This is a genomic window from Pseudomonas alliivorans, assembly GCF_017826695.1.
GTDB classification, from domain to species: Bacteria; Pseudomonadota; Gammaproteobacteria; order Pseudomonadales; family Pseudomonadaceae; genus Aquipseudomonas; species Aquipseudomonas alliivorans.
Map to the genome: position 1 here is coordinate 1 of NZ_JAFFZW010000013.1, position 115343 is coordinate 115343.

General features: G+C 58.4%; 91 protein-coding genes and 2 pseudogenes (1 of these 93 running past the window's edge). 53 read left to right on the top strand and 40 right to left on the bottom strand.

Translation table 11 applies throughout. From position 1 onward, the window contains the following. The first annotated feature begins 496 nt into the window (after nt 1-496). The 7 genes from JTJ32_RS24100 (at nt 497) to JTJ32_RS24130 (ending at nt 12992) form a co-directional block, all read left to right on the top strand. Entirely contained in the window at nt 497-1402 is a 906-nt protein-coding gene (locus JTJ32_RS24100; RefSeq protein WP_210043546.1) for a DUF4007 family protein, read from the top strand. After that, on the top strand, nt 1395-4853 hold the full coding sequence (locus JTJ32_RS24105; protein ID WP_210043547.1) for a hypothetical protein: 3459 nt from the start codon (nt 1395-1397) through the stop codon (nt 4851-4853). Before JTJ32_RS24100 ends, JTJ32_RS24105 begins: the two co-directional genes overlap by 8 nt. Continuing rightward, nucleotides 4831-5658: a phosphoadenosine phosphosulfate reductase family protein gene (locus tag JTJ32_RS24110; protein ID WP_210043548.1), complete on the top strand. Its 828-nt coding sequence runs from the start codon at nt 4831-4833 to the stop codon at nt 5656-5658. Before JTJ32_RS24105 ends, JTJ32_RS24110 begins: the two co-directional genes overlap by 23 nt. 43 nt (nt 5659-5701) lie before the next feature. Continuing rightward, nucleotides 5702-8101, top strand: a complete 2400-nt coding sequence (locus JTJ32_RS24115) for a sensor histidine kinase (protein WP_210043549.1) — start codon at nt 5702-5704, stop codon at nt 8099-8101. A 5-nt stretch (nt 8102-8106) separates the two neighbouring features. Next, nucleotides 8107-9996, top strand: a complete 1890-nt coding sequence (locus JTJ32_RS24120) for a hypothetical protein (RefSeq protein ID WP_210043551.1) — start codon at nt 8107-8109, stop codon at nt 9994-9996. Between the two features lie 447 nt (nt 9997-10443). Then, a complete protein-coding gene (locus tag JTJ32_RS24125; protein WP_210043552.1) occupies nt 10444-11382 on the top strand; it encodes a DUF4238 domain-containing protein in 939 nt (312 codons plus the stop codon). Between the two features lie 689 nt (nt 11383-12071). Beyond that, nucleotides 12072-12992 (top strand): hypothetical protein, encoded by a 921-nt coding sequence (locus JTJ32_RS24130; RefSeq protein WP_210043553.1) that lies wholly within the window; start codon nt 12072-12074, stop codon nt 12990-12992. Nucleotides 12993-13857: 865 nt separating this feature from the next. On the opposite strand, the gene JTJ32_RS24135 is transcribed toward JTJ32_RS24130, so the two are convergent. The 6 genes from JTJ32_RS24135 to JTJ32_RS24160 all read right to left on the bottom strand — a co-directional run bounded on the left by JTJ32_RS24135 (nt 13858) and on the right by JTJ32_RS24160 (nt 21346). Next, entirely contained in the window at nt 13858-14898 is a 1041-nt protein-coding gene (locus tag JTJ32_RS24135; RefSeq protein ID WP_210043554.1) for a FecCD family ABC transporter permease, read from the bottom strand. Beyond that, on the bottom strand, nt 14895-15854 hold the full coding sequence (locus JTJ32_RS24140; protein WP_210043555.1) for an ABC transporter substrate-binding protein: 960 nt from the start codon (nt 15852-15854) through the stop codon (nt 14895-14897). The genes JTJ32_RS24135 and JTJ32_RS24140 overlap by 4 nt, the downstream gene beginning before the upstream one ends. 1 nt (nt 15855) lies before the next feature. Then, complete coding sequence (locus JTJ32_RS24145) at nt 15856-16635, bottom strand: ABC transporter ATP-binding protein (protein WP_210043556.1); 780 nt, start codon at nt 16633-16635, stop codon at nt 15856-15858. After that, nucleotides 16635-18782 (bottom strand): TonB-dependent receptor, encoded by a 2148-nt coding sequence (locus tag JTJ32_RS24150; protein WP_236059432.1) that lies wholly within the window; start codon nt 18780-18782, stop codon nt 16635-16637. Before JTJ32_RS24150 ends, JTJ32_RS24145 begins: the two co-directional genes overlap by 1 nt. Nucleotides 18783-18965: 183 nt before the next feature. Then, nucleotides 18966-19910, bottom strand: a complete 945-nt coding sequence (locus JTJ32_RS24155; protein WP_210043557.1) for a methyltransferase — start codon at nt 19908-19910, stop codon at nt 18966-18968. Continuing rightward, entirely contained in the window at nt 19907-21346 is a 1440-nt protein-coding gene (locus JTJ32_RS24160) for an iron-containing redox enzyme family protein (protein WP_210043558.1), read from the bottom strand. Before JTJ32_RS24160 ends, JTJ32_RS24155 begins: the two co-directional genes overlap by 4 nt. Nucleotides 21347-21579: 233 nt before the next feature. Between JTJ32_RS24160 and cysC the strand changes: the two genes are divergently transcribed. After that, a complete protein-coding gene (gene cysC, locus JTJ32_RS24165; protein WP_210043560.1) occupies nt 21580-22188 on the top strand; it encodes an adenylyl-sulfate kinase in 609 nt (202 codons plus the stop codon). Here the strand turns inward: cysC and JTJ32_RS24170 are convergent. After that, the gene (locus JTJ32_RS24170; RefSeq protein ID WP_210043561.1) at nt 22185-22676 is read right to left on the bottom strand and encodes a CinA family protein; all 492 of its coding nucleotides are present in this window, start codon (nt 22674-22676) and stop codon (nt 22185-22187) included. The two genes, cysC and JTJ32_RS24170, sit on opposite strands and share 4 nt — an antisense overlap. Nucleotides 22677-22918: 242 nt before the next feature. Here JTJ32_RS24170 and JTJ32_RS24175 point away from each other — a divergent pair, with 242 nt between their 5' ends. Beyond that, a complete protein-coding gene (locus JTJ32_RS24175; protein WP_099231113.1) occupies nt 22919-23434 on the top strand; it encodes a DUF4142 domain-containing protein in 516 nt (171 codons plus the stop codon). A 191-nt stretch (nt 23435-23625) separates the two neighbouring features. Here the strand turns inward: JTJ32_RS24175 and JTJ32_RS24180 are convergent, their stop codons facing one another. Both JTJ32_RS24180 and JTJ32_RS24185 read right to left on the bottom strand, forming a co-directional pair. After that, nucleotides 23626-23805, bottom strand: a complete 180-nt coding sequence (locus JTJ32_RS24180) for a hypothetical protein (protein WP_210043562.1) — start codon at nt 23803-23805, stop codon at nt 23626-23628. Between the two features lie 36 nt (nt 23806-23841). Continuing rightward, nucleotides 23842-24723, bottom strand: coding sequence for a manganese catalase family protein (locus JTJ32_RS24185; RefSeq protein ID WP_069142602.1), 882 nt, complete (start codon nt 24721-24723; stop codon nt 23842-23844). A 428-nt stretch (nt 24724-25151) separates the two neighbouring features. Here JTJ32_RS24185 and JTJ32_RS24190 point away from each other — a divergent pair, with 428 nt between their 5' ends. The 6 genes and pseudogenes from JTJ32_RS24190 (at nt 25152) to JTJ32_RS26905 (ending at nt 30221) form a co-directional block, all read left to right on the top strand. Next, nucleotides 25152-25376, top strand: coding sequence for a DUF6555 family protein (locus JTJ32_RS24190; protein WP_004882389.1), 225 nt, complete (start codon nt 25152-25154; stop codon nt 25374-25376). A 74-nt stretch (nt 25377-25450) separates the two neighbouring features. Beyond that, nucleotides 25451-25699 carry a hypothetical protein gene (locus JTJ32_RS24195; RefSeq protein ID WP_408004633.1) on the top strand — a complete coding sequence of 83 codons (249 nt, stop codon included), beginning with the start codon at nt 25451-25453 and terminating at the stop codon, nt 25697-25699. Between the two features lie 1322 nt (nt 25700-27021). Next, nucleotides 27022-27189: pseudogene (locus JTJ32_RS26890) on the top strand (HAMP domain-containing protein); the annotation flags it as partial. A 159-nt stretch (nt 27190-27348) separates the two neighbouring features. Further along, complete coding sequence (locus JTJ32_RS26895; RefSeq protein ID WP_371321809.1) at nt 27349-28059, top strand: methyl-accepting chemotaxis protein; 711 nt, start codon at nt 27349-27351, stop codon at nt 28057-28059. Between the two features lie 281 nt (nt 28060-28340). Next, nucleotides 28341-29318: pseudogene (locus JTJ32_RS26900) on the top strand (methyl-accepting chemotaxis protein); the annotation flags it as partial. A gap of 198 nt (nt 29319-29516) precedes the next feature. Then, complete coding sequence (locus tag JTJ32_RS26905; RefSeq protein ID WP_408004636.1) at nt 29517-30221, top strand: methyl-accepting chemotaxis protein; 705 nt, start codon at nt 29517-29519, stop codon at nt 30219-30221. 82 nt (nt 30222-30303) lie between these two features. Here the strand turns inward: JTJ32_RS26905 and JTJ32_RS24210 are convergent, their stop codons facing one another. After that, nucleotides 30304-31089, bottom strand: a complete 786-nt coding sequence (locus JTJ32_RS24210) for a substrate-binding periplasmic protein (protein WP_210043564.1) — start codon at nt 31087-31089, stop codon at nt 30304-30306. 248 nt (nt 31090-31337) lie between these two features. Between JTJ32_RS24210 and JTJ32_RS24215 the strand changes: the two genes are divergently transcribed. Genes JTJ32_RS24215 through JTJ32_RS24230 form a run of 4 tightly spaced genes read left to right on the top strand, consistent with a single transcriptional unit; the run spans nt 31338 to nt 36173 of the window. After that, nucleotides 31338-33092, top strand: a complete 1755-nt coding sequence (locus JTJ32_RS24215; RefSeq protein ID WP_210043565.1) for an ABC transporter permease — start codon at nt 31338-31340, stop codon at nt 33090-33092. Between the two features lie 25 nt (nt 33093-33117). Continuing rightward, nucleotides 33118-34419 (top strand): ABC transporter ATP-binding protein, encoded by a 1302-nt coding sequence (locus tag JTJ32_RS24220; RefSeq protein ID WP_210043566.1) that lies wholly within the window; start codon nt 33118-33120, stop codon nt 34417-34419. 51 nt (nt 34420-34470) lie between these two features. Beyond that, on the top strand, nt 34471-35535 hold the full coding sequence (locus tag JTJ32_RS24225) for a sensor histidine kinase (RefSeq protein WP_210043602.1): 1065 nt from the start codon (nt 34471-34473) through the stop codon (nt 35533-35535). Further along, a complete protein-coding gene (locus tag JTJ32_RS24230) occupies nt 35535-36173 on the top strand; it encodes a response regulator transcription factor (RefSeq protein ID WP_099231127.1) in 639 nt (212 codons plus the stop codon). Before JTJ32_RS24225 ends, JTJ32_RS24230 begins: the two co-directional genes overlap by 1 nt. 10 nt (nt 36174-36183) lie before the next feature. Here JTJ32_RS24230 and JTJ32_RS24235 read toward each other — a convergent pair whose 3' ends face one another. The 10 genes from JTJ32_RS24235 to JTJ32_RS24280 all read right to left on the bottom strand — a co-directional run bounded on the left by JTJ32_RS24235 (nt 36184) and on the right by JTJ32_RS24280 (nt 49324). After that, nucleotides 36184-38067, bottom strand: coding sequence for an acyltransferase family protein (locus JTJ32_RS24235; protein WP_210043567.1), 1884 nt, complete (start codon nt 38065-38067; stop codon nt 36184-36186). A 228-nt stretch (nt 38068-38295) separates the two neighbouring features. Beyond that, nucleotides 38296-39624, bottom strand: a complete 1329-nt coding sequence (locus JTJ32_RS24240; RefSeq protein ID WP_210043569.1) for a glycoside hydrolase family protein — start codon at nt 39622-39624, stop codon at nt 38296-38298. Between the two features lie 10 nt (nt 39625-39634). Beyond that, entirely contained in the window at nt 39635-40936 is a 1302-nt protein-coding gene (locus JTJ32_RS24245) for a hypothetical protein (protein ID WP_210043571.1), read from the bottom strand. Nucleotides 40937-41315: 379 nt separating this feature from the next. Beyond that, nucleotides 41316-42935, bottom strand: a complete 1620-nt coding sequence (locus tag JTJ32_RS24250; protein WP_099231135.1) for a glucan biosynthesis protein D — start codon at nt 42933-42935, stop codon at nt 41316-41318. 410 nt (nt 42936-43345) lie between these two features. Then, nucleotides 43346-44275 carry a phosphatidate cytidylyltransferase gene (locus JTJ32_RS24255; RefSeq protein WP_210043572.1) on the bottom strand — a complete coding sequence of 310 codons (930 nt, stop codon included), beginning with the start codon at nt 44273-44275 and terminating at the stop codon, nt 43346-43348. Beyond that, complete coding sequence (locus tag JTJ32_RS24260; RefSeq protein ID WP_099231138.1) at nt 44275-44895, bottom strand: lysophospholipid acyltransferase family protein; 621 nt, start codon at nt 44893-44895, stop codon at nt 44275-44277. Before JTJ32_RS24260 ends, JTJ32_RS24255 begins: the two co-directional genes overlap by 1 nt. 8 nt (nt 44896-44903) lie before the next feature. Next, complete coding sequence (locus JTJ32_RS24265) at nt 44904-45359, bottom strand: hypothetical protein (RefSeq protein ID WP_099231140.1); 456 nt, start codon at nt 45357-45359, stop codon at nt 44904-44906. A gap of 222 nt (nt 45360-45581) precedes the next feature. Beyond that, nucleotides 45582-46919: a phosphatase PAP2/dual specificity phosphatase family protein gene (locus JTJ32_RS24270; protein WP_099231142.1), complete on the bottom strand. Its 1338-nt coding sequence runs from the start codon at nt 46917-46919 to the stop codon at nt 45582-45584. Then, complete coding sequence (locus JTJ32_RS24275; RefSeq protein ID WP_099231144.1) at nt 46916-48673, bottom strand: bifunctional alpha/beta hydrolase/class I SAM-dependent methyltransferase; 1758 nt, start codon at nt 48671-48673, stop codon at nt 46916-46918. The genes JTJ32_RS24270 and JTJ32_RS24275 overlap by 4 nt, the downstream gene beginning before the upstream one ends. 33 nt (nt 48674-48706) lie before the next feature. Next, complete coding sequence (locus JTJ32_RS24280; RefSeq protein WP_099231146.1) at nt 48707-49324, bottom strand: CDP-alcohol phosphatidyltransferase family protein; 618 nt, start codon at nt 49322-49324, stop codon at nt 48707-48709. Between the two features lie 290 nt (nt 49325-49614). On the opposite strand from JTJ32_RS24280, the gene hflK (JTJ32_RS24285) reads away from it, so the two are divergent. From hflK (JTJ32_RS24285) to cfaB, 5 genes are all read left to right on the top strand, one after another. Further along, nucleotides 49615-51570 carry a protease modulator HflK gene (gene hflK / locus JTJ32_RS24285; protein WP_099231148.1) on the top strand — a complete coding sequence of 652 codons (1956 nt, stop codon included), beginning with the start codon at nt 49615-49617 and terminating at the stop codon, nt 51568-51570. A gap of 11 nt (nt 51571-51581) precedes the next feature. After that, complete coding sequence (gene hflC / locus JTJ32_RS24290; protein ID WP_099231150.1) at nt 51582-52610, top strand: protease modulator HflC; 1029 nt, start codon at nt 51582-51584, stop codon at nt 52608-52610. Continuing rightward, nucleotides 52607-53677 carry a protease modulator HflK gene (gene hflK, locus JTJ32_RS24295; RefSeq protein ID WP_210043573.1) on the top strand — a complete coding sequence of 357 codons (1071 nt, stop codon included), beginning with the start codon at nt 52607-52609 and terminating at the stop codon, nt 53675-53677. The genes hflC and hflK (JTJ32_RS24295) overlap by 4 nt, the downstream gene beginning before the upstream one ends. Further along, nucleotides 53674-55599: a cation-translocating P-type ATPase gene (locus JTJ32_RS24300; RefSeq protein ID WP_210043574.1), complete on the top strand. Its 1926-nt coding sequence runs from the start codon at nt 53674-53676 to the stop codon at nt 55597-55599. The genes hflK (JTJ32_RS24295) and JTJ32_RS24300 overlap by 4 nt, the downstream gene beginning before the upstream one ends. Nucleotides 55600-55891: 292 nt before the next feature. After that, nucleotides 55892-57079 carry a C17 cyclopropane fatty acid synthase CfaB gene (cfaB, locus tag JTJ32_RS24305; RefSeq protein ID WP_210043575.1) on the top strand — a complete coding sequence of 396 codons (1188 nt, stop codon included), beginning with the start codon at nt 55892-55894 and terminating at the stop codon, nt 57077-57079. A gap of 162 nt (nt 57080-57241) precedes the next feature. Here cfaB and cls read toward each other — a convergent pair whose 3' ends face one another. Continuing rightward, on the bottom strand, nt 57242-58681 hold the full coding sequence (gene cls / locus JTJ32_RS24310; RefSeq protein ID WP_210043576.1) for a cardiolipin synthase: 1440 nt from the start codon (nt 58679-58681) through the stop codon (nt 57242-57244). 166 nt (nt 58682-58847) lie between these two features. Here cls and JTJ32_RS24315 point away from each other — a divergent pair, with 166 nt between their 5' ends. Continuing rightward, complete coding sequence (locus tag JTJ32_RS24315) at nt 58848-59369, top strand: DUF3617 domain-containing protein (RefSeq protein WP_099231160.1); 522 nt, start codon at nt 58848-58850, stop codon at nt 59367-59369. A 199-nt stretch (nt 59370-59568) separates the two neighbouring features. Continuing rightward, the gene (locus tag JTJ32_RS24320) at nt 59569-60795 is read left to right on the top strand and encodes an N-acetylmuramoyl-L-alanine amidase (RefSeq protein WP_099231162.1); all 1227 of its coding nucleotides are present in this window, start codon (nt 59569-59571) and stop codon (nt 60793-60795) included. Nucleotides 60796-60801: 6 nt separating this feature from the next. On the opposite strand, the gene JTJ32_RS24325 is transcribed toward JTJ32_RS24320, so the two are convergent. Further along, a complete protein-coding gene (locus JTJ32_RS24325; protein ID WP_099231164.1) occupies nt 60802-61191 on the bottom strand; it encodes a glutamine synthetase in 390 nt (129 codons plus the stop codon). A 142-nt stretch (nt 61192-61333) separates the two neighbouring features. Between JTJ32_RS24325 and zigA the strand changes: the two genes are divergently transcribed. Continuing rightward, nucleotides 61334-62542 carry a zinc metallochaperone GTPase ZigA gene (zigA, locus tag JTJ32_RS24330; protein WP_210043577.1) on the top strand — a complete coding sequence of 403 codons (1209 nt, stop codon included), beginning with the start codon at nt 61334-61336 and terminating at the stop codon, nt 62540-62542. Next, on the top strand, nt 62542-63192 hold the full coding sequence (locus tag JTJ32_RS24335; RefSeq protein ID WP_210043578.1) for a DUF1826 domain-containing protein: 651 nt from the start codon (nt 62542-62544) through the stop codon (nt 63190-63192). The genes zigA and JTJ32_RS24335 overlap by 1 nt, the downstream gene beginning before the upstream one ends. A 6-nt stretch (nt 63193-63198) precedes the next feature. On the opposite strand, the gene JTJ32_RS24340 is transcribed toward JTJ32_RS24335, so the two are convergent. Next, nucleotides 63199-63570 carry an NADH:ubiquinone oxidoreductase gene (locus JTJ32_RS24340; protein WP_099231170.1) on the bottom strand — a complete coding sequence of 124 codons (372 nt, stop codon included), beginning with the start codon at nt 63568-63570 and terminating at the stop codon, nt 63199-63201. 52 nt (nt 63571-63622) lie between these two features. Between JTJ32_RS24340 and JTJ32_RS24345 the strand changes: the two genes are divergently transcribed. Further along, nucleotides 63623-64603: a CobW family GTP-binding protein gene (locus JTJ32_RS24345; RefSeq protein WP_210043579.1), complete on the top strand. Its 981-nt coding sequence runs from the start codon at nt 63623-63625 to the stop codon at nt 64601-64603. Between the two features lie 40 nt (nt 64604-64643). On the opposite strand, the gene JTJ32_RS24350 is transcribed toward JTJ32_RS24345, so the two are convergent. Further along, the gene (locus tag JTJ32_RS24350; protein ID WP_004881684.1) at nt 64644-65036 is read right to left on the bottom strand and encodes a DUF3301 domain-containing protein; all 393 of its coding nucleotides are present in this window, start codon (nt 65034-65036) and stop codon (nt 64644-64646) included. Nucleotides 65037-65150: 114 nt separating this feature from the next. Here JTJ32_RS24350 and pdxY point away from each other — a divergent pair, with 114 nt between their 5' ends. Further along, on the top strand, nt 65151-66017 hold the full coding sequence (gene pdxY / locus JTJ32_RS24355) for a pyridoxal kinase PdxY (protein WP_099231174.1): 867 nt from the start codon (nt 65151-65153) through the stop codon (nt 66015-66017). 46 nt (nt 66018-66063) lie between these two features. On the opposite strand, the gene JTJ32_RS24360 is transcribed toward pdxY, so the two are convergent. Then, complete coding sequence (locus JTJ32_RS24360) at nt 66064-66549, bottom strand: acyl-CoA thioesterase (RefSeq protein ID WP_099231176.1); 486 nt, start codon at nt 66547-66549, stop codon at nt 66064-66066. A 300-nt stretch (nt 66550-66849) separates the two neighbouring features. On the opposite strand from JTJ32_RS24360, the gene JTJ32_RS24365 reads away from it, so the two are divergent. Then, nucleotides 66850-68616, top strand: coding sequence for a cation:proton antiporter (locus JTJ32_RS24365; protein ID WP_210043581.1), 1767 nt, complete (start codon nt 66850-66852; stop codon nt 68614-68616). 39 nt (nt 68617-68655) lie between these two features. Here JTJ32_RS24365 and JTJ32_RS24370 read toward each other — a convergent pair whose 3' ends face one another. The 3 genes from JTJ32_RS24370 to uvrD all read right to left on the bottom strand — a co-directional run bounded on the left by JTJ32_RS24370 (nt 68656) and on the right by uvrD (nt 72520). After that, nucleotides 68656-69063, bottom strand: a complete 408-nt coding sequence (locus JTJ32_RS24370) for an SMI1/KNR4 family protein (RefSeq protein WP_099231180.1) — start codon at nt 69061-69063, stop codon at nt 68656-68658. Between the two features lie 130 nt (nt 69064-69193). Further along, nucleotides 69194-70036 (bottom strand): Tim44 domain-containing protein, encoded by an 843-nt coding sequence (locus JTJ32_RS24375; protein ID WP_210043583.1) that lies wholly within the window; start codon nt 70034-70036, stop codon nt 69194-69196. A gap of 300 nt (nt 70037-70336) precedes the next feature. After that, the gene (uvrD, locus tag JTJ32_RS24380; RefSeq protein ID WP_210043585.1) at nt 70337-72520 is read right to left on the bottom strand and encodes a DNA helicase II; all 2184 of its coding nucleotides are present in this window, start codon (nt 72518-72520) and stop codon (nt 70337-70339) included. A gap of 288 nt (nt 72521-72808) precedes the next feature. On the opposite strand from uvrD, the gene JTJ32_RS24385 reads away from it, so the two are divergent. Beyond that, a complete protein-coding gene (locus JTJ32_RS24385) occupies nt 72809-75301 on the top strand; it encodes a putative bifunctional diguanylate cyclase/phosphodiesterase (RefSeq protein WP_099231291.1) in 2493 nt (830 codons plus the stop codon). A 184-nt stretch (nt 75302-75485) separates the two neighbouring features. Further along, nucleotides 75486-76352 (top strand): transcriptional regulator HexR, encoded by an 867-nt coding sequence (hexR, locus tag JTJ32_RS24390; protein ID WP_004881672.1) that lies wholly within the window; start codon nt 75486-75488, stop codon nt 76350-76352. Nucleotides 76353-76448: 96 nt separating this feature from the next. Here hexR and JTJ32_RS24395 read toward each other — a convergent pair whose 3' ends face one another. Beyond that, a complete protein-coding gene (locus JTJ32_RS24395; protein WP_099231188.1) occupies nt 76449-76760 on the bottom strand; it encodes a hypothetical protein in 312 nt (103 codons plus the stop codon). 220 nt (nt 76761-76980) lie between these two features. Here JTJ32_RS24395 and JTJ32_RS24400 point away from each other — a divergent pair, with 220 nt between their 5' ends. After that, nucleotides 76981-77202, top strand: a complete 222-nt coding sequence (locus JTJ32_RS24400) for a PA3496 family putative envelope integrity protein (protein ID WP_099231190.1) — start codon at nt 76981-76983, stop codon at nt 77200-77202. Here the strand turns inward: JTJ32_RS24400 and JTJ32_RS24405 are convergent. Further along, the gene (locus JTJ32_RS24405) at nt 77156-78106 is read right to left on the bottom strand and encodes a LysR family transcriptional regulator (RefSeq protein WP_236059436.1); all 951 of its coding nucleotides are present in this window, start codon (nt 78104-78106) and stop codon (nt 77156-77158) included. The genes JTJ32_RS24400 and JTJ32_RS24405 overlap by 47 nt on opposite strands. Before the next feature lie 179 nt (nt 78107-78285). On the opposite strand from JTJ32_RS24405, the gene JTJ32_RS24410 reads away from it, so the two are divergent. Continuing rightward, nucleotides 78286-79701: an acetyl-CoA carboxylase biotin carboxylase subunit gene (locus JTJ32_RS24410; RefSeq protein WP_099231194.1), complete on the top strand. Its 1416-nt coding sequence runs from the start codon at nt 78286-78288 to the stop codon at nt 79699-79701. An 11-nt stretch (nt 79702-79712) separates the two neighbouring features. After that, entirely contained in the window at nt 79713-81521 is a 1809-nt protein-coding gene (oadA, locus tag JTJ32_RS24415) for a sodium-extruding oxaloacetate decarboxylase subunit alpha (protein ID WP_099231196.1), read from the top strand. 242 nt (nt 81522-81763) lie between these two features. On the opposite strand, the gene JTJ32_RS24420 is transcribed toward oadA, so the two are convergent. From JTJ32_RS24420 to JTJ32_RS24430, 3 genes are read right to left on the bottom strand one after another with little or no spacing between them, the layout of a single operon-like run. Then, the gene (locus JTJ32_RS24420; protein ID WP_210043587.1) at nt 81764-82456 is read right to left on the bottom strand and encodes a GNAT family N-acetyltransferase; all 693 of its coding nucleotides are present in this window, start codon (nt 82454-82456) and stop codon (nt 81764-81766) included. Between the two features lie 13 nt (nt 82457-82469). After that, nucleotides 82470-82916, bottom strand: a complete 447-nt coding sequence (locus JTJ32_RS24425) for a GNAT family N-acetyltransferase (RefSeq protein ID WP_184322487.1) — start codon at nt 82914-82916, stop codon at nt 82470-82472. Continuing rightward, a complete protein-coding gene (locus tag JTJ32_RS24430; protein WP_210043588.1) occupies nt 82913-83554 on the bottom strand; it encodes an FMN-binding negative transcriptional regulator in 642 nt (213 codons plus the stop codon). The genes JTJ32_RS24425 and JTJ32_RS24430 overlap by 4 nt, the downstream gene beginning before the upstream one ends. Before the next feature lie 90 nt (nt 83555-83644). On the opposite strand from JTJ32_RS24430, the gene pdxR reads away from it, so the two are divergent. The 3 genes from pdxR to JTJ32_RS24445 all read left to right on the top strand — a co-directional run bounded on the left by pdxR (nt 83645) and on the right by JTJ32_RS24445 (nt 87488). After that, complete coding sequence (gene pdxR, locus JTJ32_RS24435; RefSeq protein ID WP_210043589.1) at nt 83645-85207, top strand: MocR-like pyridoxine biosynthesis transcription factor PdxR; 1563 nt, start codon at nt 83645-83647, stop codon at nt 85205-85207. Nucleotides 85208-85260: 53 nt separating this feature from the next. Then, nucleotides 85261-86472: a YeeE/YedE family protein gene (locus JTJ32_RS24440; protein WP_099231206.1), complete on the top strand. Its 1212-nt coding sequence runs from the start codon at nt 85261-85263 to the stop codon at nt 86470-86472. Nucleotides 86473-86612: 140 nt separating this feature from the next. Then, the gene (locus JTJ32_RS24445) at nt 86613-87488 is read left to right on the top strand and encodes a bestrophin family protein (protein ID WP_180274450.1); all 876 of its coding nucleotides are present in this window, start codon (nt 86613-86615) and stop codon (nt 87486-87488) included. Nucleotides 87489-87555: 67 nt separating this feature from the next. On the opposite strand, the gene JTJ32_RS24450 is transcribed toward JTJ32_RS24445, so the two are convergent. The 3 genes from JTJ32_RS24450 to aspA form a co-directional block, all read right to left on the bottom strand. Beyond that, complete coding sequence (locus tag JTJ32_RS24450) at nt 87556-88560, bottom strand: asparaginase (protein ID WP_210043590.1); 1005 nt, start codon at nt 88558-88560, stop codon at nt 87556-87558. A gap of 27 nt (nt 88561-88587) precedes the next feature. After that, nucleotides 88588-90039, bottom strand: a complete 1452-nt coding sequence (locus tag JTJ32_RS24455) for an alanine/glycine:cation symporter family protein (RefSeq protein WP_099231214.1) — start codon at nt 90037-90039, stop codon at nt 88588-88590. Nucleotides 90040-90322: 283 nt separating this feature from the next. Beyond that, a complete protein-coding gene (gene aspA, locus JTJ32_RS24460) occupies nt 90323-91747 on the bottom strand; it encodes an aspartate ammonia-lyase (protein ID WP_004881647.1) in 1425 nt (474 codons plus the stop codon). A gap of 285 nt (nt 91748-92032) precedes the next feature. On the opposite strand from aspA, the gene JTJ32_RS24465 reads away from it, so the two are divergent. Beyond that, on the top strand, nt 92033-92944 hold the full coding sequence (locus JTJ32_RS24465; protein ID WP_099231216.1) for a LysR substrate-binding domain-containing protein: 912 nt from the start codon (nt 92033-92035) through the stop codon (nt 92942-92944). A gap of 42 nt (nt 92945-92986) precedes the next feature. Here the strand turns inward: JTJ32_RS24465 and JTJ32_RS24470 are convergent, their stop codons facing one another. After that, nucleotides 92987-93640: a hypothetical protein gene (locus tag JTJ32_RS24470; protein WP_210043591.1), complete on the bottom strand. Its 654-nt coding sequence runs from the start codon at nt 93638-93640 to the stop codon at nt 92987-92989. Between the two features lie 360 nt (nt 93641-94000). On the opposite strand from JTJ32_RS24470, the gene purE reads away from it, so the two are divergent. From purE to JTJ32_RS24490, 4 genes are all read left to right on the top strand, one after another. Continuing rightward, entirely contained in the window at nt 94001-94492 is a 492-nt protein-coding gene (gene purE, locus JTJ32_RS24475; protein ID WP_004881642.1) for a 5-(carboxyamino)imidazole ribonucleotide mutase, read from the top strand. A gap of 9 nt (nt 94493-94501) precedes the next feature. Then, nucleotides 94502-95584, top strand: coding sequence for a 5-(carboxyamino)imidazole ribonucleotide synthase (locus JTJ32_RS24480; RefSeq protein ID WP_069142578.1), 1083 nt, complete (start codon nt 94502-94504; stop codon nt 95582-95584). A gap of 370 nt (nt 95585-95954) precedes the next feature. Then, nucleotides 95955-96200, top strand: coding sequence for a GlsB/YeaQ/YmgE family stress response membrane protein (locus JTJ32_RS24485; RefSeq protein ID WP_004881638.1), 246 nt, complete (start codon nt 95955-95957; stop codon nt 96198-96200). Nucleotides 96201-96283: 83 nt separating this feature from the next. Then, nucleotides 96284-96817 (top strand): DUF3299 domain-containing protein, encoded by a 534-nt coding sequence (locus tag JTJ32_RS24490; protein WP_099231220.1) that lies wholly within the window; start codon nt 96284-96286, stop codon nt 96815-96817. A gap of 12 nt (nt 96818-96829) precedes the next feature. On the opposite strand, the gene JTJ32_RS24495 is transcribed toward JTJ32_RS24490, so the two are convergent. Further along, nucleotides 96830-97741: a D-hexose-6-phosphate mutarotase gene (locus JTJ32_RS24495; protein WP_184322492.1), complete on the bottom strand. Its 912-nt coding sequence runs from the start codon at nt 97739-97741 to the stop codon at nt 96830-96832. A gap of 109 nt (nt 97742-97850) precedes the next feature. Further along, nucleotides 97851-98252: an acyl-CoA thioesterase gene (locus JTJ32_RS24500; RefSeq protein ID WP_099231224.1), complete on the bottom strand. Its 402-nt coding sequence runs from the start codon at nt 98250-98252 to the stop codon at nt 97851-97853. 427 nt (nt 98253-98679) lie between these two features. Here JTJ32_RS24500 and JTJ32_RS24505 point away from each other — a divergent pair, with 427 nt between their 5' ends. From JTJ32_RS24505 to JTJ32_RS24545, 9 genes are all read left to right on the top strand, one after another. After that, nucleotides 98680-99969, top strand: a complete 1290-nt coding sequence (locus JTJ32_RS24505) for an MFS transporter (protein ID WP_184322493.1) — start codon at nt 98680-98682, stop codon at nt 99967-99969. Between the two features lie 152 nt (nt 99970-100121). Then, nucleotides 100122-101120, top strand: a complete 999-nt coding sequence (locus JTJ32_RS24510) for a phosphate ABC transporter substrate-binding protein PstS family protein (RefSeq protein WP_099231228.1) — start codon at nt 100122-100124, stop codon at nt 101118-101120. 138 nt (nt 101121-101258) lie between these two features. Next, nucleotides 101259-103544: an ABC transporter permease subunit gene (locus JTJ32_RS24515; RefSeq protein ID WP_210043592.1), complete on the top strand. Its 2286-nt coding sequence runs from the start codon at nt 101259-101261 to the stop codon at nt 103542-103544. 69 nt (nt 103545-103613) lie between these two features. Next, nucleotides 103614-105230, top strand: coding sequence for a phosphate ABC transporter permease PstA (pstA, locus tag JTJ32_RS24520; protein ID WP_180274456.1), 1617 nt, complete (start codon nt 103614-103616; stop codon nt 105228-105230). 70 nt (nt 105231-105300) lie between these two features. Further along, entirely contained in the window at nt 105301-106134 is an 834-nt protein-coding gene (gene pstB / locus JTJ32_RS24525; protein ID WP_024694904.1) for a phosphate ABC transporter ATP-binding protein PstB, read from the top strand. A 70-nt stretch (nt 106135-106204) separates the two neighbouring features. Next, nucleotides 106205-106969, top strand: coding sequence for a phosphate signaling complex protein PhoU (gene phoU / locus JTJ32_RS24530; protein WP_004881622.1), 765 nt, complete (start codon nt 106205-106207; stop codon nt 106967-106969). 204 nt (nt 106970-107173) lie between these two features. After that, nucleotides 107174-108070, top strand: a complete 897-nt coding sequence (locus JTJ32_RS24535; RefSeq protein WP_099231234.1) for a response regulator — start codon at nt 107174-107176, stop codon at nt 108068-108070. Between the two features lie 278 nt (nt 108071-108348). Further along, nucleotides 108349-113583, top strand: a complete 5235-nt coding sequence (locus JTJ32_RS24540) for a deaminase domain-containing protein (protein ID WP_210043593.1) — start codon at nt 108349-108351, stop codon at nt 113581-113583. Nucleotides 113584-113740: 157 nt separating this feature from the next. Continuing rightward, nucleotides 113741-114643 (top strand): peptidoglycan DD-metalloendopeptidase family protein, encoded by a 903-nt coding sequence (locus tag JTJ32_RS24545; protein WP_210043604.1) that lies wholly within the window; start codon nt 113741-113743, stop codon nt 114641-114643. Nucleotides 114644-114701: 58 nt separating this feature from the next. Here JTJ32_RS24545 and JTJ32_RS24550 read toward each other — a convergent pair whose 3' ends face one another. After that, on the bottom strand, nt 114702-115343 hold the 3' portion of the coding sequence (locus JTJ32_RS24550) for a hemolysin family protein (protein WP_099231236.1). Its footprint extends 699 nt past the window's final position; the window shows 642 of its 1341 coding nt (coding positions 700-1341); its start codon lies off the right edge, out of view; the stop codon is at nt 114702-114704.

Sequence of the window (115343 nt, forward strand, 5' to 3'; positions counted from 1 at the left end):
GTTGTTTGGTCATCAGACACCTCTATCTGGCGATATTCTCGCCTAAATGAGTGTCCGGAATCATTAGACCACTACAGTGCAATGGCGATTAGACGGGCGTCGATCGCGTGACCTGCTGCCATGTCAGAGATCGGTGACCATGGTCCCAAGCCTGAGGACGAGATTAGTCTAACTGACAAAAGACAGGGAAAATGAGCATCTTTAGGCGGCGGTCCCCCCTGTGTTAGGTCCCCCAATAAAGTATCCTACGAGTATTGATAAAGCCTGCCACGAGGCTTGGGGTAAGTAGGATGAAGGTTTTGTTTGACACCCGCAGGATCCAGAAGCTAGGGCGCGTTTCGCTTAGCGAGCAATTGCTGAGGAATGCCGGTTTACACGAAGGCGACCAAGTAGATATTTACTTTGATGCCGCCACGAAACGCATCATTATCGAGCCAGCAGCTCAGAGCAACGACCAAGCTGCTTCGGAGAAATTGGCCCCAGGGAGGAAAGGTTGATGTCGAGCATTCAACGACGAGATGAGCGCTTCTCGGGACATGAGTCCTTCGTTTGCCGTTACGGATGGCTGCCAAAGCTACACCAAGCAATTATCAGCAACCCCCTTGCGCTGAAGGATGAAGCTCAGGCGACGATTACGCTGGGCATTGGCCGCAACATGGTCAAGTCGATTCAATTTTGGGGTGAGGCTTTCGGGATAGTCGATGGCCGCGATTCTTCTGGCCTGCAATCCGGTCCGATTGGAAGCTTGCTGCTTTCGAAAGATGGTTGGGACCCTTTCCTCGAACAGCCTGAGTCGCTTTGGCTGCTTCACTGGTGGATTTCATCTCACGCGGAGATTGCAGTTTGGAATTTGGTCTTCGGGAGCGCAACGTATTCCCGTTTTGATCGAAAGACACTCATCGCGGGTCTCGAGAATCAGGCATCCGCTAGTAACAAAAAGCTGGCGGTCTCCACCCTTGAGCAGCATTCAAGCATTTTCCTGCATTCGTACAAGCGGGAAGAGTCTGCAGGTGATGATACCTCGTGGTGTCCACTGCAAGATTTGGGACTTTTTGAAGAGGTCACTGCCGACGACGGCAGAACTGTTTACCTAGTAGGTAGAAATGCTCCCTTAGGTCTATCTCCAAGAGTTTTCCTTTTTTCCTTGATTGATTACTTCGAACGTCAAAATACCAACTCTCTCAGTCTCACCAAGATTGTTCATGGTGAATTCAGTCCCGGTAGCGTTTTCAGGTTGGATAACTTTCAAGTGAGTAGCTTGATAGAAGGTGTAGAAAATGAGTTTGGTGGCGTTGTGCGATTTATTGATACCGCTGATACCCAGCAAATTATTCTGGATACAACTTTAGCGCCCGCTTGGGCTGATTGCTTGCTGGGTGTGGGAGAAGAATCGAATGTCTGACCGACTGATAGATCACCTTGAGCTGGACTCCAAATTCCTGCGCTCCATTTCGCTGACTAGGGATTTGCGGTCACAAGATTCGCTCGATAGTTATCTGATCACTCCTGCTGTCTTGGCAGTGCTTCGCCAGATTGGCGGCGCGTTGAAGTCGGGTAGCGCACAACGCGCCTGGAAACTCATTGGGCCCTACGGCAGTGGTAAGTCGGCGCTAGGGTTGCTGCTCGCCCGTTTGTTAGAAGGGCAAAAGAGCTCTCATGCAATTTACAAACAGCTCATTGAGGCCTCTACAGAAGTCGCTGAGCTTTTCCCACAAGGGCAAAATCGCTTTGCACTGGCAATAAGCGGTTCGCGCGTATCGTTGGGTGACGCGTTAGCACAGTCTATTCTCGAAGCGCTTGAGCACCTGCCAAAAAGCAAGCTGGCTACTGAGCTTAAGCGCCAGTTGGATACGAAAGCTCAGACCTATCGTGACGTACCCCTTAACGCAGCGACGAGTAGATTGCTGAATGACTTTGTTCTAATCACCAAAGGTGCTGGATGTTCCGGTGTCCTATTGCTGATTGACGAGCTTGGCAAATTCATCGAGTACGCAGCTCTAAATCCGGAAGCCGGCGATTTGATGTCTCTGCAGCAAATCGCTGAGGTCGCATCTCATCCTACGGACGATGGTCTACTAGTCATATCAATGCTGCACCAGCACTTTGATGCTTATGCCACAGGTGTAGGTCGGACGCTTTCCGATGAGTGGCATAAGGTCTCAGCACGCTTCGATGAAGTGCCTTTTGATGAGCCGGTCGAACGGTATGCGCATTTCGCTCTTCATGCCCTAGGCGCGGATGGAACCATTACTGAGTCGGTTGCCCTGAAAAAAGATGCCCGGAGCATCTACAAGCAAGCAATTGATTTCAACTTTTTCCGCGGAACTGGTGAGAGTGAGCTGTTCGCTCAGGCAGAGCGCCTGTACCCATTGCACCCAGCAGCTCTGGCTTGCTTAGCGGTCATATCTAAGCGATTTGGTCAGAGCGAGCGTTCATTTCATGCATTCATGCGTGGATATGAGTCCGGAGCACTGAGAGACTTCGCGGAGCATAATATTGTCGACCATTCTTCTTGGTATGGAATGAGCGAGCTTTTTGACTACCTCACGACAGGGGTAGGGCTTCGCTTCCGTGATCTTGAAGCTGAACGACGCTGGGATTTCGCTCGCTCTGTCGTAGAGCGTAATGACGCGGAGATGACGGCTTTACAGCTTGAATTACTCAAGTCGATTGCCGTCATCGAGCTGGTCGCTCAAGTCCTCCATGTGGTGTTGACCGTTGAGCTCCTTAGATTTGCTATGGGGGAAGACCTTGGAGCTATCTCTGAAGCTTTGAGTGAGCTAACTGCCAAAAGAATCCTAGTACATCGTCCTGCGAGTCATGATTATGGTTTTGCCGTCAGTCACGCTATCAACGTCGAGGCTTTATACGAGGAAACGATGCAGCGCTCGGCTGATGAACTGATGTTCAATGGCGTTTCACAAGCCCTATCTGAAAGAAGCGTTATTGCAAGTCGTCACTATCAGCAGACAGGAACAATCCGCTCGGTAAGAGTGACTGCAGGCACGTCGGATAGAATTGCGCAGTCCATCGGTAATCATGGTCGCCATGATGGCAGCGTGGGGCTGATATTTGCAGACGCCGAATCGTCTGCTTTAGTCGGTGCTGCTGAAGAGGTAGCTCGCTCTACTGACGACGTTTTATCGCTTACCGCAATTGTCAAAGTCGGTCCGGATGAGCGTAATGCTCTCATTGAATACTCCCGCTGGTTGATGGTTCATGACCAGGTCAAGCTTAGTCATTTGGATCCCTGGACTGAGCGCTATGTCGAGTCGAGGTTCAGCACGGCACGTGAGCGTGTTAGCCGACTGGTCTTGGCATTGCTGAACCGGCAAGCAAAAGGGTCGTCCGATATGCAGTATTGGCATAAAGGAAAGGTGATCGCCGATAGCGGAGCAATGAACCTTAGTCAAGCCGCCTCTTGGCTGTTCGATAAGGTTTACGAGGCGGCTCCGGCGATCAATAACGAATTGATCAACAAAGAGAAGCCCTCATCTGCAATCAATGCAGCTCGGCAGCGTCTATTTGACCTGCTGGATAAAAAGGCTGATTCAGAGCTGCTAGGTATCGTCGACTTCCCACCCGAACGATTGCTCTACAGCTCTCTGCTTCAATCCACTGGACTGCATCGTAAAGGGGCTGGCGGCCGTTGGTTGTTAACGGCACCGGACGGTAATTCTCCTGCCGGCATACGTAAAGTTTGGGCTGAGCTTGATAAGCAACTGATGATTGACGGGCAGGTCACTTTTGCTGAGGTCATTTCAAGTCTGGCACTACCGCCGCTAGGGGTCCGAAATGGGCCGGCCAGCGTGTGGTTCATGGTTTACCTTCTTGTTAACAAGGAGTCGTGCGCGATTTTCGAACGAGGAAGTCTGATACTGGAGTTGACCTCCGATCATCAGCAACGGATGTTCAGGAGCCCTCACACCTTTAGCTTCCGCCGCTTCGACATTGCAGCAGAGCGCAAAGATCTGATCAAAGATTATGCAAAGGCATTTGGAGCGGTAGGTGTGCAGTTGGGGTTGAACGCATCTTACCTGGATGCTGCGCGGGAGCTGATCCGCTGGTACGGGCGTCTCCCGCAATATTCGCAAGAGACACTGCGACTTACAAACCAAACCAAAGCCCTTCGCGACGTAATCAAAAGAGCAACCGACCCGGTTTCGTTGCTCGCCATTGATATGCCGCGCGTGTTGATGGCTGGGAAGGGGAAGGACGCTAGTAGCTTCCCCGATCTGCTGGCTAAAAGCCTCACTGAGCTTGGTATGGCATACCGACGGTTGCAGGACGAGGTTAGCTTTTCCATGGCTCAGGCTTTTGAGATCACAGGCCCTCTGAAGGCCCTTCGATCGCAGCTCCAGGAAGAGTGCGCCGATACCGCGCAGTCTCTTGCCGAGGTAGATCTTAAAGCCTTCATCATGCGCTGTTCGGACATCACCCTGACTGACGACAAGTGGATGGATTCCATTGCGAGTGTTGTAGTTCATAGACCCTTAGATATCTGGAAAGACAGTGACGCTCCGATATTTGCGGAGTCCGTCCTTGAGCTATGCGGGCGCTACAAGCGCTGGCTTAGGGTCGCTATGCGTAAAGGCGAGTTTGAGCGTCAAGCGCAACGCTTCGTCGGGGTGACTTTGACTCTCCCCAGTGGCGAAGAGGCAGCGATGCTATTGACCTCTGATCATGAGACCAAGATCATGGCCAATAGCCTGCTAGAGACCCTCACTAAGCAAGTGGGCGGCAATTTGAATTTGGCCGCGTCAGCCCTTGCTCAAGCGTTGCTGCAATTGCAGCAGGGCTCCACCGAACACGATGAGAATGAGCTAAGCGATGAGCAACGAACCGCGGGTTAGACACATCCTTAGCCTTTCAGGGGGCAAGGACAGCGCAGCGTTAGCGATTTACATGCGAGATCGTGTGCCCGAAATGGAGTACATCTTCAGCGATACCGGTAAAGAGCTGCCCGAGACTTATGACTATTTGCAGCGCCTGGAAAATTACCTCGGGAAGCCGTTGCATCGTTTGAATGCTGATCTCGGTTTCGACCACTGGTATGACATGTATGGAGGGATGATTCCCTCCAATCATCGTCGTTGGTGCACGAAAATGCTCAAGCTTAAGCCTTTTGAGGACTTTTGCGGTGACCAGCCGATAATCAATTATGTTGGGCTCCGTGCGGATGAAAATCGCACGGGGTACATCAGCCATAAGACAAATATCGAAGCTGTGTACCCGTTCCAGGAGGACGGGCTAATCCTGCGCGATATTGAAGAGATTCTTCGAGTATCTGGGGTCGGGATGCCACCCTACACAAAATGGGGAAGAACCCGCTCTGGATGCTACTTCTGCTTCTATCAGCAAAAAATTGAGTGGGTGAAGTTAAAAGAAACACACCCCGATTTGTACGAAAAGGCTAAAGAGTATGAAGTGCCCTTTGAAAAAACGGGCAACTTCTTCACTTGGAGTCAAGGTGAAAGTCTTGCGGAGCTTGAACAACCGGAGCGTATGGCTCAGATTAAGCGTGACCATGCATTAAGGGTCGAGCGAATGGCTCAAAGAAAGGATAACTCCACGCTGATTGCCGTGTTCTCAGAGCTTGATTCAACAGAAACGCCAGACGATGACGACGATCAAGGTTGTTTGGTATGTCAGTTGTAGTGGACTGCATAAGTTAAGATTAGATTTTCCAGGAGGGAAATTCTTGGCCATATCATTTAAAGCACGAGTACTACTTGAGCTGGGTGCTGAGTTAATAAGTTCCGACTCGGTCGCGCTGTATGAGTTGATAAAGAATGGAATTGATGCAGGCTCCAAGAAGATTTCTATTGATATTTCGATGGTGCTACAACCTTCGGCATATCGCGCATTAAGGCAAAGATGGGGGAATTTAAAGAAACCTTGGAATGTTGAAGAGTTTAGATCCGATGTCGTTGATGCTCTGGAACCAACCGCATCAGTCGGGTTGCACTCAGAGTTTTTGGATTATATTTCCGGATTTGACAAAAGAGCTGAGGCTCTTGATAGACTATACGATTCATTTTTCAAATTTAATTTCATAAAAGTTCGTGATTCTGGACACGGAATGGATGACAGTGACCTGACGAGCTGCTATCTAACTATTGGGACTCCGACTAGGTTCCTTCAAAAAGAAAAGATGCTGGGAAGCGCTGGGAAGGTACCGCTTGGAGAGAAAGGAATTGGCCGATTAGCTGCAATGCGAATTGGCCATTTCGTAAGAGTAAAGACAAGCCATGAGAAAAAGCAGTTAGGCTCAATTTTTGAACTAGAACTTGATTGGCGACCAGTTTTTGCGGATCCTAATCTGGATGCCGATGCTCTTGACTTCGAACCACGAAAAGTCAAAGATGATCCTAGCGTATCTCCAGGAACTGAAATTCTTATTAAAGATATTCAATCTGATTGGAGTGAAGAAAAGCTAAGAGAAATGGCAAATGTTGATTTAGCCAAGCTTGCTGATCCATTTAAATCTGGTTATGCAAATCAGTTCATTAAAATTAGTTATCAAGGTCAGAGTTTGTCTTTGATAGACGGTTTCAAAACCTCTAGTCTCAAGTATTCTGATGCATCATGCATTATTAGCTTCCGTAGCGGGAGCATCGAATCTGATGGCACGGTTGAAGGTAATAATAAGTTAGCTCGCCTTCGTGTAGAGACTTTTTATTCTCTGCACGATAAGGCAGAGGTATTAACATATAGCGGTGCTCATTTAGCTGATCTCGTTAGTCAACAGCCGAGCAGGCGCTCTAGGCCTAAAGCTACCGACAAACTTGCAAAATCAGATGAGCTAATTGCCGCGTTAGATACTTTAGGAGATTTCGAGGCTAAATTTTGGTGGTTCAACCGGGGCCGCTTGCAAAAAACTGAAAAAGATCTTTGGAGGGGAGGGCTTCAGGATTTTGTTCGAGCTTGGAGCGGCGGGCTTCTTGTCTATAGAGATGGCTTTCGTGTGTACCCATATGGGGCTGCAGCTGACGATTGGCTAGATCTGGATAGAAAAGCGTTGGCAAGTTCAGCGTATAAACTAAATCGGGCTCAAATTGTTGGATATTTACGCATAGATTCGGAGCATAACAGCCGACTTCAGGATCAGACAAATCGGGAGGGTTTCAGAGATTGTCCGGAAAAGGAAACTATTAAAAGATTATTACGTCATGCGATAGCATCTGATTGTAGGACCTTTCTCGAGCGCATCGAAAAAGAAAATAAGAAGGCTGACGAAGAAACGGTACGAGATATTGATGAACGAATTGCTGATGCGAGCGAATCGGCTGCATCTAACCTTCGAGCATTAAAATTACGTATCCCGGCTGAGTCAAACTCAATACAAGGGATTTTAGTCGAGCTGAATGAGGTGCAGGACGCTTGGGGGCGTGCAAAAGAGGCTCTTGCAGCTAAAGATTACGAAGTGGAGCAATACGCTCATCTTGCCGGAGTTGGCCTGATGGTTGAACTACTTGCACATGAATTAGCACGATCAACAGATACCGCTCTAGATATGCTTCAGGATAAAAAAACTTCCGGTGACCCTGTTAAACTTGAAGCACTGGAGGCGCTACTTAAGACGTTGAATAAACGTGTTCGTGTTATTGACGAATTGAGCATACCTGGCAGGCAACGCAAGGCTATTTTTGATATTCCTGAGCTTATCAAGCTGATAGTTGAATTTTACAGTGCAAAGTTTCAGAGACACGGGATTGAATTTGAAATTAGTGTAGGTTCGGGGAAGGGCTTTTCAAGGCGTGTGGAGAAAGGCCAGATTTTACAAATCTTCGATAACCTTATTAGTAACTCTGCGTATTGGCTAGCTCGAAGACTAGACAGAATGGAAGCGCCTAAAATTACAGTAAATGCTGAATCCACTACAGGAATTATTAGTTTTTTTGATAATGGCCCGGGAATTCCAGATACTATTGGCGAGAAAATTTTCACTCCGTTCTACACAACGAAACCTAAGGGTGGTCGGGGTCTAGGACTATATATTGCTCGCCGGCTCTCAAAAGAAAATGATATTGAGTTAGCACTTGCTCCATCAGATGGTGGTATGCATCGTGGCTTCATTATTAAATTTACAGGGAAGTAAGTAGAATGCAGCTTGATCGCGTAGTTCAAAGCATATCCAGTCCACTGGTGGTCGTCGACGATTCTCTAATGCCTCCAGATTTCAAGTCGCTAACAAGTAGTGCGCTTACGGCGCTTTTTTCCTTAGTTGAAGAAGATGGTGATAAGTTAGCGTTATTGGCAACCCTGCTCGGGCTTGAAAGCTCTGTTGAGCCTGGTGAAGCTGTTGAAGTCGCAGAAAACAAAGCAGCAGAGTTGTGGAAGTTTTTTGTTTTGGAGGAACACACCGAGCTGCTATCTCCACTCTTTGCGGATTTTGCGTCGGAGTATAATAATAAGAGATATCGTGTTGATAGTCTGATAAGAATTCTTACGGAACTTTTTGGTGTTGCTCCAGACACCTATCCTTCTTTAGAGGACGCGCGTAAGGCCCTTAGTTCGTGTGCCATAGCTTTTGTCGACTATTATGCCTCGGCTGAAATTGATAATGATACTGCCGCGAATAATCTTCACGTCGAATACAAAGATGCTTTGTGTTCCAAATTTAATTATGATGGTGCTGATTGGCCTAAAGTCGTATTTTTGATTTCGCACGCTCTTCCGTCTACATCAGGGCTCGCAGATTTTCGTCAACTAACGGGAATCAAAAGCGCTTTTTTTATTCCGCTAGATAAAAAATACATTGAGCCTCGATATATCCAGCGTTTGATCTGGGGTTGTATTGACCAATATCCTGTGTCTGTACAACTCAGTCGCTATCTAGACACAGTGCATAATGCGATTAACTTCGCTAGTAAAACAATCTCTAATGAGATCGAGAGGTTGGAATTGCATGACCTCGTAGCTTTAAAGTCATTGCGGTTGGATGCTGAGAGTGAATCAGTTCAGTCTTATCTAACGTGGTTGGTTGCTGAGGCCCTTGCCGCTAAGGTGCGTTCTGCTCCTGAGTTAAAGGCATCTCTAATTCCTAACCAGAACTCATACATCCCTATTGACGGAAAACTACTTCCTCAAAGCGTTCTTTTTGAGCTTTATTCGGAAATAGCCGCTGCTCCTATTGCGGACGATGCTAGCGATAGTCTAGTAATGGGAGATGTATTTGAACTCGTTTCAGAAGCGAATAAGAGCCGTGAGTTAAGATTGGTCATTGCCCCGGCGTGTGATCTCATGCGCTGCTCTTTGGATTATGATGTGGTCTGTGTCGGTGGTACGTTATTGGACACCAGTTCTGAGCTCTCAGAGCTTCTCGGAAAGTCCTACTCGTTTGGCAAAGGTCAGTTAGTTTTGAAGCACATCGTCGATGGTCAAGTTGTGTACAGCAAACTTTCTTGGGATAAGAAAAAGCTGTGTACCATTAAGCGTCGAGACTTTAACATTAAAACTTCGTATGTTCGTTTGGCCAGGTTGTCTGAGGTGTTTGCAAGTGAGGTTAAGGAGTTGGCGCTTTCGCACTTAGCACGAGTTGGAACGCCAATAGATCCCTCCTTTTCTGTCGCACTGAAAGCATTGGTTCGCTGTAAAATTAAACTTTCTAAGGACGTAGTTGTAGAGTTTTTATATGATTTAAGTGATAAGGATTTTGTTTCTGCAATATTATCCATGGGGCGGGAAGCTAGCACGGGTGATGAAGACACAGAAGCGGCTCCTTTACAAGAAACTATTCTCTTCTCCGCCCAGTTTCATTCATGGATTTTAGATATTTTACAGGAGGAGGGAGAAAAACTACCAGTGGGAGCTGATCGTGGAAAATTTGACAAAATTTTAAATTTCTTTGGTGACCCAAAAAACTTAAAAGTTATCAGTGGTAAGAATCTTGAATCCGGAGCTATCAAGATAAAATATTTGGTGTCAGACATATCTATTCCTGATGTCTGCTCAGGGTTTGAGGTTTGGCTCACTCCATATACATCTGCGTAACTCTGCTTATTATTGAATTTGAGTTTGATGGTATGCGCCCGGCCACGCCTCTATCCAGCCCTGAAAAAGCTAAGACCTGGTGCGCGTTTATTAAATTTAATTATGTACCGGTTATAACCTTTTAAGATCTTTGCTGGAAAGCTTTTGAAGCTAGGACGCAAATGATCGAGACCCATAACCAGGGCTGCTTGGTCACCGCAGAATACTCCTTTGCTCGTACGGCTGTGGGGTGTTGGCGCTCACGCCGAAGTGACCCAGTGGCCTATGCCAGCCTGACCTTGCACTAATCAGTAAACATCCAGTGCTGATAATGGTTCACAAGGTAGGAGCTGACAGGATCGATTAACCAAGGCAGCGGGGCGTATTGATTTTAAGCTATCCGAGATAAAGTACTACAATTGTTGGCAAATGAGCCTGCAACAGACAATTTCTTGAAGGACCAAACGCGTGAAAAAGAAAGCCAATGACCCCGTAAAGCATCACTATGTACCTGTGTACTATCAAAAGGCTTTTTTACCCTCCAAAGACGCGGATTTACCTCACTATAAAAAAGAATTCGAAGAGCTAAAGTCAAAATCGCCAACTGCGATTATGTATGAAACTAACTTGCATACGGTCCGTATGCGAGGAAAATCTACAGTGATGCTTGAACACTTTTATCGAGACATTGAAGGCTGCTTCGCACTTTATTCAGAATTAATACGCAAACACATTACAACCCCAGGTTTTTTTCAAGAGCTAAAAAAAGATGAGAATTTCTTAAGTTTTATACATTTGATAATTTCTTTCCAATTTTGGCGTACCCCATGCAACCTTGAGCTTGCTCGTCAAAACATACCATACTTGCTGCAGAAATATGATAGTTCAACTCCGCGGGTACAGGAATTGATGCAGTATGATCGTCGTGGAGTCAAATTTATTCAGCGTACTGCCAGCAAGTCAGACTCATTGAAAATTGCGCAATTCTTGATGTTGCCACTGCTGACATTTGACTTTACGTCCAAGCTAGAAAATTTGCGGTTTTTTAAAACGAAACCAGGATTAAGCGTGTTAAGTTCTGACCGTCCAGTGCTCTTTTCGTCACATCAAAAACTTTTCAGTTTTGAAGAGTTCGCTTTCCCACTAGCAAAGGATCTATTTGTAGTCGCGACAGCACGAAAAGCCAAGACGGTGGATGTGGGAAAACTTAATCGAATGATCTTTGATCGTGCACGAAATTTTGTTATTTCTGATGACGCAAATTTACTTGACAGATTAAGCAAGAGCGCACAGCGAGGCAGATTTATCGATTGCGTGGTATCTGATTGTGTATCGAAGTTTGAGGAAAGTGTTCCAGCTGAGACGGATTTAGTGTCAAACATTAGCCATGTAGATCCAGCAGTTTAAGGGCATATTTTTGGGGCCGAAATCGAATTTAGCCATTTGCCGGGATATTGCTGACCCGGTCCTATGCCTAGAAAAATACTGCCTCCACTGGAATTTACCGATATGGAGGTGGATTAGAGCTTGGGGTCAATACGTGAGTCAATCCGGTTTTGGAATTTATAGTCCGGACCCTAGGTTGGCTATTTTAAGAAGTGGGGCTGACCCAGTTTGGAGTATCTTTGTGATCATCCTCGGCCCGTGATGGCGGTGGTAATTGAAGAGGTGCAACCAGTCTGTTGCTCTGCTTGTTGGCGATGAATCTCGCCACCTTTTCACGTACCGTGCTGATAGAGACGTCTGCAGGCACGCCGTTGGCCTGAAGGAAGCGCTAGATCGCTTTTACGAAGGACTGTACTGCTCTTTGCTGTCGATCATGATTAACTCCGATATCAAATCTCTCCCAGATATCGAGTTAGATCTATAGTAAGGTCTGAGCAAATTGCCCTAGGCTGCTAAGCGGCTGAAGGAGATTCGGTGGGATGGACCCAAGCTCACCTTTAGGTCTTCGAGCTGCTTAACCTATGGCGCTAGGTTAGGCAGATCCAGAGACGAATCAAGCGGAGTAAACTTGATTTGAGGCAGAGACTGCTCTCACGCATACTCGCTAAAACAGCCAGCCTTCGCCAACTCATCTCATCATGGAAGCATGCATGCCAGCACTTCGAGGAAAAAACCTTCGTTCCGGGGACGTAACCGAGCAATTGGGTACTTTGTTATTGCAAAGCCTTGCGTTGGTAGCGCCTGTGCCCCGAACAGAGGACGTCGGCGTCGACGTGGTTGCCACGTTGCTTGAAGATTTTGACCGCACGCTTTTTAAGGCAACGAACAGCTTCTACGTCCAGATCAAATCCAGCTCTGTGAAGTTCATCGAGTACGAAGATGAAGAGGTGGAATGGCTTTTTGCTCTGGAGCTGCCCTTTTTCATTGCAAGCGTGAATAAGCGTAAACTGCAAATCGAACTCTACTGCTGTCATGCCTTGCACGAAGCTTACGTGGTTAACCCAGCCCGTAAAAGGCTGCGCATTGAGTTCGGTTCCGGATCAATGCTCGATGAGTTCATGCCTGCAGACAGTGTTGTGAATGTCGGGCCCCCTGTTTTTTCTTGGTCCATGATTGATTTAGATCAGGCAGATCTGAGAGCCCGTTTCTGCGCCGTTTGTAAGGCACACATTGCGGTAATGAAGCTGTCATTTGAGTTTCGCCGCGTGGGGCGGGTGGAGACGTTGGTTTGGAAGACTGGTGACCTACCGGAAATCGTAGGATTTAAATCATTAGATCCAGTTTCACGCGAAAAGATTGGCGATCTGAGTGATCTCGCGGTGCCATATCTTGTCCCTTTTTTAGACATTTGCGTCCGGCATGGCGATGACTACTGGCTGGACCAGATCTTGCTTCTGACTCAAGAACGACGACTGCTGCTGCACATGTATCGAGCCCAGATGAGCCCGCAGGGTACGCCTTTACCGATCCCGGAGGAGTTCCGGTTCATTCTTGAGCGCAGAGCTCGCGATGAAATGATTGCCGAGCGCACGCTCGAACAACACAAGGCTTCTTTTGGCGCAGATGATTGAAGAAGTGGCCTGGATCTCGCCTGCCTTGGCGCCTAAGGAACTGATGGCGTTGGAGTGTCGAATCAGGAGCTATAAACCTGGCCAGCAGCGACGTCAGCTATTTTAGGCGGGCTGGCGTGAGGCATTCTGGGCCATCATAGCGTCATTGTTCTCGCGCTCGGCGCATTTGTTTTTTTTAAATTTTTTTAATCAATAGGTTGCATGTTATCGACAGACTTTATTTAGTAGGTCGGGCTTCAAAATCTCAAAAAATGGCGCTGCGACAGACTTTATTTCTAATTAGCCCACTGACTAGCCCTTGGAATTGCTGAGCTCGATCCGACAGACTTTATTCCGTAGGATCATGTGGTTTCAGATCATTAAACCTGTCGCAGGAGCCGGTGATATCTCACATGACGGCTCTTGCTAAGCCTTTAGCCGTGGCCTGAGCGATCTGGGCATCAAGCATCTGCGCAACAAATTTCTGTTGGCTCTTCGGTAGCCGGTCAATGGCTTCCAGTTGTTATTGTCATTTGAGAGCAGGGCTGCGCTACCGATTGGAGTACCCAGGTTGCACCAAGGCCCGTCAGCTCCCGACCGGAGCATTACGAGGCACACAAGCTACTTTTTTCAGGAGGTTAAAACGCCTGAATTGCGGGCGCTGGTCGATGCGATAAAGAAAGTCGCTCTTGCAGCAGTCCGGGTGTCTGGATCGACGAGAAGAGCTTTCGTGCCAATCTCTACGTAAGTGATGCAACTCAAATCCGCTACCTCAAGAAAGCCGCCGAGCATGGGTGTGACAGAGCGATTGACAGGCTGTAGCCAGAGCAACTGGCTGGATAACTGCCGAGATCTGTCCGCTGGCACTACGGCACGGCCTCTTCTCTCACCCCCGCCTCATCATAAAAATAAAAAACAGCCCGCCCAATAACGCCGTCGATATCCCGATGGGCAGATCCTCGGGTGCAATCAACGTGCGCGACACCACGTCGACCCACACCATCAGCAACGCGCCCAACAACGTCGCAATGGGCAGCAACCGTCGGTGTTCCGAGCCCACGAGGCGTCTGGCGATGTGCGGCACCATCAGGCCGACGAAGCCGATGGAGCCACACAGGGCGACGAGTACGCCGGTCATGAGCGAGGCGATCAGGAATACCAGCAGGCGGACGTTGCGCACTTGCAGGCCCAGGCTGACGGCGGTCTGATCGCCTGCCATCAAGGCATTCAGCGCGCGGCCGAGTCCCTGCAGCAATATCCAGCCTGCCAGCACGGTCACCAGGGGAACCGTCAGCAGTTCCCAGCGAGCCAGGCCAAGACCGCCCAGCATCCAGAACAGCACGGAAGAGCTGGCGCGGTGATCGCCCAGAAACAACAGCAGGTTGGCTATGGCCATCATGACGAATGATACGGCGACGCCGCTTAACAGAAGGCGCTGGCTGTCGAGGCGGCCGTTGCGGCTGGACAGCCACAGCACCAGGATCAGGCTGGCGAGCGAGCCTGCGAACGCGGCGAGGGGCAAGGTCAGCATGCCGAGGATTTCACCGACGTGCATGACCACCATCACGGCACCGAGTGTGGCGCCTGAGGTGGCTCCCAGCAGATGGGGATCGGCCAGCGGGTTGCGGGTGACGGCTTGCAGTACGCAGCCGATGAGCGCCAGGCCTGCGCCTGCCAGAGCGCCCAGCAACACACGCGGCATGCGGATCAGCCAGACGATGGTTTCCTGTCCCGCCGTCCAGAGGTGATGCTCGTCACCGATGCCTGACAGTTTGAAGGTCAGGATGCCGATGACCTGCTCCAGCGGCACAGGCGCTGCGCCGAAGGTGACAGACACCAGGCACGAGAACAGCAGCACAATGGTCAAGGTGATCAGCAAACCTGTGTAGCGGCTCCGCCGTTCTGTCAGCCACTGCGACAGGGTCATCGCGCCACGTCGTGAAAGGCCGCCGCCAGAGTCTCGATGGCGGCGACGTTATCGATTCCCGGTGTGACGGCGACGTAGGGCAATACGACGTAGCGCCTGTTGCGAACCGCATCGACGGCTTGCAGGGCCGGGTTGTGCTCCAGGAATTGCTGCTTTTGTGCGGCGCTGACTTCGCCGTAGTCGACGATCACGATGATCTCGGGATTGCTCTGCACCACTGACTCCCAATTCACGTGGGTCCAGCTGGCCGCGAGATCCCCCATGACATTGCGCCCGCCCGCTGCGCTGATCAGCGCTTGCGGGATTGCCAGACGCCCGGCGGTCATGGGCCGGTCTTCGCCGCTGTCGTACAGAAAGACACGCGGAGGCACCTGTCCCGCCAGTTGCTCGTGGACCCGACTCACCCGGTTCTGCATGTCAGTCACCAGGGTTTGTGCCCGGTCCTGCACATTGAATATACGGCCCAGATTGAGCAAGTCGTTGTACACGTCATCCAGCGTCGCTTCAGCGCGAGGCATGATCTGAGCACAGGATTCGGTCAGCTCGTAGGTCTGAATGCCCAGTGTTGCCAGGCTCTGCGGCGTCACGTCGCCGCCGACCCGCATACCGTAATTCCAGCCTGCGAAGTAGAAATCGGCGTTGGCGTTGAGCAGGTTTTCCACCGACGGGTATTTGCTCGCCAGTTCGGGCAGCTTGCTCAGGTCGTGCAGCAACGCGGGGTCGGGTTTATTCCATCCGGTGATGCCGCTGTAGCCCACCATGTGAGATTGCAGGCTCAGCGCCACCATCATTTTGGTGAGGTTGATGTCGTTGCTGACCGCGCGTTGCGGCGCAGCGTCGAATGTTACCGAGCGGTCGCAGCTCTGCACGGTAACCGGGTAGGTCGTGCTCTGGGCGTGCACCAGCGGGATGATCAGTAGTGTGGACAGGGTCAGCCACGTGAACAACGGCTTCATTTCAGGGAATCCAGGTGATGCGTGGGTAATCACGCAGAGGATGACAATCGACCAACGCCTTGGCGCCGAACACGCTGAGCAGCAGGTCCGGGGTCAGTACGTCCCAAGGGGTACCCTGGGCAACCAGTCGGCCGTGGTGCACCACATACAACCGGTCGCAGAACGCCGCCGCCAGGTTCAAGTCGTGAATGCTGGCCAGCGTCGCCACGCCGAGGTGTCTGACCAGCCCCAGCAGTTCGAGCTGATGACGCGGATCGAGGTGGTTGGTGGGTTCGTCCAGCACCATCAATTGCGGTTGCTGAACCAGCGCACGCGCCAGCAGGCAACGCTGTTTTTCGCCGCCGGACAGGGTGTCGAAACGGTGCTGTTCATAGCCTTCCAGCCCGACGGCTTTCAGGGCGCGCTGCACGATGGCACGGTCTTCGGCACTGTCTGTTGCGAAAAATCCCTGATGAGGTGCGCGCCCCATCGCCGTGACATCCAGCAGTGTCAGGCCGAATGCGTCGGGAAATTCCTGCGCAACCACGGCGACATGCTGTGCGCACCAGCGCGGGCTGCGGCTCCAGATGTCATGGTCGGTCAGCGTGACGTTACCGCTGTGCGGGCGGCTGTAGCGGAACGCGCAGCGCAGCAGGCTGGTCTTGCCGCTTCCATTGGGACCGATCAGCCCCACGAATTCGCCTGCGGCGATCTGCAGGTCGATGCCCTTGAGGGCGAAATGTTCGTGGTCGCAGACAGACGCTTGTTCCGGGGCCCAAGCCAGGTTCTTCAGGGTGAGCATCAGAAGCTCAGGTCCGCGGTGACGTACAGGGAGCGCGGCTCTCCGAGGATCCATTGCTGGCCCTCGTTGTACTGACTGGCCGCGTACTGACGATCGAACAGATTGCGTATCTGCAGACCCAGCGTGGTATTGCGCAGTGCTTTCCACGACAGGCTGGCGTCGGCCACGGTGTAGGCGGGCAATTCTCGGGTGTTGGCGATATCTGCGTAACGGCTGTCGACATAGCGCAGCCCGCCGCCGATCTGCAGCACGCTGCTGAGCTGTTTGTCGAGCCAGAGGTTGGCCGTGCGTTTCGGCACATCGACCGGTGTATTGCCGTCACGCGACACGGCCACACCCGCAACGCTTTGGTCGAACTGATCGTAGCGAGCACGCACGAAGGCTGCGTTGGCGGTCAGCGCCCAGTCCTGCGGCAGTTGCAGCTTCAGGCTCGCCTCCAGTCCGTTGGAAGACTGCTGTCCGACCTGTTGGGTGAGGTCAGGATTGCCCGTATCGGCGGTGAGCAGTTTCTTCTTGATGATGTGGTAGGCGGCCAGCGTCCATTCCAGACGCTCATCCCACAGCGCCTGTTTGAAGCCGATTTCCGATTGCCGGGCGGTGGCCAGATCGAATTGTTGCTGGCCCGGATTGAGCGAAACCAGGCTGCCGACGCCATCGGTGCTGGTCGAGTATTGCGCGTAAGCCGAACTGTTCGGGGTCAGTGCATAGACCAGGCCGACTTTCCAGTTGTTGCCGATCAGGTCTTTTTCGGTGCGACTGTCGTCACGCAACGCATTGCGCTCGATGTTCACGTAGTCACGTCGCAAGCCTGTGATGATCGATAACTGATCGGTCAGCAGGGTGCGGTTTTCGCCGAAGACCGACAGTTGCCGCGTCGTACTCTTGAACAGCTCGGCGTAGGGCGAAGCGCTCTGAAAACCGCCAGGTGCGGGGTTCTCGATATCAATCGGATCGCCGGCCGGGTTCACGTCGTCATAAGGCGAGTTGTTGGTCAGCTTGAAGCGTATCCGGTTGACGTCCATGCCCAGCACGCTCCGACTCTCGAGGCCGGCCAGGCTGTGCTTGAAGGTGAAGGTCTGGCGATCGCCTGCCTGTTCCTGATTGTGTTTGATGCTGAAATAGCCACTGCGCGACAGTTGCTGTGTCGCGGCATCCCAGTTGTAGTTTTCAGCGTTCTGCCAGCGTCGGTGCGACGCCAGGTAATACAGCTCGTTGGATGACGTCACCTGATCGGAAATCTGCCAGTCGGTGGTCAGCCGCGTCCACTGATCGTCGTAGCGTTGTACGTCATTCCGGATGTTGTAGTTCTTGTCCCGCAGGCCTTCGTGATAGCGGCCGTTGATCATTGGCACGCCAAAATAATTCATCGGGCGCTGCTCGCCGCCGTCGTGGGCGAGGGTAAAGGACAAGGTGTCACTGGCCTGCCAGCGCAATGCCCCGCTGAAGAAGGTGCTGGCCGAATCTCCGCGATCCACCCAGCCGTTGCTGTTCAGCTGATTGATGTTCAGGCGATAGCTCAACCGATCGGACAACGAGCCGCCGCTGTCGAGTGCGGCCTGATGGCTGTCGTAAGAACCGTAGCCCAGGCGGAGATGGTTCTGGATCTCGCCTTCAAAGGGTTTCTTGGGAATGACATTGATCACAGCACCCGTTGCGCCTTCGCCGTAGAGCACCGAAGCCGGACCGCGCAGTACTTCGATGCGATCAATTGCCCATGTGTCGACAGGCATCGTGACGGTGCCCATGGCGCTGTACATGCGGCTGCCGTCATACAGCTGCATCACCGACCCCTGTCCGGTAAAACCTCGGGCAGACAACGCTGTGCCGCCATCGCCCGGTGTGCCGATAGCGGTAATGCCAGGGCTGCGTGCCACGGCTTGCTGCACATCGGCGTCGCCCCGGCTGCGCACCTCGTCGCCATCAAGAGAACTGGTGCTTGCCGGGGTCTGCAGGGCGGTCAGCTGAAGGCGTGACCCGGCACCGGTCACGGCATCCAGAGTGTCAGCCTCCTGTCCATTGGCGGTGGACCTGATCGTGGACGGAGCGAGTTCTACCTGTTCTGAAGCGTTGCTGTAAGCGGCGCTGCTACATGCCAACAGACATAGGCTGGCGGCTGCGGTTCTGAACCGTGAAAAGGAGCGGATCATGACGGGTGGGTCGCTCAGGAAAACTGCGTTTGAGGAAAATCGCTTGTGTTATAACATAACATTATGCGACCGTTCGTCCACGCTTTTTGATGCCCTGAACGCACGATGCCCGAACATGGGTTCGGGCATCGTGTGGTTATATCGGAGTTTTACAGAGTCCTTCGGGCTGTGGATAAGTCCGGTTCAGGCTCGACGCGTCACCAGCAGTTCCACCGCTGCAATGCGCTCGGCATCTTCATAACCATCTTCAAGCAGCTCCTCTCCGAACACATCCGGGTCCAGCTCGCGGTAGGTCCAGCTGAGTTCGGCATGATCAATGGCGTCTTTGACGGCTTCAAGAAACGGATCCCGCTCGCCGGTCATCGCGACACCGGTATAGAGCAGCAGCGAACCGCCTGGGGCGAGACGATCGATGGACTCACGCACGATGCGCACTGAAAGGTCCGCGCCCAGCGAATCTCCGCCATGGCGATAGGCACGCTTTTGAGTGTCTTTCATGTAGGGCGGGTTGGCCACGATCAGGTCGAAGCTGTCGGCAAGGCCGGTGAGGATATCGCTGTGGCTGCAGGTCAGATTCTCAACGCTCGCGATGGAAGCGTTGACCTGAGCGAAGTGCAGCGCTCTGGGGTTGATATCCACAGCGTGAACCTGCGCATCAGGACGTGCCTGTGCAATGAGCAGCGCGCCTGCGCCAGTACCACAACCAATGTCCACGGCACGCTTTATCGGGTGCGATGTGCGTTGCAGATGACCTTTGATCGATCGGGCAAAGCGATACGTATCTGGGCCGAAAAATACCGAATCTTCATCGTGTGTCGGGTAGGCGGAATGCACCAGCAACAAATCATCCAGGCTTGAAAACCTGACACGGCTTTTAAGGCCGTCCTCACTTCGCTGCAGAATCCCGGCTTCCAGAAGACCCTGAGCTTCCGACGCCGGCAGCATGGATTCGGGAATTATCCGGCTCCATCCGAACACATCGCGCAGCGAAAGGGCAGTGCGATTTTCAGGACGTTCATTGACGCGCTGGTGAGTGAGTGGCGTGGGTGTGATAAAGCGATAACCACCCGCTGCGAGTTTTTGAGCGAGGGTGGTCAGTGCCGTGCGGTCCGGCAAACTCAGGCTCATGCTTGAACTCCCGTCATGCGCTCGGCCATGTGCGAGACGAACAGACGTGTGGCGTACAGACCTGCTGCGCTCGAATGACGGGCAGGCGACAGGCTTTCGATCAGCACCGGCATCTTCTCGGTTGCCGCCACGGACTCCAGTTTCATATGAAGCTCGCGCACATCCGGGTCGGCATCGCTTGTCTGCGCAGGAACGGGTTGGCCGCTTCCCGGCAGGTTACGGAATCTTGAGCGAAACGCTTCGGGCAGGCGCTTGCCCGCGCTGGGCTGAGCGCTGCCGTCGGCCAGCCAGTCACCGGCAATCCAGTCGTGCACCAGTTGTTTTTCGTAGCCGTTGAACACGCCGAACATCGGCGCGCCGACACCCTCGAACAGTTGCCAGAAACGGCTATGGATCGGGTCTTCATGGCGCTTGATCCAGCCACGGTTTTCCAGAACGCTGAGGAACTCGGGAATCTGATCGGGGCTGGCGAGCCACTCGTTGACGGTCTTGCCATCCAGACGGCAGTAATCGGAATGCATGTGCTGGCCAAAGGTGCGTTTGCGCTCGAGCATGGCGATCACTTCCTGCTCCAGATCGAATGACTGGATGACGGCCGATGAACCGTTGCCCAACTCATTCAGCTTGTAGCCGCTGGCGACCCGACGATAGAACGCGTCCCGCTCCTGACCCACCGGCAACAGCGCCATGACGCTCTGCGCGGCCTTGCGGGCATGCCCGGTGCTGGCGTTGTCGATCGTGACATGCAAGGTGAAGTAATAAGGATCGATCCCCAACTCATTCAGCTCGAACGAGGTAATGAGCAAGTGCAACGGCAGTTGTTCATAGCCCAGGTTGTAGCCGATTACCTCAGGAAGAAAATCATCGCCCGACTGCCCCAATGCCAGCTGGATTGCGCCTTGCAGATAGGCTTCGTCCTGTAGCGGTACGTTGGTGTCGCAGTCCAGATCTGCCAGCAGCTTGCGGTACAGCGACACATGGTTCTGCGCCTGTTCACCGTCGCCCAGCTCTTCAAGATAGGTGCGAATCAGTCCGTGAAAACGGTAATCCGCCCAGTGCGGCAGAAGCCCGTAAAGCCAGGCGCCATCGACCAGTTTGGTGGGCGCGACCTGCTGGATGAAATACATCGCATGGGCTTTGCTCTTGAAGAAACGACGCGGCTGGCCTGCACGGCGCTGCTCCAGATAGGCCGCGTACTGCTCGGCGACCTGACCAACGTTCTGTTCGATCCAGTGTTCGAGGGCTTCTGGCTGTGGCGGCAGCTCACACATTTCCCGGTCCGCCATCGCAAGGCAGCGCTCAAGAAAAACGACTGCCTCGTGCCGCGACTCGTCGGTGTTTTCACCCATCAAGGATTGATAAACAGCTTTTGATTCTTCTTCCACTGCAGTGGGTTTGACGACAGTGTTGCCTGTCATCAGCTGAAGAGACGTCATAAAAATCGTACCTCGGCAGTTGAGAGTCACGAGAGAAGCAGTCGCACGAGACTTTCTGTTGTTCTATTGGAAAAAGAGTGCCGGGCCGTTTGGAAAATTCAGCGTATTTTGCGCAAGGCCGATGGGTGGCGTTTTGCTGTTCGAGGCGAATGGGTCAATTGCGTTGCCGATGGATCGCCTGTGCACAAAGACGTTATTCTCGCGACACGTTTGGAAATCTTGAATGGGCGTTCATGGACAAGCAGCCACATGATCCCGGGCATCTGATCTGGCATTCGAGTCAGGTCAGCCCCGCGGATCGCGAAGCACTCTTGAAACAGTCGCCCCAAACGCTTTGGCTGACGGGGCTCAGCGGCTCCGGGAAGTCGACCCTGGCATTTGCACTGGAGCGCACGTTGCTCGATCTGGGCAGGCTCGCCTATGCACTGGACGGCGACAATGTGCGGCAAGGGCTTTGTCGGGATCTGGGGTTTTCTCCCGCCGACAGATCGGAAAATATCAGGCGCATCGCTGAAGTCGCTCAGCTCATGAACGACGCTGGCCTGATTGTGATTGCCTCGTTCATTTCGCCTTACCGGGAAGATCGGGAAATGGCGCGTTCCATCATCGGCAGGCACCGCTTTGTGGAAGTGTTCGTCAGCACGCCTCTGGAGACGTGCGGGTCGAGAGATCCGAAAGGTCTTTATCGCAAGGCGAAAGCGGGGGAGTTGAAAGACTTTACCGGCATCAGCTCACCTTATGAGCAGCCTCTGGACGCTGACCTGTGTCTTGATACCAGTGAGCTGTCCGTCAGCGAATGCCTCGAACAGATCCTGCCAATAATAAGCAGAGCCACGCGTTAAGTGCCTGTCATGCGCCGATGAAATTCGGGGATATGCTCAAGCGCATATAACGCCGCCTGATGTTGGACCGACTCTCTGTCGCCTTGAAAGCGATGCCGTCGACTGACGATATGTTGTTGTCCATTTTCCACAAACCCCCAGGCGAAACAGATGGTTCCTGCCGGTATGCCGTCGACATCGTCCGGACCGCAGATGCCTGTGGTCGCGACGGCAACGTTTGCAGGGCTTTCATGCAGCGCACCCTGCGCCATCTCCCGGGCGACCTCGCAACTGGTCAGGTTGAACTGCTCGATGGTCTGCGGTTTGACGCCAAGCACGCGCTGTTTGGCCTCGGGGGAGTACACCACGTAGCCGCACTCGATCAGCGAGCCGCTGCCGGGGATCTGCGCCAACAGCGTGATGATCTCGCCTGCCGTGCAGGATTCGGCAGTGGCGAGTAACAGTTTTTCATCGCGTAAGTAGGCCACTACGTCTTCGACGATCTTCATGCTTGAACCTGCCGTCTTTGCTGTTGATTTCGGGACGCGCCGATGGCTGCCCAACCATTTTCCAGTCGACAGATCGGACGCTGTCTCGTTCCAAAAAACGCCATGAAGGCCGACCAATTGCTGATTGGAGAAGGGCGCACAGGCCGACGGTCAAAAAGGCGGAACGCCGATTTTCGAGAGGAGTCGTAAAAGTTGTGTCGTCATCGACGACGTATCTGGCCCATAAAAAAGGATGACCAAAAATGACCAACTACTTTCGTATGAGCGCTCTCGCCGTAATGCTGTCGCTGGGTTCGCAGGTGGCCTTGGCCGCCGATGACTCCGCAGACTTCGTGGACAATGCTGCTGCCAAAGGCATTGCAGAGATCGAAGCGGGCAAAATGGCCCAACAGAAAAGCGCGTCAGCGGATGTGAAAACATTCGCCGAGCACATGATAAAAGAGCACACCGATGCGAATGAGCAGTTGAAGAAAATTGCTCAGAATAAAAAGCTGGAAGTGGCGGACGACGCCATGCTGATGGACAAGGCGAAGGCGATGATTCTCGATTTGCGCGAAGAGTCGTTTGACCGGTCCTATGCGAACAATCAGGTCATGGCGCACGAGCAGACCATCAAACTGTTCAAGGAACAGGCGGCGGAAGGGACCGACCCTGATGTGAAAGCGTTTGCAGAAAAGACCCTGCCGACCTTGGAAAAGCATCTGACAGAAGCCAAAAAACTGGCCGCTGCTCACGGTGGTGACGCTGCCAAACAGTAACTGTTTGCAGTGATGCCGCATGACCGGGGCCTCTGTCGAGGGACTGCGTCATGCGGTTATTTGATACGTTTCCTGATCAGCCATTAATAAATGTTCTTGTGATTCAAAAAGAAACCGGCACAAGGCCGGTTATTTTTATTCGTCTGAACAAGCCTCGCCGTTAAACGAGGCCGTTCATCCAGATTGAAACGTCATCGACTGGGTAAGTTATTATCCAGCAGCGATGCAACACCAAATACTTTGGTGGCCATCACAACTTGAAAACCTCGACGGGCCAAGCGTGCCTGGGCATCAAAAGACTGAAGTCCTTTATCAAAGACGGCGTTGCCTGGCTCCGCCTTTGCAATGACACGTGTACGGTTCGTTTTCATGATGTTCATCCTTAATAATCAGTGAACCTGCTGCTATCAAAGCTCTTTACCCTGCACGAAACCCGAGCCCAGGTCCGCGCCGGTAATGGGGTTGGCCTCCGGGTCGGACATGGTCCGGGTTTTCATGGCTTCCAGAACCTGGGCGTCGTCGGCACTCAACGTCACTGAAGCGGAACCGTCGCCTCCATCGACTGCGGGTTGTGGCGATTCGACATACTCCCATTCGCCACCCTGATTCCAGGCGCCCCGCACGTTGGGTTCGCCGGACATGTTGAAGTACTTATTGGTGAACTCGGGCATACCGGGCAACTTGCCTTGTGGGAAGTTGGGCTGAATGGCATGCAGGGCTTTTTCGAAGGACAGCTGGTGAGCGATTTCGCGCGTCATCAAAAAGCCCAGCGCATCTTTTACGCCCGGATCATCCGTCACGTTCATCAGGCGCTCGTAGACAATCTTGGCCCGTGCCTCGGCGGCAATATTGGAGCGGAAGTCTGCCGTCGGCTCACCGATGGTATCAATATAAGCGGCGGTCCATGGCACGCCTGCGGAGTTGACCAGCGGCGCACCGGCGCCATACAGCAGGCTGGTGATGTGCGAGTCATTGCCAGCGCCGTTCAAGGACCGGTACAACTCGCCTTCCTCCTCGATACCTTCCGCCAGCTGGCCCTTGGCACCTTTGTTGAGCATCACAATAATGGAACCGACGATTTCCAGGTGGCTCAGCTCCTCTGTCGCGATGTCCATCAAGAGATCCTTGCGACCCGGATCGTCCTCACTCAGACCCTGAGTGAAGTAGCGGCCTGCTGCGGCAAGCTCGCCTTGAGCGCCGCCGAATTGTTCCAATAGAAGGTTGGCAAGCCCCGGATTCGGACGGGCTACACGTACGGTGTACTGAAGGCGCTTGTTATGTATAAACATATCATTTCCTCAGGCTGACTCTTTCGGTAAGCATGTGCCCCTGGATAGAACACGATGCGGTGCAGTCATTGGTTATGAAAGAGTGAGGGGCGGAACGTTGCTCGAAACTATTCAGTTATGGGATGAATGGTTGAAAATAACGAGTTCAATAGAATTTCGTTATTTCCCACCGGCCGGTGAAAAGTTTCAGAAAATCGGCGGATAGCGCCTGATTTCAGGGCGTGCACTCTGTGGATTGAAACACTCTCGAGACGTCGGTTTTTTTGCATGTATTAACAATACCTATGAATGAACTTGATTCGTCTAATCCACAAGATAGCCTGTAAGTCATGGCTATATGATATCGCCCAAAACAGGCTTTAAAATACTGGGAATTTTTTGAAATGAGTACGATCTGTTTTGCGAGTGGACAAAGCAGGAGTAACAAAATGGCTGATGAAAAACACTACCGGATCGATTATTTGCTGCACGGTAGCTATAAGACCTTCTACATCAGGGCCGTCGATATGGACAACCAGGAAGCCTGGCATTGGGCGACGGTTGATGCAGGGTTTGGTGCGATTCCCAAATACCGTTCCGACAGAGTACCGAAGCTAAGCAAACCACAGGCCGAGAAACTGGGCCTTTCGAATGTGGAGTGGAAACGGGCGTAAGGTTCGGTGATCAGGTACGCAATAGACGTTCACCAGCGTGCAGGTCCGATGTCGCACGATGGTGGATGGAGGTGATGTTGGTTGATCTGATTCAGTGGCCTGCAATGGCTGTGACGTTACTGGCCGCCTGGTTCATCGGGTCGCAACGACCTGCCAGGCGCATGCTTGCTTTCTGGTGCTTCATCTTCAGCAATGTCCTCTGGATCATCTGGGGTCTTCATGCTCAGGCCTATGCGCTGATCGTTCTGCAGGCAGGTCTCTGCGTCATCAATCTCAGAGGTTTCAAAAAGAATCGAGACGGCGCCAGGGGCGATTTCCAATAACCACGCGTCGCCTGCTGTCGGCCACCTTTTGCCCGTAGCTACTGGAAACAGTGCGTTACATAAAGCGCCTTTCCAATATGTTGATAAATGCTCGGTTTTTGTCGCGTTCCCGTCCTCACGTTTCCCTTCAACACGCCGATAGGCCGGTATCGGATTGCATGACCCCCATTGAACTAACCAATCGGAGCAAGCTCTGACGTGATGTCACAATGCCTTCACTTGGTCGGTACACCCTCCCAGTTGTAAACGTGACGTATTGCCACCTGTCGCGACGTAAAGAAGGGAGTTCTTTCAGCCGGATCAGGCCCCCTTACTAAAAAGAGAACGATATGAATATTCTGTCGCCCGGTGTCTACCTGACCAACCGCCTGCGTTTTCCTGCCAAATTCACTGTCCTTGCCATCATCATCGTCATTCCGCTGCTTGTGCTCGGAATGCGCGTTTTCAACAGCCTCAATGCAAGCATTGCCACCGTCGCACAAGAGCGCATGGGGCAGGAGTATCTGCACGTTGTGACACCGGTATTGCGCCTCTCGATGCTGCAGCGCGCGTTGACCAACCGCATGTTGACGGGCGATGCCGCAGCCGCGCAAGACATCGTCGCCAATCGCAGCCAGCTCGAAACCGCGTTCGCCAATCTGGCTGAGATTGACGCTCGTCAGGGCCGCATACTGGAAACCGAAAACCGCGTTCAACGTCTGCGTGACGGCGCCCGCACCTTGATGGACAGCGCGAAACCAGGGGCCTCCCCGGATGAAATGTTCACTCAGTGGAATGAGCAACTGACTCAGACCCTTAACTTCATTTATTACCTGTCGGCCACGTCAGGGCTAGTGCTGGACGAGGATTATGCGTCGCTGTTCCTGATCGACCTGAGCACTATCCGCATGCCTCGCCAGATCAACGTGGCAGGCCAGATTCGCGGGATCGTTGCGGGCCTGAGTTCGGGTCAGAACCTGACCCCGACCATGCGCGGTTCGCTCGATAGCCTGTTCAAACAGGAAGCGCAGACCCGACTGGAACTGGAGCAGAGCATTCGCCTGCTCAAGCGTCGTGATACCGAACTGAGCGAACGCGTCAATACACCCGTGGTGGCAGCCATCGCCGCCATGGACAGCTTTCGTGATGACCTCAAGGCTTATGTGGGCGGCACCAATGTGTCTGTTCAGCAAGGGCAGGCACTGAGTGCACGCGGCAACGTCGTCGTGGCTGCTTTCTACAAGGCGCAGGACGAGATCCAGACGTCGCTGCAAGGCGAACTGAATGCGCGTTATGACGAGCTTTTGCTGCAACGCGAAACCGTCATCGGCATGTGCGTGATCATGGGCTTGCTGCTGCTCTATGCGTTCTGCAGCATCTACAAGGCCTTGCGTCTGGCCATCGACGGTTTGCTTGAAGTCACACGCCGTCTGGCCGACGGTGATCTGAGCGCACGTGTCAATGTGACCAGCCAGGATGAAGTGGCCGATATCGGCACAGGGCTGAATCTGATGGCCGAAGCCTTTTCCGGCTCCATCTCGCACATGGATCGCACCTCTTATGAGCTGTCCGAAGTGGCCGCTCGACTGGGCAACTCCATCAGCCTGGCCAAAGAGTCGATGAACGCGCAACAGGCCGAAACGGAACAGGTGGCGACTGCTATCAACGAAATGACCGCCAGTGTCGCCGACGTCGCGCAAAACACTGAAGGTGCCGCGCAGGCCGCTGACGAAGCGAACACGGCGTCGCGCACCGGGCTGCGCGTCATGCATCAGGCTCATTCGACCATTCAGGCGCTGGCCGAGGAAGTGGAACTCAGCGCTCAGAAAGTCCAGGCGCTGGCACTGCACAGCCAGTCGATTGGCGGCGTGATCCAGGTGATCAGCACCATTGCCGACCAGACCAACCTGCTGGCGCTGAACGCTGCCATTGAAGCCGCACGCGCCGGTGAGCAGGGCCGTGGCTTTGCGGTCGTGGCAGATGAAGTACGCACGCTGGCGTCGCGTACCCAGTCCTCCACCGAAGAAATCCGTAACATCATTCAACAGTTGCAGGGGGCTACGGATGCCGCCGTGCAGCAGATGCAGGCCGGTCAACAGAAAGCACAGGCGTGCATCAGTGCCGCTGGCGAGGCGTCGGGCAGCCTGTCGAGCATCAGTCAGGGCGTGGAGCGGATCGTGGAGATGAACACCCAGATTGCCAGCGCCGCCGTGCAACAGCATGCCGTGTCCGAAGACATCAACCGCAACGTGATGGGCATCCGCAGCAGTTCGGGCACGCTGATGCAGGGCATCGAGAACAATGCCACCACGGCCAGCGAGCTGGGCCGCGTCGCCAGCGAAATGCGCTCGGTGGTGTCGCGCTTCAAGCTTGGGGCCTGATTCAAACTGAATCAGCGTTGGCTTTTTTGCGGGAGGCCTCTCGCCTCGCGCTTCCTCATTTGACACGTCAAAGCCGCTGTGCCGACGCACAGCGAATCTCCCTGAATCAGCGGTCTTGCCGCTGATTCTGTCTTTTTGGTCAAGTTATGCCTGATGCCGGCCGATAGCTCTAGCGCGCAGGTTTGCTGTTCATAAAAACAAATCTTCAGCTCTTTCGTTGCGCATAAAAAGCATATTCAGGAGATTGCATGAACAGCAGCTTTGCGAACATCAGCGTCAACATGAAGTTGACCCTGGGCTTTGGGGCGGTCCTTTTCTTCACTGCCATACTCGCCCTCGTCGGCTGGACCAGCCTCGACAAACTCATCTATCGCACCGACAGAATCGGTGACATCACCCAACTCGGTAACAAACTGACCGACCTGCGCATTGCCCGTCTGCAATACATGCTGACCGATGGCGACGAAGCCGCAGCGCAAAACATGCAGGGCAAGCTGGATACCTTCAAAAAGCACCAGCAATCACTGCTCAGCACGTTCAATAACCCTGTGAATATCAAGCCTCTTGGCCAGCTCACCGATGTCATTCGCGAGTATGAAGCGTCGTTGAATCAGATGCGTGCGGTCTATCAGACCAGCGCCAGGGTACGTACCGAGATGACCGCCAACGCCACGACGGCCACCCAGTCGATTGATGCGCTCAACAGTGCCGTCCTGCAGATGGACCCATCGGATCCGGCCCGTTTCGATCAGGTCCAGTTGGTGAGCACAGCCCGGCAGGACCTGACGCTGGTGCGTTATGAAGTGCGCGGTTACACCAGCAAGCCCGACGATACGTCGGAAAAGGCTGCCTTCCAGCAACTGGACACTGCCATTGAGCACCTGGACGGCCTCAAATCCGCCTTTGGTGCGGCCAGAGTCGTGCCGCTGGAGAACGCATTGCGCAGTTATCGCCGTTCGGTAGAAGCTTTCAAGGCCACGACCGTCGAAGCGGCAACCGTGCGCAAGGACCTGACCACTCAGGGCGCAACCATCGTCAAGCTGGGCGATGAGCTTTACGACCTGCAAATGAAGCTTGGCGATGACGACACCGCTCAGGCGCGCAACCTGCAGATCGGCTGCATCCTGCTGGTGCTGATTCTCGGCATTGTGGCTGCGGTCATCATTACGCGTCAGATCACGCGTCCGTTGCAGGAAACCCTGGCGATTGTCGATCGAATCGCCTCGGGCGACCTTACCCACACGGCGGTCATCACCCGTCGCGATGAACTGGGCGTGCTGCAGCAAGGCATTCAGCGCATGGGTGCAACCCTGCGCGATCTGATCTCCGGGATTCGCGACGGCGTGACCCAGATTGCCAGCGCGGCTGAAGAACTCTCTGCGGTCACTGAACAGACCAGCGCTGGCGTTAACAGCCAGAAGGTCGAGACCGATCAGGTCGCCACCGCCATGCACGAAATGTCGGCCACGGTGCACGAGGTTGCGCGCAATGCCGAACAAGCGTCTGTTGCGGCCGCCGATGCCGACAAGGAGGCTCGCGCCGGTGACAAGGTCGTGGGTGAAGCCATCGGCCAGATCGAACGACTGGCTGCCGAGGTCGTGCGCTCATCCGACGCGATGACCGTACTCGAGCAGGAAAGCGACAAAATCGGCAAGGTCATGGACGTGATCAAGGCCGTTGCCGAGCAGACCAACCTGCTGGCGCTCAATGCCGCCATCGAGGCCGCGCGCGCAGGCGAGGCGGGTCGTGGGTTTGCTGTGGTGGCTGACGAAGTGCGAGGCCTTGCGCAGCGTACTCAGCAATCGACCGAGGAAATCGAAAGCCTGGTCGCCGGTTTGCAGAACGGCACTCGTCAGGTGTCGGAGATCATGCTGGGCAGCCGCACGTTGACCGACAGCAGCGTCGAACTGACCCGCAAGGCCGGTGTGTCGCTGGAAAGCATCACCCGGACCGTGTCGAACATTCAGGCCATGAACCAGCAGATCGCCGCCGCAGCCGAGCAGCAAAGCTCGGTGGCCGACGAGATCAGCCGCAGCATCGTCAATGTGCGCGATGTGTCCGAGCAGACCGCAGAAGCCAGCGAAGAAACCGCCGCTTCCAGCGTCGAGCTGGCGCGTCTGGGTGGGCAGTTGCAGATGCTGGTCAGCCACTTCCGGGTTTGATGGCTGAAGGCAAAGGAGACCTGTAGGGCGCGCTGCCCTGCAGGAAACACCCCCAAAATCGCAGTCAGCGCCAACTTTCGGTTCAGCAGGACTTGCCGCGGTCGGCGCATGCTTTCGTTGATGCGGTCGGCAGGTAAGCGTCGCGGATGCGCTGCAGTTCGCCGCGGCGCTGCATGTCGAGGATCGCGGCATTGATCTTCGGCAGCAGCGAGGCGTGCCTGCTCAACAGCATGATCGCCAGATTCGACTCATTGAGTAGGGCGCCCTGACGGAAGCGGGCGGGATCGATCTGATGCGTATTGACGAGGTAATCGTAAAGGTCATCGACCATGGCGACGGCGTTCACGCGCTTGTTGGCGAGCAATGCCAGCAAGGCCGAGTCCTCTGAGGTTTCCAGTCGGGTCACGCGCCCTTCCTCAAAGGCCGTGTCCAATGAGCGGTAGGTATACCCCCGGATCATGCCGATCGTTACATCCCTCAGCTCACTTAGCGGTGCAGTTGACAGTGGATCATCAGCGGCGAAGTACAAGTGTTCGCGTACCGCCAGGTAAGGCACCGAGAATACATACTTGCTCGTGTCATCTTCGCGAGTCCAGTTGGGCGACTCGGCATAACTGATATCGATCTGTTGTTTTTCCAGCATCACTTGCATGCGGTTGGCAGGGTAAGAAACAAACTGCACATCAATAGCGGCCTGTTTGAATACCTGACGAGCGATATCGGTCGAGACGCCTCGCAGCGTGTTGTATTCGTCGGTGTAGATGAAGGGACGCCATTCGGTGCTGGCCGCCAGATAGGGCTGTGCCAGCGCTGCGGGTTGAAACCAGACCCACGCACATGCCAGGGCAAGAAAACGAAATACCTTCATCCGATAGCCTTTCGTGGTTTTACCAACACGGAGTTGAACGTTAAGCCGTTTATATACCTTGGTATATGACACGCATACTTTCGGGTCTGTAGCGTCTACGTTTGCAGGTTTTAACCACGCGTCGAAAGTCTATAAGCTTTTATTCAACGAGTGGTTAAACACTCACTGCCCTTTTTCCGTATCCGCTGACAGTCGGTTTTCTGAAACGCTGCCGGCGCGTACCCGTGCAGCTGTGTCGAGGTGAGCCCATGCAGTCTATTTTCGAGTCCGGCAAGCGTCTGCGAGTCTCCCACTATGGCGATGCCAGAACACGCACAGCTTACGGGATCGATATCGTCTGCCTGTGCCTGTTCGCGATGGTGGTTGCGTTGCTGCTGCACGGTGTCGGGCAGATGTTGCAGCCGCTGTCGCTGCTGACTTCAAGCCCGATGACCCTCGATCCTGCGAACCTGCCGGAATATGCATTGCGCACCACGCTGCGCATGTTCATTGCGTTGGCGGCCTCTCTGGTCTTTACCTTGATTGTGGCCACGCTGGCCGCCAAAAGCCGCAAGGCCGAGCAGGTGATCATCCCGGCGCTGGATATTCTGCAATCGGTACCCGTACTCGGCTTTCTGACCTTTACCGTGACCTTCTTCATCGGACTGTTTCCGGGGCGGCAATTGGGTGTCGAATGTGCGGCGATCTTTGCCATTTTTACCAGCCAGGCCTGGAACATGACGTTCAGCTTTTATCAGTCGCTGCGCACGGTGCCCAATGACCTGAGTGAAGTCAGTCGCCAGTTCGGCCTGTCGCCGGTGCTCAGGTTCACCCGGCTGGAACTGCCGTTCGCCATTCCGGGGCTGGTCTGGAACATGATGATGTCGATGTCCGGCGGCTGGTTTTTCGTGGTGGCCTGCGAGGCGATTTCGGTCGGCGACACCACTGTCAACCTGCCCGGCATCGGCTCCTGGCTGGCGCTGGCAATCGAACAGAAAGACCTGACGGCGATTGCCTGGGCCGTTGCGGCCATGGCACTGGTGATCCTGGCTTATGACCAGTTGCTGTTCCGGCCGGTGGTGGCCTGGGCGGACAAGTTTCGCTTCGAGCAGACCGCTTCGCAAAAGCGTCCACGCTCCTGGATGTACAGCCTGTTGGGCCGCTCCCGGCTCGCGCCGCTGCTGGGCACTGTGCTGGTCGCGCCCTGGAAAGGCCTGATGCTGATCAATTGGCGCGGTTTGACGCGCTTCTGGAACGTCAAACCTGCGCCGGGTGTCAGCCGGTTCCTCGACACTGCCTGGCTGGGGCTGGTGATTGCCGGCTGTCTGGCGGCCAGTGTCTGCCTGTTCCGGTTCATCGAAGCATCGCTCGGGTTCGGCGATCTGGCCACCGCGCTCGGACTGGGACTGACCACCATGCTGCGAGTGATCGTGCTGATTATCATCGCCAGCGTGATCTGGGTGCCGATTGGCGTGTGGATCGGTCTGCGTCCGGTGTGGGCTGAGCGTCTGCAACCTGTCGCGCAGTTTCTGGCGGCCTTTCCTGCAAACGTGCTGTTTCCGTTTGCCGTGATTGCCATCGTCGGTCTGCACCTCAACCCCGACATCTGGCTGTCGCCGCTGATGGTGCTCGGCACCCAGTGGTACATCCTGTTCAACGTCATTGCCGGGGCCAGCGCCTTGCCGACCGACCTGCGCGAAGCGGCCACCATGTTCAACATGCGCGGCTGGCAGTGGTGGCGTCGGGTGGCGTTGCCGGGAGTGTTTCCGTACTACGTCACCGGCGCGCTGACGGCGTCGGGCGGTTCATGGAACGCCAGCATCGTGGCCGAGGCCGTGTCCTGGGGCGACAAACATCTGGAAGCCGCCGGTCTGGGGTCGTACATCGCCAACGCGACTCAGGCGGGCGACTACGCAAAGGTCGCGCTGGGCATTGCTGTCATGTCGTTCTTTGTGATCGCGTTCAACCGGTTGCTGTGGCGCCCGCTGTACGGGTTCGCCGAGCGACGTCTGAGTCTTGTGTGATTTTTGTTGTGTGGAGAATGCCACGATGATGGCTGTCGAAAAGCGTTGCCTGGTGGATGTGCAGAAAGTTCGTCATGTGTACGGCAAGGCCAGCAAAGAGCGCCTGGTGCTGGACGACGTGACACTGCAACTCAACGAAAACGAAATCATCGGCCTGCTGGGCCGCTCCGGCTCGGGCAAATCCACGCTGCTGCGCTCCATTGCAGGGTTGGTGGTGCCGACCGAAGGCGAAGTGATTTTTCCTAACCGCACGCAAGGCAAGGCCATGTCGGTGGGCATGGTGTTCCAGAGTTTTGCGCTGTTTCCCTGGCTGACAGTGCTGGAGAACGTCGAGGTCGGGCTTGAAGCTCAGGGTATTCCGGCTCAGCAGCGCCGCAAGCGTGCGCTGGCGGCGATTGACCTGATCGGTCTGGACGGTTTCGAAAGTGCTTATCCCAAGGAGCTGTCGGGCGGCATGCGCCAGCGGGTCGGCATGGCCCGTGCGCTGGTGATCGATCCTGACGTGCTTCTGATGGACGAGCCGTTCTCGGCGCTCGATGTGCTGACCGCCGAAACGTTGCGCACCGATCTGCTGGACATGTGGAGCGAAGGGCGCATGCCGATCAAGTCGATCCTGATGGTGACGCACAACATCGCCGAAGCGGTGCTGATGTGTGACCGGATCCTGTTGTTCTCGTCCAATCCGGGGCGGGTGATCAGTGAAATCAAGGTCGACCTGCCGCAGCCGCGCAACCGTCAGGATCCGGTCTTTCAGGCGCTGGTCGAAGAAATCTACGTGCTGATGACCCAGGACAGCGACGCAGGCGAAACCCGTCAGGGCGTGTTCCCTGGAACCGGGCTGGGCATGGTGCTGCCGCATGTGTCCACCAACGCGCTGGCCGGTCTGATCGAGGCCATTCATGCGCCGCCCTATGGCATGAAGGCCGATTTGCCGGAGCTGGCCGGTGCGCTGCATTACAACGCCGACGAGCTGTTTCCGATTGCCGAGGTTTTGCAACTGCTGCGTTTTGCCGAGCTCAAGGGCGGCGACATTCGTTTGCTGCCTGCGGCCAACCGGTATGCGCTGGCCGACGTGGATGAGCGCAAGCACCTGTTCGCCCAGCATCTGCTGAGCTTCGTGCCGCTGGTGGCGCATATTCGCCGGGTGCTGGATGATCGCTCGACGCACACCGCCCCGGCGCGCCGCTTTCGCGACCAGCTGGAAGACTTCATGTCCGAAAGCGATGCCCGGCAGACGCTGGATGCAGTGACGCAGTGGGGCCGCTACGCCGAGCTGTTCGCCTACGATGAACTGGCCGATCAGTTCAGTCTGGATAACCCTTCCTGAGCTGTGTCGGCGCATACTGCGCTGGCCCTTTGAACGAGCGAGATGTTGCAGATGCGCGAGCCTGAATCCTTTGGCAAGGCTGCGATGGCGATCAGGTTGACTGCCTTGCTGGGGCTGGCCGTGGTGATCGCGATTGCCGATACCCTGACCGATCTGGAAATTGCCGTCGGTGTGTTCCAGATCGCCGTGGTGCTCATGGCGGTCCGGTTCCTGCCGGTCGCCGGTGTCATCGCCATCGCGCTCACCTGCATGGCGCTGACAGTGCTCAGCTACGAGTTGACGATTTCCCGGGGCAGCGAGTCGGCGCTGATCAATTGCATCATCAGTCTGGCGGCGATTGCCATGGCGACCTATCTGGCGCTGCGCATGGCGGTGGCGATCCGCTCCGTTCACGAGGCGCGCTCACAGCTGGCGCAGATCGCCCGGGTCAACATGCTGGGCGAGCTGACCGCGTCCATCGCCCATGAAATCAATCAGCCGCTGTCGGCCATCGTCACCAGCGGCAACGCCTGCACGCGCTGGCTGGCCGCTGAGCCGGCCAATCTGGACCGGGCGCGGCAGGCGCTGGCGCGCATGATCGGCGATGCCAACCGGGCGGGCGATATCATCGTGCGCGTGCGTGCGCTGGCCAAGCGCTCGGCGGCGCACAAGGAATGGATCAACGTGGCCGATACCGTGGCCGAGATCGTATCGCTGGCCCACAGTGAAATCGACGAGCAGCAGGTTGTGCTCGTGGTCGAGGTCTCGGAAGGATTGCCGCCGCTGCTGGCAGACCGGGTGCAGATCCAGCAGGTGCTGCTGAACCTGATGCTCAACGCGGTGGACGCGATGCGCAAGGTCGAGCCCGGTCAGGCCCGGCTCCAGGTGACGGTGGACTTGAATGCGGGAGGGGAGGTGAAGTTTTCGGTGCGTGACAATGGCATGGGGGTGGCGCCGGAAAACATTGATCGCATCTTCGATGCGTTCTACACGACCAAGGAGGAGGGCATGGGCATTGGCCTGGCGATCAGCCGGTCGATTATCGAAGCCCATGGCGGGCGCATCTGGGTAACGTCCGATCCGTCAGTCGGTGCTACGTTTCACTTCACGCTGCCTACCGGAAAGATGGACACCTGATGAACACGACCGACACCGCCGCGCAGGCTGAAGAACCGATCATCTACGTGATCGACGACGACTTGTCGGTGCGCACTTCGCTGGAAGACCTGCTCGCCTCGGTCGGGCTGCGCAGCCTGCTGTTCGGCTCCACACAGCAGTTCATGGACACGCCCCGGCCCGATGCGCCGGGCTGCCTGATCCTGGACATCCGCATGCCGGGCATGAGCGGCCTGGATTTTCAGGAGCAGATGGCGCGCTCGGGCATTTTTCTGCCGGTCATCTTCATCACCGGGCACGGCGACATTCCCATGTCGGTGCGGGCCATGAAAGCGGGTGCGGTGGAGTTTCTCACCAAGCCGTTTCGCGAGCAGGATCTGCTGGATGCCATTCAGCAAGGTCTGGCGCTGGACCGGGTGCGGCGTCAGAACGCAGCGGTTCAGGCTGAGCTGCAGCGCAGGCACGCGAGCCTCAATACGGGCGAGCAGCAGGTCATGGCGCTGGTGGTCAGCGGCTTGCTGAACAAGCAGATTGCGGCCCGGCTGAACGTCAGCGAAATCACCGTCAAAGTCCGCCGCGGCTCAGTGATGCGCAAGATGGAGGCCGACTCTCTGGCCGAGCTGGTCAGGTTCGCCGAGCGTTTGCAGACGGGAGACTGAGCACCTGAAGCTAATTCACCAGCTCCGGCAGCACATAGTTCTTCACGACAAACAGTGAGCCTTCAGTACTCAGGTGCCCCGAATCGATCTGCAGCAGAGAGTCGGTATCCTCGAGCCGCACCAGACAGGCATCGGCCACACAGAGTTTGTCGATCAACGAGACGAACTGAATATCCGCCGACGCCGCCAGTTGCCGGGTCGCCTGATCCACGGCGATGACGCTCTGGTCGAGGGCCGGATCGCTGATGTGTGATTCATTCAGCCCCCAGTGGCGGCTGGCGATAACGCTGGGCAGCGACGGACTCCACTGCGGCAGCGGACCGATCAGCACCACGTGTTTCACGCCATAACCCTTGAGCCGGATCGCAATGCCGTGCCAGTCGGTCTTGTCGTGCCCGTCCTTTTGCGCGATGACCACGATGTCGGGGCGCAGCGTTTCAATGCTGTGCAGGGCCAGCCTGTTGGAGTAGTCACAGGCGCGGCTGGTGGGTGATGTGCGGCCCTGATGGACACTCAGGCTGGGACGGCAACTGGCTGATGCGACCTGATAAAACGGCGTGTCTTTGGTCAGCAGGGTGCGCAGACCGAGCGACAGCGCCTGTGCATGCGAGTCGCCCCACAGGAACACGCCGCCTTCGCCTTGCTTGCGCGTACACGACTCGTCGATACCCGACTGCCCGCGCTGAGTGAACGCAGAAAACGCATCGCACTTGAGCCAGTAAGGCTCGTACAGGTTCTGCTGCCGGTTGACGTAGTCCTGAATGAACGAGGCCTTCTCGGACAGACTGATCTCGCGCATTGGCGAGACCATGCCCTGTGTAGCACTCACTGCCGCGCCACCGACGAACACCAGACCGACGAACGTACCGAAGGTGGCGAACCTCCAGCGGGCATCCTGGCGCCAGCGGCCTGTCGGCCTTTCAATCAGGCCGTACGAAGCCAGGCTCAACAGGAAGGCCACGCCCATGCCCAGCAGCACGTTGCCGGTATCGCCCAGCCAGCCGGCGTAGTTCATCAGCACGACCACCGGCCAGTGCCAGAGGTAAAGCGAGTACGACAGTTTTCCGGTCCATTGTGACAGCGGGTTGGTGGTCAGCAGCGAGTCCTGTCGGGCAGCAGTGATGACTGCAAAGGTCCCCAGGACCGGCAACAGCACCAGATAGCCTGGCCACAGGTCCTGTACTGACACGAGCAACAAGCTTGTCAGCATGAGCGCCAGCCCGACGCCTTCCAGAAGGCGTTTCCGAGCGCTGCGCAGCTTGAAGGGAAACAGGCAGGCCACCCCGCCCAACAGCAACTCCCAGGCCCGCGTCGGCAGCAGATAGAACGACGCTTCCGGCCAGCGTACCGAGGCGAACACGCACAGCGCAAAGCCGGTCAGGCTGCCGCCCAGGATCCACCAGCGAAGATTCCTCAGCGCCACGAAGCGACTGAGCATCAGCAAGGTGATCGGGTACAACAGATAGAACTGCCATTCGACCGACAGCGACCACGTGTGCAGCAGCCATTTTTCATGGGCGTTGGCGGTGAAGTAACCCGCTTCGCGCCAGTACACGAAATTGGAGACAAACCCCAGGCTGCTCGCGACGTGCGTACCCAATGCGCTGTAGTCCAGCGGTAGCAGGTAGAACCAGCCCAGCGATAACAAGGCCATGCACATTACCGCCAGTGCCGGAATGATGCGCTGCGCCCGGGAGCGGTAGAACGCGGTCAGGCTGAAGGTGCCGGTGTGCAAACCACGCAGGATGATGCCCGTGATCAGGTAGCCCGAAATCACGAAAAACACATCCACCCCGGCAAAGCCGCCCGGCAGCCAGGCGGGATGGAAGTGGAACAGCAGTACAGCGAGAACCGCAATGGCGCGCAGGCCGTTGATGTCTTTTCTGAAGTCCATGGGAGAGTGCCGGCCAGTGGATGATCGGGAAGGTGGGTGCAGGTGGTTGAGCGGCAGGTCCTGCAACGTCTTGCGGCAGTCGCCTCTTATCAAACAATCAACCTGTAAACCCACTGAAGAAACGCGGTTCGTGGGGCTTGTCCGCGAATACTGCATTCCACGCGCGGAATATTTGTCGGAGGTACTGGCCAAGCCTGATGCTGACTCAGGCATGTCAGCGACCCTTCATTATTTTTTTCGAGCCATCTGCCCGCCACGACTCTCCGGGTTCAACCGGATGATCTTGGGAAAGTTGATCAGGTTGATCGACGCCGCACACTGGCCGCCTTCACAGTTCCAGGACTGACGGCTGTTCACTTCTCCGCGTTCGGCATAGGCGGTGTCGATCATCCGCACCGGGCCGTTCGTGTTGCCCTGGCTGATCACCTGCACGTCCTGCGGCTTACCGATGGCCCAGGCCACCAGCACGCGCTCATCGCCCTTGGTGAAGTGCAACTGATAAAGGTTCTGCTCCAGCGAACTGGCCTGGGCGTCATACGTGAAATCGCGAACCACCGGCGCGATGGCTTTCATCATGGTGTAAGCGGGTTTGGGCGAGAGGTCCTCGTTGAGCAGACCGAAGTTATGCTCCTGGTCGTAACGATCCGGGCCATCGTTGTAGAGGTCGAACCACCACATGCCTTTGACGTTGGGAATGGTGCGGGCCAGAAAGTAGATCCGTGCCATGTACAGCGCCTGGGTTGTTTCACTCTTGCCGCAAGGGCCCTGATGGCTGGGCCAGCCCATCTCCGTCAGGTAGATCGGCACGTCGCGACCGGCCTTGGTGCGGATGTATTGCTCGTAGTCGGCCATCCAGCCCACCCAGGCTTCGGGTGTGTTGCCATCGGTTGCCGAACAATGAACGTAGGGATGCACGGACAGACCGTCGACCAGGTCCAGTGCGCCGCTTTCGATCAGCGGGTCTGCGAAACCGAACCTCATCCCGTCGGGCGTTACCGAGCCTGCCAGAATCTTCGCCTGCGGGCCGATGACATTGCGTGTGTTCTTGCGAATCACAGGCACGGTTTTCTGCACCAGCGTCACGTAGTCCAGCGCCAATTGGCGGTCGTCGGAAGCCTCCAGGTCCCACTCGTTCCAGATTTCGTAGTAGCTGATGCGGTTGCCCAACTGGCGGGTGACGTAATCGACGTAATTCAGAAACGCGCTCATCACCACCGGGTCCCGGGGCTTCTTGTTGTCGTGAAAGTAGGTGCTGTAACCCAGTATCGCCAGGCGGCTCATGTTCAGCTCGCGGGCGATGGTCAGGTAGTTGCGCCAGTTGTCGGTGATACGTAACTCATGAGGGTAGGGTGCCGCAGTTGACCAGAACGCATCGTCCTTGACCGAATTGAAGCCGGCCTGGGCGGTCAGGTCCAGCGGTTGTTTGAGCGTGCGGTTGAAGTTCATCAGGTGCGTCGCGATGCCGACGATAAAGGGCGGTTCGGCCTGAGCCACAGGCATGCCGTTCAGGCAGCCCAGCAGCAGGAGACACGCGGTATGGCGTAAAGAGCGCTTCATGGCGGCCTCCTCAGCGCAGGTTCGGCAGAGCGGTCAGTTGCAGGTCGGCCGGTCTGGACGTCATGGCCTCCTGCTTTGCGGTGATGACATAGCCGATGGCCAGACCTGCAAACAGATTGGCCACGGCGACTTCGAACATGTCCGTGGTCCAGCTGATCAGGCACCAGCAGACACTGATCGACAGCAACATGCGACCGACCCGGCTTTCGTCCTCGATCAGCTTGAATAGCAGTGGAATCTGCAGGGTGTACAGCAACCCCCCTACCACGCCGAGCATCGCCCACAGGTACAGGGCCGAGTTGTCCATGCCGAGGAAAATCTCGGAGCCTTCCACCGGGAAGATGCCCATGGTGCTGCCGACCATGCCGAAGCCTGCGCCGGTCAGCACCCAGCCTTCGCGGATCAGGGCGTTGATCACGTTGGGCCAGGTGTTGATCAGCCGGTCGTAGAGCGATGCCAGCGAGCTGCCGCTGCTGCTGACGGTGAGCGCATCGAAGCTCATGACCATGCCCAGCGTTGGCAGCAGCAATCCGATGAACACCACCAGCACGCACAGAATCCGGCAGGTCCAGCTCATGCGCTGAATCATCAAAAGGCCCATGGTCAGTGCGAATGCCCCGGCCGGGGCCTTGCTGGTGGTCAGCACAATGGCATAGAGCGCCATCGCACTGAGCAGCATCATCACCACGCGCGAGCGCAGGAACATGAACAGATACAGGGTGTAGAACGCGATCAGGATCGACAGCACATTGGAAACCCGCGCAAAGCCTGCGACCCGGTCCACGTCGTCCGCGCTCCACGTGGTGTTGGCACTCAGCTCGGTTTCTCCCACGTTGTAGCTGTAGCCCTTCCACGGCACGGCGGTGAATTTGTCCAGCGCCACCCCTGCCAGCGAGGCGAGCAGGCAGAAACCGATGGCCCAGCACAGCAGCTTTCTGCGATGGATCAGGTGCTCGCTGCACACCAGGCCGAACACCAGCGGGCTCAGCGCGAACAGGCTGAATGCCAGATTGTGCGGACTTGCGCGGTGCAGCATGGCGATCAGCCCGGAAACCGCCCACACGATGACGAAGGTCCAGAACAGGCGGCCAGCCTTGAAGGTGCGCAGCTCCAGCGCGAACAGCAGGATGCAGGCGACTTTGGGCAGATAGAGAAGGGGGCTGATACCGGCCTTGTCGAAGTAGAAGCGCAAGGCTCCGGAAAAGGTCTCGACCAGAATCAGGCTGATCGCGACCAGCACGACCACTGTGGATTTATCGAAGGAAATGATCGACGACGAATCGCCGGCGCTGTTCGCTGGATTCAGCTCCATGATGTCTGCCTTCTGGATGGCGTCAGGAAATTCGAACGGACAAAGCTACCGCCCGACGACCGCGACGGGCGGGTCGATAGAGGGGGAAGCCTTTGGGGATGAAGAGAAGTCTGGAGCGAATGCTCGCAACGGCATGACAAGACGTATATCAGTCGCAGTTCGGGAAACTGTCAATTAATTCGTCAGGATTGATGGATTATCCGATGAATGCCGCACCCTTTGGGGTGACGCTCAGCGTCACGGGATGCAGGCCCACGCGGAGCGACAGGCACGATCAGCGCACCCGAGATGCCTGATCGTGACTCACTCGTGGAAACGCCGCTCAGGACGCTCCGCGTCGGGTTCGTGCTGTGACGCGGAGCGCAGGTCTGATCACCGGTCAGGGATATTTGCGACGATCAGGTGCTGGCGGGAAGTACTGGTACAGCCACGTCTCGCTCAGTGTGCGGTCGCCGGTGCGGATGAACATGCGCATCTCCACCGGGTCTACCGAGTCGCTGTCAGGCACCCAGTCGAAGGTGATCCGGTAACCCTTGATGTCCGGCAGCACGAGGATGTTGAAGTCCTGCACCTTGCCGTGGGTAACGGTCACGATCGGCTCGATCCCGGTGCCTTCCGGCAGACGATCCAGACCGCCGCCATGGAAGTCCACCGCAAAACGGCGAGCCCAGGTTTTCGGGTAATGCTCGCCTGGTGCCCAGCCTTCCAGAAAACCGCCCATGCCCGAACGCGTGGCGTGAACCTGCGCCAGCGGCGTGCTCACTGGCGGCAGCGGGCTCCAGAACAGCTTGTAGCCGTAGTTCATCGAATCGCCAGCCTTGACTGGTGTCTTGGGTGTCCAGAACACCACGATGTTGTCCATCGTCTCGCCGGTGGTCGGAAGTTCCAGCAGGCTGACTTCACCTTCGCCCCACGGCGTGATCGGCTCGACCCACAGGCTTGGACGGCGGCTGTACCAGACCACGGTGTCCTGATAGCTGGAGAACTCGTGATCGCTCTGTACCAGACCAAAACCTTTCGGGTCATTGTCAGAGAAGGCGCTGAACTGCGGTTTGACCGGGTTGTTCAGCGGGCGGCAGATCCACTCACCGTTGCCACGCCACATCGACAGACGATCCGAGTCGTGAATCTGCGGGTGAATGGTGTCGCACATGCGGCGTTCGTGGGTGCCGCAGCTAAACATACTGGTCATCGGCGAAACGCCGAGCTGCTGGATGTCTACGCGGGCATTGATGTGCGCGTCGATCTCCATCACCACCTGACCGGCCTGACAGTCGATGTCGAAGCGATAGGCGCCGGTCGCGCTCGGCGAATCGAGCAGTGCGTAGACCACAAAGCGCGTGGCGTTCTTGTCCGGCGTTTCGAACCAGAACTTGGTGAAGTCCGGGAATTCTTCCTGACGCTTGGCATAGCTGTCGATGGCCAGACCGCGTGCAGACAGGCCGTACTGCTTGTTGCTGTCGACCGCGCGGAAGTAGCTGGCACCCAGGAACGAGACTACGTCGTTGATGGCGATTTCAGGCGCCTTGAACAGCTTGAAGCCGGCAAAGCCCAGATCGCCTTTCACCAGATTCTTGTCGATGCCGCTGCTTTCGTAGTTGAACAGGTCGTGGCGGAAATGCACCTCGCGCGCCTGCTTGCTCTGCGGGTCGACGCTGTACATGCGCACGGGCGTCTTGAAGCCCGCGCCGACGTGGAAGAAATGCACGTCCAACTGGCCGTGGACGTCTTTCCACAAGGAGTGTTCCGGGTCGTAGCGAATGGCATTGAATTGCTGTGGCGTCAGGTTCGCCAGCACGGGTGGCAACACCTGCTTGGTGCTCACATAACCTTTGCCAGCCAGCTTCTTCGCGTGAGCTTGCAACTCTGCAAAATCGAAGTGCTCGATTTCACCATCAGCTGCTGCCGCCAGTGCGCGTGCAGCAAAAAGCCCTGAAGCCGACACGCTGCTATAAGCGGCCAACGCCATGGAAGCTTTCAGGAGATTCCTGCGATTCATAAGGGTGAAGCCTCTAGGTAATTCTGTGCGTCCTGCACAAAAAATGGCGCGCCAACGACTCCTTGCCGAACGCAAACTACCCACAACAGATAACAAAGACGAGATCCGGTTCGGAAATAGGCCGAAAAAAAACGCCGCTCATGCTGAATGAAAACGGCGTCGGGGGCATAAAACGGACGATTTTGAGGTTCGTATCGGTCGACCCGTTACGCTCATCGCCGCTTGGCGCAAGGCCTGCAAGCGAGTCGGGTGCCGACGGCAGGTCAACGGAATGTTTTTGCAGAGCGCCGAGCGCGTAGTGGCTATGCAATATTCAGCAATCATTTCGTTGACCGGCGGAACGGTCAGACACGCGCCAAAAGTCGGATGGCGCGCTTATTGATCAGCCGCCAACGGCTGCGCAAGCGGCCTCATGTCCACCAGTAACGCACCAGATGGAAGAAAATCGGCGCGGCGAAACACACCGAGTCCAGTCGGTCGAGCATGCCGCCGTGGCCCTCGATCATGTGGCCCCAGTCCTTCACGCCACGGTCGCGTTTGATGGCCGACATCACGATGCCGCCCGCGAAACCCAGCAGGTTGATCAGCAGTGCGATCAGCGCCGACTGCCACGGGTTGAACGGCGTGATCCAGAACAGCGCGCCGCCGATCAGCGAGGCCAGGACGATGCCGCCGACGAAGCCTTCGACCGTCTTGGATGGCGACAGGTTAGGCGCGATCTTGCGTTTGCCGAACAGCTTGCCGCACACGTACTGCAGCACGTCCGATATCTGCACCACGATCACCAGATAAGCGATCAGCAGCAGGTTGCGGCCTTCGTAACCGGCGATTTCGAGGGTCAGCAGTGCGGGCACGTAGGACACGCAGAACACCGCGATCATCAAGCCCCACTGCACTTTCGAGGCGCGCTCCAGGAAGTGTTTGCTGTCGCCACCGAGCGAGGCAAGGATCGGCAGCAGCAGGAACACGTAGACCGGAATGAAGATCGAGAACAACCCGTACCAGTTCATGGCGATCAGCACGTACTGCAACGGCAGCGCCAGATAGAACGCGGCCACCAGTGCCGGATAGTCGCTGCGCCGGGTGGGCGTCAAGGTCAGAAATTCGCGCAAGGCGTAGAACGACACCGCATAGAACAACAGGATGACCGCACCCTGGCCCAGCCAGAAGGCAATGCCGATCACCAGCACCATGACCCACCACGCGTTGATCCGCGCGTTCAGGTTGTCGATGACCGAATTCGGTCCGCCTGCGCGGCGCTTGAGTACATAACCGATCAGCGAGGCCAGCAGCAGAACGGTGCCGATGCCCATGAACAGCAGTTGAGTCTGGTTATCCATTACAGCGGCTCCGGTGCCAGGGCCAGCAGTGCTTCACGACTGCGGGCGAGAAATTGCTCTTTGCTCTCTTCACTGTCCAGCCGCAACGGCGCGCCGAAGCTGGTTGTGCATAACAATGGCAGCGGCAGCATTCGGCCTTTGGGCATGACCCGATTCAGATTGGATATCCACACCGGCACCAAGTCCACCTGGGGATAACTTTTCGCCAGGTGATACAGCCCGCTTTTGAATGGCAGCAGGCCTTCATCCGGGTTGCGCGTACCTTCTGGAAACAGGATCAGCGAATCGCCGTTTTCCAGCGCTTCAAGCATGGGTTGCAACGGATTGCTGTTTGGCGTACTGCGCGTACGGTCCACCAGCACGCCGTTGAACACACGGTTGATGATGTAGCGGCGCAACGGGCTGGACTGCCAGTAATCAGCACCGGCGACTGGCCGAGCGGTCTTGCGCAGGGCGGGCGGCAGCGAGGCCCAGAGCAGCACGAAGTCGCCGTGGCTGCTGTGATTGGCAAAGTAGATCCGCTGCCGGGGCTCGGGTGTACAGCCCAGCCACAGGCTGCGAGCGCCGGTAATGCTGCGCGCACCGGCAGTGATGATCGTGGCGACCAGAGGTTCGAACATGACAATTCCTATTGAGCGAAGGACAGCCAGGGAAAGATGAAGATGATGCCCAGCAGCCAGAGCAACTGCAGCACGATGTAGCGCACCTGCAGACGCAACTGCCGAAGCGCACCCTGAGTACGCAGCGCCCAGTTGCGGCCGCCTTTCTCGGCAGGCTGCAGCTTGAGATCAGCCAGGACTTGATCGAGCTCTTGAGTACGGTCACTCAACTGGCTGGGACGGTCAGCCATGTGCTGGAACAGATCGGCATCGAACGCAACCCGGAACGCCTGGGACTTTGCCAGCGCCCCGGTCAGGACCATGCACGCCACTAGCACCATCATCAGAAGGCTTGCAGAACCTATCCACAGCTGCACCAGGCCAAACAGCAGGCTCAGCAGCAAAAGCCCTGTGGATAAATAATCCAGCGACTTGCCGCGCCGAAGCAGCGCGGCCACCACGTGCAACTGCATTTCCAATGACATGAACGAGCACTCCTGTGGATAAATTGTTTCAGTAACGACTTGCGAACGCTGACCGTGGCAAGCCTCACCATGGCGTCAATGCAGCGCTGTCATGGGGCAAACACCGGCCTGTGGGAGGGGGCTTGCCCGCGATGAGGTCGACACGGTGTATCTGGTACATCGCTTGATCGTTCATCGCCGGCAAGCCGCCTCCCACAGGGTTCACGCGGCCCCTACGTGCAATTAGCCAGGTACGGGCGCTTTAAACGAAAACCCTGCGAAAGCATTCAAGATATCCACATGCCCGCTGCGCAGGAAAACACCCGGTCTCGCCTGGCGAATCAACCCGACTGCGTGATCCACAGACCTGGCCCGTCCGCTGAGCAACAACCAGGCAGCCACGGCCATTGCACTGCGCGAATAGCCCAGCGCGCAGCACACCAGCAACGGGCCATTCGAGCGCAAACGCTCGATGGCTTCAGCCGCAAGCTGGCATTGCTCGACGGTCAGTGGGACCAGATCCAGGGCGGCGACCTGTTGATAACTTCGCGCACCTGGCTTCAGGGGTAACTCGGCACACATATCCACCACTGCCTTGAACGGTTGCAGCTGCCTTTGATTCGGAATACGGCCCAGCCAGACGTTGTCCACAACCTGATCGGAATCAGGCCGCTTTTTTGTCCACAACCGAGAATTTATCCACGCCCCGATGAGGTATGGCGCCATCAGCCAGCGAGCCGCTGGGGATAACCTTCCGTTGGCGCGTTTTTGAAAACCCGTGGCACCGAACAGTAGATAATTCAGGCCGACCAGAAGCAGGGACAGCGCAGGCCACGCCAGCCAGAGCCAGCCGCCGCCCAGCGTGAATACGGGTATCGCTAGCAGCAGTGCGCCAATTCCGTAATACAGCGCAAGCTTGAGACGCTGCGGTTGTCGGGTCAGCCTCGCAGTCAGCAGTGGGCTGCGGCCTTCATCCGGCCAAAGCCAGATGCACAGCCAACCGGCGAGCGCGCCTGTGGGTAAGTCGATGAAGTGATGCTGGTACGTTGTGAGCACTGACACGCCAATCAGTGCGAACCAACTGTGCAGCAACCAGCGCCATGCCACGTGAAACTGCCGTGCATAGCGGTCGTAGCAGACCCACAGCACCACCAGCAGTGCGATATGCAGCGAGGGCGCCTGATTGAACGGCTTGTCGAACCCGGCCAGCACTGCGAACAGCCAGCCGAACAGGCCATCCAGTTCCGGGCGTTCAAAGGTGAAACGCAGCGGCCAGAGCAGAAAGCAGGTGACCGCGATCAACTGCGCGCTGAACAGGCGTAACGCGTGAGTATCCAGTTCGCGGCGTGTCAGGCAGGCCAGCAGCGAAAATCCGTAAAGCAGGTCGATGGACCAGTAGGGCACGATGGTCCAGGCCCAGAACGGCATGTGGCTTTCCCAGCCGAATGCCATGCTGCCGACGTCATCGCGCTGGGCTGTGTACCAGGTGGCAAAGCCGTAGCTGGCGAAGAAGAACGGCGCCAGCAGCAACAGCCAGACCACCGCTCTTTTCCACAGGCCCGGCTGGCGAACCGCGTTCACTGGATGCGCTGCGCGAGGGACACCGTGAAAATCCCCCATTCATCCACACGCTGGGTGATCTTGCGAAAGCCTGCGGCTTCGACCAGTTGATCCATCTCCGACTGACTGCGACGGCGCATGACCCAGGCTTGTCCCTGACGGTGGCTGGTCAGGGCGCGGGCGATCAGTTCCAGTTGCGGGTGCCAGGGTTGACCGGTGTACACCAGATAACCGCCAGGCTCGACAGCGGCTGCCAGTCCGGCCAGCGAATCGCCGACCATCTGATTGCTGGCGAACAGCTCATACAGACCCGAGACCACGGCCAATGTGGGTTTGGGGTCCAGCGCTGTAAGGTCGGCACGGTCAAAGGCATCGCCTTTGACGAAGCGTGCGACGTCTTCGAGATCTTTCTGTTCGATCAGCAGGCTGCCGTCGCGCACGTTGATGTCGCTGTAGTCGCGCAGCAGGATGGATTCCGGCAGCGGTTCCACGCCATGCAGCGACTCAAGGATGTAACGGCCGTGTCCGGCGGCGATATCGACGATACGCACCGGCTTGCCCTGATTGCGCAGGTGCGCCATGGCCAGACGCAGCAACTCTTCGGCGTGCAGCTTGCGTTGACGGATGCCGCGCCAGCCGATGGATTGCAGGTAGTTCTTGTCGATCATCCGGCCCAGCGCGCCAGTACCGGCAGGTTTGTTGCGGTAAACGTAATCCAGCGTGCTGCCGGAATCGAAGCCCGTGTCGAAGCCCAGCTTCACCCCTGTGGATAACTTGCTGCCCAGACGCAAGCTGGCGCGAGTCATGCGCCAGTAAAGGTCGCGCAGCGAATTGTGTGGCAACGGCGCGGCCAGTTCTTCGGACTCGGCGCAGGTGACGCCCAGCTTGTCGGCATCCAGCAGGGAAGGGCGCGCCACCAGGGTCTCGAAACTCTGCAGCACGAAGCGTCGCGCACGGCTGATCGCCAGATGACGGTCCCGCTCGCCCAGTGTGTCGTGGAAGAATCCCGGCAGGATGTGTTTCTCCTTGCGCACGCTGCCCAACCGGTCGAAAAACTGCTCCTGCGGACCACGATGCACCACGAAGTCGGCACCCGAGATCAATAGCTGAGTCGGGATCTGAATGGCCTGCGCGTCGGCAACCACCCGGTCGGCGGCTTCGTACAGCCCCAGCAGCACATTCACCGAGATCGCCTTGGTGATCAACGGGTCGCTGTCATAAGACGCGATGCGCTGCGGATCGTGGCTCAGGAAGCGCGCCTTGACGTAACTGTTGACGAAAAAGTTGCCCTTGAACTTGCGCAGCAGCGCCAGTCCCGAACGAGCGAAAGGCACGTACAGCTTGACCTTGAAGGCCGGCGAGGCGAGGACCAGCGAGCGGATTTTCGGCGCATAGTCGTGAGCCCAGGTGGCCGCAATGACTGCTCCGACGCTCTGGGCAATCACCGCCATGTTCTCTTCCGGTATCTCGAACGTCGCGCTCAGGTGATCGACGAAGGTCTGCACGTCCCGAACGCTGGTCGCGAAGCTTGGGCTGTCGCCGCGTGCGCCGGGTGACTGACCATGGCCACGAGCATCCCAGGCGAAGAAATCGAAACCCGGCAGGTCCAGTTCATCGACCAGGTGCGCAATGCGTCCCGAGTGTTCATGGCCCCGGTGAAACAACACGATGGCTTGTCGAGGCGCGTCATTGGCCTGCGTGACAGCGGGCCAGTGGCGGTAGAAAAGCTCTACCCCGTCATGAGTCGTGAAGCGCCGATCATTCATCTCACGCATTGCAACTTCCTTACGCCGGAGGCTTTTGGCTGCTTATTCTTGAGGCGAGGTCTGTTCTTCCAGGCCGCGCCGGACGCGGTTGTACAGCGTGTACATCAACAACGCGCAGACGAGGGCGAGCACCAGATTTATCCACAGGGCGGCGAGCCACCCCACGGCGACGCCAGCACCCAGCACGCCGAATACCAGCGCGCGGTCGCTTTTGCCCATCGGACCGTCATAGCGTCGGGAGGCGCCGACCATCGGGCCGAGCACGCCTGCGTATTCAGTGAAAATCGCCAGCAGGGTCACGCCCAGGACCAGTCCGAGACTCACGTCGGGGATCAGCGCGAAGGGCAGGAACAGTGCGCTGTCAGCGATCACGTCGGTCAGCTCGTTGAGATAAGCCCCGAGCCGCGACTTCTGGCCGAATTCGCGGGCGAGCATGCCATCGATGGCGTTGAGCGCCATGCGCAGGATCATCCACAGCGGAATCAGGGCGAACACGGCATAGTGCGGCACCGACAGCGCGACGATGCCACCCACCAGCAAAGACACGGCGCAGGCGGCAAGGGTGACCTGATTGGCTGTCACGCCCCTGTCGTAAAGGCGCTGCACGGCGGGCCGCAGGAGGTTCTGAAAGCGCGGTTTGAGCTGGTAGATAGAAATCAACGAAGAGCATCCGTGTCTGTGGATAACTACCCGGCCTTGTGGCAACAAACGAAGCGGCACAGGCCAGGCCGCTAGTGAAACATAATGTGACCCGTACTACGCAGTACTGTTTGTGCGACGTGTCTCAGGGATGAAAATTTCGCCCGTCTCATACCGACCTGAACGGGCATTGAACCTGACGAAAATTTCACGGCGAGTGTTACATCGTAACGCTATGATGCGGCAGCATTCAGACCGCCGATGCAGGCCTCAGCGGGCCAAGGGCGACAGTGAGCAGGTTCGGGGTAGTGATGCGGGTTGATCTGGATGTGGAACATGCGGACCTTGAAGGTCTGCCGCGTTTTCAAATGGCGGCGCGTCAGGCGCGACGTCTCGCACGCCTGATGTATGTTGCTGCCGGGCTTGGCCTCTTCGGGCTGGTGCTGGCATTTTTCATCGATCTGTTTTCTCCCGGCTCGCTGTGGATGGCCGCACTGGTCAACAGTTGCGCGGCGCTTCTGTTGCTCGCTGCCGGTTTGCAGTCGGCCCGTAGCGTCGCGAGCTGGCGTGCCCGCGCGCTGGATGTTCCGGCGCATGCAGAGCGCGATCTGTCTGTGCTCGATAGGGAGGCTGATGTCGATGACAGCGGCTGGTATGAGCGTCTGCTCACTCGCCTGAGCCAATCCAGTGAATCGCTGCTGCACCAGATAGGTGTTTCGACCCTGTGGCTGGCCGGATGGGCGCTTCTGGTTCTGATCAGTATCCAGGCGATCTGGAACCTGACGCTGCTCGGTAACGATATTTCGTCAGTCGCCAATCTTGCGGGCAGCGCCCTGCTGTTGATGGCGTTCGGCTTGCTGGTGCTGGAGCGGCAGTTGAGCGGCGAGGCCCAGTGGCCTGAAGCCGAGCCATTGTCGCGTCTGGTGCGCATGACGATTGTCGTGTTTCTGGTCGCAGCCCTGTGTCTGTTCTTCTCCCGAGTCGATCGGGTCTGGCCTGCCCGTCTGGCTGTGCTGATCGGTTTGCTGCCAATGGCGGTTGCCATCGAGTTTCTTGTGCGTGCGGCGCTGTCGTTGTTCAGCCCCCGCAACGAGCGGATCGAGCCTCGTCTGCTGGCCAGCAGTTTCATTGCCGACCTGTTGCGCTGGCCACCGCGTCCGCTGATGGCTTTGCAGCACGAACTGCACAACCGCTTCGGCATCGACTTGCGCCAGATCTGGGCGTTCACCTACATGCGCCGGGCCTTCCTGCCGGTGCTGGCGGTCGTTGCCCTGCTGGGCTGGGCGCTGACCGGCGTGCACGAAATTCCGCTGCAGGCGCGTGGCATCTATGAACGCTTCGGCAAGCCGGTCGAGGTCTTTGGTCCTGGTTTGCATGCGGGTCTGCCATGGCCGTTCGGTCGTGTCCTGGCGGTCGAGAACGGCGTGGTTCATGAATTGGCTGCCAGCGTATCGCCTGCCAGTGCCGCCGAGCAGGTGGCCGATCCGGCCGAAGGTCCGCCACCGGCCAGCGCCAATCGCTTGTGGGACGCCAGCCACATCAATGAGAAATCCCAGGTCATTGCCAGCAGCGCCGGCGCCAAACAGAGCTTCCAGATCGTCAACATGGACGTGCGCTTCGTCTACCGGATTGGCCTGACCGATGCGGCCGCTCTGGCGGCGACCTACAACAGCGCCGATGTTCCGGCATTGATTCGCAGCACTGCCAGCCGTGTGCTGGTGCATGACTTCGCTTCACGCACGCTGGATGAACTGCTCGGCGAGCAGCGCAGTGGTCTGTCGGATGACATCGGCAAGGCCGTGCAGGCCGACCTCCAGCGTCTGGACAGCGGCGTGGAAATTCTCGCCACCGTGGTCGAGGCGATTCATCCGCCTGCCGGTGCCGCCAATGCCTATCATGCGGTGCAGGCTGCGCAGATTGGCGCGCAGGCACTGATTGCCCGCGAGCGTGGCGCCGCCAGCGACAAGGCCAACCAGGCTCAACTCAACGCCAGCGTCGCCCATGATCAGGCCAGTGCCACGGCCCGCGAAGTACTGGCCACTGCCCGAAGCGCAGACCTGCGTTTCGACGCCGAGCGTCAGGCCTATACCGGCGCAGGGCGGGCGTTTCTGCTGGAGCATTACCTGACCCGCCTCAATGAAGGTCTGGGCAATGCGAAATTGCTGATACTCGATCACCGTCTGGGCGGCGATAACGCGCCGACCATCGACCTGCGTTCCTTCACCCCACCGGCAGACCCAACGGCGCCGCGTAAAGCCGCTCAGTAAGGAGTCGTCCCTTGAGTCTGTTTCATCATCATCACGATCACAGCGACCACGGTGCCCACGATCACGGTGGTCACGGTCATCACCACCATCATCATGACGCGGCGGGTCCTGCGGCGTTTCCCTGGCGGCGGGCGAGTCTGGCGGCGGTCCTGATTGCGTTCGCCATCGCCGCAGCAAGCCTGGTGCAGGTGCGCTCGGGCGAAGCCACGGTTGTCACCCGTTTCGGTAACCCTTCCCGTGTGCTGCTGGAGCCGGGTCTGAACTGGCGCTGGCCTGCGCCGTTCGAAGCGACCATTCCGGTGGACCTGCGCCTGCGCACGACCTCCAGCGGTCTGCAGGATGTCGGCACGCGTGATGGCCTGCGGATCATCGTTCAGGCCTATGTGGCGTGGCAGGTTCAGGGCGACGCAGACAACGTGCAGCGTTTCATGCGCGCCGTGCAGAACCAGCCGGATGAAGCGGCGCGGCAGATTCGGACGTTCGTCGGCTCGGCACTGGAAACCACGGCAAGCAGTTTCGACCTGTCGAGCCTGATCAACACAGATGCCAGCAAAGTGAACATCACGGCGTTCGAGAACCAGTTGCGTCAGCAGATTGATCAGCAGTTGCTCGCCACCTATGGCGTGCGGGTGATGCAGGTCGGCGTCGAGCGCCTGACGCTGCCGTCGGTGACGCTCAACGCCACGGTAGACCGGATGCGCGCCGAACGCGAAACCATTGCCACCGAACGGACCGCCGTCGGCAAGCGCGAAGCGGCGCAGATTCGTTCTGCGGCCGAGCGCGATGCGCGCATTGTGGAAGCCGACGCCACGGTCAAGGCCGCGGACATCGAAGCGCAATCACGTGTCGAGGCCGCGCAGATTTACGGGCGCGCCTATGCCGGCTCGCCCCAGCTCTACAACCTGCTGCGTTCGCTGGACACGCTGGGCACTGTCGTGACGCCGAGCACGCGGCTGATTCTGCGCACCGATGCAGCGCCGTTCCGTGTGCTGGTCGACGGCCCGCCAACGCTGGACGGCAAGAGCGGATCACAGCCATGAGTGAGCCGTCTGGCGACACCAACGTTCAGCGTCCTGCGGTCAACGGACCCTGGCTACAGGCTAGCCGGCTGGCGTTTCTGGGGTTATACGGTGTGACGCTTCTGGCGGCGCTGGGCTGGATAACGTCCAACGTGCGTCAGATCGACCCGCAGAACCGTGCGGTGGTCATGCGTTTCGGTGCGCTGGAACGCATCCAGAACGCAGGCTTGCTGACCGCCTGGCCGCAGCCGTTCGAGCAGGTGGTGTTGCTGCCCTCGGCGGACCGAGTCATAGAACGACGTGTCGAAACCCTGCTGCGTTCGGCGGCGGCGCAGAAGGCGGATGAAATCGCGACCCTGTCGGCACCGATCAGCGATGCGCTGGCAGGTTCGGGCTTTCTGCTGACCGGCGATGCCGGTGTGGTGCAGCTCGACGTGACCGTGTTTTACAAGGTCACTGACCCTTATGCCTTCGTGTTGCAGGGTGATCATGTAGAGCCTGCGCTGGACCGCCTGGTCAACCGTAGTGCGGTGGCGCTGGCTGCAGCGCGGGACCTGGACACGATTCTGGTCGCGCGCCCTGAACTGATGGGCGCGGACAGCCAGGCTGCCGAGCGGCGTGAACGTCTGCGAGGTGACCTGGTGCGCGGCATCAATCAGCGTCTGGCCGCGCTGAAAGACGCCGGGATGAGCATCGGCATCGAGGTCGCCCGCGTCGACGTGCAATCGAGCCTGCCGCCCTCGGCCGTCAATGCGTTCAACGCGGTGCTGACTGCCAGCCAACAGGCCGATCAGGCCGTGGCCAATGCGCGCACTGACGCTGAAAAGCTGACTCAGACCGCCAACCAGCAAGCCGACCGTACCCTGCAGGTCGCCCACGCTCAGGCTTCCGAGCGGCTGGCCAAGGCGCAGACCGACACCGCTGCCGTGGTCAGCCTTGCACAATCCGTCAAGAACCGGGATGACCCCGATCTGTTGCAGCGTATTTATCGCGAGCGGGTGCCCGCCATTCTGCGTCAGGCCGGTTCCGTGACCACGGTCGATCCCAAAGACGATTCCCGCCTGATTCTTCAGGGAGCACAACCATGAGTGGTGAAGCCATCCACACCCACGAGCCTGTCAACGCGCAAGCGGCCGGCAGCATGCTGAGCGGTGCCGAACAGCGCAGTGCAGCCCGGCAGTTGACGCTGGCCATGCTGGCGCTGGGTTTGCTGGGGCTTGGCCTGATCTGGCGTTTTATTGCGCCGGAGCAGACCGGTGTCAGCCAATTGCTGCTCGGTGCTGCATCACTGTTGGTTGCGATTCCAGTGGTCAGCGCCGGTTGGCACAGCCTCCGGCACCCGAGCCTGCACGGCATCACTGATCAGTTGATCGCGCTGGCGATGCTGGGCGCGTGGGCTACCGGTGACCTGATGACCGCCGCGTTGCTGCCGATCATCATGATCTTCGGCCACGTACTGGAAGAGCGCAGCGTGATCGGCTCGCAGGAAGCCATCGAGGCGCTGGGTCGTCTGACCCGCAGCCATGCCCGACTGCTCGCCCAGGATGGCAGTATTCGCGAGGTGGACAACACTACCCTGAAAGCGGGTGATCAGGTCGAAGTGCGGGCCGGGGACCGTGTTCCTGCGGATGGCCGGGTGCTGTCCGGACAGGCCAGCCTCGACACCTCGTCGATCACCGGCGAGTCGGTACCGCTGGAAGCCACAATGGGCGTGGACGTGTTCGGGGGCGCCATCAACCTTGATGGGCTGCTGCGCATTGAAGTGACGCGCATCGGTGATGAGTCCACGCTCGGCAAGGTTATCGCCCTGATGCAGAGCGCCGAGCGTTCCAAGCCGCCGATCACCCGTCTGCTGGAGCGTTATGCAGGCAGTTACATGGTGCTGGTGTTGCTGATTGCTGCGCTGACCTGGTTCATCACCCACGATGCGCAGGCCATGCTGGCGGTGCTGGTCGCCGCCTGTCCATGCGCGCTGGTACTTTCAGCCCCGGCAACCGCCATCGCCGGTATCGCCGTCGCGGCGCGTCACGGGATTCTGATTCGAAGCTCGGCCTTCCTGGAAGAACTGGCGGACCTGACCTCACTGGTGGTGGATAAGACTGGCACGCTGACGTTCGGGCGCCTGCGTTTGCAGTCGATACAGGCGCGAGGCGCGCAACACGCTCAATTGCTTGAGTTGGCGGCCAGCCTGGGATCCGCCAGCAGTCATCCGGTCAGCCGCGCATTGGCCGGGCTTGTGGATAAAAGCGCGCTGCTGCCGTTGACTGATATTCGCGAACGTCAGGGTTTGGGCGTTGTGGCGTCGACCGGGCAGGGCGATGCGGCCCTGGGTCGTCCTGAGTTGTTCGAGCAGTTGGGTATCGCCATGCCCAGCGTCCCTGAGCATGACGGCCCGCTGGCGGGTCTGTCGCTGAATGGCGAATTCCTCGCCTGGCTGTTGCTGGCCGACACCCTCAAACCGGAAGCCCAGGCGGCGCTGCAGGCGTTGCGCGAACTGGGCATGGGCAGGCAACTGCTGTTGACCGGTGACCGCCAGGGCGTGGCTGATCAACTGGCGCGTGAAGTCGGCATTACCGACGTTCATGCCCAGGCCCTGCCCGAAGACAAACTCAACCGGGTGATGAGCGAGATCGGCAGCGGCTTCAGGCCGATGGTGGTGGGTGATGGGGTCAATGACTCGCTGGCACTGAAGGCGGGCGTGGTGGGTGTGGCCATGGGAGCTGGCGGTGCCGACATCGCGCTCGCGTCGGCCGATATCGTATTGATCGGCAGCGATCTGCGTCGTCTGGGCACCTGCGTACGCCTCAGCCGCCGCTGCCGTCATACCTTGCAGGTCAACGTGATCATCGGCCTTGGCTGGACGCTGGCCATTGTCGCGCTGGCAGCCTTCGGCCTGCTGGGAGTAGCCGGGGCAATGATTGCAGCGATTCTGCATAACCTGAGCACGTTGCTGGTCCTGGGCAATGCCGGGCGTCTGCTACGTTTTCAGGAACCGCTGAGCACGTTGTGAGCGACCTCGCAGGTCGCGAGCATCGCCGTTTCGCCTGAAAAGCCTGAGTCATTACAGATTTTTTAAGTATAAGAAATGGCTTGAGCTTTGAAGAACTCTGTTACAGATTAAGAGTCATTCAACAGAGTGCGGTCCAAATTCAGGCTGTCGTCTGGCTCGAGTCAGTGGGCACAAGGCTGTTCCCCGGAAGTTGATTCAATGCAGTGTCGCCATCGCCAATAGCCTATCGGCCCTTTTGGAGGGCTTGTCTTGGATGCTCTATTCGAGTTTCTGGATAAGGGGGTGATTCATCATGCTCACGCAACTTCCGTCGGTCTTGCAAAACCTTCATCTGCCGTTGCGTCTCAGGCTCTGGGACGGTCATCAAATGGACCTGGGGCCTGATCCCAGTGTCACGATTGTCGTCAAGGATCCACGACTTGTCTCCGACTTCACCCATCCCAGTCTCGACCTGCTTGGCAGCGCGTTCGTGGAAGGGAGACTCGAACTCGAGGGCTCCATCAGCGAAGTGGTGCGGGTGTGCGACGAGCTGACCCACGCGCTGGTGGAGGAGCAGGACGAGTCCGACACCCCCGTGCGCACCCGGCACGACAAGGATACCGACGCTGCCTCCATTTCGTACCACTACGACCTTTCCAACGAGTTCTACCAGTTGTGGCTGGATAAGGAGATGGTCTATTCCTGTGCCTACTTCAAAACCGGCAACGAATCGCTGGAACAGGCGCAGCAGGATAAATTTCATCACCTGTGCCGCAAGCTGCGCCTCAGGCCCGGTGATTATTTGCTGGATGTCGGCTGCGGCTGGGGCGGTCTGGCGCGTTTTGCAGCCCGTGAATATGGCGCGAAAGTCTTCGGCATCACCTTGAGCCGCGAGCAGTTGGCGCTTGCCCGCGCACTGGTGACCGCTGATGGACTCGACGATCAGGTCGAGCTTCAACTGCTCGATTATCGCGATTTGCCGCAGGATGGACGCTTCGACAAAGTGGTCAGCGTGGGTATGTTCGAACACGTCGGCCACGCCAACCTGCCGCTTTACACCCAGCGACTGTTTGGCGCGGTGAGAGAGGGTGGTCTGGTGATGAACCACGGCATTACCGCCAGGCATACCGATGGACGACCTGTCGGGCGTGGAGCGGGCGAGTTCATAGACCGCTACGTATTCCCGAACGGTGAGTTGCCGCACATGGCAATGATCAGCTCATACATCAGCGAAGCCGGACTGGAAGTCGTCGATGTCGAAAGCCTGCGGCCGCACTATGCCAAAACGCTGGAGCACTGGAGTTCTCGCCTCGAATCCCGCTTGAGCGAAGCGGCTGCGATGGTGCCCGAGCATACCTTGCGCATCTGGCGAATTTACCTTGCAGGCTGTGCTTATGCGTTCGCGCGGGGCTGGATCAATCTGCATCAGATCCTGGCGGTGAAGCCCTTTGCCGACGGCGCGACGGGGCTGCCGTTGACGCGGGAGGATATTTATCGGTGATCGCCAGGCGCAAGTTGCGTTACATCAATGAGGCTTCTTATCGGTCACAGGTGCAAAAGCAAGGACCACCTTTGGCGGCGCTCCTGCACACGCAGCGTACTCATATTATTCGGGCTGCAGGGCGGGGCGCAGTCACGCACTCGGGCTGTGGCCGCCTTTGTTTCACAGGATCGGCGATATCAACCGAGCCACCCGCATGCCCAGCTGGTGCAACCTTCGTGTCTCACGGCTTTCCTGAATAGAGATTTCCCGGGCCTGAGCGAAATCGGCATTGAGCATGGCTTCGACCTGATTGGAGAAATCAGGGTCGACGGTCAGCAGCATCAATTCGAAGTTGAGCCTGAACGAGCGGTTGTCGAGGTTGGCGCTGCCGATGGCGGTGATTTCGTTGTCCACCAGGACGACTTTCTGATGCAGGAAGCCCGGCCCGTAGCGGAACACCCGTACGCCAGCGCGGACAGCGTCGAACGCGTACAGACTGGACGCGGCGTAGACCACGTAGTGGTCTGGACGTGAGGGCAACAGCAGGCGAACGTCCACGCCGCGTAGCACGGCCAGACGCAGGGCCGCTGACACAGCCTCGTCCGGGATGAAATAAGGGCTGGTGATCCAGACGCGCTCTTCTGCGGCATGGATGGCCTCGACGAAGAACAGTGAGCAGGTTTCCTGAGCATCCGCCGGGCCGCTGGCCAGCAACTGACACAGCACGCCGTCTTCGGGAAAGGTTTCCGGCAGGCTCAAAGGTGGCAGCTCGCGAGTGGCCCAGAACCAGTCTTCGGCAAATGACTCCTGCAGGCAGGCAACCACAGGCCCGATGACTTCCACGTGAGTATCGCGCCAGGGTGCCAACGGCGGTTTCAGTCCCATGTATTCGTCGCCGACATTGTGTCCGCCCATATAACCTTTCAAGCCGTCCACGACCACGATCTTGCGGTGATTGCGAAAGTTGATCTGGAAACGGTTGAGCCAGCCGCCGTGGGTGGCGAACGCTTTGATCTGCACACCGCCAGCACGCAGCGTGTCAATGTAGCTCGCAGGCAAGGCGTGGCTGCCGATCCGGTCATAGAGCACAAAGATCGACACTCCTTCCGCGGCTTTTTCGAGCAGCAGGGTTTGCAACTGTCTGCCGAGTGCGTCGTCATGGATGATGAAAAACTGAACCAGTATGGTTTGCCGGGCCGCACGAATGGCCTCGAAGATCGCGCCAAATGTTTCTTTGCCGTTGATCAACAGCCGTACCTTGTTATTGGCCAGCGCTGGCATATTTCCGAGTTTGGGCATGGCGCGCAGCGACGTATAGGCTTTCGAACGACGCGCCGCGACAGCTTCCTCGATCCAGGGCCGCCAGTTCAGGCTGCCGATGGCGACACGCATCTCTTGGTTGGCCTCACGCCGCGCCTTGATATACGCATCGAACGAACTGCGGCCGAAGACCAGGTATGGAATCAGGGTGAAATAGGGGATAAACAGCAGCGGCATCGCCCAGGCAATTGCGCCTTGCGAGGTGCGTACGGTCAGCAGCGCGTGAATCGCGGCACCAGTGCCCAACAGATGAATGAAACCCAGGACGTAACCGAAAAAATACGGGTCGTGATAATCCATGTGGAACAATGCTCCTCGGCTTTGCTGCCTAACAGACCACAGCTGAACTGGAATGTCGCTATTTTATTCCCGGTGCAACTGGGCAGCGGTTACGTCGTCTAAGGCTCATCTTCCGGCCGGTTGTCCCGGCTTTGTGTATCTGTCACTGCCGCTCAGGAATACTCAAATGAATAAACGTATGTTGGCGTGGTTTTTCTGTCTGGCGACGCCGCTGGCTCAGGCCCAGATGCTGCAACCTGGCTTGTGGGAACTGACTTCCAGCAACATGAAAGTGGACGGTCAGCAATTGCCCGATCTGCAACTGATGCTGGGGCAACTGAAAAACCTGCCGCCCGAGCAACGCGCCATGATGGAGCAGATGATGCAGAAGCAGGGTGTAACTTTGGGCGGCCAGGGCGTGCGTGTTTGCCTGACGCCTGCGCAGGTTAAATCGGACGATATCCCGTTGACCGATCCCAAATCGGGCTGCACGCAGAAAATCACTGCACGCAATGGCAAAACCTGGAATTTCCAGTTCAGCTGCCCCAAGGCCCAGGGCACAGGGCAGGCGCAGTTCCTCAGTGATCGCGAGTTCACCACCAACGTTGTAGGCACGTTTAACGCCACTGGTCAGCAACAGAACGGCAGCATGGACACTCGTGCCGTCTGGCTGGGCGCGCAGTGCGGAACCGTTGCACCGCGTACCTGAGTCAATTCATGGAGTTACGTTCCACGTGGAACATTCTTGAAAAATGGACGATTTATTGTCGTTCGGCGAGAGTGTTCCATGACTTAATCTTCATGAAGTGCTTCATATGTCATTCGTAACTGCATGTTATATTGTTACTAATGTCATGGATGAAACCCTTCCTGAGCCGGGATGCTCGTTTTTGCGCTTGAGACATCCCATGCACAGACGCCAAATGCTGCTCAATATGCTCCTGGCCGGTGCGGCCCTGACCTTGCCGTTGGGCGCTTATGCCACGCAAATCCGTAACGCACGCCTGTGGCGGACCAATGACAAGCTGCGTCTGGTCCTGGATCTCAGCGGTCCCGTTCAATACAAAACCTTTACCCTCACAGCCCCCGACCGCCTGATCATCGACGTCAGCGGCTCACGGCTGACCGGTGATTTCAGCCAACTGGCGCTGGACAGGACTGTTATCACGTCCATTCGCTCCGGCCATTACGGTTCGGGCGATGACACACGCATCGTGCTGGACTTGACCGCGCCCGTGCAACTGAACAGCTTTCTGCTCGGCCCTCAGGGTGATCAAGGCCATCGTCTGGTGCTGGACATGAGTTCCACGGTACGTGCGCCGGTACAGATGGCTGAGCTGCCACCGCCGGTGCCCGTCAAGGAGCCCGCCAAGGCACGCACTGGTGGGCGCGACATCATGGTGGTGGTCGATGCGGGTCATGGCGGCAAGGATCCCGGCGCGGTGGGCTCTCGTGGTGAGCGTGAGAAAGACGTGGTGTTGTCCATCGCGCAGTTGCTGGCCAAGCGTCTCAAGCGCGAAAAAGGCTTCGACGTACGACTGGTGCGCAACGATGACTTCTTCGTACCACTGCGCAAGCGTGTCGAGTTCGCACACAAGTCCAACGCCGACATGTTCATCTCGGTGCATGCCGACGCTGCACCACGCCTGACCGCATCCGGTGCGTCGGTGTTTGCGTTGTCGGAAGGTGGCGCTACCTCTGCCACAGCGCGTTTCATGGCCCAGCGCGAGAACGGCGCGGACCTGCTGGGTGCAAGCTCGCTGCTTAATCTCAAGGACAAGGACCCGATGCTGGCCGGGGTGATTCTCGACATGTCGATGAATGCGACCATCGCCGCCAGCATGCAACTGGGCCATACCATTCTGGGCAGCCTTGAAGGCATCACCACGCTGCACCAGAAACGCGTGGAACAGGCCGGTTTCGCGGTACTCAAGTCGCCGGACGTGCCTTCGATCCTGGTCGAGACAGGTTTCATCTCCAACACCCGTGACAGTCAGCGTCTGGTCACGGCGCGTCATCAACAAGCGGTCGCCGACGGATTGTTCGAAGGCCTGCAACGCTACTTCCAGCGCAACCCGCCCATGGATTCGCACATGGCCTGGATGCAGGCGCAGAAGCAGGAACAGCAGGTCTGATCTACGTTACCTGCAGCCATTCAAGCGGCTGCAGGTGATTTTGCTGCGCGTACCGTCAGAGCTAGAAACCCGCGTGATCGTCGTCCAGCCCACACGCTGGATGGTGCCGATCCAGGCCTCACCGTCCGAGGCCAGCCCGGTAAAAAACGTCAACTGGTCGTAGCGACTGTTGGTCTGCACCCAACGACGTTTATCCAGCACTTCATAGCCTCTCAGCCAGGTTGTCTGTCCGGCCGTGGTGACGCTGTAGTGATTGCCCTGTGCATCACTGCACGCCAGCACGGTGGCGCTGCGCGTGCACAGCGCAAGATCGGCGGCAGGCCGAGCGCCGGCAGCCATAGCTTGTGTGCCGGCCAGAGCCAGCAACGCGATCAACCCTGACGAGACCTGTTTCATGACGAACCCTTCGCGAAGCCATATAGCTATTTTGTGTTGTTATACTATAACATCTAGCGGTGATTAGAGCTGGCTGCCAGATGGATTCGTTGCAGCCAGTACGAACAAGGCTGAAGCCTTGCAGACCGGTTGGAGAATCCTGATGCCGAACCGCTTACCCGTTACTGTACTGTCCGGATTTCTCGGCGCTGGCAAGAGCACCTTACTTAATTACGTGCTGCGCAATCGTGAAAACCTGCGTGTGGCCGTCATCGTCAATGACATGAGCGAGATCAATATTGACGGCGGTGAGGTCCAGCGCGACGTCAGCCTGAACCGCGCCGAAGAAAAGCTCGTCGAGATGAGCAACGGCTGCATCTGTTGCACCTTGCGCGAGGACCTGCTTGAAGAGGTCAGTCGCCTTGCGCAGGACGGGCGCTTCGATTACCTGTTGATTGAATCCACCGGCATTTCCGAGCCGCTGCCCGTTGCAGAGACCTTCACTTTTCGCGACGAGGCAGGCAAGAGCCTGACCGACCTGGCGCGTCTCGACACCATGGTAACGGTGGTCGATGGCGTGAATTTTCTGCTCGATTACGAAGCTGCCGACGGTCTGGACACGCGCGGCGAAACCTTGGGTGAGGACGACGACCGTTCGATTACCGACCTGCTGATCGAGCAGATCGAATTTGCCGACGTGATCCTGCTCAGCAAGATCGACCTGATCAGTTCCAGCGAGCGCGAAGAACTGATCGCCATCCTGAGAAGCCTCAACGCCGACGCCGACATCATTCCAATGGTAATGGGCGAAGTGCCGCTGGCGAATATTCTCAATACCGGGCGTTTTGATTTTGACCGTGCCGCTCAGGCACCAGGCTGGCTCAAGGAACTGCGCGGCGAGCACCTGCCCGAAACCGAGGAATACGGCATCGCGTCCACGGCTTACCGGGCGCGTCGCCCGTTTCACCCGGAGCGGTTCTTCGACTTCATCAACCGCCCCTGGACCAACGGCAAGCTACTGCGCTCCAAGGGCTTTTTCTGGCTCGCCAGCAAGTACAAGGACGCTGGCAGCTGGTCTCAGGCGGGCGGTTTGATGCGACACGGGTTTGCGGGCCGCTGGTGGCGTTTCGTCGCGCGGGAGAGCTGGCCTGACGATCAGGAAAATGTCGCGTCCATCCTGGGCAACTGGTCATCGGAGACTGGCGATTGCCGTCAGGAACTGGTGTTCATTGGCCAGAACATCGATTTTGACCAACTGATCGCCGAGCTGGACGGATGCCTGCTGACCGACGATGAAATGGCCGCAGGTTCCGAGTGCTGGCACACCCTGCGCGACCCGTTCGGTCCCTGGCACGAAGAGGTGGCCGCCTGATGTTTGCTCATTCTCTGAACCATCAGACGACGATCCGGCAGGCTTGCGGAACGACCCCTGACGTACTGGGTGAAGTGCTGGAAGAGGGCGTCAACCTGGCCGTCTGGCAGCGTCAGTTACCGGCGCACATTGAAGACTTTGGTGCATTGCTGTTATCGATGGGCCAGCCGCTGTCCGAGTCCTTGACACTGGACGTGAAGGGCGGCGATCTGGAACCGGATCTGCGCACACTGGCGTCGGGTTACGCCGATCTGCAGGGATACGACGGCTTCATCGCCGACGTCTCGTGGCTGGTCAGTGCCTATGCGTGCCTGCTGGGTAGCGACTGCGTCGGGCTGCGCCTGCGAGTGCTCGACAAGGCGATGTGCCCGCGCTTTCACGTTGATCACGTGCCTGTACGTCTGATTACCACGTACGCCGGATGTGGCAGCCAGTGGCTCAAGGAAGGTGATATCGATCGCAGGCAACTGGGCCGTGCGGAATCCGAGCCGCTGGATACCCGTGTCATCCAGCAGATCAACACCGCAGATGTCGCGCTACTCAAAGGGGAGCGCTGGCGTGGGAACGAGGGCGCGGGTCTGGTGCATCGCTCGCCGGCACTTGAGGGCAATGAGCGCAGGCTGATTCTCACGCTGGACTGGCTGGCCTGAAGGCTGTTACGGCGTGATCCACTGACCCTTGCTCTGACCTTCGCAGAAAGGCTTGAGATACAAGGCGTCACTCGCCACGCCGTAATAATGGATATGCTCGCGATAAGGCATGTTGGCGACCTGCGCATTACGGCACACGCCGAATGCACCGGTCGGGCATTGCGACGAGTAGACGACCTCGGTCTTCTGGCCGGCCAGTTGCGGCTGACAGAAGCTGTCGTGAAACAGGTTTGCCGGGATATTGATATTCTCCTGGCATACCTTGACGTCAAGTCTCTCGGCCTGACTGTGTACCAGACACGCCTGAGCCCGGGTTTCACCTGAAGACAACGCCAGCAGTATCAGTGCCAGCCCGGCAGACAGCTTCATGGCTTGCATGGTTACCTTTCCTTGCTCTTCAATCACGAACGCACGCGTAGAAGTCATTTTAATGCTGCAGAACATTCCGACTCACGTCATCGGTGGCCCGCTAGGTGCCGGCAAGACCAGCCTGATCAGACAGTTGCTGGCACAAAAGCCATCCAGCGAGCGATGGGCGGTGTTGATCAACGAGTTCGGGCAGATCGGTCTGGACGCTGCACTGTTGACCACGGCCGAGGATGGTATCGCACTTGGCGAAGTGGCTGGCGGCTGCCTGTGCTGTGTAAACGGTGTGCCGTTTCAAATCGGGCTGGGTCGCCTGCTGCGCAAGGCCAGGCCTGATCGGCTGCTGATCGAGCCGTCGGGGCTGGGGCATCCTGCGCAACTCATGGCGCAGTTGCGCGAAGCACCATGGCTCGGCGTGCTCGACGTGCAGCCCAGTGTGATGGTGCTGGATGCGGCCGCGATGCGCGATGGGCAGCCGTTGGCAGCGACCCAGCAGGAAGCGTTGGCCATGGCAGGATTGCTGGTGATGAACAAATCCGAACACCTGGAAGAAACGTCTCGTAAGGCGCTGGCTGATGAGCTTGCGGGACATTCTCTGCTGTGGTCGCGCTTTGGCGAACTGCCTCTCGCTCGATTACCCGGTTATCGAACGTCTACGTCTGTGGATAAAAGCGTTGTGGATAACCTGACCGTACCTCGCAGTATTGGCCAGTTACCGGCCGTCTGGGCCGATCCCCGCGTGCCTGTCTGCCTCAGCCACCCAGGCGGGGATGGATGGAGTATCGGCTGGCGTTGGCATCCGTCACAGCAATTCGATCTTCAGCGCGTGCTGCTCTGGCTTGAAAGCCTGAACTGGCAGCGCGCGAAAATGGTTATCCACAGCGCAGGCGGCTGGTATTCAGGCAATGTTGCGCACGGTGGGCGGCTGGCCTGGCAGCTCAGTGAGTGGCGACAGGACTCGCGGCTGGAACTGATCTTTTCGGCGCCTCAGGATGCAGACGTGTTGCAGAAGCAAATGGCCGAGTGCCTGTTGGCAGGCACGTGATGGGGCGCGGTCTTACAACTGACAAGCCCCAAAACAGCGCCTACTGCTTCCACTTCTGATGCGATTGACGCCACTCACTCATCTGGATGATTTCGGCGCTGGGTGGCGGCGTCTTGATTTCGAACGGGTAGGGGGCCAGTTCGATCTGAGCGGTGTGTGCGCCGAACATGGTGATGGTGCCAGGGTGGCGCTGTTCACCGGTGACGGTGAATTCGAAGCCGTATACCCTGGCCAGCCGCTTGTGGCCCTGGGCATCGCGTGCAAAAGTGAGGCGGCGCAGCGCGACGTTGCCGTCCAGCAATTCGAGCTCAAGGCGGGCGCAGTGTTGTTTGACGCGCTCCAGCGCTTTCTCGCGCAGACCATGGGCGTGCCACCACCAGGCCGCAGCGCTTGCGAACAGCATCAGCACGAAAATGTTTCCCAGGGTCAGCATGACGGAGTGCTCCAGCAAAGGAGCCACCAGCTTAACTGTCCTGAGTGATTTACAGCCATACTGTGCGACTTATATTTCTCATTACTGCATTTGCATCGTGTTCAGGATATCCCCATGAAACGTACACCCCACTTGCTCGCTATCCAGTCCCATGTGGTCTTCGGCCACGCAGGCAATAGTGCGGCGGTGTTTCCGATGCAACGTATCGGGGTCAATGTCTGGCCGCTCAACACGGTTCAGTTCTCCAATCACACGCAATACAAGCAGTGGACCGGCGAAGTGCTGGCCCCGCAGCAGATTCCGGCCCTGATCGATGGCATTGCCGCGATCGGCGAGCTGGGCAACTGCGATGCCGTGCTTTCCGGCTATCTGGGCAGTGCCGCGCAAGGACGTGCCATCCTGACCGGCGTCGCACGCATCAAGGCGGCCAATCCCAAGGCGCTTTATCTGTGCGATCCGGTGATGGGTCATCCCGAGAAGGGGTGCATCGTCCCGGCTGAAGTCAGCGATTTTCTACTGGAAGAAGCCGCCGCCATGGCCGACTTCCTGTGCCCCAACCAGCTTGAACTGGACAGCTTCTCGGGACGCAAGCCTGAGTCACTGCTCGATTGCCTGGGGATGGCCAAAGCGCTGCTGGCACGCGGCCCGAAAGCCGTGGTGGTCAAGCATCTGGACTACCCCGGCAAGGCAGCGGACGGTTTTGAAATGCTGCTGGTGACCGCCGACGCCAGCTGGCACTTGCGACGTCCATTGCTGGCGTTTCCGCGCCAGCCGGTGGGTGTGGGCGACCTGACCTCGGGCCTGTTCCTGTCGCGCATACTGCTGGGCGATGATCTGGTGGCGGCGTTCGAATTCACCGCGTCTGCGGTGCACGAAGTGCTGCTGGAAACCCAGGCGTGCGCAAGTTACGAACTGGAACTGGTCCGTGCTCAGGACCGTATCGCCCATCCGCGGGTGCGTTTCGAAGCCGTCAGGCTGTAATGGCCGACAAGACTGCCGCTCAGGCTTCCTTGCCTGAGCCCGTTCTTCAAAGCGCTTCTTCCTTGATTTCCTGGTAACGCTTTTCCAGCTCCTGACGGATCTGGCGGCGTTGCTGCGCCTGGATATAACGTCGCTTGGCTTCAGGGGTTGCCGGTTCCAATGGCGGGACGCTGGCCGGTTTGCGATTGTCATCAACCGCTACCATGGTGAAGAAGCAACTGTTGGAGTGGCGTACCGAGCGCTCGCGGATGTTTTCGGTCACCACTTTGATGCCGACCTCCATCGAGGTGTTGCCGGTGTAGTTTACCGATGCCAGGAAGGTCACCAGTTCGCCGACATGCACCGGCTCACGGAAGATCACCTGGTCCACGGACAACGTGACCACGTAGCGACCGGCATAACGGCTTGCGCACGCATAAGCCACTTCATCCAGGTACTTGAGTAACGTACCGCCGTGCACGTTGCCAGAGAAGTTGGCCATGTCCGGGGTCATCAATACAGTCATCGACAGCTGGGCGTTTCCGGGTTCCATAGCGTGCTCACACGGTCAAGGTGTTCAAGGACGCCTATGCTGGCGCTCGAGGTGTTGCAGTCACTCAGGCTGCACAGTATCGGGACGCTGGCCATTCACTGCCCGTCACGCGTCACTCCATCTGTTTCTATATATTGCACCGGCTTTTTGTCGAAGAGTGCAGTGTTAACCTTCAAAAACCCGTGGATCGGGTTTTTTCCTACGTTTGCGTCAGATTTGGATGACGAAATTTCGGCAGGCGACGCGACCATTACGTCACTACCGATCAAGGAACTCATCACCCAAAGGAGCCACACCCCAATGCATGCCATCAATTTCATTCAGGACCTGGCAGTGATCATGCTGGTGGCGGGCGTGGTGACCATTCTGTTCCATCGGCTCCGGCAACCCGTCGTGCTGGGGTATATCGTCGCAGGCTTCATCATCGGCCCGCACACACCCCCGTTCAGCCTGATTCATGACGAAGACACCATCAAGACCCTCGCCGAGCTGGGGGTGATCTTCCTGATGTTCTGTCTGGGCCTTGAGTTCAGTTTGCGCAAGCTGTTCAAGGTCGGCGCCACGGCATTCATTGCAGCGTTCCTTGAAATCGCCCTGATGATCTGGATCGGCTACGAGATTGGCCAGTTCTTTGGCTGGAAAACCATGGATTCGCTGTTCCTGGGCGCGATTCTGGCAATCTCCTCGACCACCATCATCGTCAAGGCGCTTAACGACCTGAAGATGAAGAACGAGCGCTTTGCTCAGTTGATCTTCGGGGTGCTGATCGTCGAAGACATCCTCGGGATCGGCATCATCGCGTTGTTGTCCGGCATTGCGGTCAGCGGATCGGTCAGCTCTGGCGAGGTGTTCTCGACCGTCGGCAAGCTGTCACTGTTCATGATCGTCGCGCTGGTGATCGGCATTTTGCTGGTGCCGCGCGTGCTGGCCTACGTGGCCAGATTCGAAAGCAACGAAATGCTGCTGGTGACGGTGTTGGGGCTGTGCTTCGGTTTCTGCCTGCTGGTCGTCAAGCTGGAGTACAGCATGGTGTTGGGCGCCTTTCTGATCGGCGCCATCATGGCTGAGTCCAGGGAACTGATAAAGATCGAGCGCCTGATCGAGCCGATACGGGACATGTTCAGTGCGATTTTCTTTGTGGCCATCGGGCTGATGATCGACCCGAAAATCCTGCTCGATTACGCCTGGCCCATCGCCGTGATTACCGTTGCGGTGGTGTTGGGTAAGATGCTGTCCTGTGGGCTGGGCGCGTTTCTCGCGGGCAACGATGGCCGAACCTCCCTGCGTGTAGGCATGGGGCTGTCACAGATTGGCGAGTTTTCCTTCATTATCGCGGCATTGGGCATGACGCTGCAGGTGACCAGTGATTTCCTGTATCCAGTGGCGGTCGCGGTGTCGGCCATCACGACCCTGCTGACGCCTTACCTGATTCGTGGTGCCGATCCGCTGTCGAACAGGCTCGCCACGATGGTGCCCGGGCGCGTTGCGCGGGTGTTCAATATGTACGGTGAATGGCTGCGCAGTATTCAGCCACAAGGGGAAGGGGCGGTGCTGGCGCAGATGATCCGTCGCATTCTGCTGCAGGTCGGCGTCAATCTGGCGCTGGTGATGGCGATCTTCTTCAGTGGCGGATATTTCGCCGAGCGCATTGGCGGTTACATGAGCGAATGGGTAGCGGATATCAGCTATCAGAAGGCATTGATCTGTGGTGCTGCGTTGCTGTTGTCGCTGCCGTTTCTGATCGCGGCATATCGCAAGCTCAAGGCGCTGTCGATGCTTCTGGCAGAAATGGGCGTCAAACCGGAGATGGCGGGGCGTCATACCGTGCGGGTGCGCAAGATCCTGGCGGAGGTTATTCCGCTGCTTTCGCTGGCGCTGATTTTCGTCATGCTGGCTGCGTTGTCAGCCGGTATTCTGCCAGCCAACGAGCTGTTGCTGGTCATCACGCTGGTGGCGGCGCTTGTCGCTGCACTGCTGTGGCGCTGGTTCATTCGCGTGCATACGCGCATGCAACTGGCGTTGATAGAGACATTGGGTAACAACAATCAGGAGTCATCCGGGCACTGAGCCCGGTGACGCACGTTCGGCAGGCACTGCCAGCGGGTATCAGCTTTCCAGCCAGACGTCCCGCGCCCAGTGCCAGACCGATTCCCAGCTTTCTTCGGTGACCAGTTCTTCTTCGGCGGACCACAACAGCACGGTGCCGTCTTCTTCGACGCAGTAGTAGTCGTCGCCGTCCTGGCAGATCGGAATCAGCTCGCGCGGTACACCGTCGTCCCAGGCGGTTGCGGCTACATCCGGCAGGTAGGTGTGCGACTGCGGGTCAGTGACCGTGACGGGCTCGAGGCTGCCATACACCACGTCGCTGACCGTCAGGAGAAACTCCTTGAAAACGTATGGAATGTTGATGAACAGCTGTTCTTCGATCTCGACCAACAGGTCTTCATCGGGCAGTTCGAGCGGAACCGGAACCGGTTCATTCGCTTCACGCAATTGTTCGATGACTTCTTCCACGACACGGATCCTCTTACTTGATGGCGCGGGTTATACAGTAGCGTAAAGCCTTTCTCAAAATAACTATCCGAACGGATAAACAAAAACCCCGGACATGTCCGGGGTTCTGAACGCAATAACGGAATCTGGTTCAACCGTTCTGGCGAATTCCCGCAACCAGCCATGGCTGGTTGTCGCCTTGCGCCCGTTCCATGTTCCAGCTTTCGCTGAACACTTCGCCCTGATCAAAGCGCGAAGTTTTGGAAACACCCGAGAATGTCAGGGTCGCGATCGTCTTGTCTGCGCGGTCATCGACACCGTCCAGCTGGACGTTGAGGTTGTCGATGTAAGTCGACTGGAAGCCATCGCCCAGGTCCGCACGTTCCTTTTTCAGGAACTGCAGCATTTGCGGGGTAACGAACTCTGCGATCTTGTCCATTTCGTTGGCGTCCCAGTGCTGCTGCAGCGACTGGAAGTGGCTGCGAGCGGCCTCAAGGAAGCGTTCCTCGTTGAACCAGGCTGGCGCGTTGATCACCGGTGCGGCGGAAGCGACCGAGCTGCTGCCGAAAATCGGGTTCTGCGCAGGCTGGCTGGCTTCACGCTGATAAGGCGCACCGGCACCGGCCATCTTCGGCTGTTGCTGCTGACGTCTGCGCGCAATGAAGCGGAAGATCAGGAAGGCGATGAGGCCCACGATCAGAATGTCGAACAGTTGAAGGCCCTGGAAGCCGTCACCCATGAACATGGCTGCAAGCAGGCCACCGGCAGCGATACCGGCCAATGGGCCCAACCAGCGGGATGCGCCGCTGGCGGCAGGTGTCGGGCGTCCGGCAGCGTTAGGGGCTGCGGCAGGCGTGGAAGGCGCAGTCTGGCGCGCCTGATGGGTCGGGGCCGAGCCCATGCTCTTGCCACCACCGAAACGCGCGGCGTTCACATCCAGGCTCAGAGTGAGCCCGATGCACAGCGCCATCGCGAAGCTAAGAAAACGTTGCATATGGGTATTCCCGTTTTGTGATTGCACGCGCGCCATGTTGCACAGCACATGGCTGCATGACCAGCGCGTTAATGTTTCGGACTTTTACACAAACAGCGTAAGACATTTCGCTGCGGCTTGTGGGCTTGGTCGTCGGCGCGTTCAGTTATACGCACGTCTTGCAGCAACCAACTGACTGTGGGAGGCAGCTTGCCGGCGATGGCGTCCGTTCAGTCGCTGACAGGTCGCTTCAAAAAATGCATCGCCGGCAAGCCGCGTCCCACACGCTGTGCATTCAACCCGACACTTCCGCAGAAGCGGTTACAACGCCACCAGCTTGGCGTAGCCCATCATCAGCCACTTGCTGCCTTCGGCGAAGTTGACCTGCACACGGGCCTGAGCGCCTGCGCCTTCGAAGTTGAGGATCACGCCTTCGCCGAATACGGCATGCTGCACACGCTGGCCCAGGGTGAACTCGGTTTCCGGGATGTCGGTGCCGGTGAACAGGCTGCTGTTATTGACCTTCTGCGTGCCGCCGAACGGCCGGCTGACGCTGTTGGACAGGCGCACTTCCTGAATCAGCGCGGGCGGGATTTCGCGTACGAAACGCGAAACCTTGTTGTAGGTCTCGCTGCCGTACAGGCGACGCGTCTCGGCGTAGGTCATGACCAAGTGCTGCATCGCGCGGGTAATGCCTACATAAGCCAGACGGCGTTCCTCCTCAAGACGGCCGGGCTCTTCCAGGCTCATCTTGTGCGGGAACAATCCTTCTTCCATGCCCACCAGAAACACGTGCGGAAACTCCAGCCCCTTGGCGCTGTGCAGCGTCATCAACTGGATGCTTTCTTCGTGCTCCTGGGCCTGAGTGTCACCGGCTTCCAGCGACGCATGCCCGAGGAAGGCGGCCAGCGGGGTCAGGTCTTCTTCACTTTCGGTGTTCTCGAAAGCACGTGCAGCGCTGACCAGTTCCTCAAGGTTTTCTACCCGTGCCTGGCCTTTCTCGCCTTTTTCCTGCTCGTGATAGGTGATCAGCCCGGACTGTTCGATGACGGTCTGGGTCATCAGGTGCAGCGGCATGTCCATGACCTTGGCCGACAGGTTCTCGATCAGCTCGATGAACCCGCCCAGCGCAGTCGCCGCACGGCCGGTCAGGCCTTTGTTGGCGACCAGCAGGCGCATGGCTTCCCACATCGACACGTCGGAATGGCGGGCATGTTCGCGGATCGCTTCGACGGTTTTTTCACCGATGCCGCGAGCCGGGACGTTGATGACCCGCTCAAGCGCTGCATCGTTACCGCGACCTTCCAGCAAGCGCAGGTAAGCCATGGCGTTCTTGATCTCGGCACGCTCGAAGAATCGCTGGCCACCATAGATGCGGTATGGAATGCGCTCGCGCAGCAGCGCTTCTTCCAGCACCCGCGACTGGGCGTTGGAGCGGTACAGAATGGCGATATCGTTACGCGAGATACCGGTCTTGAGCACGCTCTCGATGGTCTCGACCACATAACGCGCTTCGTCGTGTTCGTTGAAGGCGGCGTACAGGCTGATCAGTTCGCCGTCGCCGACATCGGTCCACAGCTCTTTGCCCAGGCGACCGCTGTTGTTGACGATCAAGCCGTTGGCCGCTTTGAGGATGCTCGCCGTGGAGCGGTAGTTCTGCTCAAGACGGATGACCTCGGTGTCCGGGAAGTCGGACGAGTACTGGTGAATGTTCTCGATCTTCGCGCCGCGCCAGCCGTAGATGGACTGGTCGTCGTCGCCGACCACCATCAGACTGTCGCCGCCCTGGGCCAGCAGACGCAACCAGGCGTACTGCACGGCGTTGGTGTCCTGGAACTCGTCCACCAGCACATGGCGGAAGCGACGCTGGTAGTGCGCCAGCAGACCAGGGTTGTCACGCCACAGGTCCAGAGCACGCAGCAGCAGTTCCGAGAAGTCGATCACGCCCGCCCGCTGGCAGGCCGCTTCGTAGGCTTCATAGATGCTGCGCATGGTGGTCAGGAACAGATCGCCGCTGGCCTGGATGTGCTGTGGGCGCAGACCTTCGTCCTTCTGCCCATTGATGAACCACTGTGCCTGACGGGCCGGCCAGCGTTGCTCGTCCAGGCCCAGGTCGCGGATCACGCGCTTGACCACGCGCTGCTGGTCGTCGCTGTCCAGGATCTGGAAGGTCTGCACCAGCCCGGCTTCCTGCCAGTGCGCCCGCAACAGGCGGTGCGCCAGGCCGTGGAACGTGCCGACCCACATGCCTGCCGGGCTGATGCCCATCAGTTGCTCGATGCGATGACGCATCTCGGCAGCGGCCTTGTTGGTGAACGTCACCGATAGCACTGAATGCGGGGAGGCTTGCTCGACCTGCATCAGCCAGGCGATGCGATGCACCAGCACACGGGTTTTGCCAGAGCCAGCTCCGGCCAGGACCAACTGACGACCCAGGGAGGCGGCTACGGCCTGACGCTGGGCATCGTTGAGGGAATTGAGAAGCAGAGAGAGATCATCGCGCATCGGCGCATTCTAGGGTGCTGCGTCATGGTGGGCAAACCATGCTTTGCGTAAGGCAATAAAAAACCGGTGACGCTGACGACCGGTCGGTCAGGGCCGCGAGCGTTGCGCGCCGCGCCTTGAGCGGGGCTTGATCGATCAGAGGAGTGGCATATTGATACTTTTGTTCAGTCCGGCAGTGTGGTCTGCCCGAGGCCTTGTGTATGCTCCGCACACGCTCAAGGCCAAGACCCTGTTTGAACGCTCCTGACCGGGCGCATGCGGGGTCTGATCAACGATAAGAACGACGCCATGACATACCGCTTCAGCGCGGGCGAGGCCCTTGAAAACACTCGCCGCGACCTCTACCGGCAGTTCGCCGCGCCCCTGGCGCTCGAACGCACGCGTCTTCTTTATCAGGGCTCACTGCTGCCGACGCTGTTCATGTTTCTGAACGGTCTGGTCTGCGCCTGGTTGCTCTGGGGCGCCGAACGCTATTTGCTGGTGTGGATCTGGCTGGGCTGGCTGTCTGCACTTGTCTGCCTTCGGATCACTCAGGTCGCCGCGTTTGAGTCGGCATCCAGAGAGCGTCAGGCACAACCGGTTTGGCGCAGGATGTTTCTCATGGGCGCGTGTGTCAGTGGCCTGACCCTGGCCGCTGCGGCAGTGGTGCTGGTCCCGGTGGAAAACTTTGAACAGCAGGCCTGGGTGTTCGGCCTGATCGGCGCTGCGATTCTGTCCGCCAGCGTCGCCTACGCCGTCAGCATTTCCGCGTTTCTGGTGTTCAGCCTGTCCTGCCTGTTACCTCCAATTCTGTACCTGTTCTGGGGCGGGGACGTGCCGTTTCGTGGCTGGGGCTGGCTCGGACTCATCCTGTTGTTTGCCCTGAGCGTAGTCGCGTGGCAGGTCAATCGTCTGCTGGAGCGCAGCCTGCTGAGTCGCTTCCAGAATCAGGCTTTGATCGAGCATCTGCAGCAGGCGCAGGCGACCAGTGAGGCACTCAACACCGAGCTGGCCCATGAAATCGATCAGCGCCGCGAAGCCGAACGCGGTTTGAGAGAGGCGCAGATTGGGCTGGAGGATCGTGTGGCCCGGCGTACGCTTGAGCTGGAGGAAGCCAATCAGGCGTTGAGCAAAAGTCCGCCGCGCCTGGCCGCCACCGTTTTCGACGCCGCCAGCGAAGGCATCGTGATCTTCGATCCGGACTACTGCATCCTCACGGTGAATCAGGCGTTCAGCCGGGTGAGTGGCTATCAGCCGGATGATTTGATCGGACGCCGGGTGACGGACATTGCCAGCAGCCGCGATGCGCGGCGTCACTTTCAGGCCATTCATCAATCACTGGAGCAGACCGGTCAATGGCAGGGCGAACTCGTCGAAGCGCGCAAGAACGGTGAGCTTTATCCGCAATGGCTGCAGTTGAACGTCGTGCGCGATAAGGCAGGGAAATTGAGCCACATTGTCGGCTTTTTCTCCGACCTTTCTTCGCGACGTGCCGCTGAAGAGCGCATGCGCTATCTGGCGCATTTCGATGAACTGACCGGGCTGGCCAACCGTTCGCTGTTCAACGAGCGCCTGCGTGAAGCTCGCGAGCGTGTGCGGTCGGGAGGTCGAAGTCTGGCACTGCTGCATATCAATCTGGACCGTTTCAAGCTGCTCAACGAAAGCCTGGGTCACGAAATCGCTGATCAATTGCTCAGGCACATTGCACGTCGGTTGAGCAACGCGATGCCGGAAGCCGACACGGTCGCGAGGCTCTCCGGCGACGAGTTCGGCGTATTGTTCGACAGTTACTCGAACCTCTCCAGCCTGGCCCGTGTAACCAATCGCCTGCTGGGCAAATTGCGCGTACCGCTATCGGTCGCTGGCCACGAGCTGGTGATCAGCGCATCGGTGGGCATCAGTCTACTGTCGGAATCGGCCCGTGAGGTCTCGGCACTGGTGAGTCAGGCGAACATGGCGATGCAGCACGCCAAGCACCTGGGCGGCAACAATTTCCAGTTCTTCACCGAGAGCCTGCAGGCCAGCACGCTGGAGCGCCTGCAAATGGAAATCCAGTTGCGCAGGGCCATCGAAGATCATCAACTGCTGGTCTTTTATCAGCCCAAGCTGAGCCTGAGGAGTGGACGTCTGGACTCGGCCGAAGCCCTGGTGCGATGGCACCACCCACAGCGCGGCATGGTGCCACCGGGGGAGTTCATCGGACTTGCCGAGGAAACCGGGCTGATCGGCGCCATCGGCGAATTCGTGCTGCGCAAGGCATGCTGGCAGGCCTGCGAATGGCAGCGTCAAGGCATGGCGCCGATCAGGGTATCGGTCAACCTGTCGGTCCATCAATTGCGTCAGGGGAAACTGGTGAGTCTGGTGCGGCAGGTGCTTGAGGAAACCGGTCTGGAACCGCAATGGCTGGAGCTGGAGCTGACTGAAAGCCAGTTGCTCGACAGCGTCGAACACATTATCGCGACCTTTCAGCAGTTGCGTGAGCTGGGCGTAAAGCTGGCCATCGATGACTTCGGCACCGGCTACTCTTCATTGAGTTACCTGCGACGCTTTCCGGTGGACTACGTGAAGATCGACCGGGCATTCATCAGCGGGTTGGGCGATGGCACCGAAGACGCCGCCATCATTCAGGCAATCATTTCCATGGCTCACAGCCTGGGGTTGAAGGTGGTCGCCGAGGGCGTTGAAAACCAGAGTCAGCTGGAGTTCCTCAGGGAGCATGGATGCGATGAGGTACAGGGTTATCTGATCAGCCGGCCGATCGAGGCGTCTGCCATGGCTGCGATGCTGATTCAGTCGCGCTGAGACAGCGCCGTGGCTGTAGTGGACTCGGCATAATGTAGGATTATTCCCACAAAAAAGAGCGATTTGCCCGTCCTCACTCCGGTTAAGGCGTTCCACGTTCGTTTAACTGGGCGTCTCGCAGGTCATGTAGTATAACTACAAGAAAGCTACAACCCGCCCACCGCTTCATTACCGAGTCTGCCTTTTGAATCTGCTGCAACACATCGCCCAGTCACGTCACCTGCTGCGCAAATCGGAGCTCAAGGTAGCCGACCATGTGCTGCTCGACCCTGCCGCTGTGATGCACAGTTCCATGGCTGATCTTGCCCACAGCGTGGGCATCAGCGAGCCAACCATCGTTCGCTTCTGTCGCGCCATCGGTTGTACCGGGTTTCAGGACCTCAAGCTCAAGCTGGCCCAGAGCCTGGCGGCAGGTGCCAGTTTCGGGCAGTTCGCGATTCATGAAGACGATTCGGTCGCCGACTACAGCCTGAAGATTTTCGACACCACCCTGCACACCCTGATGGAAGTGCGGGAGAACCTCGATCCCCATGCGCTACAACTGGCGGTTACGGCCATGGCCGGTGCCAATCGTGTCGAGTTCTATGGCTTCGGTGCGTCCGGTGCCGTGGCGGCCGATGCGCAGCACAAGTTCTTCCGGTTGCTTTTGACGGCGGCGGCTTACTCCGACCCGCACATGCAGGCCATGTCAGCCGCGACGCTCAAGCCGACAGACGTTGCGGTGTGTATTTCCCAGTCCGGCCGCTCCAAGGATCTGCTGATCACCGCCAACATGGTGCGTGAGAGCGGCGCGACCCTGATTACCCTGTGTCCGAGCCAGACGCCACTGGCCGAGCTGTCTTCGGTCAATCTGGCCATCGACGTCCACGAAGACACCGAGATCTATACGCCGCTGACCTCGCGCATCGCACATCTGGTGGTCATCGATGTGCTGGCGATGGGCGTGGCCATGGCGCGTGGGCCGAGCCTGGTCAACCACCTCAAAAGCGTCAAACGCAGCTTGCGCAGCCTGCGTCTGTCACCGAAATCGATCAAGCCTCACGAAGACTGACAGCGTCGCAGTCAGCATCAAAACATCATGAAAACGCCGCCAGAGACCTTGAAGTCACTGGCGGGCGTCGTCAAGCACGAGTCTGTTGCGCGTTGATCAATGCGTCACTTCTACGCTGTCAATGCAAGCCAGCAACTGATCGTTCTGATAAATCTTTACTGCGGTGATGGTTGCATCGCTTGGCTGGGTGTAGGTAACTCGCGCTTCGCCTATAACCTGCAGGCCGATGCCTTCATTGCTATAGGTCAGATCCAGATTCAATTGGCCCTTGGTACTTGGCTTGCTACTGAGGGTCAGCTGGGGAATATCGTTGCTGGCACGGGTGGATACGATGCCGGTTACCGTAAAGGTATTTACGCCGGGCATCCTGTCGTCACGGGCGCGCCATTCTTTGTTGTCGGTAGTCATTTTCAGCTCCTTTCCATGGATGCTTTCACTGGCCGGTTGCCAGTGATTTGCGTCCTGCAGGGCTAGTATCTGCTTGTCTGTCTCCCGAATCGGAATACATATGTATATGTTTTCGACCCATACCCCTGGAAAATGTAACTGCCTTGTCATGTTTTCGCCGCGCCTTCGTAACCACGAGGTGCAAAGATGCATTTCCACACAACGTATTGGGAGACAGGACATGGCTCGGCACTACGACGATTTACCCAACAGCACCGTGAAAACCCGCCGTCAGCAGGAAGATCAGCGTCGCATGGAATTTCGTCGCGCTATCGAGAGCTACTGTGAGGCACGCCAGCTCAATCAGGATCTGTGTGACTACCTGGACGGCGTGACCGGCCCGGTCTGGCAGACCCTCACGCCGTCCGAGGACGGCCGTCGAAGCGTTCGACAAGCTGGCTGATCTGCGCGCGTTCACTGCGAATGAACGCCAGAAAAGCGTGCGCCACCGGAGACAGTCGTTTGTCTCTGGCCTGAGCCACGCACCAGCTTCTGTACAGCGGCAACTCCGCCACGGGCAGCTCCACGAGCGCGCCAGTGGCGAGTTCATGACACACCGCATGACGTGTCAGCATCGCCAGTCCCAACCCGGCCACTACGCATTCGCGCTGGGCTTCGCTTGAAGACACTTCCGATGTCTGCGTGAAATGCACGCGTTTCTCCTTGAAATATTCCTCGCAGGCCCGGCGTGTGCCCGATCCTGGCTCTCGGGTCAGCAACGGCCAGGGCTCCAGATCCCGCAGGTTCAGGGAGGCGTGACTGCAAAGCGGATGATCCGGTGGTGCCACAGCAACGATGGGATTGTTGAGGAACGGCAGAAACTCCAGCCCCATGTCCTGCGGCACCATTGACATGATCACCAGATCATCGCGGTTGTCCGACAGTCTTCTGATCACCAGCGCCCGATTCACCACGGTCAGGTTCAGACTGACTTCCGGGTGCTGGCGTTTGAAGGCGGCAAACAGGTGCGGGACGAAATACTTGCAGCTCGATTCGATGGCCAGCTTCAACTGACCCTGCAGCGAACCCTGCATGTCCGAGAGCTGCATATCGAGGTTTTCCAGGCGGCCAAAAATATCTTTACTGGCAGCCTGCAGCGCTTCGGCGGCTTCAGTGAGATACAGCTTTTTGCCGACGTACTCGAACAGCGGCTGCCCGATCAGTTCTTCAAGCTGGCGAATCTGCAGGCTGACCGCAGGTTGAGTCAGTGCCATTTCCTCGGCCGCGCGGCTGTACGAGCGCAGGTCGCACACCTCATTGAAAATACGCAGTTGACGCAACGTCATACGCATCAATGACTTACGCATGGTTATCGATTCCCGTCACTGGTCAGGATGATGACTATAAGCTTTTACTTATGGCTAACCCAATTTTTACTCATTTTTATTAATTGTCGATCAGGCATAGGGTGTCCCTGCGGCATTCAGTCACATGCCCAGTTACAAAAGTAGCCAGGACGTTGGTCCTTAAGGTCGAGGAAACGCCAGTGATAACAAAAATATTGATCGCCAACCGTGGAGAGATTGCCGTCCGCATCGTGCGCGCCTGCGCCGAGATGGGCATTCGCTCGGTGGCCATCTTTTCCGACGCCGACCGGCATGCCCTGCATGTCAAACGCGCTGACGAAGCCTATAGCATTGGTGCCGAACCGCTGGCGGGTTACCTGAACCCCCGCAAGCTGGTCAATCTCGCCGTGGAAACCGGTTGTGATGCGCTGCATCCCGGTTATGGTTTTCTCTCGGAAAATGCCGAACTGGCAGACATCTGCGCCGAACGTGGCATCAAGTTCATTGGTCCGTCTGCTGAAGTCATTCGCCGTATGGGTGACAAGACTGAAGCGCGCCGCAGCATGATCAAGGCCGGGGTGCCGGTCACACCGGGTACCGAAGGCAACGTCGCCGACATTCAGGAAGCGCTGATCGAAGGAGATCGCATCGGCTATCCGGTGATGCTCAAAGCCACTTCCGGTGGTGGTGGACGCGGTATCCGTCGCTGCAACAGCCGCGAAGAACTGGAGCAGGCGTTTCCCCGAGTGATCTCGGAAGCGACCAAAGCCTTTGGTTCGGCCGAAGTGTTTCTGGAAAAGTGCATCGTCAACCCCAAGCACATCGAAGCGCAGATTCTGGGCGACAGTTTCGGCAACGTCGTGCATCTGTTCGAGCGCGACTGCTCGATCCAGCGCCGCAATCAGAAGCTCATCGAAATCGCCCCCAGTCCGCAACTGACTCCGGAACAGCGCGCCTACATCGGCGATCTGTCAGTGCGCGCGGCCAAGGCGGTGGGCTACGAGAACGCTGGCACCGTGGAGTTCCTGCTCGCCGATGGTGAGGTGTACTTCATGGAAATGAATACCCGGGTTCAGGTGGAGCACACCATCACCGAAGAAATCACCGGGATCGATATCGTTCGTGAGCAGATTCGTATCGCGTCCGGCCAGCCGCTGTCGGTCAAACAGGAAGACATCATCCATCGTGGTTTCGCGTTGCAGTTTCGGATCAACGCCGAAGACCCGAAAAACAACTTTCTGCCCAGTTTCGGCAAGATCACCCGCTATTACGCACCCGGTGGCCCCGGTGTACGCACCGACACGGCGATCTACACCGGCTACACCATCCCGCCGTTCTACGACTCGATGTGCCTGAAGCTGATCGTCTGGGCGCTGACCTGGGAAGAAGCGATGGACCGCGGCCTTCGTGCCCTGGACGACATGCGTCTGCAAGGGGTGAAGACCACCGCCGCGTACTACCAGGAAATTCTGCGCAACCCGGAATTCCGCAGTGGTGAGTTCAACACCAGCTTCGTCGAAAGCCACCCTGAACTGACCAACTACTCGATCAAGCGCAAACCCGAAGAGCTGGCTCTGGCCATCGCCGCCGCCATTGCCGCCCACGCAGGCCTGTAAGGAATACTGAAATGTCCAAGAAGATCTTCGTTACCGACACCATCCTGCGTGATGCTCACCAATCGTTGCTGGCCACGCGCATGCGCACCGAAGACATGCTGCCGATCTGCGAAAAGCTCGACAAGGTCGGCTACTGGTCCCTTGAAGTCTGGGGCGGCGCGACCTTCGATGCCTGCGTGCGCTTTCTGAAGGAAGACCCGTGGGAACGCCTGCGTCAGTTGCGCGCGGCACTTCCCAACACCCGCCTGCAAATGTTGCTGCGCGGTCAGAACCTGCTGGGCTATCGCCATTACAGCGATGATGTGGTCAGGGCGTTCGTCGCCAAGGCGGCCGTCAATGGCATCGACGTGTTCCGTATCTTCGATGCCATGAACGACGTGCGTAATCTGCGCGTGGCGATCGAGGCGGTGAAGGCGGCGGGCAAGCATGCGCAAGGCACCATCGCTTACACGACCAGTCCGGTTCACACCATTGATGCGTTTGTGGCACAGGCCCGGCAAATGGAAGCCATGGGCTGCGATTCGGTCGCGATCAAGGACATGGCTGGCTTGCTGACGCCTTTCGCCACAGGCGAATTGGTTCGTGCATTGAAGGCCGAGCAGTCGCTGCCGGTGTTCATCCACTCTCACGACACGGCCGGTTTGGCCGCCATGTGTCAGCTCAAGGCGGTCGAAAGCGGCGCTGATCACATCGACACCGCCATCTCCAGCTTCGCGTGGGGCACCAGTCATCCGGGCACTGAATCCATGGTCGCCGCGCTCAAGGGCAGCGAGTTCGACACCGGGCTGGATCTGGAGCTCTTGCAGGACATCGGTCTGTACTTCTACGCCGTGCGCAAGAAGTACCACCAGTTCGAAAGCGAGTTCACCGCCGTCGACACCCGCGTGCAGGTCAACCAGGTACCGGGCGGAATGATTTCCAACCTGGCCAACCAGCTCAAGGAGCAGGGCGCGCTCAACCGCATGAACGAAGTGCTGGCCGAGATCCCGCGGGTGCGCAAGGACCTGGGCTATCCGCCGCTGGTCACGCCGACCTCGCAGATCGTTGGCACCCAGGCGTTTTTCAACGTGCTCGCTGGCGAGCGCTACAAGACCATCACCAATGAAGTGAAGCTTTACCTGCAGGGTGGCTACGGCAAGGCACCGGGTCAGGTGGACGAGAAGCTGCGTCGTCAGGCTATCGGTAACGAAGAGTTGATCGATGTGCGTCCGGCCGACCTGCTCAAGCCGGAAATGACCAAGCTGCGGGCCGAAATCGGGGCGCTGGCCAAGTCCGAGGAAGACGTGCTGACCTTCGCCATGTTCCCGGACATCGGTCGCAAGTTCCTGGAAGAGCGCGCTGCCGGAACGCTGACGCCTGAGGTGTTGCTGCCGATCCCCGAAGCGGGCAGCGTTGCCCGTGCAGGCGGCGAGGGCGTTCCGACGGAGTTCGTGATCGATGTGCATGGCGAGACTTATCGCGTGGACATCACTGGCGTGGGCGTCAAGGCCGAGGGCAAGCGCCATTTCTATCTGTCGATTGACGGCATGCCGGAAGAGGTGGTGTTCGAACCGCTCAACGAGTTTGTCAGCGGTGGCGCCAGCAAGCGCAAACAGGCGCATGCGCCGGGCGATGTCAGCACCACCATGCCGGGCAACATCGTCGATGTGCTGGTCAAGGAGGGCGACATCGTCAAGGTCGGCCAGGCCGTACTGATTACCGAAGCGATGAAGATGGAAACCGAAGTTCAGGCCTCCATTGCCGGCAAGGTCGTGGCCATCCATGTCGCCAAGGGCGACCGCGTGAATCCGGGCGAAGTCCTGATCGAGATAGAAGGCTGATCGGGCGCAGAGCCGAAGCTGAACCGTTTACCTCTGGGGGAGCCTTCATGGCTCCCTTTTTTTTATTTATACCGCCCGGAATGAGGCGCGGAGCGTCCGGGCGGCGTTCCCACACAGGGCGTGGGAACGATCAAAACTGCAGGTCACTGGACTGTGGCAGGCGGCTTGCCGGCGATGAAGTCAAAGTGGTGTGTCAGGAAAGTCGCGTCATCGTTCATCGCGGGCAAGCCCTGTACCACAGTTCACCGACCCACACGCTGAGCCTGCTGCCGAAACGCCTCCAGCCCTCTGATCTGCTGTCCGTCCTTGAAGTTATCCACAGCCAGCCAGCCTTCGAATGCAGACTGCAGCTTGGGCCACTCACTGTCGAGGATCGAATACCACGCAGTGTCACGGCTCGCGCCCTTGACCACCATGTGTTGGCGGAAAGTACCCTCATAACTGAACCCGAATCGGTCAGCGGCGCGTTTGGAGCGGGCATTGTTGGCGTTGCATTTCCATTCCAGGCGGCGGTTGCCCAGTCGAAAGGCTTCCCTGGCCAGCAAGTAGATCGCTTCGGTGCCTTTGGGTGTGCGTTGCATGGCAGCGCTGAACGTCACGTGGCCAATCTCGATCCGCCCGTGTGCCGCAAAGATCGATAGAAAACTGATTACGCCCTCGGCCTTGCCGGTTTGCTGATTGATCACGGTGTAAAACCACGGATCTGTCGCCACCTGATGTCCGGCCAGCCAGGCATCGAACGCACTGCGCTCGTTGAACGGCCCATAGGGTAGATAGTCCCACAGCTTCGGGTCGGCATCCGGTCCTTGAAGTACTGACCACAGGTCATCGGCGTGCCGGGCCGTCTCCAGTTTTTCCAGGCGGACGAAGCGTCCGCTCAGGGGCTGCGGGCCAGGCAATGTCGCGGGTTGCCAATCCAGTGGAATCTCAGACATCAATCATTTCCCTTCAGAGAGCCTTGCGAAATTGAATGTAGCCGCCGCGATCAGCGATGCGTTCATACAACTGAATGGCCGTGGCGTTGGTTTCGTGAGTCAGCCAATGCACCTTGTCACAGTCGTCGGCCTTGGCGGTCATGTAGACATGCTCGATCAATTGCCTGCCGATCCCGGTGCCGCGCTGTTCCGGCGCAACGATCAGATCCTGCAAATAACAGGCATTCCTGATGCTCCAGTTGGAGCGATGGTAGATAAAATTCACCATGCCCACCGCTTTGCCGTCCAGCCATGCCAGGGCGGAGTGTGTCGGCTCGTTTGGATCGAGCAGGCGTTGCCAGGTCACGTCGCTGACGCCTTCGGCCAGTTCGGTCTTGTAGAAGCGCAGATAGGCCTGCCAGAGCGGCAGCCATGCATGGTGGTCGTCAACACTGACGGCGCGTATCTGGACGTCACTCATGAAACAATCTCCAGGGAACTCATAAGGCGAGCGATGTGTTGTTCGTTGATATTCGGGCTCGCGGCGAGGCCGTCACGGACTCCGGCCATGTCTGTGGCACTGCGGTTCTGGCTGAGTTTGCGTTTGCCTTCCAGACGCTGGACGGGCAGGGCGAAGCCGACGATGGCTCCGAGCATCTTGGCGATGTACTCGGCGGGTGCGTCGTCGATGGACCAGGGTTGTGCGCGACCAGGCTCGTGCCTTGCCGTCAGCTCATCCAGAAGCTGGCGCAGTCGTGACGGGTCGGTAAAGGTTTCGGCCTTGCCGTAGGCGTGCACCGCAAGGTAGTTCCAGGTGGGCACGACCTGACCATGCTCGGCTTTGCTCGGGTAATAAGAAGGACTGACGTACGCGTCCTCGCCGGGGAAAATCACCAGTGCCTCGGCGCAAGTCTCCAACTGCCGCCACTGCGGGTTCGCTCTGGCCAGATGGCCGTAAAGCGTCCCATTGGGACCCTGATCTTCGCGCAGCAACAGGGGCAGGTGCGAAGCCTGCAGGCCGTCTTCGTTCCAGGTAACCAGAATCGCCAGACGAGTCTGATTCATCTGTTCATGGAGTCTGGACGTTTCGTGGTCTCTGAATGCTGCTGGTGTGTACATGGCGGTACTCCTCGGCCGATGAACAGAGCGTAGGCAAGACATTGGTCTGTTGTAAGATCCATTTTTCGTAGATTTCATAGGGCCAATTCGATGACGTCCGATGCTCCCGCATTTCCCTCCACGTTGACCGGCATCAGGCTGGACAGGCGTCAGGGCCTGAGCAAGCAGCTGTATCGCGCGTTGCGTCAGCAGATACTGGACGCCCGATTGACCAGCGGAATGCGCCTGCCTGCCAGTCGCGAACTGGCCGACCTGTTGGCCATTTCCCGCAACAGCGTGATGCGCGCCTACGACCAGTTGTATGCCGAAGGTTTCACGGAAACCCGCGTCGGGGACGGAACCTATGTCACGGACTTGCCAGGCCGTGCCGGGGCGCTCGATCAGGCAGGGAAAAGAAAACTATCCACCGACTTGTCCACAGGTTTGTCTACACCTTTGTCCACAGGTTTATCCACAGATTTACAGCAAAGTTCGAAAGAGATCGACGACGAAGTTATCCACAGATCTGCGCTTGATCTGATCAATATCCATCAACTTCCGGCCCCTTCGGAGCAGGCGCCCAAGGCTTTTCGTGTGGGCGTACCGGCCTTTGATCTGTTTCCTTTTGCCTTGTGGGGCAAGCTTTATGGGGCTTTCTGGCGCCGTCCGGACCCTGCCTTGCTGGGTTACGGCGCTGCCGCCGGAGAGCCGAGGTTACGCGAGCTGATCGCGGCGTATCTGCGTTCATCGCGCGGGCTGCACTGCACCGCTGAGCAAATTGTGATCACCAGTGGCGCCCAGCACGCCATCAGCCTTTGTGCACAGCTGCTGGTGGAGCCGGGTGAAAGCGTTGCGATCGAAAATCCGGGCTATCGCGCGGCGGGTCATGCGTTCGCCGTGGCCGGTGCCCGGCTGAAAGGTGTGGCAGTCGATGAGGAAGGGCTGCGCTGCGCCGATCTTGAACAGGCCGGCTGCAAGCTGGCCTACGTCACCCCCTCTCACCAGTACCCGACCGGTGTGGTCATGAGCCTGGCCAGACGTCTTGAAATGCTGGCCTGGGCCGAGAAGAACCAGAGCTGGATTGTCGAGGATGATTACGATGGCGAGTACCGCTACAGCGGCGCGCCATTGGCACCCCTCGCTGCGCTGGATCGCAGCGGACGAGTGCTGTACATCGGCACCTTTGGCAAAATTGCCTTCCCGGCCCTGCGCCTGGGTTATCTGGTACTGCCACAGGAACTCGTTCGACCGTTCAGCCAGCGCAAGGCTGTGGACATGCGCCACACCGAAGTCAGCACCCAAGCCGTCATGGCGCAGTTCATCGCCCGAGGGCACTTTCAGCGGCACATCCGCCGCATGCGCCGTGCCGCGCTGAGTCGGCGGAATGCCTTGCTTGCCGAGTGGCCCACCGAGATTGCGGGATGTGCGCCAATGCCCAGCGTGGCGGCGGGGCTACACGTGATGGTCAAGGTCGACAGCCTCGAGCGCGAGCAGGAGCTGGTCGAAAAGGCCTTAAGCGTTGGCGTGGAGGTTAACGCCTTGAGCGGCTACTGGTTGCCGGATTCGACCGAGCCCATGGACGAGCGGGCCGGGCTGGTGCTGGGTTTTGCCGCTGTGCCGGAGGCGCAGATCAGTGATGCGCTGAACAGGCTGCGCATGGCCTGGTCCGAGTAAGCCTGCGGCCCACGTATAATCGTTTCTTTCTGCTACTTGTCGTCGAGAGACCTATGAATACTTCCCTTTCCGCAACACCCGGCCGTGCGTACGGCGCGCCGCTGGCGGCGTTGTTTCTGTTATTGATGGGCGCGCAGTTTCTGCTGCTCAGCGTCGGCGCTCATCAGGTCCTGCTGTGGATCGTCGGTGCAGCGCTGGGCATTACCCTGTATCACGCCGCCTTTGGCTTCACGTCGGCCTGGCGGGTGTTCATTCGTGAACGACGCGGTGCCGGCCTGCGTGCGCAAATGGTGATGCTGGCGGTTGCTGTGGTGTTGTTTTTCCCCGCGCTCGGCGCTGGCACGCTGTTCGGACAGCCGGTCACGGGACTGGTCGCGCCGGTGGGTGTATCGGTTGTGGTCGGTGCGTTCATTTTCGGCATCGGCATGCAACTGGGCGGCGGCTGTGCGTCCGGGACCCTGTTCACAGCGGGCGGCGGTAATGCGCGAATGCTGGTGACCCTGCTGTTCTTCATCCTCGGTTCGCTGATCGCTACTCATCACGTCGACTGGTGGTTTGCCTTGCCATCGTTTCCGGCCACGTCTGTGGTCAAGCGCTTTGGCGTGATCCCGGCGCTGATCGGCAATCTGGCACTGTTCGCCCTGATTGCCTTTGTCACCGTGCGCCTTGAAAAACGACGTCATGGAGCGCTCGAAGCGCCTGTCGCCAGCGAGCACACAGGCTTTCGTCGCCTGCTGCGCGGCCCGTGGGCGTTGGTCTGGGGCGCCGTGGCGCTGGCCGTCCTCAATTACGCCACACTGGCGCTGGCTGGCCGGCCGTGGGGCATCACCTCCGCGTTCGCGCTGTGGGGCGCGAAGGTGGCGAGCGGTCTGGGTGTGGATGTCGGCAGTTGGGTGTTCTGGCAAAGCGCGGCGAATGCCAAGGCGCTGGCGGCACCGGTCTGGGAAGACGTCACCAGCGTAATGGACATCGGCATCATGCTGGGTGCGTTGCTCGCCGCAGGCCTGGCAGGACGTTTCGCGCCGAACCTCGATATTCCGACCCGTTCCATCGTGGCGGCGGTGATCGGTGGTCTGCTGCTCGGCTACGGCTCGCGTCTGGCCTACGGCTGCAACATTGGCGCCTATTTCAGCGGCATCGCATCCGGTAGCCTGCACGGCTGGCTGTGGCTGGTTGCGGCTTACGCCGGTAACGTTGTCGGTGTCCGATTGCGCCCGATCTTCTTCGCCGGTGAGCGTCAGCAGGTGGCGTTGAGCGGCTGCTGAAAAAGAGTGAACCCCTGAGATAAAGCGGGCCGTTTGCGAACCATCCTCAGGAATGGCATTCAAAGGCCATGCAGTAGCGAGGATGTCCGAATGCGGTCTCGCTTATTTATCGATGGGGTAGGCCTTTGCAGCAGACGATCATGGGAAAAATCCGATTTCTCGGCAAGACAATCGGTTATGTGGGCTGGTCGCTTTTCTGGCTGCTGATTTGGGACGTGATTGTCACGGTCGATTTCATGCTGTACCTGGAACGCAAGATCACCTTGCCGTCCATGCCGCTGACCCTGTTGGGCTCGGCGCTGGTGGTGCTGACCAGCTTCCGCAATTCCAGCGCCTACAACCGCTGGTGGGAAGCCCGTACCCTGTGGGGCGCGCTGGTCAACAGCTCGCGCAGCTTCGCCCGTCAGGTCCTGACGCTGGTCGAAGATGACGAGGGTGGCATCAATCCCGTGAAAGCCACGCTGTTACGCCGTCATGTTGCCTACGTCAAATGCCTGTCCGCGCACCTGAAGGGCGGGCACTGTGGCGATGAAGTTCAGGCCTTGATCCCGCGTGAGGAGTTCGAGCGTCGGTTCGACACCAACAACTTCCCCAACGATCTGCTCAATACCTCGGCCGCACTGTTGGCCAAGGAATACCAGTCCGGTCGTCTGGACAGCATCCGCCTGGCCCGTCTCGAGTCGACGATGGTGGACATTTCCAATTGCCAGGGTGGCATGGAGCGCATCGCCAATACGCCGCTGCCCTATCCGTACGTCGCGTTTCCAAGGCTGTTCATCACCCTGTTCTGCCTGATCGTACCGATTGGCCTGGTCGAAACTCTCGGCTGGTTCACGCCGCTGGCGTCGACGGTGGTGGGCTTCATGTTGCTGGCAATCGAGAAAATCGGCACCGACCTGCAGAGCCCGTTCAAGGCCAGCGAGCACGAAATCCAGATGACAGCGCTGTGCGCAAATATCGAGCGAAATCTCGACTCGATGCTTCGCGGGGCACAGGAGGAAAGCAAGGTTTCCTGAAGGGAGGGGTATTGCGATATCCCGGTTGACTCAGGCCAATCCTGAGTCACCGAAACCTTTCAATGGCTCAGCGCAGCTCGCCACACAGATCCAGCTCGACCAGCCGTCTGACTTCTTCAGTCGTCAGGCCTGCGCCGAGCAGGGCATGCAGTTTGCCCAGTGCTGCTTCACGCGTCATGCCGCCACCGGATAGCACACCGGCACCACGCAGGCGGCTTCCCGCTTCGTAGACATCCAGCTCCACGCCGCCTTCATGGCACTGTGTGATGGCAATCACGCACACACCTCGGGCGCGGGCGTTTTCCAGGCTGGCGATGAACTGAGGATCGTCACTCGGGCCGGTACCGTTGCCGAAGCATTCCAGCACCAGACCCTGAATGCCGCTGTCGATCAGGCCATTCAGTTGAGCTGCGCCGATACCGGGGAACAGTGGCAATACCGCCACGCTGGCCATTGTCCTGGCCTGGCGGTAGTCAAGCGCGTCAGGGAGGGAAACGGCAGCATGACCGCCACGCGAGCGTTGCAGCGGCGCGAACGGGTTACGCCCGAAGCTACGGATCTTGGCGCAACGGGTCGGGTCCATCAGTTCACCATGGAAATACAGGTGAACCCCCGACGCGAGTCCGTTACCGAGTGCGAGCAGGGCACCGTTGACGTTTTCCCAGGCATCGCTGTCCGGCACACCGGCAGGCAGCATGGAGCCGGTAAACACGACAGGTGCGTCGAGCCCCAGCAACAGGAAGCCCAGCGCCGCCGCGCTGTACGCAAGTGTGTCGGTGCCATGCAGCACCAGCACGGCATCACAGCCCTCCACGTCGACCGCTTCGATCACCGCCTCACGCAGACGCAACCAGTAGGCTGGCGTCATATTGGCGCTGTCGATCAGTGGCGACATCTCGCGAAAGCGCCACTGCGGTACGGCCTGTTCGGGGCGTTCGGCCAGTTGCCCGGCCATTCGGGCTTCGAAGCCCGATGCCGGGGCCAGGCCGTTGGCGCTGGCCTGCATGCCGATGGTGCCGCCGGTGTAAAGAACCATCACTCGTTGAGCGGGTTGATGTGCTTCATGAGTCATGATTCTTCTCCTTATGGCGTTGTGTGCTTATCGTGCTTCTGGAGCAGGCTTGCCTGCCACTTCAGCATCATGAACCGGCTTTTGCGCCGGGTTGGCTGGCCATGCGGTGCGGTCCAGATCCAGATCAGGGAACTTGCTGGAATCGAACACCGGCGTCTTGATGCCTGCACGACGCTGGGCATCGTAGTCTCCCAGAATACGTTTCACGACCTTGAACAGCATCGCCAGGGCAATCAGGTTGACGAAAGCCAGCATGGTCATGGTGATGTCGGCGAAGGCCAGCACATCTTTCAGGTCGACCACCGCGCCCCAGAGGATCAGCACCAGTACCGCAACGCGGTAGGCGATGATCGCGTTCTTCTTCTCACCGAACAGGAAGCGCAGGCTGTTTTCACCCAGATAGTAGTTGTAGAGGATCGAGGTGAACACGAACAGGGCCAGTGCCACGCTGATGAATACCCGGCCCCAGTCACCCACTACGGCTGCCAGCGAGTTCTGTGCCAGAACGATGCCGTTGCCGTCGTAGCCGACGTTGTAGATACCGGAAAGCAGAATCAGCAAGGCGGTGCAGGTGCAGATGACGAACGTATCGAGGAATACGCTGAACGCCTGAACCACGCCCTGAGCAACGGGGTGTTCAACCTGAGCGACCGCTGCCACGTTAGGGGCGCTGCCCAGACCGGCTTCGTTGGCGAACACGCCACGTTTCACGCCCATCACGATCGCGCTGCCGATCAGGCCGCCGAACACGGGATCGAGACCGAACGCACTCTTGACGATGGTCAGCAGCATGCCTGGGACGTGGTCGATCTGCAGAACGATGACGTAGACGGTGACCGCGATGTAGATCAGGGTCTTGACCGGAACGAGCAGGTCGGAGATGGCAGCGATGCGCTTGATACCGCCGATGAAGGCCAGGCCCAGCAGCACGACAAGGCAGATGCCGGTGGTCTTGGTGTCGACGCCGAATGCGCTGTTCAGCGAGTCGGTCACGGCGTGCGATTGCAGGCCGTTGAACGCGAAGCCGAAGGTCACGAGCAGCAATACCGCCATGACCATACCCAGCCAGCGTTTACCCAGGCCGTACTGGATGTAGAACGCCGGACCGCCGCGGAACTGGCCTTCGGAGTCCTTGCGTTTGTAGAGCTGTGCGAGGGAACACTCGATGAAGCTGCTGGACATGCCGACCAGTGCGGTCACCCACATCCAGAACACGGCACCCGGGCCGCCAAGTGTTACTGCAATACCGACGCCTGCGATGTTACCCGCACCCACCCGACCGGCGAGGCTGAGCATCAGGGCCTGAAACGAACTCAGCTGACCTGCGCTGCTCTTCAAGCTGTCGCGGAATACCGAGAACATGTGGAAAAAGTGTCGAAACTGAACGAAACGTGAGCGGATCGTGAAGTAACTACCCAGGCCTACGATAAGTACGATCAGTACTTTACCGGAGAGAAAGTCGTTAATCATTTCCAGCATTTTTGTTATTCCTCGCTACTTTTGAGGGGGCGCACTATACCGGTGCAAAGTTTTTACGTCTGTAGCCGCTTTCTTGTGGGACTGATTCTTCATTTACGGCGCTAAATGATTGCTCTGTGGATAACTCCGCAAAGCGTTGTGCCAGAGGCGGTGAATCGCTATCGGATCCACTTTTTGCCAGCAGGCAAAAAAAAGGGTCTGGAGAATCACTCCCAGACCCTCAAAAAATTGAGGGGTGTCTAGGCCCTCAATCTGGTGAGCTTGTTGCGCAGGTCATTCCCTGTCAGGCCTTCAATGGCGCCAGACGGGGGGCGATCATGTTTTCCGGACGCAGGATGTCGTCGAGCATGGCGTCGTCCAGCAGGCCTTCCTCGCGAACCAGTTCCAGCACGCCGCGGCCGGTTTCCAGCGCGATGCGGGCGATACGGGTCGAGTTCTCGTAACCGATATAAGGGTTCAGGGCAGTGACCAGGCCGATCGAGTGCTCGACCAGTTCGCGGCAGCGCTGTTCGTTGGCGGTGATGCCGACGATGCAGTGTTCGCGCAGCATGTCCATGGCGCGTTGCAGCAGGCGGATCGAGTCGAAAATCTTGTAGGCGATCAGCGGCTCCATCACGTTGAGCTGCAACTGACCGCCCTCGGCCGCCATGGTCAGCGCCAGGTCGTTGCCGATGATTTCGAACGCCACCTGGTTGACTGCTTCCGGAATCACCGGGTTGACCTTGCCAGGCATGATCGAGCTGCCTGGCTGACGCGCGGGCAGGTTGATTTCGTTGATGCCGGTGCGTGGGCCGCTGGACAGCAGGCGCAGGTCGTTGCAGATCTTCGACAGTTTGACCGCGGTGCGCTTGAGCATGCCCGAGAACAATACGAAGGCGCCCATGTCGGAGGTGGCTTCGATCAGGTCGGCAGCCGGTACCAGCGGCTGGCCGCTGATGGTTGCCAGACGTTCAACCGCAAGGTGCTGATAACCGGGGTCGGCGTTGATGCCGGTACCGATGGCCGTGCCGCCCAGGTTGACCTCGGTCAGCAGCTCAGGCGCCAGGCTGCGCAGGCGGTTCAGGTCTTCGGTCAAGGTGGTGGCGAAGGCGCGGAATTCCTGACCCAGGGTCATCGGAACGGCGTCCTGCAACTGGGTGCGGCCCATTTTCAGAACGTGATTGAATTCCTGGCCCTTGGCCGCGAACGCCTGAATCAGGCTGTCGAGGCTGGCAAGCAGGGCGTCGTGACCCAGCAGCAGACCCAGGCGGATGGCCGTCGGGTAGGCGTCGTTGGTCGACTGAGCCATGTTCACGTCGTTGTTCGGGTGCAGATGCTTGTATTCGCCCTTCTCGAAGCCCATGGTTTCGAGCGCGATGTTGGCGATGACTTCGTTGGCGTTCATGTTGGTGGACGTGCCAGCGCCGCCCTGAATCATGTCGACCACGAACTGATCGTGGAAATCACCGCGGATCAGACGGGCACAGGCCTCGCTGATGGCGGCGTGCTTGGCATCGTTGAGGTGTCCGAGCTGGTGGTTTGCGTCGGCTGCAGCCTGCTTGACCATGGCCAGCGCCACGACCAGTTTCGGGTAGTGCGAAAGTGGCACGCCGGACAGGTGGAAATTGTTGACCGCTCGCAGAGTCTGAATGCCGTAGTAGGCGTTTGCTGGTACTTCGAGAACACCCAACAGGTCTTTTTCGATGCGCGATGATGCAGGCGAGGACATGATAAAAAAAGTCTCAAATAAGGTACGGACGATGCCGGAACGCAGCGGATGGTGGGCTTTGCGTTTAAAATTGACCAATGCTGTTAAACGCTGGGCTATGCACAAACGGCATAACAGGCGTGTGACTCGGCTTTTGTGTCGTGCGTAAAGGGGACAAAATGTCGCACCTTCACATGTTCTTGTCGTGGACGGGACGTAAAAGGTTTTTGTAGCGCCATCGCAAAAGAAATCGTCTCTAACCGCAGTCGCCTGTTGATGCAGTCAGCCGTTGTCCGGGAGGACCTGATGAATCTGGAAAGCAAATGGTTGGAGGACTTCAGCGCCCTGGCTGCAACCCGCAGTTTTTCCCAGGCCGCCGAGCGTCGTTTCGTGACGCAACCGGCGTTCAGTCGGCGTATCCGCAGCCTTGAGGCCGCGCTCGGACTCACGCTGGTCAACCGCTCGCGCACGCCGGTCGAGCTGACGGCTGCCGGGCAATTGTTTCTCGTCACGGCTCGTACGGTGGTGGAGCAGTTGGGCGAAGTGGTGCGTCACCTGCACCATCTGGAAGGCGGGCAGGGCGAGGTCATGCAGGTCGCTGCCGCGCATTCTCTGGCGCTGGGCTTTTTTCCGCGCTGGATCGCCCAGCTTCGCAACGAGGGTTTGAACATTGCCACCCGTCTGGTGGCGACCAATGTCGGCGATGCTGTGCATGCCTTGCGCGAAGGTGGCTGCGACCTGATGCTGGCGTTCTATGACCCCGACGCGGCGCTGCAAATGGATGCCGAGATCTTTCCATCGCTGCACCTTGGGCAGACGCAGATGCTTCCGGTCTGCGCCGCCGACGCTCAGGGACAGCCGCTGTTCGACATGGACGGCGAGGCCAGCGTGCCGCTGCTGGCGTACAGCGCCGGTGCCTTTCTGGGACGCTCGGTGAACATGTTGCTGCGCCAGCGCAACCTGCGTTTCACCACGGTTTACGAAACGGCCATGGCCGACAGCCTTAAAAGCATGGCGCTGGAAGGCCTGGGCATCGCGTGGGTACCGCAATTGAGCGTCCGTGCCGAACTGGCCCGCGGTGAGCTGGTGGTGTGTGGCGGGCCGGAATGGCATGTGCCGCTGGAAATCCGCCTGTATCGCTGCGCGCTGGTACGCAAGGCCAATGTCCGGCTGCTATGGCGCAAGCTGGAAAGCGCGGCTGCGCCGGAGTCGTCATGACACAGGCTGTCCCTGGGGGCGGATGAGCGGCTTGCGTGTCATTCAGGGGAACTGGCTCAGGTACTCGGTGATGCGCGCCTTGTTCTCGTCGCTGTAGGCATAGCAATTGGCACGCAGGCTGTTACGGGCCTCGATGAGGTTGGTTTCACACCACCAGCCGTTACGGTAGATCACTTCTGCCGATTCATGAGTGCCACCGAACATATGGCCCAGCTCGTGCGCGGGTGCCGTGAATGTTTCCAGTGAGGCGATGCCGGTGTAGGCGTTTGCAATCGTAAACCCCAGAGTGCTCGAGTTGATTCTGTCCTGAGTCAGCAGCACGTATTTGGTGGTGCCGTTGCGCGGCAGGTTATTGCGATCCAGGTATTGATCGATGTGGTGCTGCCAAGGCTTCCAGATAGCATCGAGCTGCTCGCCTCTGTAACTGAAATCCGTAAGCCCTGGCACATTGCGCACGAACTCCAGGACGACGCGTCGATCCGTAAAGCTTTCCAGGTCCTTTACCAGCCAGGAAAAGTAATCGTGGGCCAATCGTTCATTGTTGCGCTCCTGCACGTCATCGTGAACCAGCAGGAACAGAAACAGCGGGCGTTTGGCAGTGGCGTGATCGACGTGGTCGCCATGGTCTGCCCGCGCGGGCTGGCAGAGCGAAAAGATGGCAATTAATAGCAGGTATCTTGCGTGGGTAATCAACATGGTTACTCATCCTTGAGTAGGTCATTGGAATGGCGACCCGATGCGGGCCGGTATCAAGAGCTAATGGCAGTTGCCGCGTTCCGTAAATCGGAATTGGCGATACCCGTAGTAGTCCCCGGGCACTTGAATGTGCAGGACGTTTGGCGCTTCATGTGCGTCTCTTGCTTGTGGGTCTGCGGCGTTTGTAAAAACCTTTTACGGATGGTCGCCAGGGGGGCTGTCATCCGGTCGCTTTGAGGTATACTGCGCGGCCTTTGGCCGGTTGAATCGGTCATTATTCGTACAGCAAGCCACGCCGGTCCTCCTGCGTGGCTTGTTGTTTTTAGACGCGCCTGCGGGCGCCCGATGAGAGGCACGACGATGAGCGCACTGGTTGGCGTGATCATGGGCTCCAAGTCCGATTGGTCCACCCTTAGCCACACCGCCGACATGCTGGAAAAGCTCGGCATTCCCTACGAAGTGAAAGTGGTGTCTGCGCACCGCACGCCGGATTTGCTGTTCCAGTACGCCGACGAAGCGGAAGGCCGTGGTATCGAGGTGATCATCGCCGGTGCTGGCGGTGCCGCTCACTTGCCGGGCATGTGCGCCGCCAAGACCCATCTGCCTGTGCTGGGGGTTCCGGTGCAGTCTTCGATGCTGTCGGGTGTCGATTCCCTGTTGTCCATCGTGCAGATGCCTGCCGGTATTCCTGTAGCAACGCTGGCTATCGGCAAAGCCGGCGCGATCAATGCGGCTCTGCTGTCGGCGAGCATCCTGGGCGCCAAACACCCGCAATTCCATGTTGCGCTGAAGAAATTCCGCGCCGAGCAGACAGACAGCGTCCTGGACAATCCAGACCCACGCCACGCCTGAGGTTTTTCCATGAAGATCGGTGTAATCGGTGGCGGCCAACTGGGCCGCATGTTGGCTCTGGCGGGTACTCCGCTGGGCATGAACTTCGCCTTCCTCGATCCCGCGCCGGACGCTTGTGCGGCGGCATTGGGCGAGCATCTGCGTGCCGATTACGGTGATCTGGATCACCTGCGCCAGTTGGCCGATGAAGTCGATCTGGTGACGTTCGAATTCGAAAGTGTTCCGGCCGAGACCGTAGCGTTCCTGTCGCAGTTCGTGCCGGTCTACCCGAGCGCTGAAGCGTTGCGCATTGCACGTGACCGCTGGTTCGAGAAAAGCATGTTCAAGGACCTGGGCATTCCGACGCCTGACTTTGCGGACATCCAGTCGCAAGCCGACCTGGACGCTGCAGTAGCCAGCATCGGTCTGCCAGCCGTGCTCAAGACCCGCACGCTGGGTTACGACGGCAAGGGTCAGAAGGTGCTGCGCTCGGCCGCCGACGTGGTCGGCACTTTCGCCGAACTGGGCAGCGTGCCCTGCCTGCTGGAAGGCTTCGTGCCGTTCACCGGCGAAGTGTCGCTGATTGCCGTGCGTGCACGCGATGGCGAAACCCGCTTCTATCCGCTTGTCCACAATACCCACGACAGCGGCATCCTGCGCCTGTCCATCGCCAGCACGGATCACCCGCTGCAGGCGTTGGCTGAAGACTATGCGGGTCGCGTGCTGAAGCAGCTGGATTATGTGGGCGTGCTGGCATTCGAGTTCTTCGAAGTCGATGGCGGTCTGAAAGCCAACGAGATCGCACCACGCGTGCACAACTCCGGCCATTGGACGACCGAAGGTGCCGAGTGCAGCCAGTTCGAAAACCACCTGCGCGCCGTTGCCGGTCTGCCGCTGGGCTCCACCGCCAAGGTGGGCGAGAGCGCAATGCTGAACTTCATCGGTGAAGTGCCGGCCGTGGACAAGGTGATCGCGGTTGAAGACTGCCACCTGCATCACTACGGCAAGGCGTTCAAGACAGGCCGCAAGGTCGGTCACGCCACCGTCCGCAGCCACGACCGCGCCACACTGGATCGTCAGGTCAAGTTGGTCGAGGCGTTGATAAAGGGCTGAGCGAGCGCTCCGTTCTTTGATCGTGGCAATACTCTGCGCACACGTCATGAAGGGTATGGAAAGCGGGTCTGATGCGGTACAGGCTGGCTGAATACAGGTAGCGTGGGAGGCGGCTTGTCGGCGATAGCGTCCGTCCAGTGACTGAAAGCTGGCTGAAAAACGCATCGCCGGCAAGCCGCCTCCCACAGGTTCGCAGTTATCCAGCGATCGTGTGCAGCACGGCAAGCGCAGAGTGTGAGGCGCGATCGTTTGCCTCATCGCGTCCCAATCCTGATTTCCCCGGAACCATTCCCTGTCGCCGTTCTCAGATAGCAGTAAGCCAAGGCTGCATTGGGTCATGGCACGTTCAATTCATACAGAGGGAAATGGCATGGGTATCATCGGAACCATCTTCATTGGCTTGATCGTCGGCCTGCTGGCTCGTTTCCTCAAGCCGGGTGATGACAGCATGGGTTGGATCATGACCATTCTGTTGGGTATCGCCGGTTCGTTGGCTGCGACCTACGGTGGCCAGGCTCTGGGCATCTATCAGGCGGGCGAAGGCGCAGGTTTCCTGGGCGCACTGGTGGGTGCAATCATCCTGCTGGTCATCTACGGCATGATCAAAAAGCGCTGATAATCCAGCGTCAGCCCTCTGTTTTGTATTGCGCAGAGGGCTAGAATGCGCGGCAGTTCTTTCTCCCCTTGCCGAGCACTATCATGCGTCGCTTTCTGTTAATGACTTTGCTGTTGGTATCCGGGCTCGTACAGGCCCAGATGCCGGAAACCGACTGGCTGGAACTCATGCCAAAGTCGGACCAGAAGGCCCTCGAGGCAATGCCCGAGATTGACCACAATTCCCCCGAAGCCATGGGCACCTTCGACAGCAAGGGCGGATTGAAGCAGAGCAAGGGCTTGCCTGCCGTCATGTATTCCACCAAGACAGTCGCCGCGATGAATGGCAAAAACATTCGTCTGGGCGGTTACCCCGTGCCCCTCGAAACCGATGCAAAAGGCCACAGCACGCTGTTTTTTCTCGTGCCTTATCCGGGTGCCTGCATTCACGTTCCGCCACCGCCACCCAATCAGATGGTGCTGGTGCGCTACCCCAAGGGGCTGAAGTTGGATGATATCTACGCGCCGTTGTGGGTCGAAGGCACGCTGAAGGTCGAGAAGATCAGTAACGATCTGGCAGATGCGGCCTATGCGATGGATGCAGCCAAGGTCCGTGTCGTGGTCGAATCGGACCTTTGACGCCTCGCCGGTCTAGAGCGGTTCGCTCCAGATGCTCACGCCGAGAGTGTGCATGTCATCCGGGGCCAGCGTTACCACGTCACTCATGACGTTGGCGGTTTCGACACAGACCATGCGTTGCCAGCCGTCCGGCGCCATGTCGGTGAATCGAGCGGTCTTGTCGACCCAAGGGTTCCACAGAATGGCCGAGTTTGAACCGGTGCTGTGAATCTGGATACGGCGCTGCCATTGCGGATCGACGATGCTGAGCAAGCCGTGGGTGTCCAGATAGATGCGGTCGGTTTCGCCGGTAAACGTCAGGTCGCCCGTCTGCTCACGTTCTTCCCAATTCTCCAGGGTCTCGATGTAGCGCAAACCGTCCAGCCCTTCGACGCTGACCTGACGTGAGTCGCTGACCGCAAAGTAGGTGTGCAGCGCCTGACTGATCGTGACGGGTTCTGTGCCACAGTTGTAGCTGACCAGACTCACATTCAACGCGTCGTCCAGACGAATGCTCAGCTTGAGCGCCACGTTGTGCGGCCAGCCCGGCAATTTGCCTTCAGCCTGCGGCAACACGAACTCCACCAGCAAGGCGGGGCCATCTTCGCCGACGCCCAGCAGTTCCCAATCCAGTGCGCGGACTTCGCCATGAGCCTTGGCAGGCTCGTCGCTTTGACGCATCGCCTGCACGCTTTCCGGGTTGCGTTCCAGATTGCCGAACCACGGCCAGCAGATCGGCATGCCCGCGCGAATCGGTTTGCCCTGCTTGAAGACCGCTTCTTCGTTCAACCAGACCAGAGGCTGTTGGCCGTCGCGCTGGTAGCTGAGGATATGCGCGCCTTGCTGAGCGACGACCAGTTCTGCATCGCCATGACGAATGCGCCAGCAGTTCAGCTCATCGTACCGGACGGGTTCAACGCTGGATTCAATCGGGGATGTAGACATGCGAAATCTCTCACTCAAGGGCCGTGACGAAATCAGACCGTTATGGACGGCATGAGTTTACCCGAGAGGCCGCAACCCTTGCAGGCGCCAGCTCTCAGGCAGGGCCTGTTCAGCGGCGCGCGGGAACCGAACGCGTACGGCCACTGGCATCAATGGCCACGAAGACGAACACCGCTTCCGTGACTTTGCGCCATTCGCTGGTCACAGGGTCATCGCTCCACACTTCGACCATCATCTTGATCGAGGTGCGTCCGACCTCGAGGGTGCGCGTATAGAAGGACAGCTGTTCGCCGACGGCCACCGGTACCAGAAAAGCCATGCGATCGATCGCCACCGTGGCGACACGTCCGCCTGCCACTTTGCTGGCCATGGCCGTACCTGCCAGGTCCATCTGGGACACAAGCCACCCGCCGAATATATCGCCGAAGCCGTTGGTTTCACGGGGAAGTGCCGTGATTTGCAGCGCAAGGTCGCCTTGCGGAGTTGGATCTTCTTGTTCGAGCTCGATCATGCCTAGGGTGCCTCTGACCCATGACTCTATTATTTTTTGCCGCGGTTGACAGGCGCCATTCAACCCCTTGCACGTGAACATTGTATGTTCCGCTGCCGGGATGGCCCTTGAGGGAAACTCTGCGAAAACCGCTGATTCAGACGTTTTCGCACAAATTCCCGTTGCGGTTGACAGCCTGCGAGTATATCGGGCGTTGCGTCATAGAACGACCGTCGGGTTCTCTTTTTGCCTCTGCGACGTTCTTGCCAGGTATTTTTTGAGACAATTTGTTATCTTGCTGGACCTCTACAGGTGACAAGACTGCCTGTACACGCAATTTTGGTGCCTATCTGCACAGTTGCCCGGACAATCGCTTCTGCACGCTACCCTGCCGCAGCCAGCGTCGCTGTCGCATGCCCTTTCGGAACAAGTAAAGAGAAGCCTTGTCATGTCATCTGTTTCTTCTAGTACCGCGCAGCCGTCGCGACCGTTGACCCGCAGCGATTACAAGACGTTGTCGCTTTCCGCCCTGGGTGGCGCGCTGGAGTTCTACGACTTCATCATTTTCGTGTTTTTCGCGGCGGTGGTCGGAAAACTGTTCTTCCCGGTGGATATGCCTGACTGGCTGCGCATGATGCAGACCTTCGGCATTTTTGCTGCCGGTTATCTGGCACGCCCGCTGGGCGGCATCATCATGGCGCACTTCGGTGACCTGCTGGGGCGCAAGAAAATGTTCACGCTGAGCATTTTCATGATGGCCGTTCCGACCCTGATCATGGGCCTGCTACCGACCTACGCACAGATCGGCATGTGGGCACCGATTCTGCTGCTGCTGATGCGCGTCATTCAGGGTGCGGCGATTGGTGGTGAGGTACCTGGCGCCTGGGTGTTCGTGTCCGAGCACGTGCCGGCCCGCTACATCGGTTATGCCTGCGGCACCCTGACGGCGGGCCTGACGGCTGGCATTCTGCTGGGCTCGCTGGTCGCCACGGCGATCAACACGGTCTACAGCCCTGTCGAGGTCGCGGACTACGCCTGGCGTATTCCTTTCCTGCTGGGCGGCGTGTTCGGCCTGATGTCGGTGTACCTGCGTCGTCTGTTGCACGAAACGCCGGTGTTCGCCGAACTGCAGCTGCGCAAGGCGCTGGCTGAAGAAGTCCCGCTCAAGGCTGTGCTGCGTGACCATCGCGGTGCGGTTGCCCTGTCGATGCTGATGACCTGGCTGCTGTCGGCCGGCATCATCGTCGTGATTCTGATGACCCCGACCATTCTGCAGACCATCTACGGTTTTCCGGCTGCCACGGCGCTTAAAGCCAACAGCCTGGCCATCGTCTTCCTGAGCATTGGCTGTATCGCGGCGGGTGCGCTGGCTGACCGCGTCGGCGCCGGATGGGTGTTTCTGCTGGGCTGCGCTGGCCTGCTGGCGAGTTCCTGGACCTTCTATCACATCCTTGCCGACAACCCTGGCGTGCTGTTTCCGCTCTACGCGGTCACCGGTCTGTTCGTGGGTACCATCGGTGCGGTGCCGTATGTGATGGTCAAGGCCTTCCCGCCTGTCGTGCGCTTCTCGGGTCTGTCGTTTTCCTACAACCTGGCGTATGCAATTTTCGGCGGCCTCACCCCGATGGTCGTGACGTTCATGCTCAAGAGCAGCCCGATGGGACCGGCCTGGTACGTGGCCATCCTGTGTGGCGTGGGCATGGCCATCGGCGTCTACCTGATTTCGAAAAAGCGCTGATACGTCAGCTCGACGCGGCAGTCCGGTAAAGGCCATCCCCTGAGCAAGGGTGATGGCCTTTTCATCTTATTGTCACAATCAATTCATAGAGTGGTCACAAGATCCGCCACAGCGGGTCTGGATCCCTACATACCCTGCCAGGAGCGCAAGGCATGACACTCAAGAGTTGGATGACTGCACTGACATTCGCTGCGGCCGGAGTTGCCGCTGCCAGTTCGTTCGCTGCCGTCGACCCCGCCATCAAGGCCTACACCAAGACCTCCGGTGTGTCGGGCAATCTCTCCAGTGTCGGCTCCGACACCTTGGCCAACCTGATGACCTTGTGGGCCGAGGCTTACAAGAAAGAATACCCGAGCGTGAACATCCAGATTCAGGCTGCCGGCTCATCGACAGCCCCGCCCGCGCTGACCGAAGGCACGGCCAATCTGGGCCCGATGAGCCGCAGGATGAAAGACGGCGAGCTGTCGGCGTTCGAGCAGAAACACGGTTACAAACCGACGGCCATTCCGGTGGCGGTGGATGCGTTGGCGGTGTTTGTTCACAAGGACAACCCGATCAAGGGCCTGACGCTGCAGCAGGTCGATGCGATCTTTTCGGTGACGCGCCTGTGTGGTGCCAGGGCGGATGCGAAGACCTGGGGCGATGTTGGCGTGACTGGCGATCTGGCGGGCAAGCCGATCCAGCTGTTTGGCCGCAACTCGGTATCCGGCACCTACGGTTATTTCAAGGAAGAGGCCTTGTGCAAAGGCGACTTCAAACCCAACGTCAACGAACAGCCAGGCTCAGCTTCGGTGGTCAGCTCAATCAGTAACTCGCTGAACGGCATCGGTTACTCGGGCATTGGCTATAAGACCTCGAATGTCAGAACGGTGCCGCTGGCGAAAAAGGAAGGCGCAGAATTTGTCGAAGACAATGAAGCCAATACCTTGAACGGCACTTACCCGCTGTCCCGCTTCCTTTACGTCTACGTGAACAAGGCACCCAATCAGCCCCTGGCGCCGCTGGAAGCCGAATTCATCAAGCTGGTGCTTTCCAGGCAGGGTCAGGAAGTGGTCATGAAAGATGGCTATATTCCGCTGCCCGCCCGCGTGGTCGAGAAAGCGTTGACCGACCTCGGCCTTCAGGGTGCCGCCGCAATGGCAGCGAAGTAACAGACGCATTAACGAGGCTCAATGGACTGGCCTTGTCACACGTTGAACAGTCCGCCGCCGGTTTTCCTGGGCAGCGGGCTTTCTTGCGTCACTCTTCTGTAATGTTTCTGTCATACAAGGCCGCTACGGTGTGTGCGCATGAATGAGTTGGCTAAAGCCGTAATGAATCAGGACTCACCCCCAGAGCGTATTGACTTCAATACGCCTGCGATGCTGCGCAAGCGTCGTTTTCGCGCGTTCAAGGATCGCCTGACTCACTGGTATGTCGCCATCGGTGGTCTGGCGGTGTTGGCTGCGATCACCCTGATTTTCTTCTACCTCGCTTACGTGGTGTCACCGCTGTTCAAGGGCGCGAGCCTGACCGCTGCTGCGCCACTGAATGCGGCCTGGCTGCAGGACGCCGGCAAGCCGCTGATGATCGCCATTGAAGAGCAGAACCAGATCGGGATGCGTATCTCCGACAAGGGTGAAGTGGTGTTCTTCAATATCAGTGACGGCGCGCAGCTGCAGCGTATCGTTCTGCCTGTTCCTGCCGGGGCGAGTGTGGTGTCTATCGGCAAGGACCAGCCTGGCGCGCCGCTGATTGCCCTGGGCCTGTCCAATGGTCAGGTGCTGGTGTTCAGGCATTCCTATCTGACCACTTATCCGAACAACCAGAAAACCATTACGCCAAGCGTTGCCTGGCCTTTCGGCGAGACGCCGCTGGTGCTGGATGAAGCCGGGCGTGCCGTCGAGCACGTGACGATCAGCGCCGATGGCGAAAGCCTCAAGGTGGCGGGCTCTACCGGTACTCAGTTGCATGTCATGGCGCTCGATCAGACCGAGAACATGATGACGGGCGAAGTGACCCGCGAGCAGAGCCGTATCGAACTGCCGCAGATGTCCGCTGCGGTCAAAGCCATCTACATCGACCCGCGCCAGCATTGGTTGTATGTGATCAACGGCCGTGCGCAGGCCGACGTGTTCAGTCTGCGTGACCGCACGCTGAACGGGCGCTACAAACTGCTGGAAGACGGCAACGCCGAAACCACCGCCAGCGCGCAACTGGTCGGCGGCATTTCGTTGATCATCGGCAACTCCAAGGGCGGCATGACTCAATGGTTCATGGCGCGCGACACCGACGGCGAGCAGCGCCTCATGCGCGTTCGGGATTTCAAGATGGGCAATGCGCCCATCGTGCAGATCAAACCCGAGCAACGTCGCAAAGGCTTCATCGCACTGGACGCGTCGGGCAGGCTGGGGGTGTTCCACAGCACCGCGCACCGTACCCTGCTGGTCGATCAGGTCGTGGATGGCCCAGGCATTCTGGCCTTGTCGCCTCGGGCCAATCAGGTGTTGGTGGAAAGCGGCAGTACCCTGTTGCCGCTGATACTGGATAACCCGCACCCGGAAGTGTCCTGGAGTTCGCTGTGGGGCAAGGTCTGGTACGAAAACTACGATGAGCCCAAGTACGTCTGGCAATCCACCGCTTCCAACAGCGATTTCGAGCCCAAGCTGAGCCTGGCGCCGCTGACCTACGGCACGCTCAAGGCCGCGTTTTACGCCATGCTGCTGGCCGCGCCGCTGGCAGTCGCCGCCGCGATCTACACCGCCTACTTCATGGCACCGCGCATGCGCCGCAAGGTCAAGCCGGTGATCGAGCTGATGGAAGCGATGCCGACGGTCATTCTCGGCTTTTTCGCGGGTCTGTTCCTGGCTCCTTATCTGGAAGCTCATCTGCCGGGCATTTTCAGCCTGTTGCTGCTGACGCCCATCGGCATTCTGCTGGCAGGCTTTTTCTGGACGCGTCTGCCGGATTCGATCCGCCTGCGCGTACCCGACGGCTGGGAAAGCGCGATTCTGATTCCGGTCATTCTGCTGGTGGGCTGGTTCTCGTTGAGCATGAGCCCGCATCTGGAAAACTGGTTCTTCAGTGGCGACATGCGCGGCTGGATACGTGATGACCTGGGCATTACCTACGATCAGCGCAACGCACTGGTGGTCGGGCTGGCGATGGGCTTTGCCGTGATCCCCAACATTTATTCGATTGCCGAAGATGCGGTGTTCAGTGTGCCGCGCAGCCTGACCCTCGGCTCGCTGGCGCTGGGCGCCACGCCTTGGCAGACCCTGACGCGCGTCGTGATCCTGACCGCCAGCCCGGGCATTTTCTCCGCCCTGATGATTGGCATGGGCCGCGCCGTGGGTGAAACCATGATCGTGCTGATGGCGACCGGCAATACGCCGATCATGGACATGAACCTGTTCGAGGGCATGCGCACGCTGGCGGCCAACGTCGCCGTGGAGATGCCGGAATCGGAAGTGGGCGGCAGTCATTATCGAGTGTTGTTCCTGGCGGCGTTGGTGTTGCTGATGTTCACCTTTGTCATGAACACCGTCGCAGAGCTGATTCGTCAGCGCCTGCGCAAGAAATACTCGTCGCTTTAAGGAAGGTAGAAGTTCGTGAAAAGGAACTCCCTCAACGGCTGGTTCAAAAGCGGCGCCCCCGGCGTCTGGATGAGTGCGGGTGCCGTTTCCATCGCTGTGATCATGACCATCGGCCTGCTGGCCGTGATTGCCGTGCGTGGTCTGGGGCATTTCTGGCCCGCCGATGTGATTGCTGCGCAATACGACGTGCCCGGCCAGGCGAAGCATGTGCTGGTGGGCGAGCTGGTCGAGAAGGAACAGGTGCCGCGTGTGCGCTTGAAGGATGCCGGTCTGCCGGTGCCAGAGTCAGGCCCTGAATTCATGACCCGTGAGCTGTTCAAGGTTGGTAATCGAGACCTCAACCCCAGTGACTTTACCTGGGTGATCGGCGAATGGCTGACGGATGAAAGCCGGCCCGCCGAACTCATGACACTGGAGCGTCGCGAGTGGGGTAACTTCTATGGCTATCTGGTCAATGTAAAAGAGGGTGGACGGGTCGTCGCCGAAGGCGAAGCGGCCTGGCCGACCTTGCAGGAGCGCATCAGGCGCGTCGAGAAGCTGGCTGACGAACTGTATGCACTGGAAAAGAAAGACATCGGTGCAATCAACCATGGCATCGAGCGTCTGCGCCTTCAGGCTCGCAAGCTGGAACTCGATGGCAGGCTGGATGCTGCCGCTCAGGCCGATATGGCGGTCGAGCGTGCAGAACTCGACGCCCGTTACGCCGCCATCGAAGATCGCCTCAGTGCGCTGCATCAGGCCTTTGATCGCGACAGCCTCACGGCGCGCGATGCCAACGGCAAGGAAATCGAGATCAGCCTGGGCAAGGTAGTGCATGCCTATCAGCCCAACGCGATGGGCACGGTCACCAAGCTGAGTTTCTATTTCAAGAAGCTCTGGGAATTCCTGAGCGACGACCCTCGTGAAGCCAATACCGAGGGCGGCATCTTTCCAGCCATTTTCGGCACGGTGATGATGACCCTGATCATGGCGATCATTGTTACGCCATTCGGGGTGCTGGCGGCCGTGTATCTGCGTGAATACGCCCGTCAGGGCCCGCTGACCCGCCTGATCCGGATTGCAGTCAACAACCTCGCCGGCGTGCCTGCGATTGTGTACGGCGTGTTCGGACTGGGGTTTTTCGTCTACGTGCTGGGCGGTTCGGTGGATCGGCTGTTCTTCCCCGAAGCGCTGCCGGCGCCAACCTTCGGTACACCGGGTCTGTTGTGGGCGTCATTGACGCTTGCGCTGCTGGCGGTTCCGGTGGTGATCGTGGCGACCGAGGAAGGGCTGGCGCGGATTCCGTTGACCCTGCGCGAAGGTTCGCTGGCCCTGGGGGCCACCAAGGCCGAGACGTTGTGGAAGATTGTCTTGCCCATGGCCAGCCCGGCGATGATGACCGGACTGATTCTGGCGGTGGCCCGTGCCGCCGGCGAAGTTGCGCCGTTGATGCTGGTCGGCGTGGTCAAGCTGGCGCCATCGTTGCCGCTGGACGGAAATTACCCCTACCTGCATCTGGATCAGAAGATCATGCATCTGGGTTTTCACATTTACGACGTGGGCTTCCAGAGTCCCAACGTCGAGGCTGCTCGCCCGCTGGTGTACGCCACGGCGCTGTTGCTGGTGCTGGTCATCGCCTTGCTCAACCTGTCGGCGGTCAGCATTCGCAATCACCTGCGAGAGAAGTACAAGGCGCTCGACAACTGATCCCCGAATGCCGCCCCCTCCAGCAAGGCGGGCGGCTCGATGAAACGAATGGTTCGCACAGGAGCAATCCATGCAACACGAAAGCCCGACTCACGGCATGAGCATGTCGGCTCTGAGGCGTCACAAGCAAGGCCTGCACCTGGCCGACGAAACCGTGGCGATCGAAGTGCCGGGGCTCAATCTGTTCTATGGCGAAAAGCAGGCGCTGTTCGACATCGCCTTGAACATTCCCAAACAGAAGGTGACGTCGTTCATCGGTCCGTCGGGTTGCGGCAAGTCCACATTGTTGCGCACCTTCAATCGCATGAACGACCTGGTGGATGGCTGCCGCGTCGAGGGCGCGATCAATCTGTACGGTCACAACATCTATACCAAGGGCGAGGAAGTCGCCGAGTTGCGCCGTCGCGTCGGCATGGTGTTCCAGAAGCCGAACCCGTTTCCCAAGACGATCTATGAAAACGTGGTCTATGGACTGCGCATTCAAGGGATCAATAAAAAGCGCGTACTCGACGAAGCGGTCGAGTGGGCCTTGAAAGGCGCTGCCCTGTGGGATGAGGTCAAGGATCGACTGCATGAGTCGGCACTGGGCCTGTCTGGCGGTCAGCAACAGCGTCTGGTCATTGCCAGAACCATCGCCGTGGAGCCGGAAGTCCTGCTGCTCGACGAACCCTGTTCGGCACTCGACCCTATTTCGACCCTTAAAGTCGAAGAGCTGATCTACGAACTGAAATCCAAATACACCATTGTGATCGTTACTCACAACATGCAGCAGGCGGCTCGGGTGTCGGATTACACCGCGTTTATGTACATGGGCAAGCTCGTCGAGTTCGGTGACACCGATACGTTGTTCACCAACCCGGCCAAAAAACAGACTGAAGACTACATCACCGGTCGTTACGGCTAGGACGTGCTTCGTCAGACCTGAACCACCGCTGCGTTTTCGCAATTAACCGGACGTTCCAAGGACACCCAGCATGATCCACAAAGACAGCCACACGCATCACATTTCCCAACAGTTCAACGCTGAACTCGAAGACGTTCGCAGCCATTTGCTCGAAATGGGTGGCCTGGTCGAGAAGCAGGTCAACGATTCGGTCACGGCGCTGATCGAAGCCGACTCGGGCCTGGCCCAGCGGGTTCGTGAAGTCGACGACCGGATCAACCAGATGGAGCGCAACATCGACGAAGAGTGCCTGCGCATTCTGGCCCGTCGTCAGCCTGCGGCTTCGGACTTGCGTCTGATCATCAGCATCTCCAAGTCAGTGATCGACCTGGAACGCATCGGCGACGAGGCCACCAAGATCGCTCGCCGTGCGATTCAATTATGCGAGGAGGGCGAGTCGCCACGCGGCTACGTCGAAGTGCGGCATATCGGCGATCAGGTTCGCAACATGGTGCGTGATGCCCTCGACTCGTTCGCCCGCTTCGATGCGGAGCTTGCGTTGTCGGTGGCTCAGTACGACAAGATCATCGATCGCGAGTACAAGACGGCCCTGCGTGAGCTGGCGACCTACATGATGGAAGATCCGCGTTCGATCTCCCGCGTGCTGAACGTCATCTGGGTGCTTCGCTCGCTGGAACGAATCGGCGATCACGCACGCAACATCTCGGAGCTGGTGATCTATCTGGTTCGCGGCACTGACGTGCGTCACATGGGCCTCAAGCGCATGAAGGAAGAAGTGCAGGGCATCTCGGCGAGCGAAAAGGCTAATGTTCCGGGCGACGCTGACGATAAGTAAGATTGCCTGCAATAAAACGCCCGGCACTTGCCGGGCGTTTTTCGTTGTGCAGACGTACATTCTCAGCCGCCTGCGGATTAAATCCCATGGCGCAGTCAATCAATATGGCAGTTGGCTACTGGTCAACGCTATGCTTGCCGAAACAAAGGGCGTGTTGGCATTTTGCAGTTCGCCTCCAGGGTGAACACGTCCGCAGGAGCGTCGATGAGTAAGGTCAGTGTATTGGTGGTGGATGACGCGACGTTCATTCGCGACTTGGTTAAGAAAGGGCTGCGCAATTATTTTCCCGGGATTCATACCGAGGACGCAGTCAATGGTCGCAAAGCCCAGGCGTTGCTGAGCAAAGAGACGTTCGATCTGATTCTGTGCGATTGGGAAATGCCAGAGATGTCCGGCCTTGAGCTGCTGACCTGGTGCCGTTCGCAAGACAATTACCTGAAAACCGTGCCGTTCATCATGGTGACCAGCCGTGGCGACAAGGAAAACGTCGTGCAGGCCATTCAGGCCGGTGTCAGCGACTTTGTCGGCAAGCCGTTCACCAACGAGCAACTGCTTTCCAAGGTCAAGAAAGCGCTGGCCAAGGTCGGCAAGCTGGACGCGGTCATGTCCACCGCCCCGGCTCGCATGAACTCGCCACTGAACGACTCGCTGAGCGCGCTGACCGGCGGCAAGGCCGAAGTGGTTCGCGCCGCACCTGCGGCTGCCCCGGCGGCAGGCGGGATTGCCAAGGCACCACCCGTCGCAGCAAAGACGGCGGAGCCTACCGGTCGTGGACAAGGTCAGTTGCGTTTGCCTAACGGCATTCAGTCCTGCGTGATCAAGGCGTTGACCCTGAAGGAAGCGTCGCTGGTCGTGCGTCGCAGCGATAACCTGCCGCAAGTACTCGACAGTGCCGTGCTGGACCTGGAGCAGGGCGAGAGCAATGAGACCGCGCGTTTGAACGGTTACCTGCACTCGGTCGCAGCCTTCGAGCAGAAGCCCGACAGCGACTGGCTACAAGTGATCTTCCGTTTCGTCGACCAGGACGCGCAGAAGATGGATTACCTGTCACGCCTGATTGCGCGCGGCACGGCACAGAAGCACTTCGTTCCAGGCGCCTGATCGCCAGCCAGGTTTCGCTCTGGCGTCAATGGCCGGCTTTAGGTCATCGCTGTGCTTCAGCGGCACAGTGATGGCAGCCGATGGTTGAGTCCTGTTGCCGATCACATCGTTCCTCATCGTGCTTGCACGCCCTTGACGGCAACCTCTGCGTCTGCCTGACAGGGCTGTGTGATTTTTCGGTGCCTCTCTGTACCCGCTCTCCTATTTTCCGCACGCAGCGACTTCTATTTAGTTTTTCCAGAACCCTCACGTCCTGTGAGCTTCTGGAACGTATTCACATGCCATCGCTTCAATCGAAAATTCTCACGCTTGATACCCATCAATTGCTCTTCAATGTGGCGGTTGCACTCGACCCGAATCTGCCTGTGCCCGACCTGTCCGACCGCGACGTGGTGCCCGAAGATCACTTTCGGACGGTTCGACGGGTACTCAATCACCTGCTTGGCGACGACATCCGCTTCTCGACCGACGGTCTGGCCCAGCCGAATGCCGATCAGGAGCGCAGGCTGTCTCTGCTTTATCAAAGCGACAAGGCGCGCCAGTTGTGCGCCGACACGTTGCAGGTGCCCGAAGCCGACGTCAGTACCTGGCTGATGCAGCAATTCTTCGCCCGTATTGCCTGGCTGAATGAGTCGGTCGTGGTGACCGAGACGGCTCGGGCACAGCTGGAAAACTACCTGTATGTAACCTTGCCGTTCTGGGGAGGACGTGTCGTTCTGGGGCAGGACGAGTTTTCCGAGCTGGGCGAGCTGCTTGTTCCGGTGCCGGACGACTTACGCTTGTGGATGGTGCAATTCCGGCGTGGCGCCCGGCTGGTGCCGATTGCTCAGTGGGTTGCCATGAGCCCGGCACAGACGCTCTACAATGGTCTGGCTGCATGGCATGCCGTTGTCCACACGGACAGCGGGCAGGACGCGATCAGTCTGTTCTGCGAAAGCTTTTCACGCTTGATCCCGACCACTCAGTACCGTGACCGTGACCTGTTGGGCTGGCTCAATCTGAGCCTGGAGAAGACCGATTTCTGGTCGTCGTTCACGTCTTCACTGACGGGGGCACTTGGCGACGAGCGGTTGCTGGACAACTTGCAGGTGGATCTTGCGACGCCGACTTCGCTGGCAACACGGCTAGACTACCTGCGCAAACTGGCCAGCTACGTGGTGGATCCCGACAATGAGCAGTGGCTTGCGTCTGCCATAGCGGAGGCGCGCCGGGCACCCGGCATGCGAGCACTGTCTCTGGCGATCAGGCTGAGTTTCGAGCACTCGGGGCTGGCGTTCGAGTCGGCCATTCTGCTGTCGTCGTTGATACTGTTTTCGGACCTGGAGTCGAGCCTTCAACTGAACGAGGCGCTTCCTGGCTCGCAGCTTTTGAATGCCACTGTTCCACGCCTTGATGCCTGGAGCCCGCTGCGCAATGCCAACCAGCTGTTTGCCCGGATGGGGATCGAGGTGCTGTGCCGATCCGATGGCGCAGACCGTGTATTGCGCCTGTCGGCCCGTGAGACCTGGCATGCCCTGATACATACGTCCTGGTTTGAATCGACCTTCTCTCCCATGCTCGACAGGATGGACTGGTACGCAAGCCGCACCGATGAAGGCGCTTCGCCGCGCATCACGCAGGCACTGGCGGGGCGAGCGATCATTGATTATTTCCTCGGGGCTCCGGAAGCCGACGGCGAATCCCTTGAAACGAGTCTTCGCAGCGAATGGGTACTGGACTACAGCCATCGGCAACTGAGTGAGCGGGTCAAGGCGCTCATTCGCTATCGACAGCCTGACGCATCAACGTGCACCGTGGACTTGCTGCATTACCTGGTGTTGCGCGAGGCGATGCCGGAGCTGCTGGTGGAGGGTGTGCCTGATCACCTGCAATACGGGCGATCCTTGCAGAGTGTGGCGTTCATTCACGGGGTTGCGCTGATCGAGGCCATGACGCCCGGCCTGTCGGTCACGACGCCTTACGATGAGCTGATCAAGGTCAGCGCTGACTTGAGTCAGTCGCAAGATCCTGAAGTGCATAGGTTGTGGGCCACTGCTTTGACGGTTCCGGCCCTGCGTTATGCCACCGCCCACGGCGTCGTTCGGTGGTCGGGTACAAATGATGTCCTTCACGCGTCGCCCACGCAAATCAGCGAGGCACTGAGCCATGTGCAGGCGCAGCAGGAGCAGCACGCACAGGAATTGAACAGCCTGCTGTCGATCAAGCCGCCGGACCGCCGACAGCTTGCGCAGCAACTGCTGCGGAATGCAGGCGTCGATCGCGGACTGTGGGATCAGGCCGTCAAGATCACCCATTGGCCGGTCTTGCAGGATCATGGCTTCACGATTGCCTTTTCCTATTCAGTCGACCACTTGACGGCAGTGGGGCAGCCCGAAGCCACGGTTCTGGAACTGGTGATGATGGAAGAGGTTTACATTCCTGGCACGCCGACGATTCCGGAGGCTTACGCCAGCGCGTTCTATACTTTCCGCAAAGCACTGGTCAGCGCGCAAACCGATGTCATCAAACGGCTGTTGAACGAGATGCAGCCGGAGTCGCGTGACATGCTGTTGAACGCGACCTGTGAGATCAGTCGGGTCCGGTTTGGCACAGAAGAAGGCACCCAAGGGCTTTTCCTGCGTTGTCAGCGCGGTGATCATCGCAACGATTTCAAAGGTCATTCGGTCAGCGAGTTTTTTTTCGAGCTGATCCCGGCTTCCGGTGTCGCACGTGAAACCAGCCAGCGTTTCACTTACGCGGTCGACGGCGTCACTTGGTCCCACCCGATCTCGATCCCTGAGGCGTTTCACCTGCGTGACGCGCATCAACGTCGCATCGAAGAAGCCAGGACCACGCCGTTACTGCCCATGGACAGTGATGCCTACCTCACGGGCACCGTGTCGCGCGTTATCACAGCCATTCACACCCCTGCCCAAGGCACGCTGGTGCCTTCCAGCGAACTGGTTTACCTGCCCGCTGCCGATGAGCAGGCCAGCGTGGCTGCGCTGGCGGCTGCTGCGGCGAGCCACTTGCTGGCGAGCCTCATGGAAAAAAGCAGAACCGAGCACCAGCACGAAACCAACTGGGAGCGCATCTGGACCAGGGAACGTGAGTACGCGGACGCCGTTGCCCGCTTCATCGTCCCGTTTTACAGCTGCATCAAGGATCTGGAGAGCGGTGACCATTCAGCCGGCGTCATTGTCGGCTGCGTGATCGATATCGCATTTGCGCTTGTGCCGCTGGGGCAGTTTGCGGGCTCGACGGCGCGCATCGTGCTGCGGGCCGGGGAGATGAGCGTCTGGTCCGTCACGCGCCTGACCGGCAAGGCGGTCGGGCGCCTGATCGTGGGCCTGGCCGAGCAGAGCGGCGCGGTGCTGGTGCGTGATGTGTTCAAGGTCGGCATCAAACTGGGCCGGCTCGGTCTCTCGACGCTGCTCGAGGCCGTGCCGTCGTTGAAAGCGATCTTCGCATCGCGGGCGGTGATGGAAAGTACATTCAGCCTCGACAAAGGCATGTACCGCATTCTGGATACGCCCCAGCACCCTTGGCAGCCCCGGCGCATTGCATCGGACAGCCGGGCTGTGGTCGATGGTCGCTCCTCAATGGCCGTGCGTGATGTCGGTACGGCGCAGCAGCCGGATTTCAGGCTGCTTGATCCGGAAGCCGACCGTGTTTTCGGAAAAAGACTGACCCCCTTGTCCTCTGCACAGTCCCCGGAGTTTTCCGTTCTGTCGGCGGCAGACAGCATCGGTCCAGACCGCTACCCGCCTGTGCTGCCGATCACGTCGGTGGAAGACGGCTTTCATGAGGCTCGTATCGATAGACGCTGCAGCGTAAGCACGATCCAAAGAGCGGAAGGCGAGTACGACATCCTGATCGATGGCCAAGCGTACCATCTGGACGCTGACGCCCCGAATGCTGCACTGCGCAAACGACCGGTCGCCAGGCTTTCCTCAACGACCGAAACGTTGAGAGAGACGGAGAACCTGTGCCGGGTGCGCCGTGACCTGATATCAGTGCCTTGTGCTACCGGCGTCAAGCTGACTACACCCGCCCCTGAACCTGTGCAGCCGGGTTCCACATCACCCAAACGCACTGGCAAATACCCCAGCCATGCCATGGATGCCCGCGAGTTCACCCTCGACAGGCAGTCTTTGGTGACTGATAGCGGAGCGCAGGATCTCGATGTGTTCGTCAACGAGGGCAAATATTGCAAATGGTCCGAGCCGGTCGAAGCCCAGGCATCGACATCGTCGCAAGCCTCAGTCGCGACGGGCAAGGCCGTTGTGTCTCTTTCGGAGCGTGAACGTGCGCTGCTCTCGCTACCGGAAACGCCAGCCTATCTGCCGGAGTTGCAAGGCACGCTGGCAGACGATCATCTTTTGGGGCTGCCGGAGAACTTCGGGCTCGAAGACTCCATGTCCGTCTATCAGCACGTTCCGGTCGTTGAACTGGGTGCTGTCGCGTCGGGTGTTCAGGATACGCGGACCTTGCGTGGCATTCGCATGGAGATTGCCGGGCAGGACTGGATCTTCGTGGAGGCCGACACGGGTGTGGTCTACAAAGCCCGAACACCCTCTGCAGTGGGTGACCAGAACCTCAGGTTTTCCCGTGTCGAAGACGCCGATGAGATCAACACCTTCGTCCGGCTGTCGGAGCAATACCGGGTGTTTCGAGAGCGCCCCGATGCGGTCATTGACCAGGAAAATATCGCGCGCCTGCTGTTCGATCTGGTCGACGAGTCTGAACGGGCGTCGTGGCACGTCTCGTGGAGCAGGCAGATCAAGACTTATGACGACTACGCCAGTTGGTGCCAGGCCAGCCAGCAGAGAAACGAGTTGCTCAGGATCGCCAGCGACGTGTTGTCGGGTGAAGCGATTCAGAAACGGTTTGTGGAGCTCGCCAGGGCCAGCATCCCGGATTTCAGAAAAATTGCCGAGCGAACCCTTCCCGAGCAGCAGCACATTGTGGATATCCTCAACCGCCTTATGCCGGTACAGGGCTCCAAGGCAAAGTGGGAGATGTTGAATGTGCAGAGTGTCGTGACACCCAAAGCCGCGAGAAATATCCTCGACCAGGTCAAGGGTGCCAACCTGTCCTTTGTCCAGGTGTACACCGAGTCGGGTGAGCGGATGGTCTACTACGCGCTGTCCGGCGGGCTGAAGGCCAAGGCTCTGAAGTTGCAGGTCGATCTGGCTGAAAGCGCTGAACGCGTCATCGACGGCGTGGTGTTTCGTGATGCACGAGCACGCATGGCCGGGCGTCTGCCGGATCCGGGTTTCACCAGCCTGCCGGTGGTCAGAGACGCTGATCGTCTGGTGGTCAGGGAGTTCGGCCGACAGGTGGATTCCGAGCGTTTGATCGCCACCGTGCTCAAGGAGGACTTGGCTTCGACGCGATTGACCCATATCAAGGTGTTTACGGTGATGGACACCTGTCGCTCCTGCGGCGGTTTCGTTCTGCCACGCCTCAAGCTGGACTTCCCGGACGCGCAGTTCTCCGTGACTTACCTGAAGGATTACGGCAGATCATGAGGCCTTCGTCGTGGCGCCGGGCCGGTCGTGCGGCACCGCGACCCAATGGCGCGTATTTCTTGACGCCCATGCTGTTGCCAATTGAAACCGCGATGTCCTTTTCTGCCTGCAACGCTGCTAGGCTTGGCAATCATTGTCCATGAACCAGACCCTCCTGATGCTCGAACGCCTGTTGATCCTGACCGTCCTGACCGTGGCCGCTCCCGCCGCCTGGGCGATCACGATCTATAAAACCACCGATGCCGACGGCGTCGTTTCGTTCTCGGACCGATCTTCGCCCGGTGCTTCCGTGCTGGTTTTCCGGGACCGGATGGTCGAGCGCATCGAGCAGCAGGTGCATTTGAGCATCAAGCGGGAGAAGGGCGTTCACAGTCTGTATGTGCGTAATGACCTGCATGCGCCGGTCGAGGTGGAGCTGAAGCTGTCCAGCGTCAGGAACGTACTGGGCGTGTCTGGTTCGTCCACGACCCTTCGTCGCACGATTCCGGCGCGTACCAACGAGCGTGTGGTGGTGCTGAGCCCCAAGGTTGCAGGCAAGGCGATGAATTATGCCTCGATGCTGACCTCGACCCTGGGCGACCCACGAAGCACGGCGCAGCTCTACCGCTATCCGCTGCCGTGGGTAGGCGGTCCGTTTCGCCTGACCCAGGGGCCAGGTGGCAAATACAGCCACTATGGCATCAAGGGGCGCTACGCGATGGACATCGCCATGCCTGAAGGTACACCCATCATCGCGGCGCGTGGCGGCACGGTGATCAAGATCGAGAACGGCCAGGCAGGCAGGGGCGCGAACGCTTCCGGCAACTTTGTGCGCATCCTGCATGAAGACGGCACCATGGGCGTCTACCTGCACCTGATGCGCGGCTCGGTCAGTGTTGCTGAAGGGCAACGGGTCAGCGTTGGCAGCCCGCTGGCACGCTCGGGCAATACCGGCAACAGCACCGGGCCGCACCTGCACTTCGTCGTGCAGCGCAACACCGGCCATGAACTGGTCTCAATCCCCTACGAGTTTAACCAGCCCGTGCAGAGCCTGCCCAACTTCGCGGTGGGTGGGAATTAGCAACCGGTTTGTCTGGGCAAAAGCGTCCGGGCGCAGGCTACTCCCACAATCACGCGCTTCAATCCAGTTTCAATACCTTGGCCAGCACGATTTTGGGGCCTTTCATCTTTTTGATGATGATGCGCAGGCCTTCGACTTCCATTTGCTCTTCTTCTTCCGGCACCCGCTTGAGGGTTTCGTAGATAAGCCCTGCCAGGGTTTCGGCTTCGATATGGTCCAGGTCGATGCCCAGCAGGCGCTCGATCTTGAACAACGGCGTATCGCCCCGCACCAGCAGCTTGCCCGGCTGATAGGCCAGGATGCCGCGCTCCACCTTGCGGTGCTCGTCCTGAATGTCGCCTACCAGCACTTCGAGCACGTCTTCCATGGTCAGGTAGCCGATGATCTTGCCGTCCGCTTCCTCGACCACCGCGAAGTGCGCGCCGCCCTTACGGAACTGCTCAAGCAGTTGTGACAGCGGCATGTGCCGGGAAACGCGTTCCAGCGGACGGGTCAGCTCGGCCAGATTGAACGACTCGGGAAGGTGATCCAGATCCGCCAGTTCCAGCAGCAGATCCTTTATATGCAGCAGGCCGACGAACTCGCCGCGTTCGGCGTCGTACACCGGGTAGCGGCTGAACTTGTGGCGACGGAACAGCGCAAGGATTTCCTTGAGCGGTGCGTTGAAATCAAGCGTGACCATGTCTTCGCGGGAGTTGGC

What these genes read in the sequence shown, in the direction of transcription:
- JTJ32_RS24480 (WP_069142578.1), top strand. Translation starts at nt 94,502, where the DNA reads ATGAAGATCGGTGTAATCGGTGGCGGCCAACTGGGCCGCATGTTGGCT.
- JTJ32_RS24505 (WP_184322493.1), top strand. Translation starts at nt 98,680, where the DNA reads ATGTCATCTGTTTCTTCTAGTACCGCGCAGCCGTCGCGACCGTTGACC.
- JTJ32_RS24315 (WP_099231160.1), top strand. Translation starts at nt 58,848, where the DNA reads ATGAATAAACGTATGTTGGCGTGGTTTTTCTGTCTGGCGACGCCGCTG.
- JTJ32_RS24220 (WP_210043566.1), top strand. Translation starts at nt 33,118, where the DNA reads ATGATGGCTGTCGAAAAGCGTTGCCTGGTGGATGTGCAGAAAGTTCGT.
- JTJ32_RS24260 (WP_099231138.1), bottom strand. Translation starts at nt 44,895, where the DNA reads ATGTTCGAACCTCTGGTCGCCACGATCATCACTGCCGGTGCGCGCAGC.
- JTJ32_RS24470 (WP_210043591.1), bottom strand. Translation starts at nt 93,640, where the DNA reads ATGTTGATTACCCACGCAAGATACCTGCTATTAATTGCCATCTTTTCG.
- JTJ32_RS24445 (WP_180274450.1), top strand. Translation starts at nt 86,613, where the DNA reads ATGGGAAAAATCCGATTTCTCGGCAAGACAATCGGTTATGTGGGCTGG.
- JTJ32_RS24360 (WP_099231176.1), bottom strand. Translation starts at nt 66,549, where the DNA reads ATGGAACCCGGAAACGCCCAGCTGTCGATGACTGTATTGATGACCCCG.
- JTJ32_RS24510 (WP_099231228.1), top strand. Translation starts at nt 100,122, where the DNA reads ATGACACTCAAGAGTTGGATGACTGCACTGACATTCGCTGCGGCCGGA.
- JTJ32_RS24455 (WP_099231214.1), bottom strand. Translation starts at nt 90,039, where the DNA reads ATGCTGGAAATGATTAACGACTTTCTCTCCGGTAAAGTACTGATCGTA.
- aspA (WP_004881647.1), bottom strand. Translation starts at nt 91,747, where the DNA reads ATGTCCTCGCCTGCATCATCGCGCATCGAAAAAGACCTGTTGGGTGTT.
- JTJ32_RS24250 (WP_099231135.1), bottom strand. Translation starts at nt 42,935, where the DNA reads ATGAATCGCAGGAATCTCCTGAAAGCTTCCATGGCGTTGGCCGCTTAT.
- uvrD (WP_210043585.1), bottom strand. Translation starts at nt 72,520, where the DNA reads ATGCGCGATGATCTCTCTCTGCTTCTCAATTCCCTCAACGATGCCCAG.
- JTJ32_RS24130 (WP_210043553.1), top strand. Translation starts at nt 12,072, where the DNA reads ATGCCAGCACTTCGAGGAAAAAACCTTCGTTCCGGGGACGTAACCGAG.
- JTJ32_RS24210 (WP_210043564.1), bottom strand. Translation starts at nt 31,089, where the DNA reads ATGAAGGTATTTCGTTTTCTTGCCCTGGCATGTGCGTGGGTCTGGTTT.
- JTJ32_RS24230 (WP_099231127.1), top strand. Translation starts at nt 35,535, where the DNA reads ATGAACACGACCGACACCGCCGCGCAGGCTGAAGAACCGATCATCTAC.
- JTJ32_RS24160 (WP_210043558.1), bottom strand. Translation starts at nt 21,346, where the DNA reads ATGACGTCTCTTCAGCTGATGACAGGCAACACTGTCGTCAAACCCACT.
- JTJ32_RS24190 (WP_004882389.1), top strand. Translation starts at nt 25,152, where the DNA reads ATGGCTGATGAAAAACACTACCGGATCGATTATTTGCTGCACGGTAGC.
- pstB (WP_024694904.1), top strand. Translation starts at nt 105,301, where the DNA reads ATGCAACACGAAAGCCCGACTCACGGCATGAGCATGTCGGCTCTGAGG.
- oadA (WP_099231196.1), top strand. Translation starts at nt 79,713, where the DNA reads ATGTCCAAGAAGATCTTCGTTACCGACACCATCCTGCGTGATGCTCAC.
- JTJ32_RS24225 (WP_210043602.1), top strand. Translation starts at nt 34,471, where the DNA reads ATGCGCGAGCCTGAATCCTTTGGCAAGGCTGCGATGGCGATCAGGTTG.
- JTJ32_RS24325 (WP_099231164.1), bottom strand. Translation starts at nt 61,191, where the DNA reads ATGAAACAGGTCTCGTCAGGGTTGATCGCGTTGCTGGCTCTGGCCGGC.
- cysC (WP_210043560.1), top strand. Translation starts at nt 21,580, where the DNA reads ATGGACAAGCAGCCACATGATCCCGGGCATCTGATCTGGCATTCGAGT.
- cfaB (WP_210043575.1), top strand. Translation starts at nt 55,892, where the DNA reads ATGCTCACGCAACTTCCGTCGGTCTTGCAAAACCTTCATCTGCCGTTG.
- JTJ32_RS24395 (WP_099231188.1), bottom strand. Translation starts at nt 76,760, where the DNA reads ATGACTACCGACAACAAAGAATGGCGCGCCCGTGACGACAGGATGCCC.
- JTJ32_RS24345 (WP_210043579.1), top strand. Translation starts at nt 63,623, where the DNA reads ATGCTGCAGAACATTCCGACTCACGTCATCGGTGGCCCGCTAGGTGCC.
- JTJ32_RS24515 (WP_210043592.1), top strand. Translation starts at nt 101,259, where the DNA reads ATGAATGAGTTGGCTAAAGCCGTAATGAATCAGGACTCACCCCCAGAG.
- JTJ32_RS24105 (WP_210043547.1), top strand. Translation starts at nt 1,395, where the DNA reads ATGTCTGACCGACTGATAGATCACCTTGAGCTGGACTCCAAATTCCTG.
- JTJ32_RS24170 (WP_210043561.1), bottom strand. Translation starts at nt 22,676, where the DNA reads ATGAAGATCGTCGAAGACGTAGTGGCCTACTTACGCGATGAAAAACTG.
- JTJ32_RS24485 (WP_004881638.1), top strand. Translation starts at nt 95,955, where the DNA reads ATGGGTATCATCGGAACCATCTTCATTGGCTTGATCGTCGGCCTGCTG.
- JTJ32_RS24175 (WP_099231113.1), top strand. Translation starts at nt 22,919, where the DNA reads ATGACCAACTACTTTCGTATGAGCGCTCTCGCCGTAATGCTGTCGCTG.
- JTJ32_RS24335 (WP_210043578.1), top strand. Translation starts at nt 62,542, where the DNA reads ATGTTTGCTCATTCTCTGAACCATCAGACGACGATCCGGCAGGCTTGC.
- JTJ32_RS24440 (WP_099231206.1), top strand. Translation starts at nt 85,261, where the DNA reads ATGAATACTTCCCTTTCCGCAACACCCGGCCGTGCGTACGGCGCGCCG.
- JTJ32_RS26895 (WP_371321809.1), top strand. Translation starts at nt 27,349, where the DNA reads ATGACCGCCAGTGTCGCCGACGTCGCGCAAAACACTGAAGGTGCCGCG.
- JTJ32_RS24100 (WP_210043546.1), top strand. Translation starts at nt 497, where the DNA reads ATGTCGAGCATTCAACGACGAGATGAGCGCTTCTCGGGACATGAGTCC.
- JTJ32_RS24545 (WP_210043604.1), top strand. Translation starts at nt 113,741, where the DNA reads ATGCTCGAACGCCTGTTGATCCTGACCGTCCTGACCGTGGCCGCTCCC.
- hflK (WP_099231148.1), top strand. Translation starts at nt 49,615, where the DNA reads ATGCGGGTTGATCTGGATGTGGAACATGCGGACCTTGAAGGTCTGCCG.
- JTJ32_RS24155 (WP_210043557.1), bottom strand. Translation starts at nt 19,910, where the DNA reads ATGAGCCTGAGTTTGCCGGACCGCACGGCACTGACCACCCTCGCTCAA.
- JTJ32_RS24110 (WP_210043548.1), top strand. Translation starts at nt 4,831, where the DNA reads ATGAGCAACGAACCGCGGGTTAGACACATCCTTAGCCTTTCAGGGGGC.
- JTJ32_RS24385 (WP_099231291.1), top strand. Translation starts at nt 72,809, where the DNA reads ATGACATACCGCTTCAGCGCGGGCGAGGCCCTTGAAAACACTCGCCGC.
- phoU (WP_004881622.1), top strand. Translation starts at nt 106,205, where the DNA reads ATGATCCACAAAGACAGCCACACGCATCACATTTCCCAACAGTTCAAC.
- JTJ32_RS24490 (WP_099231220.1), top strand. Translation starts at nt 96,284, where the DNA reads ATGCGTCGCTTTCTGTTAATGACTTTGCTGTTGGTATCCGGGCTCGTA.
- pstA (WP_180274456.1), top strand. Translation starts at nt 103,614, where the DNA reads ATGAGTGCGGGTGCCGTTTCCATCGCTGTGATCATGACCATCGGCCTG.
- JTJ32_RS24140 (WP_210043555.1), bottom strand. Translation starts at nt 15,854, where the DNA reads ATGAAGCCGTTGTTCACGTGGCTGACCCTGTCCACACTACTGATCATC.
- JTJ32_RS24180 (WP_210043562.1), bottom strand. Translation starts at nt 23,805, where the DNA reads ATGAAAACGAACCGTACACGTGTCATTGCAAAGGCGGAGCCAGGCAAC.
- JTJ32_RS24450 (WP_210043590.1), bottom strand. Translation starts at nt 88,560, where the DNA reads ATGACTCATGAAGCACATCAACCCGCTCAACGAGTGATGGTTCTTTAC.
- JTJ32_RS26905 (WP_408004636.1), top strand. Translation starts at nt 29,517, where the DNA reads ATGTCGGCCACGGTGCACGAGGTTGCGCGCAATGCCGAACAAGCGTCT.
- JTJ32_RS24400 (WP_099231190.1), top strand. Translation starts at nt 76,981, where the DNA reads ATGGCTCGGCACTACGACGATTTACCCAACAGCACCGTGAAAACCCGC.
- JTJ32_RS24365 (WP_210043581.1), top strand. Translation starts at nt 66,850, where the DNA reads ATGCATGCCATCAATTTCATTCAGGACCTGGCAGTGATCATGCTGGTG.
- pdxY (WP_099231174.1), top strand. Translation starts at nt 65,151, where the DNA reads ATGAAACGTACACCCCACTTGCTCGCTATCCAGTCCCATGTGGTCTTC.
- JTJ32_RS24425 (WP_184322487.1), bottom strand. Translation starts at nt 82,916, where the DNA reads ATGAGTGACGTCCAGATACGCGCCGTCAGTGTTGACGACCACCATGCA.
- JTJ32_RS24150 (WP_236059432.1), bottom strand. Translation starts at nt 18,782, where the DNA reads ATGATCCGCTCCTTTTCACGGTTCAGAACCGCAGCCGCCAGCCTATGT.
- JTJ32_RS24320 (WP_099231162.1), top strand. Translation starts at nt 59,569, where the DNA reads ATGCACAGACGCCAAATGCTGCTCAATATGCTCCTGGCCGGTGCGGCC.
- JTJ32_RS24430 (WP_210043588.1), bottom strand. Translation starts at nt 83,554, where the DNA reads ATGTACACACCAGCAGCATTCAGAGACCACGAAACGTCCAGACTCCAT.
- JTJ32_RS24350 (WP_004881684.1), bottom strand. Translation starts at nt 65,036, where the DNA reads ATGCTGACCCTGGGAAACATTTTCGTGCTGATGCTGTTCGCAAGCGCT.
- JTJ32_RS24265 (WP_099231140.1), bottom strand. Translation starts at nt 45,359, where the DNA reads ATGTCATTGGAAATGCAGTTGCACGTGGTGGCCGCGCTGCTTCGGCGC.
- cls (WP_210043576.1), bottom strand. Translation starts at nt 58,681, where the DNA reads ATGGATTATCACGACCCGTATTTTTTCGGTTACGTCCTGGGTTTCATT.
- JTJ32_RS24375 (WP_210043583.1), bottom strand. Translation starts at nt 70,036, where the DNA reads ATGCAACGTTTTCTTAGCTTCGCGATGGCGCTGTGCATCGGGCTCACT.
- JTJ32_RS24195 (WP_408004633.1), top strand. Translation starts at nt 25,451, where the DNA reads ATGTTGGTTGATCTGATTCAGTGGCCTGCAATGGCTGTGACGTTACTG.
- JTJ32_RS24255 (WP_210043572.1), bottom strand. Translation starts at nt 44,275, where the DNA reads ATGGATAACCAGACTCAACTGCTGTTCATGGGCATCGGCACCGTTCTG.
- JTJ32_RS24275 (WP_099231144.1), bottom strand. Translation starts at nt 48,673, where the DNA reads ATGCGTGAGATGAATGATCGGCGCTTCACGACTCATGACGGGGTAGAG.
- JTJ32_RS24300 (WP_210043574.1), top strand. Translation starts at nt 53,674, where the DNA reads ATGAGTGGTGAAGCCATCCACACCCACGAGCCTGTCAACGCGCAAGCG.
- JTJ32_RS24465 (WP_099231216.1), top strand. Translation starts at nt 92,033, where the DNA reads ATGAATCTGGAAAGCAAATGGTTGGAGGACTTCAGCGCCCTGGCTGCA.
- JTJ32_RS24535 (WP_099231234.1), top strand. Translation starts at nt 107,174, where the DNA reads ATGAGTAAGGTCAGTGTATTGGTGGTGGATGACGCGACGTTCATTCGC.
- JTJ32_RS24240 (WP_210043569.1), bottom strand. Translation starts at nt 39,624, where the DNA reads ATGAAGCGCTCTTTACGCCATACCGCGTGTCTCCTGCTGCTGGGCTGC.
- JTJ32_RS24420 (WP_210043587.1), bottom strand. Translation starts at nt 82,456, where the DNA reads ATGTCTGAGATTCCACTGGATTGGCAACCCGCGACATTGCCTGGCCCG.
- JTJ32_RS24120 (WP_210043551.1), top strand. Translation starts at nt 8,107, where the DNA reads ATGCAGCTTGATCGCGTAGTTCAAAGCATATCCAGTCCACTGGTGGTC.
- JTJ32_RS24185 (WP_069142602.1), bottom strand. Translation starts at nt 24,723, where the DNA reads ATGTTTATACATAACAAGCGCCTTCAGTACACCGTACGTGTAGCCCGT.
- JTJ32_RS24495 (WP_184322492.1), bottom strand. Translation starts at nt 97,741, where the DNA reads ATGTCTACATCCCCGATTGAATCCAGCGTTGAACCCGTCCGGTACGAT.
- pdxR (WP_210043589.1), top strand. Translation starts at nt 83,645, where the DNA reads ATGACGTCCGATGCTCCCGCATTTCCCTCCACGTTGACCGGCATCAGG.
- JTJ32_RS24405 (WP_236059436.1), bottom strand. Translation starts at nt 78,106, where the DNA reads ATGCGTAAGTCATTGATGCGTATGACGTTGCGTCAACTGCGTATTTTC.
- JTJ32_RS24235 (WP_210043567.1), bottom strand. Translation starts at nt 38,067, where the DNA reads ATGGACTTCAGAAAAGACATCAACGGCCTGCGCGCCATTGCGGTTCTC.
- JTJ32_RS24245 (WP_210043571.1), bottom strand. Translation starts at nt 40,936, where the DNA reads ATGGAGCTGAATCCAGCGAACAGCGCCGGCGATTCGTCGTCGATCATT.
- JTJ32_RS24145 (WP_210043556.1), bottom strand. Translation starts at nt 16,635, where the DNA reads ATGCTCACCCTGAAGAACCTGGCTTGGGCCCCGGAACAAGCGTCTGTC.
- JTJ32_RS24340 (WP_099231170.1), bottom strand. Translation starts at nt 63,570, where the DNA reads ATGCAAGCCATGAAGCTGTCTGCCGGGCTGGCACTGATACTGCTGGCG.
- JTJ32_RS24135 (WP_210043554.1), bottom strand. Translation starts at nt 14,898, where the DNA reads ATGACCCTGTCGCAGTGGCTGACAGAACGGCGGAGCCGCTACACAGGT.
- JTJ32_RS24540 (WP_210043593.1), top strand. Translation starts at nt 108,349, where the DNA reads ATGCCATCGCTTCAATCGAAAATTCTCACGCTTGATACCCATCAATTG.
- hflK (WP_210043573.1), top strand. Translation starts at nt 52,607, where the DNA reads ATGAGTGAGCCGTCTGGCGACACCAACGTTCAGCGTCCTGCGGTCAAC.
- purE (WP_004881642.1), top strand. Translation starts at nt 94,001, where the DNA reads ATGAGCGCACTGGTTGGCGTGATCATGGGCTCCAAGTCCGATTGGTCC.
- JTJ32_RS24215 (WP_210043565.1), top strand. Translation starts at nt 31,338, where the DNA reads ATGCAGTCTATTTTCGAGTCCGGCAAGCGTCTGCGAGTCTCCCACTAT.
- JTJ32_RS24500 (WP_099231224.1), bottom strand. Translation starts at nt 98,252, where the DNA reads ATGATCGAGCTCGAACAAGAAGATCCAACTCCGCAAGGCGACCTTGCG.
- zigA (WP_210043577.1), top strand. Translation starts at nt 61,334, where the DNA reads ATGCCGAACCGCTTACCCGTTACTGTACTGTCCGGATTTCTCGGCGCT.